This is a genomic window from Plantibacter elymi (nom. nud.), assembly GCF_900177795.1.
Lineage (GTDB): Bacteria > Actinomycetota > Actinomycetes > Actinomycetales > Microbacteriaceae > Plantibacter > Plantibacter elymi.
Window position 1 is genome coordinate 455006 of sequence record NZ_FXWJ01000004.1, and the last position, 113747, is coordinate 568752.

The window sequence follows — 113747 nt, forward strand, 5'->3', positions numbered from 1 at the left end:
CAACGTCACCGTCTTCGGCGAGTCAGCGGGCGGGGCATCGGTCGCTGCGCTCCTCGCGCACCCGGACGCCTCGTCCGTGATGCGACGGGCGATCATCCAGAGCGGACCGCTGGAAGCGCAGACGCGCGAGCGGGCGGGCCGCATCTCGAAACTCATGGCGAAGGATCTGGGGGTCCCCACCACCCGAGGAGGGTTCCGACGTGTTCCACCGGAGGGGCTCGTGGCCGCGCAGGAGCGGGCCATGGCAGGCGGCAACCCGCTGAACGGCGGCGCCGGCTTCGCGGTCGCGACGGCAGCACCGCTCGTGCCGGAAAGCCCGTTCGACGCCTTGCTCGCCGGGCAAGCCGCGGGCATCCCCGTCCTCATCGGTAGCACGACCGAGGAGTACCGGCTGTGGTTCGTTCCGACGGGACTCCTCCCGACGATCAAACGCGTCCATCTGCTCGCGGCACGCCTCAAGCTCGGGATCCCCGCGGCGACGGTCCGCACCTTCCGACGGAACCGTCCGAGGGCCTCGACCGGGGAGATCCTCGGCGCGATGGCGACGGACGTGCTGTTGCGCGTGCCACTCAACCGGGTCGCCGACGCCCGTGCAGCCGCGGGTGCGGACACGTGGGTGTACGAGTTCGCTTGGCGGAGCCCCGTCGGCGAGGACGGGCACGGTGCCCTCGGAGCCGCCCACGCGATGGAGATCGGCTTCGTGTTCGACCACCTCGACTCGCCGGAGGCCGTCCGGATGGCAGGCCCCTCGGCCCCGCAGTCGCTCGCGACCGCGATGCACGACGCCTGGGTCGCGTTCGCGACAACGGGCGACCCGGGTTGGCAGCGCTGGGACGACACCCGGCCCGTCCGGACCTTCGACGGGGTCGACGACGCCGTCGTCCTCGCGCCGCGCGACGACGAGCGGGCGGCCCTCACCCCCTGACCCGCTGCCAGCAGCCTCCGCGGGCACGCGCCCGCGCTCGCGGCAGGTCCTGCAGCGAGTGCCGCGAGGCCGTACAGGCGCCCGAGGCCTCCCGCGCACGCGAGAACGCCCGCCGAGCGTGAGCTCGGCGGGCGTTCCTGATGCGGTGGGGACTACGCGGTGGCGATGTCCTCGACGAGCTGGTCGCCGGGGGCGGCGTCGTCGAACGCGGCCTCGATCTCAGCGCGGTCGAGCAGTTCGGTCATCCGGCGGCGACGGGCCTTGGGGATGATCGTGACGACGCGACCGATCTTGCCGGCTCGACCGGTGCGGCCGGCACGGTGCAGGTACGTCTTGTACTCGTCCGGAGCGTCGGCCTGCACGACGAGCGTGATGTCGTCGACGTGGATGCCGCGGGCGGCGACATCGGTGGCGACGAGCACGTTGACCCGACCCGAGGTGAGCTTCTCCAGGTTGCGCGTGCGGCGCGCCTGGTTGAGGTCGCCGTGCAGCGAGACGGCGGGGATACCCGCCATGCCGAGCTGCTCCGCGAGACGCTCGGCGTAGGCCCGGGTGCGGGCGAACACGAGGGTCTTCTCGGTGCGGTTGACGAGCTCCTCGATGAGGCGGTCCTTGCCCTTGTGCTCCACCACCAGCACGCGGTGGTCGATCGTGGAGGACGCCTGGTCCTCACCGGCGACCTCGTGCACCGACGGGTTCGGGAGGAACTCGTTGACGAGGGCTGCGACACCCTTGTCGAGGGTGGCGGAGAAGAGGAGCTTCTGACCGTCGGGCGCGGTGCGACGCAGGATGCGCTGCACGGGCTCGAGGAAGCCGAGGTCGCACATGTGGTCGGCCTCGTCGAGGACGGTCACGGTGACCTGCGAGAGGTCGAGGCGACCCTGCTCGATGAGGTCCTCGATGCGACCGGGCGTGCCGACGATGATGTCGACGCCGCGCTGCAGTGCGCCGACCTGGCGACCCTGCGGGACACCGCCGTAGATCTGCGTGGTGAAGAGGCCGACGGCGCGCGCGATGGGCTGCACGGTGCGGTCGATCTGCAGGGCGAGCTCACGCGTCGGGGCGAGGATGAGGGCGCGGGGCTTGCGACCCGGCTTGCGGTTCTTGCCGCCGCCGTTCTCCATGAGCTTCTCGACGAGCGGGGCACCGAAGGCGATGGTCTTGCCGGAGCCGGTGCGGCCACGGCCGAGGACGTCGCGGCCCGCGATGACGTCCGGGATGGTCGCCGCCTGGATCGGGAACGGGCTGTCGGCGCCGAGCTCGGCGAGCGCACGGACGATGTTGCCGCCGAGGCCGAGGCTCTCGAAGGTCACACCCTCGACGTCGCCGGCCTGGATCGCGTCGGCCTCGAGGCGCTCGAGCACCACGTCGTCCTGGGGCGTGTAGGAGCCGGCGTCGCGCTTCGGGTAGTAGTCGCTGCCACGGCCGGCGTCGGACGCGCCGCGGTCGTCGAACGAGCGCTTCGGGCGGTCGTCGAAGGACCGCTTGGGGCGGTCGTCGTACGAACGCGCCGGGCGCTCCTCGAAGGAACGCTTCGGACGGTCGTCGTACGAACGCGCGGGGCGGTCGGTGCGGTTCGCCTGACGCGGGTCACCCTGACGAGCCGGGCGGTCGCCGTACGAGGGACGCTCGGAGCGCTCACCCCGGTTGTACGACGGACGCTCGTTGCGGTCGCCGTACGAGGGACGCTCGGAGCGCTCGCCACGGTTGTACGACGGACGCTCGTTGCGGTCGCCACCACGGTTGTGCGCGGGACGCTCGGTGCGGTCGCCGTACGAAGGACGCTCGTTGCGGTCGCCACCACGGTTGTACGCCGGGCGCTCGTTCCGGTCACCGTACGACGGACGCTCGGACCGCTCACCACGGTTGTACGCAGGACGCTCGTTCCGGTCACCGTACGACGGACGCTCGGACCGCTCACCACGGTTGTACGCAGGACGCTCATTGCGGTCGCCGTAGGACGGACGCTCGTTCCGCTCGCCACGGTTGTACGCGGGACGCTCGTTCCGGTCGCCACCACGGTTGTACGCAGGACGCTCGTTCCGGTCACCGTACGAAGGACGCTCAGTCCGCTCGCCACGGTTGTAGGCGGGACGCTCATTGCGGTCGCCACCACGGTTGTAGGCGGGACGCTCGGTGCGGTCGCCGCCACGGTTGTACGCCGGACGCTCGTTGCGGTCGCCACCACGGTTGTACGCGGGACGCTCGTTGCGGTCGCCGCGGGGTGCGCGGTCGCCACGCTCCTCCGACTCGAAGCGGGCGGCACGCTCGGCGCGCTCGTCGGCGTTCCAGCGGGACTTCTGCGGCGCTCCACCGGCGTCGGGACGGTAGCCGCGGTGGCCTTCGCTCTTGCTGCCGGACTTCGCGCCGGGGCGCGAGCCGAAGGGCCGCTTGTTCTCGCCGTACTTGGACTTGGGGTCGAAGTTCTTGGCCGGGCGTTTGCCGGCGGGGGTGTTGTTCTTGGGCATGGAGAAGTGCTTTCCGGGTTATAACTCGTTCGCATGAACAACCTGCATGACTCACACAGCGCCATCCGAAACCTCGGCTGCGCTGCGGCATGCTCATACCCGGGCGATCACTGGCCGGGGCCGTCCACATCATGTGTGTGTTCGCGGAGTTCTCTCCGACGAAACCGGCCCACCAGACTGACATAACCCTCCGCGGTACAAACGCGGTGTCTAGAGCCGACTCACCTACGTTACCCGATCCACCCTGAGAAGTCACGGAGCATCACTCCCAGGCAGGCGCGCGGCGGCGTGGCAGCATGGGTGCATGCCCAGCCCCATCGAGGATTACGCCCTCATCGGTGATTGCCACACCGCCGCGCTCGTGTCGTCGGAGGGCGGCATCGACTGGCTGTGCCTCCCCCGGTTCGACTCGCCGTCGATGTTCGGTGCGCTGCTCGGCACCGAGGACCACGGCTGTTGGACGGTCCGGCCCGCCGACGCGCGGGCGACGGCGAGCCGCGCCTACCTCGACGACACCTTCGTCCTCGAGACCGTCTGGACGACCCCCGACGGCCAGGTGCGCGTGACCGACCTCATGCCCCACGGCGACCGCCGGGCGGATGTGGTCCGCCGGGTCGAAGGGCTCAGCGGCACCGTCGCGGTCGACGTCGAGGTTCGCCTCCGCTTCGGGTACGCCGACGCGATCCCGTGGGTGCGGCAGCTCCCGGACGGATCCGGGATCGTCGCGGTCGCCGGCCCCGACGCCGTCGTGGTCCGCGGTGTGCACCTGACGGCTTCCGATCACGCCCACTCGGCGACCGTCGAGGTCTCCGCGGGCGACACCGTCGACCTCACCCTCACCTGGTACCCCTCGCACCGTGAGGTGCCGGACCCGGTCGACGTCGGCCCGCGCATCGACCACACGGTCGCCTGGTGGCGCGACTGGGCGTCCCGCTGCGATCCCGCGGCCGAGTACGAGGAGGCGGTCGTGCGTTCGCTGCTCGTCCTCCGCGCCCTCACGCACGAGGACACCGGGGGCATCGTCGCCGCCGCGACCACGAGCCTGCCGGAGTCGTTCGGGGGCGTCCGCAACTGGGACTACCGCTACGTCTGGCTGCGCGACGCGTCCCTGACCCTCGAGGCCCTCATGCAGCACGGCTTCACCGAGGAGGCGCACGACTGGCGCAGGTGGCTCCTCCGGGCGATCGCCGGTGATCCGAACGACCTGCAGATCATGTACGGCCTCGCGGGCGAACGCCACCTCGTGGAGGAGGAGCTCGACAGCCTCCCCGGCTACCTCGGCGCCGCCCCCGTGCGCGTCGGCAACGGTGCCTACACGCAGTACCAGGGCGACGTCTTCGGGTCCGTGATGATCGCCCTCGACGAGGCGCGCTCGGTCGGTCTCGCGGACGACGACTTCTCGTGGAGTCTCCAGCGCGCCCTGCTCGGCGTCCTCGAGGAGCACTGGAACCGTCCCGACCGCGGCATCTGGGAGGTCCGGGGCGACGAGCAGCACTTCACCCACTCGCGCGCCATGATCTGGGCAGCGCTCGACCGTGGTGTCCGAGCGGTCCGCGAGCACGGCCTGGACGGGCCCGTCGAACGCTGGGAGGCCCTGCGCGAGACCCTCCGCGAGACGATCGAGCGCGAGAACGTCGACCACGCACGCGGGTGCTACGTCCAGCACGCCGGGACGACCGAGGTCGATGCGTCGCTGCTCGTCCTCGCGCAGATCGGCTACGTGGCGCCCGACGACCCGCGCATGCTCGCGACGGTGGCCGCGATCGAGGAGGACCTCCTCCAGGACGGTCTGCTCCTGCGCTACCGCACCACGAGCGGGGTCGACGGTCTGCCGGGCGACGAGCACCCGTTCCTCGCGTGCTCGTTCTGGCTCGTGCAGCAGTACGCGGCCTCGGGCCGACTCGACGACGCCCGCGAGCTGATGGACCGGCTGCTGTCCTTCCGCAACGACCTCGGTCTGCTCTCCGAGGAGTACGACGTGCAGCAGGCGCGCCAGGTCGGCAACACCCCGCAGGCGCTCTCGCACCTCACCCTCGTCCGAGCCGCCGACGCCATCGCCGCAGCCACCGCCACCCCCGCCAGCCCGCGAACTGTCACCAAACGCTAGTCACAGGCCCCGGAACTAGCCTCACGTGACAGTTCGCGGGCAGGTGGAGGGACGTCAGCGGGTGAAGCGGGCCTCGCGCTCGTCGGAGGCGGCGAGGGCGATCCGGATGCGGAAGTTCTGCGAGACCTGCTCGGGCAGGGCGTCGAGCGGGAACCACCGCGCCTCGGAGTTCTCGCCGTCCGCCGGATACGGCTCACCCGACTCGTAGCGGCATCGGAACACGAGGTCGATGTACTGCGTGATGTCGCCGTTGTCGTAGACGTTCTGCGGGAGCACCTGCACCTGGGCGAGACGCTCGGCGACGGCGACCACGGCAGCCTCCTCGAGGACCTCCCGCTCCGCCGCGACCGCGGGTTCCTCGCCCGGGTCGATGATGCCGGTGACCGGCGTCCACGCCCCGTTGTCCTGTCGTCGGACGAGCAGCACCTCGGCCCCGGGCGTCCCGAGACCGCGCAGGACGACCGCGGTCACCCCTGTCAACCAGAGGGGCGCGTGCCCGATCCGCTCGCGGAGGGCCAGTACGAAGTCAGGAGTCGCCATGCCTCGACTCTACGGGGGCGGCTGCGGGACACGAGATCGAAACACGAGTGCGGTCTACTGGGCGCATGGAACACGATCCCATCACCGTCTCGATCGAGCGACGCGTCAACCCGGCGTCGATCTCCGAGGCCACCATCTGGGTCCAGGCGGGCATCAACCTGGCGAACCGATACCCCGGCTTCCTCGGCTCCGGCTGGGTGCGCGCGGGAGCCGAGAGCGACGTCTGGTACATGCTCTACCGCTTCGCGGACGAACAGACGCTGACCGACTGGGAGGAGTCGAAGGAACGCGCCTGGTGGCTGTCGAGCGGCCGCGAGTTCATGGAGCAGTCCCGCGTCGAACGGCGCAGCGGGATCGAAGGGTGGTTCGACGCACCGGACGGCATCCTCCGCGTCGAGGAGGCCGAGCTCTCCGGCGACCCGGATCCGATCCCGCCCGCACCGCCGCGCTGGAAGCAGGCGGTGAGCATCTGGTTGGGCTTCTTCCCACTCAACCTCGTCTTCACCCTCCTCGTCACGGCGCTCGTGCCCGGTTGGGAGCCGCTCGGTGTGTTCCTCCACGTGCTCATCTCGACGCTCATCCTGACGCCGATCATGACCTACTGGCTCCTGCCGCTCGTCACGAGGCTGCTGCGTCCGTGGTTGACGGCCCCGCGTCGCAGCGGGCGCACCGCAGGCTGATCCGGCGCACCCGGGACGGCGCTGCGGTGTCAGGCGTCCTCCGCCTTGGTCTGCTCCCGGAACTGGCTCGGGCTGAGACCGGTGTGCGCGACGACCGCTCGACGGAGGTGCGCCTGCGAGTGGTAGCCGCATCGGGTCGCGACCTCGGCGATCGACAGGCCCCGGTGATCGGGGTCCGAGAGGAGGGCGAGCGCGAGCTGCACCCGCCGCTCGGCGATCTCGCCCGCGGCGCTCGTGCCCGAGCCCTCGAACACCCGTTGCAGAGACCTCGTCGACATGTTGAAGCGACGCGCCAGCGTCTCCGGTCGCAACTCCCGCTCGGCGAAGGACGCGGCGATGTGCTCGATGATCCGGAGCCGGAGTGGAACGCGTCCGACCTCACCCTCGGCCCGGAACAGGTCGTTCTCCGCGTAGAGGGTCGCGAGCATCGTGTCGATCACCCGGCAGAGCCTGAGCTGCGCGGCGCCGCCGATCGGTTCGAACGCGGAGATGACCTCCACGAGGAATGCGGCACTCCCCCGCAGCAGCGGCGACGGCGCCAACGGGCCGAGGGCACTCGTCGGGGTGATGCCGAGGCGGCGGAGCGCACGCATCGGAACGAACACGTACAGATAGGTCGCGTGGTCGTGGATCGTCGTCCGGTACGTCTCGGCACCCTCCGTGAGCGTCCCGGTCCCGGGGAGCAGGTCGAGTTGCTGTCGTCCGTGGACCAGGCTGGCGGCGCCCTCGATGAGCATCACGATCGTCGCGACCGGCTCATCGAGCCCGTAGGCGTCGGCGACGAGGTCGAACGTCCCGGGGCCGACGGTGTTGCGATGGACGACGTACTCGCCGAGCATGACCGAGTCGACGGTCATCGAGAACCGATCGGGGTCCACGTCCACGAATCGGAGTGCGCCCGACACCTCGTGCATCCCGGTCGCACCCTCGAACCGTCGTGTGGTGACGCGGCCGCGCGCAGGGAAGCGACCGGAGAGGCCATCATCAGGTGCGGGCATCATCGGACCCTTCGAAGAGATCCTCCACCCTCGCACAGGGTTCCGCCCGAATCGAGGGGTTGCCAGCCGCATCGCACAGTGGTCGGCGATACTGGACTGATGATCTCCGCTGACCTCGCCCGAGCGCTCCGCACCGCCGGCCTGCGCTGGACCCCCGAACCCGGCGACCGCTTCACCATCGACGGCGGCGAGCTCGCCGGCGACGTGTTCACGGTGAGCGAGATGACCGTCGAGGTGCACGAGCACCCGGGTGGCCGCAGTTTCGGCTTCAACGGCACGACCGAGTGGGCGTTGGACTCCGTCGATCAGGAGGAGACGCTCTGGCTGCCGTCGGAACACCAGCTGCGTGCCCTGCTGCGCGGCTCGTTCCGGTCGCTCGAACGCGCGGTGTCCCCGGCTGCGCCGACCGACGGCGAGCCGACGCTCGACGACGAACTCGACGTCCTCCTGTCGTTGGGCGACGCCGAGGCGTACACCGTCGTGGTCGAGCTCGGCGGCGAACTGCGACGGTTCAGCGCCGCGACGGCGCCCGACGCCTACGCGACCGCGCTGCTCGAGCTCATCCTGCGCTCGGTCGCCTGACCGCACGTCCGGAGCCGCAGCACCGCCCGCACGCTCAGCCCGCCGGCTTTGCCGGGCGCTCAGCGACCCCGGATCCGCCGGGACAATTCGGCCGCCGCCGGATGGATCTCGCGCGCCAACCACGCCGGATCGAGCCCGGCATCGGCGTCGTAGGTGACCGCGATCGCCGCCGCCGGCCACCCCGTGTGGTCGCGGACGACCACCCCGACACTCGCGAGGCCGAGCGTCACCCCGCCTGCCTCGCGCGCATAGCCGTCCTGGGTCGTCTGTGCCAGGACCTGTCGGAGCTCCCGGTACCGCTTCGGCCCGTGGCCGGTGCGGTCGACAAACGCCGCCTGGTCGGGGAACAGGGCGCGCAGCTGGCCGGCCGGGAGCGCGGCGAGGATCGCGCAGCCGCTGGCGGTCAGGTGAGCCGGGAGGCGCACCCCGACATCGGTGACGAGGTGCGGCCGACGCGGGGCCCGCTCGTCCACGATGTACAGCACGTCACGACCGTGCAGCACGGCGAGATGCGCGCTCTCGCCCACCCGGTCGACCAGCTCGGCGAGCAGTGGGCGCCCGAGCATGCTGAGCGGCTCCTGGCGCGCGTACCCGCCGGACAGTTCGAAGGCGGCGACCCCGAGCCCGTAGCGACGGGCTTCGGGCAGGTGGACCACGAAGCCGTGCTCCTGCAGCACGCTGAGGAGGTGGTAGACCGTCGATCTCGGCACGTCGAGTGCCGAGGCGATCGCCGCGGCCGGAAGCGGGCCGCGGGCGCCGGCGAGATGGCTCAGCACACGAAGGGTGGCGTCGGCTGCCGGGACCTGACTCACCGCTGACCTCGTCTCCGCGGCTCGGATTCGGCCGCCTGGTCGTCCATGTCTGTCATCCCAGACACGGACGACTCTACGCGCACCGCCGCGATCGGCGTCCGGGTGTTCCATCGGAACATGGACATCCAGCCCGGCGCGACCCCGACCACCAGCGACCCGACGACCTCCGGTCGCTCGCATCCCGAACCCGCCGGCCCGACTTCGGTCGTCCTCGGCGCCGGGCCGCTGTCGATCGACGAGGTCGTCGCCGTCGCCCGACACGGTGCACGGATCGACCTCGACGGCACGGCCCTCGACGGTGTCGCGGCCTCCCGCCGGATCATCGAGGCGCTCGCCTCCGATCCCGAGCCCCACTACGGGATCTCGACCGGGTTCGGTGCGCTCGCGACCACGTTCATCGAGCCGACGCGCCGCGCGCAGTTGCAGGCGAGTCTCGTCCGCTCGCACGCCGCCGGCAGCGGCGAGGTCGTCGAGCGGGAGGTCGTGCGTTCCCTCATGACGCTGCGCCTCTCGACGCTCATGACGGGCCGCACCGGGGTGCGGGTGGAGACGGTCCGCGCCTACGCGGCGATGCTGAACGCCGGCATCACCCCGGTCGTGCGCGAGTACGGGTCGCTCGGCTGCTCCGGCGACCTCGCACCCCTCGCACACTGCGCGCTGGCGGTGATGGGCGAGGGCGAGGTGACCGACGCGTCCGGTCGCACGCGCTCCGCGGCGGAGGCCCTCGCGGACGCCGGCCTCCAGCCGGTGCAGCTCGCCGAGAAGGAGGGGCTCGCGCTCATCAACGGCACCGACGGCATGCTGGGGATGCTCGCGCTCGCCGTGGAAGACCTGCGCATGCTCCTGCGCACCGCCGACGTCGCCGCGGCGATGAGCGTCGAGGGCCTGCTCGGCACGGACGCCGTGTTCGCCGCAGACCTGCAGGCCCTGCGCCCGCAGTCGGGTCAGGCCGAGAGCGCCGCCAACCTGCGGTTGCTGCTCGACGGCTCCCCGATCGTCGCGAGCCACCGGGGTCCGGAGTGCACCCGGGTGCAGGACGCCTATTCACTGCGCTGCGCCCCGCAGGTGCACGGTGCCGCCAGGGACACCGTCGACCATGCCGCGATGGTCGCCGAGCGGGAGCTCGCGAGTGCCGTCGACAACCCGGTGCTCACGCCGGACGGGCGCGTCGAGTCGAACGGGAACTTCCACGGTGCCCCGGTCGCCTACGTCCTCGACTTCCTCGCGATCGCCGTCGCCGACGTCGCGTCCATGTCGGAGCGCCGCACCGACCGCTTCCTGGATCGGAGCCGGAGCAACGGCCTCCCGCCGTTCCTCGCGCACGAGGTCGGGGTCGACTCGGGCCTCATGATCGCCCAGTACACGGCGGCCGGCATCGTGAGTGAACTGAAACGCCTGGCACACCCGGCGTCCGTCGACTCGATCCCGTCGTCCGCGATGCAGGAGGACCACGTGTCGATGGGCTGGGCGGCGGCGCGGAAGCTCCGTCGGGCGATCGACGGTCTCAGCCGGGTGCTGGCGATCGAGGTCATGACGGCAGCCCGGGGCCTCGACCTGCGCGGCCCGCTCGAGCCGGCCGTCGGCACCGGAGCGGTACTCCGCCGGGTGCGTGAGCAGGTCACGGGTCCCGGCCCTGACCGGTTCCTCTCCCCCGAGATCGAGGCGGTCACCGCGCTGGTGCAGTCGGGCGAGGTCGTGCGGGCGGTCACCGGCGCGGTCGGCGATCTCCGCTGAGTCGGGTATGACACGACGAAGCCCTCGGACGCCGGTGACGGCGTTCCCGAGGGCTTTGTGTCGAACGGCTCGAGCCTCAGCTCAGCGACCGAGCGGCAGGTGGTCGATCACGGCCACTGCGCGCGGCGACGCTTCGGTCGTTCGGTGCCCGAAGACGGGTCGGTCCCGGGTGCCGTGTCGGCATCGGGCTTCGGCTCAGCGTCAGGCGTCGGCGCAGTGTCGCTCGTCGGGTTGGAGTCAGCGGGGAGCTCGGACTTCTCCGCCACCTCAGCCTCTCCGGCCGGCTCCGTCTCCAGGACCGGCTCAGGCTCGGCGACCGGCTCAGCCTTCGCTTCCGGCTCAGGCTGCACCGCCGGGGCGGCGTGCTCGCCGGAATGCACGACCTCGTCCGCAGGGGCTTCGGAGACCGCGTCGGGAAGGGTGATCGCCTCGGTGCGCGGCAGCTCGTCACCCGTCGCCACATGCGCCCCGTGCACCTCGTGGGCTTCGTGCACCTCGTGCGCGGCGGGCCGCGTCATCGGTCGATCCACCGCCGGCTCACTCGGCGCAGCGACCTGCGGCTCGGGTGCCGCATCCGAGTCCGTGGGAGCCGTATCGGCAGGATCGGCGTCGGCAGCAACCGAATCGATCGGGGCCTCCTCCGCCGGTTCCGCGTCAGTGGGAGCGGCGCCGTCTGGAGCCGCGTCCACCGGAGCCACGTCCGCCGAGGTCGACGGAACGGATGCGTCAGGCGCGCTCGGCGCGGATGCAGCGCTTTCGCCACCGGCGCCGACGAGGATCGGCTCCTCAGCGGGGACCGTCGCGGCCCGCGGCCCCTCGATCGCGGCGACCGTGCGCGCCGTCGGCTTCGGCTCGGCTGCAGCCCGCCGCTGCTCGCGACGCTCCCGGAACCCCTCGACGAGGTTGTAAAGGGACGGCAGGACGACGAGTGTCAAGACCGTAGAGGAGACGAGCCCGCCGATGACGATGATCGCAAGCGGCTGCGAGATGAACCCGCCGTGCCCGGTGACACCGAGCGCCATCGGGGTGAGCGCGAAGATCGTCGCGAGCGCCGTCATGAGGATCGGGCGGAGTCGGCGTGCGGCACCGTGCTCGACGGCCTCGATGACCGTCATGCCGCGTCGCCGGTACTGGTTCACGAGGTCGACCAGGACGATCGCGTTCGTCACGACGATACCGATGAGCATCAGCGCACCGATGATGGACGGGACGCCGAGTGGCACTCCGGTGATCACCTGGAGTCCGATCGCACCGGTGGCGGCGAACGGCACCGACACCAGCAGCAGGAGGGGCTGCCGGAGGGACCGGAAGGTCGCGACCATGATCACGTACACGATGAGGATCGCGGCGAGGAGCGCGAGGCCCAACTGGCCGAAGGCGTCGCTCTGCGAAGCCGTCACGCCACCGAGCGTGGCCGTGGTGCCGGCGGGCAGCTTGACGTCGTCGATCGCCGTCTGCACTTCGGCACTGGCGGTGCCGAGGTTGTCGCTGCCCGGCGTCGCGCTGATGGTCGCCGAACGCAGTCCCTTGACCGTCGAGATGGACGCGGGTCCGTCCACCTGGGAGACCGTCGCGAGGGTGTCGAGGCGTCTCGGGCCGGTGGCGGTGGGGATCTCCGTCGCCGCGAGGGCGTCGACGGTGGTCGGCGGTGTCTGGGCGTCGAGGTAGATGGTGAGCGTGGTGTCGTCGATGACGATGGAGCCAACCGTCGTCGGCTGCATGAGCTGCGACACGTAGGCACCGAGCGCGACCTCGCTGTACCCTGCGGCGGCGGCAGCGTCGCGGTCGACGGCCACCTGGACGAACGGCCGCGACGCGCTGAGGTTGCTCGTGACCTGGTCGATGCCGTCGAGGCCCGTGACGGCCTGCTGGATCGCGTCGGCGGCCTTCGCGAGATCGCTCTGCCGTGCGGAGGTGATGTCGATCTCGATGTCGCTCGACCCGCCGAAGCCAGCGGACGCGGCGACCTCAATCTCGCCGACGTCGTCGAGGCGCGCGAGGTCCTTGCGGACCGTCTTCTGGAGCGCCGTCTGATCGGCGTCCTCGCTCGTCGTGATCGAGTAGGTGATCGCCCCGCCGCCACCGCCCGAGAAGGCGTCGCGGACGGAGCTCCCGCTCGAGCCGATCGAGAGCTGCACCGTGTCGATGCCGTCGATGTCGCGCAGCTTCGTCTCGACCTGCTTCGCCGCAGCGTCCTGGGCGTCGAGGCTCGTCCCGACCGGGAGGGTCTGTGTGACGGTCAGCGTGTTCTGGCCCGAGTCGCCGAGGAAGTTCGTCTTCATCGAGGGGATCAGCGCGATCGTGCCGCCGAGCACGAGCAGCGACAAGAGCAGGGTGACGGCCGAGTGCTTCAGCGTCCAGTGGATGATCGGGAGGTACGCCCGCTGGAGCCTCGACGGCTTCGCGAGGTCGTCCTCGTCCTGCACGCTGACTCGGCGTTCCCGTCGGCTCCGCACTGGCTCGGCGTTCGCGTCGGCCGACGCCTCCTCTGCTGCGGCAGCGGCCGCGAGCCGCTGCGCCTTCGGAGCCCGCAGGAACCAGTAGGCGAGCACCGGCACGATGGTGAGCGCGACGAGGAGCGACGCGAGCAGCGCGATCGTGACGGTGAGGGCGAAGGGGCGGAACAGCTCGCCGGTGACGTCGCCGACGAAGGCGATGGGCAGGAAGACGGCCACGGTCGTGACGGTCGACGCGGTGATGGCTCCGGCGACCTCCTGGACGGCGCTCAGGATCGATCCGGCGCGCTGCGCGCCCGTGCGGTTGTCGCCGAACGAGAGGTGTCGCTTGATGTTCTCGATCACGACGATGGAGTCGTCGACCACGCGCCCGATGGCGATCGTCAGCGCGCCTAGCGTGAGGATGTTGAGCGAATACTCGGCGACCTGGAGGCCGATGAAGGTGATGAGCACGGACGTCGGGATGGAGATGGCGGTCACGATCGTCGCGCGGACGTCGAGCAGGAAGATGAGGATGATGAGGACCGCGAAGACGAGGCCGAGTAGCCCCTCCGTCGTCAGCGACTCGATCGACTGCTCGATGTAAGGCGCCTGATCGAACACGACGGTGAGCTTGGCGTCGGAGCCGATCGTGCGCTCGAGCTCGGGCAGGAGGTCGCGCACGCCCTGCGAGACCTCGACGGTGTTCGCCGCGGGCAGCTTCGTGACGGCGATGGTGAGCGCCGGCTCGCCGTCGACGCGCGAGATCGACGTGATCGGGTCGTCGCTCAGGGCGACTGTCGCGACGTCGCCGATGGTCAGGACGGAGCCGTCGGCGGCGAAGGCGCCCGTGATCGGCAGGGCGGCGATGTCGGCGACCGAGGTGAGCTTCGTGCCCGTCTGCACGGAGAACGTCTTGTCGCCTTCGGTGATGTCGCCCGCGGGCTGCAGGGAGCCGTTCTGCTGCAGTGTCGTACCGATGACCCGGCTGGTCTGCCCCGCGAGGGCCAGTTTGGCGTCGTCGGGGGTGATCGTGACCCGCTTGCCCACCTCGCCGACGATCGCCGCGTCGCGGACGCCGTCGACGTCCTTGATGTCGGGGACCACGGAGCTCGAGAGCACCTCGGCCAGGGAGTCCTGGTTGGCCGCGCCGGACACGGCGATCTGGATGACCGGGAGGTCGTCGATGCTGCCGCTGACCACCTGCGGGTCGACGGTGTCGGGCAGGGTCGACTTGATGCGGTTGATCGCCTGGGTGATCTTCTGCTCGGCGGTGGCGAGGTCCGTGCCGTAGGTGAAGGTCGCGCTGATGAGGCTCGAGTTCGTGCTCGACGTCGCCGAGGTGGACTCGATACCGGGCACGCCCTGGATCGCGGTCTCGATCGGGGTCGAGACGTCGTCGTTGACGACCTCGGGTGCCGCACCCGGGTAGCTCGTGATGATCGCGAGCTGCGGGAACTGGACCGACGGGATGAGCTCCTGCTTGAGGCCGCCCACCGCCAGGACACCGAACACGGCGGCCACGATGGTGACGAGCGCGATCAACGCGCGGTTCTTCATGCTGAGGACGGAGAGCAGGTGCACGGAGCCGCTTTCGGTTGTTGCGAGAGGTGCGGACGCTGTAATTATGTCACCGCACACCCCTCCGACGGCGGTCTCGCGCGGAGGCTGGACACGGCACGCACGAGCACTGCGTGTGGAGCGGTGTCACGCTCGTCGGCGGCGACCTCAGACGACGTCTTCGAGGTAGTCCAGCGCCGGGACATGTCCGAACATCGCCGAGTGCCACGTCTGCGTCAGCAGCTCGACCGCCTGCTCGGTCTGGGCCCACGGATAGCTGATCGGGATGCGCAGGTAGCGCTCGAACGCACCGTCGATCCCGAACCGCGGCCCGGCGACGATCACGAGCCCGTGACTCCGAGCCGCGAGCGAGAGCTGCGATGACGCGGCCTCGCCGAGGTTCACCCAGGTGGCGATCCCGCCGTCGACCCGCGGCACGGTCCACTCGGGGAGGCGGTCGGCCAGCAGGTCGACGAGCCGGTCGCGGGTCTCGCCGAGCGCGACACCGCGCCGGGCGACGATGCCGTCCATCGCCGGCATCAACTGCTGGACGGTCAGCTGGTCGAGGATCGGCGTGCCGAGATCGCCCAGTGAGCGCGCCGAGACGAGCTTCCTGATCGTGCCTCGCTCGGCGCGGATCCACCCGATGCGGAGGCCGCCCCAGATCGTCTTGCCCACCGAACCGATCGTGATGATCGACGCCGGCGCGCCCTGGAGTGCGGCGAACGGGGTGCCGTCGAGGCCCTGATCCGTCGGCCGGTCGATGTCGAGTTCGGCCGTGGTCTCGTCGATCACGAGCACCGTCCCGTGCCGCTCGGCGGCTGCAGCGACCCGTCGGCGGGTCTCGAGCGGCATCGACGCCCCGGTGGGGTTGTGGAAGTCCGGCATGAGGTACGCCATCGCGGGGCTCGTGCGTTCGAACCACTGTTCGAGCTCGCGGACGTCCCAGCCGGTCTCCGAGGAGACGGTCGCGGCGCCGAGCCTGGCTCCGGCCGCGCGGAGCGCCTCATAGGCGTGGGGATAGCTCGGCATCTCGACGAGGACGCGGTCGCCTCGACTGAGCAGGGTGCGCGCGATGAGGGCGATCGCGTGCTGAGCCCCGACGGTCACCATGATCTCGTCGGGGTCGGTGGGCAGCCCGCGCGCGGTGTAGCGGTCGGCGATGGCCTGCCGCAGCTCGGGCATGCCGACGAGGTCGTAGTCGAAGTCGTGCATGTACCGCGGCAGTTCTGCGGCGGCGGTGGCGACGGCGTCGATGATCTCGGGGCACGGCGGGACGGCCGCCTTGCTGAAGTCGAGGAACCCGCCCTGTGGCACGGGAGCCAGCGCAGTGGGTGCCGACGGCAGGAGGGTGACGCTGCCAGAACCGCGGATGCTGCGGAGGTAACCGGCCTCGCGCAGTTCGCGGTACGCCGCGGTGACCGTGGTGCGGCTCAGCGCGAGCCGATCGGCCAGTTCCCGCTCGGCCGGCAGACGGGTGCCGACCGGGATGCGTCCGTCGAGGACGAGGAGTCGGATGCGGTCGGCGAGACCGCGGTAGGCGGGCGCAGCGGTCTTCCACTGCCCGAGCAGGGCGGCGAGCGATCGGGCACTCAGGGTGATGGAAGCCATTGAACCACGATACCCGGATTGGCCTCTAGCGCCAAAGCCAATCGTGCAATTGGATTGTCCACCATGACCCGTCGTGTGCTCCAACTCCTCATCGGCCTCTTCCTCTACGGCATCGCCATCGCGATGATCGTGCGCGGTGCGGTCGGCGTCGCCCCTTGGGACGTCCTCACCCAGGGGCTCAACCTGCGGACCGGCCTGAGCTTCGGACTCATCACGATCATCGTCGGCGGGCTCGTGCTCCTCGCCTGGATCCCGCTCAAGCAGCGGCCGGGTGTCGGCACCGTCCTGAACGTCCTCCTCGTGGGGCCCTCGGCCGACATCGGGCTCGCGTTCATCCCCGCGGACCTCGACCTGTGGGCGCGCATCCTGCTGTTCGCCGGAGGACTGCTCCTCCTCGGCGTCGCCTCCGGCCTCTACATCGGCGGCAACTTCGGCCCCGGCCCGCGAGACGGCCTCATGACCGGCATCCACCGCGTCACCGGCTGGCCGATCTGGGTCGGGCGCACGGGCGTGGAGCTGGTCGTCCTCGGCATCGGGTGGCTGCTCGGCGGGAACGTCGGCATCGGAACGGTGGTCTTCGCCGTACTCATCGGCCCCATCTGCGGCTACACGATCCCGTTGTTCCGGATCGCTCCGCGGACGGAACACTCGACCACCGCCGTGGACGAGGCGGTGCTCGAGGGCGACACCCCGCCGTCGAAGCCGATCGTCGACTCCCCGGCCAACTAAAGCACCGGGCCTCCGGTCCCTGAGCCTGTCGAAGGGCCTGCCGATCAGGGCTTCGCCACCGCCACCGCGCCCGTGTGGTCGTCGACGCTCATCGTCGCCTCGTCGAACCGCGAGCGACCGGAGAGGACCTCGCCGACCTGCACCCGGTCGACCTCCTTCACCCACGTGCCGATGATGATCGTGGCGACCGCGTTGCCGGTGAAGTTCGTGAGCGCGCGCGCCTCCGACATGAAGCGGTCGATGCCGACGATGAGGCCGACCCCGTCGACGAGGTCGGGGCGGTTGGCCTGCAGGCCGCCGGCGAGGGTCGCGAGACCGGCGCCGGTGACGCCCGCGGCGCCCTTCGACGCGATGATCATGAACACGAGGAGCGAGATCTGCTCCCCGAGGTTCATCGGGACGCCCATGACGTCGGCGATGAAGATCGACGCCATGGTGAGGTAGATCGCGGTGCCGTCGAGGTTGAAGGAGTAGCCCGTCGGGACGGTGATGCCGACGACCGGCTTGGAGACACCGAGGTGCTCCATCTTCGCGATGAGTCGCGGCAGCGCCGCCTCGGAGGAGGAGGTGCCGACGATGAGGAGGTACTCACGGCCGAGGTACTTCATGAGCTTGAAGATGTTGAAGCCCGTCGCGAGGCGCAGCACGCCACCGAGCACGACGACGATGAACAACGCGCAGGTGATGTAGAACGCGATCATGAGGGTGGCGAGCCCGACGAGCGCGCTCGCACCGGCGGACCCGGTCACGGCGGCGATCGCGCCGAAGGCACCGATGGGCGCGATCCACATGATCATCGCGAGCACCCGGAACACGAGCGCCTGGATGAGCTTGATGCCGCGCAGGATCGGTTCACCCGTCGTCCCCATCTTCTGCAGGCCGAAGCCGACGAGCAGGGCGACGAAGAGGACCTGCAGGATGTTGCCGCCGGTCAGCGAGGACACGAGCGTCGTGGGGATGATGCCGAGGATGAACTCGGTCGTGCTCTTGGCCTCCCCCTCCACCTGGTAGCTCGTCTCGGCGAGGTTCAAGCCGGCGCCCGGCTGGATGAGGTTGCCGACGACGAGGCCGATCGCGAGAGCGAAGGTCGACATCACGATGAAGTACAGCAGCGCGAGCCCGCCGACCTTGCCGACGGTCGCGGCCTTCGCGATCGACCCGACGCCGATCACGATGGTGCAGAAGATGACCGGGGCGATCATCATCTTGATCAGCGCCACGAAGGCGTCGCCGATGGGCTTGAGTCCCTTCGCGAACTCCGGGGCGGCGAGGCCGACGACGATGCCGGCGAGCACCGCGACGATTACCGCTAGGTAGAGGTAGTGGGTCTTGTCCAGCCGTTTCAGGGAGGAGAGCGTCATTGCCATTCCGGATCCGTTTCGTCGGCCGCGTCAGTGCGGCAGCGGGTGGTCGATCGACCCATGCTGCGACCGCCCCGCCGGATCGAGCGGGTTGTGGTCGTAGTGACCGCTTGTGGTCGTACTGGTCGCGGTCGGCGACGCCTGAGGCCGTCGTCACCCCCGATACTTGAGGGGTCGACGCGACGGAGCAGACGGAGGTGACGCGATGGCCGGTCGGTCCAGGAGCATCGCCTCGCGGCTCTTCCTCGTGCAGCTCGTCGCGGTCGTCGCGATGACCCTCGTCGCCGGCGTCCTGCTCTGGTTCCAGGCCCGCACCGAGACCGAGGACCGCGCGGTCACGAAGTGCCTCGACGTCGCGAACGGCGTCGCAGACAACCCCTACGTCGTCGCGCAGCTCGGCTCGGATCATCCGTCGGACGCGCTCCAGCCCTACGCCGAGGCACTCATGCGCGACACCGGTGTCGACTTCGTGACGATCATGGCTCCGGATCGCACGCGGTACACGCACCGCGAGCGCGACCAGATCGGCAAGCCGTTCATCGGCACGATCGGACCGGCGCTCGAGGGACGGACCTTCACCGAGACGTACACGGGCACGCTCGGCCCCTCCGTCCGCGCCGTCGCACCCATCCGTGACGACGCCGGCGAGGTCGTCGCCCTCGTCGCCGCGGGCGTCACGGTCAGCAACGTGTCCGAGACCTTCGAGACCCGGGTGCCGTGGTTGCTCGGGACAGCCCTGCTCGTGCTCGTCATCGGCGCGATCGGCTCCTGGACGCTCCGCCGCTACCTCGCACGGGTCACCGGTTCGCGCGGACCGGAGGACCTCGCCAGGATGTTCGACTACTACGAGTCGGTGCTCCACTCGGTGCGGGAGGGGCTCGTCCTCGTGGACCGCCACCGCCGTCTCGTGCTCGTCAACGACCAGGCGTCCGAACTGCTCGGGCTGCCCCTCGGTGAGCGTTCCCCTGGTGCGGTGCCGGTCGACGAGCTGCCGATCGACGCCGCCCTGCGGGAGCTCCTCGCAAGCGGACGCCAGGCCGTGGACGAGATCCACCTCACTCGCGACCACGTGCTCGTCGTGAACCAGGAGTCGGCGGTCGGTCCGGGCGAGACGGCGGGACCGCACCCGCGTGGATGGGTGATGACGCTGCGCGACCACACCGAGATCGAACATCTGAGCGGCGAGCTGGCGTCGATGCGGACGATGAGCGACGCCCTGCGCTCGCAGACCCACGAGTTCGCGAACCGGCTGCACACGATCGTCTCGCTCATCGAGCTCGACCGGCGGGAGGAGGCGCTCGACCTCGCGGCGCAGGGACTCGGAGCGAGTCAGCGGTTGACCGACCGCGTGCTCGCGGCGGAGCAGGAGCCGGTGATCTCGGCATTGCTGCTCGGCAAGACGGCGCAGGCGGCCGAGCAGGGGGTCGAGCTGCACCTCGAGAGCGACCCCGCGCTCGGACGCGTGCGTGTCGACCCGGCCGTGATCGTCACCATCCTCGGCAACCTCATCGACAACGCGATCGACGCGGCGTCCGGCCAGCGCCCCTGGGTGGAGGTCTACCTCGGACAGGGACTACCGGACGAGCTCGGTGCCGAGCGGTCCGCCGACGCCGAGACGACGGAGCTCGTGATCCAGGTGACCGACAGCGGACCGGGCCTACCCCCGGAGACCCTCGACCTCGCGTTCACGCGCGGCTGGTCCACGAAGGAGCCCGGCCGCTACGGTCGGGGGTTCGGTCTCGCGCTGGTCCAGCAGGCCGTGACGCGGCTCGGCGGCACGATCGAGGTCGTCCGCGAGCCGTCCTCGGCGTTCGTCGTGACACTGCCGGCCGCAGTCGGCATCCGGGACGAGGCGGGCACATGAGCGAGCGCATCCGGGTCCTGGTCGTCGAGGACGAACCGATCGCCCAACAGGCCCACGCGTCCTACCTGCGTCGCGTCGAGGGCTTCGAGCTCGCCGCCGTGGCGGGGGACGCGGCCACCGCGATGCAGGCGCTGCGGGCCGCTGCGGCCCACCGCTCCCCCGACGACCGGATCGACCTCGTCCTGCTCGACCTCAACCTGCCGGACGCGCACGGCCTCGAGTTGTGCCGACGCATCCGGACGGCGGGAATCGACGTCGACGTCATCGCCATCACCGCAGCCCGTGATCTCCGGATCGTCCGGGCGGCGGTCTCGGCGGGCATCGTCCAGTACCTCATCAAACCGTTCGCGTTCCCCGCGTTCGCCGACAAGCTGGAGGCGTATCGCTCCTTCCGGCACACGATGTCGGCGGAGGGCTCGGTCGCGAGCCAGCACGAGGTGGACCTCACGCTCGCCACGCTGCGAGCGCCGTCCTCCCGCCCGCAGTTGGCGAAGGGCCTCTCGGAGGACACCCTGCGTCTGGTCTCGGACCTCCTCCGGCAGGCGACCGGACCACTCTCCGCGAGCGAGGCGGCGGCCGCCGGGTCCCTGTCGCGGGTGACGGCCAGGCGCTACCTCGAGTACCTCGCCGAGACGGGCGCCGTCGAGCGCTCACCGCGCTACGGGACTCCCGGACGACCGGAGCTCGAGTACCGCTGGCGGTGAGCGGCCGTCGCTCTCCACCTGCCCGATCCCCGAGCCGCCCCGGCCTCCGGTCCCCGAGCCGCCCCGGCCTCCGGTCCCCGAGCAACCCCACGCGGTCCCCGTGCCGCCCCCGGCCTCCAGCCCCCTGAGCAACCCCACCCGGTCCCTGAGCAACCCCACCCGGTCCCTGAGCAACCCCACCCGGTCCCTGAGCTTGTCGAAGGGTCAGCTCGGGTTCACGACGGCGTAGATCTGGTTCCAGTTCGCGAAGCCGGTGACCGGCTCGTCCGAGCCGTTCAGCATGATGTCCTCGTCCACGGAGTTCGTCTCGCCGGTCGACGGATCGTAGATCTCGTAGTCGCCGTCGTGGAAGCCGATGATGAGCACGTAGTGCTGCGGGATGGTGTTGTCGCTCGGGCCGACGAGGAGCGGGACCGGGGTCCCGGAGTTCGCGGCATCCGCCGCCTCCGTGAGCGCCGGCCCTCGTCCGGAATCGCCACCCAGGAGGTTGGTCCAGTCGATGTGATAGTCGGTACCGGTGCGGTCGGATTCGGCGACCGCGCCGCCGGGTGCCGTGCCCGCGACGTTCGGGTAGTCGACCGGGCCGGGGAACAGGTCGTTCGCGCGGTCCTGGACGGCCTGCTGCAGGAACGTCATCCGATCCTCGGTGTCCAGGCCGGCCGCGTCGGCGAGGTCGAGTCCCCGGAGGTAGTCGGGCACGTGACCGTCGAGGAGCTCGCCGGTCTGCAGCCAGTAGGCGAGGAACGGATCGGACTGGGCGGCGAGGGTGATGAGCGTCGTCGATCCGCAGGTCTTGTTGTTGTACTGGTCGAAGGTCTCGCCGTTCACCGTGGCGTCCCCGTTGTCGCCGACGCCGAGGTTCGTGAGCTCGTCGATCATGCGCTGGCGTTCGCCGGGCGGAGCGTTCTTGATGGCGTCGGCGAGGGCGAGCACGGAGGAACTGCCGGCGCCGGTGGCGATCGCGCTCATGAGGAGGGCGCTGACGGCGGGATCGCCGGACTCCTCCATCGCTGCGAGGATGCGTTCGCGTTCGTCGTCGCTCATCGCGTTCCAGTTCTGGACGTAGTTCGCCCATTCCGTCTCGGAGAGGACCGAACTGTCGGGGTCACCGTTCGGGAACTGGGTCCGCGAGACGAGGACGTCCAGCCTCGTCTGGCCCACAGGCACCTCGACGCCCGCGAGGACGGCGTAGCCCTCGGAGTCCGACAGTGCCCGCTGCAGCGCCTCACCGGCCGCCCATGCGTCGTCGTAGGCCTCGTGGCAGACGGATACGCCGTCGAGGATCTGTCCGGCTCCGCGGATGAGATCCGAGATCACCCCGGCGACCTCTCCTGCTCCGGTGATCGGGTTGGTCATCGCCCACGGGTTCACGGAGATGTTCCCGATGGTCCGCTGGCCGTCGCGGATGCTGTCGGCACCCGGATGGTGGGCGGTGCGGGCCGCGGTGATGGCGTCCGCGTAGTCGCGGAGACCGGTGGCCCCGGTCCGGAGCCCCTCGATCTCGCTACCGACGAGGGTGTTGACGGACGCCAGGACCTGCGTCGCGCTCGCGCCGGTCACCCCGACGAGTGCGTCGGGCAGGCTCGACGCGGTGACGGTGGAGAGCGTGGCCTGGATCGCCTCGGCGGCGAGCACCGCGTTCTCGTACTGCTCCGCGAGCCCGTCGATGGTCGCCGGGTCACCCGGTGGTGGGGTGTCCGCGAACGTGGAGGATCTGGGGATGAGCCCGACCGCGCGATCGACGAACGAACCGATCGAGGTGATGAAGCTCATCGGGTCGCCGCTCAGCGAGCCGATGAAGGTGGCGAGCACGTCGATCTCGGCTGAGCTCTTGGTGCGGAGGTCGGAGAGGTTCATGGTCGGTCCCCGGTCCCGGCGGCGCGCGTGGTCGTGGCGAGTCCGGAGAGGAGCTGCAGCACGACGGTCTGCAGCCTGGCGACCGCGCGCAGTTCGGCGGCGGTCTCCGCACTGTCGGATCCTCGGCGACGCGCGTCGATGAGGGCGTCGAGCAGCACGGCCCCCGCCTGCTCGTCCGTCAGCATGCCGGCGCCGAGGCCGATGACGGCGTCGAGACCGGCCATGCGGACCACACTCGCGACCTGCTCGGTGACGCCGGCGGGGACGCCGGCTGCTCGGAGTTCCGCGGCCAGGGACGCGACCCGCGCGCCGGTCGCCGCCCGCTCGGCCGCGTCACGACGATCGGACGGGACCGCCGTGGGTGGCGGAGCCTGCGGCGACGGCGCGGTCATGAGGCGTCCTCGGCGAGCGCCGCGTCCGTGCCGGCCATGGTGTCCGCGACGTTCTGCATCCACCGTGCGAAGTCGTCGAGCGTCTTGCCCGCCTCCGTCATCTCGGTCCGCCACGTGCGTTCGAAGGCGGCGGCGTTCGTGGCCACCTGCTCGTCGAGGAACGACGTGTCGAGGCAGGTCGAGAAGACCCCCGTCGCGCTCGTGGCCGCCCCACCCACCGCTTGGACGACGGCCGCCAGGCCCGCGTCGTCCACCTGCATCGTGCCACTCATGGGTCCCCGCTCTCCGGTGCTGTTCGCGCAGTCCGGTCGATCCCGGTGATGCGCCTGATCCGATGGTTCCACCTTGTCCCCGCATGCTCCGGAAGACGATGGGCAGCACTCCCCATGACCCCGTGGGCTTCGGACGTGGCGCACGCCCGGGCGTCGGTTACGGTGAGGGTGACGCGTCCGCCCGGGCGCCGCGGAAGGGGCCGTCATGCAGCAGATCCATCGTCGCCTCGCGACCGTGTCGCTGAGCATCCTCATCGCCGGGCTCTGTTGCACGGGGTGCGGTCTGTCGGCGACACCCGTCGTGGCGGACGAGACCGACGACGCCCGGCTCACCGCGTTGGCCGATGATCCGCTCTTCGCGGACGGCAGCGTCACCGGGCCACAGGTTCCGGACACCTCTGCCAACGTCAGCGTGCAACGCGGGGCGATCACGGTGGAGGACCTCTGGCCGTCGGACGTGACCGCGGAACCAGGAGTGAGCGGGCCGGCCTGGCCTGCCGCCACCACCATGTTGGTCCAGCTGCGCGAAGCAGGTTGGCGACCGGTGGCCGTCTCCTGCGAGCTGGATCCGTCGTCGGGGCTGGAGGGCGCGACGGTGTACGCCACGAAGGAGTTCGACGATTTCACCGCTGCACTCGAGGCCGAGGTCAGGCCTCCGTCCTCGAAGCTCGTCGGGTACGTGCCCTTCCATGCGGAGGCCGACGATCCGTGGTCGGCGCACTCGGAGGTCCCGGCCGGATCGAGTTGCCTCGACGGCAGTGGGCCGCCGAGCGACGAGGGGTCCGTCCCCGACGACCTGGCCATCGCTCCGTGGTACTGAGCGGCCGCCGCTGTCGCTGATCCCAGGGTCGACTCAGGGTGATCCCGGAGGTTTCAGGGGTTGCCACGCGCCGAGACGCGATATATCGTGAATTCCAGTTCAACGCGATATATCGCGATCACTCGGAAGGAACCGCACCATGGCACAGGAGAAGTGGATCATCGCTCCCGGCGAGAGCCGCATCATCGACCTCGAACTCGTGAGACGACTCAAGGTCGGCCTCATCGGCGGCCAGGTCGACATCATCGGTCACGACGAACCCGGCGCCCGCATCGAGGTGGGGGCCGTCACCGGCAAGGACCTCAAGATCACCATCGACGGCGATGTCGCCGAGATCGACCACCCGCAGCTGCGCTGGGACAACTTCCTCGAAGTGTTCTCGAACTTCGGCGCCAATCGCGCCACGGCCCAGGTCAGCGTCCTCGTCCCCCGCGACATCGCCCTGACGTTCGGCGTCGTCAGCGCCAGCGGACTGGTCGCAGGCCTCACCGCAGACGCCAAGCTCAACACGGTGTCCGGCGACCTCGTGGCCGACCGGATGACGGGGCGGCTCGACCTCAACTCCGTGAGCGGCGAGCTCACGGTCCAGAACCACACGGGTCGCATCCAGGCGCACACGGTCTCCGGCGACGTCACCGTCTCCGGCGACATCACGCGCGCCTCGATCGACGGCGTCTCCTCCGACCTGCTCCTCGACATCCACGGCGCGTGCGAACAGCTCGATCTGAACACCGTGAGCGGCGCGATCACCGTCCGCCTCGACGAGGAACTCGCCGCCCGCTACACGGCGAACTCGGTCGGCGGCCGCCTGGCGATCGACGGCGTCGTCCTCAAGGGACTGCGCGGTGGCGGGTACAACTCGCACACCGGCGCCCTGTCCGGACAGTTCGCCGAGGTGCGCATGAACACCGTCGGCGGCGCGGTGACCGTCCTCCGCCGCCCGACCACCGAGCCAGCGAGAGCGGCCACGACCGCAGGGAGCGAGGCAGGCGCATGAGCCCCGTCTTCGCCCACGGCAGCCTGCGGCTGTACCTCCTGAGCCTGCTCGACGAGTCGCCGAAGCACGGCTACGAACTCATCCAGGCGCTCACCGACCGGAGCGGTGGCACCTACAGCCCGAGCGCCGGCACCATCTACCCGCGCCTCGCGAAGCTCGAGGAGGAGGGACTCGTCACGAAGACGAGCGACGGCCGGAAGACGGTCTACGAGATCACCGAGGCGGGCCGGGCCGAGCTCGCGGCACGGGCGGGCGAGCTCGACGGCATCGAGGACCAGCTCACCGATTCCGTCCGCCGCATCGCCGACGAGGTCCGCAGCGGGGTCACCGCGGCCATGAAGAGCCTCCGGGCCGATCTCGCGTCAGCCGCTCGCGAGGCGAAGCAGTCCGCGAAGCCCGGTCCGAGCTGGACGTCGACCGCCGAGGAGAGCGCCGACCAGAAGGTGCAGGGACGCCTGGCGCTCCACGAGACGGACGTGTCGATCAACGAGTTCCGGCAGGCGGTCCGAGCCGAACTCCGCGAGCACGTCGCCCGTGGGGGCGCGCTCGACGACGACACCGTGTCGGCCCTGCGTGCCGACCTCGTCGCCGTCCGCGACCGCCTGCGGGAGCGACTCAGCGGCTCCTGACGGAACGCTCGACGACGACCGCCCGCCTCCGCACTTCCGAGGCGGGCGGTTCGTCGTCGTCACTTCAGCGGGCGGCGCCGGCGAGCGACCCGGCCGTCGGCGCGGTGTCGAAGATCAGACAGCTGACGAGCCGATCATCCAGCTGTTCCCAGCTCTCCTCGGTCGGCCAGTAGAAGCTGTAGTCGAGTGCCGACTCCTCGAACGGGATACCGACGAAGCGCTCGAACTGCGCCAGGCAGCCGGCGTCCGCCTCCGACGTGACGGTCTCGTCGCCCGGCCACTCATCGCCATCCAGCTCGAAGTCGGCGTAGACCTCGAGGTCGTGTTCCGCGGAGCACGGCACGGTCGGTACTTCGGTGAGTTCGTCGGCGGTCGACGAGTCGTCCAGGCAGTCGCCGACCGCGATGGCGAACACGTCGGTCGCACCACCGTCGACGATCTCCCCGGACTGCGGGTCGCGCGACTCCGCCGGCTTGGGGAGGATGCCCTCGACGACGCTGCAGCCGGAGAGGGTCAGTACTGCGGCGACCGCCATGGAGACGGTGATGACAGGCAGGAAGCGAGGTGAGGTCATGAAGGGGTCCTTGTCCGGATGGAACGTGATCTGCGCTCGGCGCACTCGGGCCGAAGCGATCCAGTATATGACATATGAGTTGTCCTGAATCGTGCGCAGCCTCCGATCACGACGGCCGAGACACGGAACCGCCCGACCCCTCTCCGGAGTCGGGCGGTTCCGTCGATGCAGCGCGTGCAGGCGCCTACCGCGCTGCGCCGGCCAGCGAGCCCGTGGTCGCCGCGGAGTCGTAGATCACGCAGGTGACGAGCCGGTCGTCCACCCCGTTCCAGCTGGCTTCGGTCGGCGTGTAGTAGTTGAACTCGAGGCTGGAGTCCTCGTAGACGATCCCGACGAACGCCTGGAACTGCGCATAGCAACCGTCGTCGGCCTGCTGCGTGACGGCCTCCTCGCCGGGCCACTCGTCGCCGGTCAGCGTGACCTCGCCGTACACCTCGTACTGGTGCGGCTCGGAACAGGGCACGGTCGGCACCTCCGTGACCTCGTCGGACGACGACTCGTCGTTCAGGCAGTCGCCGACCGAGAGGGTGAAGACGTCCGTGGTGCCTCCACCGACGATCTCGCCGGACTGCGCGTCCCGGGTCTCGGCGGGCTTCGGGAGGATGCCCTCCACGACACTGCAACCGGAGAGCGTCAGGGCCGCGGCGAGGGCGGCGAGGGCGAGCGGGAGGAGACGACGGCGAGCGGTCACGATGAGGGTCCTTGCGGTGGGTGGTCGATCACGAGCGACTGTCCGGGCTCACAGCCAGGTGACAGCCGTTGATCAGGATATTGGTCGACCATCCTGGTCCGCCACTCCCCCGCTCGATGAACACTGCGTCACGGTCGGGTGACGATGCCTGTCCATCCAGCTCATCCCCGCTTGACTCCGGTTCCCGAAGGAGTAATATCGCCGCTCGTGACAACTGAGGGTCGAGAGCCCGGGACAGAACCACGATCGGCAAAACGCTGGTTGATCGGGGACCCGCTGCCGACCGAGAACCTGGAGGGCCAGCTCCTCCCCAAACGCCTCGCACTGCCGATCTTCGCGAGCGACGCACTGTCGAGTGTGGCGTACGCGCCGCAGGAACTCCTCATGATCCTGACGCTCGGCGGGCTCGCCTTCCTGAGCTTCGCGCCGTGGGTCGCCGCGTGCGTCGTGATCCTCCTCGTCGTGGTCGTCGCCAGTTACCGACAGCTCATCAAGGCGTACCCGTCGGGTGGTGGCGACTACGAGGTCGCCCACCGGAACCTCGGCGAGAAGGCCGGCCTCGTGGTCGCCTCCGCTCTCCTGGTGGACTACGTCCTCACGGTCGCCGTGTCGGTGGCCTCCGGCGTCGACAACATCATCTCCGCGATCCCCGGGCTGAACCCCTGGCGCGTCGAGCTGGCCGTCGGGTTCGTCCTCGTCCTCATGGCCGTGAACCTCCGCGGCGTGCGGGAGTCGAGCAAGGCCTTCGCCATCCCCACCTACTTCTTCATCGCGAGCGTGCTCGTCATGATCGTCGCAGGGCTCGCCCGCACGTTCATGGGCGACGCCCCGGTCGCCTCGAGCGCCGAGTTCACCGTGCAGGGCGAGAGCCTCACGCAGGCGGCGTTCATCCTGCTCCTCCTGCGCGCCTTCTCCTCCGGTTGTTCAGCGCTCACCGGTGTCGAAGCGGTCTCGAACGGCGTCCCCGCGTTCCGTCGCCCGCAGATCAAGAACGCCCAGAAGACGCTGGTCCTCATGGGCGGCACTGCGATCGTGCTGTTCGTCGGCCTCACCGCGCTCGCCCTCATCTCCCGCGTGCACTACGCCGAGAACGCCTGTCACCTCGAAGGGTTCGCGGACTGCGCGACGACGCCGCAGCCGAGCCTCATGGCCCAGGTCGCGACCGCGGTGTTCGGCGCGAACAGCATCCCGTTCTTCCTCATCCAGGCGGCGACCGCGTGCGTCCTGCTCCTCGCGGCCAACACGGCGTTCAACGGCTTCCCGCTGCTCGGCGCCGTCCTCGCGCGCGACTCCTACGCCCCCAAGTCGCTCAACACCCGCGGCGACCGCCTCGTGTTCTCGAACGGCATGATCATCCTCGGTCTCGCCGCATGCGCGATCCTCGTGGTGTACCAGGCGAACCTCACCCAGCTCATCCAGCTGTACATCATCGGGGTGTTCGTGTCGTTCACGCTCGGCCAGACGGGCATGGTGAAGCACTGGCTGCGGATGTTGCGGGAGGGCTGCGACAACCGCGGCTCCGTCTACCGCGGACTCGCGATCAACGCGTTCGGCGCCCTGCTCACCGCGAGCGTCCTCATCGTCGTGACGATCACGAAGTTCACCCATGGCGCCTGGCTCGTGTTCGTGCTCATGCCGATCCTCTTCGTCCTCATGCTCGGCGTGAACCGCTACTACCGCGACGTCGAGAAGGAGGTCGAGGTCGACCCGACCACGACCTTCGGCGCGACCGGCGACCACGCGATCGTCCTCGTCGGCAAGATGCAGAAGCCGATCCTCAAGGCGCTGGACTACGCGATCGCCGCCAAGCACGACAGCCTCGAAGCGGTCCACATGTCGATCGATCCGGAGGCCACGAAGCTGCTCGAGCAGCAGTGGATCGAACAGAACATCCACGTTCCGCTCGTCATTCTCGAGTCGCCGTACCGCGAGTTCGCGATGCCGCTCGCGAAGTACATCAAGGCGCACCGTGCAGAGCATGGCGCCGAGGTCGTGACGGTCTACATGCCGCAGTACATCGTCGGGCACTGGTGGGAGAGCCTCCTCCACAACCGGCGGGCGTCGCGGATCCGCAACCAGATCATGCTCGTCCACGGCGTGACCGTCGCCCTCGTGCCGTGGCTGCTCGACTCCTCGGAGCTCATCTACGGACGTCGGTCACGGCCGCTGCCCGGCCAGGAACGACGGGGCGAGATCGTCCGCGTCAAGAAGCCGATCGAGCGGAAGCCGCACATCGACCGCAACACGGGGCAGCCCCGCTCCTGATCGGCCACCCGCTCCGGCGACGGCGTGAGGGAGTTGCCGCAGACTGACAGACTGGGGACATGTTCACCTGGGGTCTCTCGCTGCTGTTCCTCGCGGCCGTCTTCGGGACGCTCTCGATGGCCCGCCTCATCGCCGCGAACCCCGACTCACCACTGCCGATGTGGCAGGGCCGCCCGCAGCGACTCCCGCAGTTCACGATCATCCTGCGCGGACTCTCGGGCGGGCTCGGGGTCTTCGGGGTCTTCCTGCTGTGGTCCGAGATCGGCCTCTGGAGCATCCTGCTGCTCGTCGTCGCCCTCGGGATCCCGATCGTGCTGAACCTCCGCCACAACCGCCGCTTCGAGGCGTAGCCGCCGTGTCCGTTCGCCCATCTTCGGGCGAACAAACGCTCATTCGCCCATAGTTGGGCGAACGAGCGGTCAGGCGAGGAGCGAACCGAGCCCGTAGCCGGCCAGGGCCGCGATGACCGAGGCGACGAGCATGCCGAACGCGTTCACCAGTCCGGCCCGGGAACGTCCGTCGTGGAGCAGCCGGACGGTCTCGATGCTCGCGGTGCTGAACGTCGTGTACCCACCGAGCAGCCCGCCGCCGAGGACGAGCCGCCACGCCTCGTCGACGACCCCGCCGAGGGCCAGCGCCGTGACGAGACCGAGGAGGAGCGACCCGCTGACGTTGATCACGGTCGTGCCCCAAGGGTAGGCACCACCGATGCGGGAGCGGACGAGTCCGTCGACGACGAAGCGGGCGGCGGCACCGACACCGCCGGCCGCTGCGATCGCGAGGAAGAGCCAGGGCGTCACGAGCGGCCACCGCCGACCCGTCGGGCGAGGACGATGCCGCCCCAGCTCGCGAGGACGCCCAGCAGGACGCTCCCCGCCGCGTACAGCACTCCCACGAGCGCACTCCCCTCGATGAGGAGGACACTGCTGTCGGCGGCCAGCGCGCTGTACGTCGTGAAACCGCCGAGGACGCCGGTGCCGAGGAAGAGGCGGAGATCGCGGCGACGGCCGGCGTCGGGCCCCCGTCGGAGGAGCGACTCGAGGAGGAGACCGAGCAGGAAGGCGCCGACGACGTTGATGCCGAGGATGGCCACGGGGACCCCACCGATGGGCGGGATCGCGAACGAGATCGCCTCGCGGGCGCCCGTCCCGATCGCGCCACCGAGCGCGACCATCGCGATCGTGGCGGGTTGGAGGTGCGGAGCCCGTGTCCCCGTCGGAGCGGCCGTCACCGCAGGTCGCCGGCGGGGGCGTCCCAGAGGGGTTCGTCGGTGACGCTGGGCGCGAGTGGGACCACGATCACCGGACGCGCCTGCCGGTGGGCGAGCGTCGCGGCGACGGAACCGTTGAAGAACTCGAGGATGCCCTTGCGGAGGCCGCGCTCCCTGGTCCCGACGATGATCGCCCGCGCGGACACCGAATCGGCGAGTCGGCCGAGGGCACGCGCCGGGTCGCCGGCGAGCTGGGTCAGCTCCCACACGACATCGGAGTCGTCGAGAAGGCGGTGCGCCGTCGCCTCCAGGGCGGGATCGGCCGGCTCCGGGTCGAAGTCGTGCAGATCGGCGTCGAACGGGAGCGAGGTGACGGTGCCGTCGACGTTCTCGACCACGACGAACCGACTCGCATCGACGTGGGCGAGGACGAGTCGGCAAGCGAAGGCCTGCGCGAACGACGCCGCCTCGACGAGCACGGTGTCGGGCTGCCCCGGCGTGACGCCGACCACGATCGCGGTGGCCCGCTGCTCGTCGCTCATGACGTCACTCCCCCTTCGCGCGCTTCGCTGCGGCCTTGGCAGCCTGCTTCGCCGCCCGCACCTGCGCGAGCGACTCGGGGTCGACGATGTCGGCGACGGACCGGAGACTGCCGTCCTCGCCGTAGGGCGCCGAGGCCTTCCGCCAGTCGGCCGCGTCGAGCCCGTACTGCTTGCCGAGGAGCGCGAGGAAGATCTTCGCCTTCTGCTCGCCGAACCCCGGCAGGGCGAGCAGGCGCTTCAGGATCTCCGGGCCGTCGGGCGCGTCGCGCGTCCAGATCGCCTCCGCGTCACCGTCCCAGTCGTCGACGATCGCGGCGCAGAGCCCCTGCACCCGGCCGGCCATGGAACCCGGGAACCGGTGCACGGCCGGACTCGTCTTGAACAGGGAGGCGAACGCCTCGGGTTCTTCCCGCGCGATGGTGGCCGCGTCGAAGGAACCGAGTCGGTCACTGATCTTCAGCGGGCCGGCGAACGCGGTCTCCATCGGCACCTGCTGATCGAGCAGCATGCCGACGAGGAGGGCGAGCGGGTCGGTCGACAACAGGCGGTCGGCGTCCGCGTCTCCGGTGATGTGCAGGGTTCCGGTCATGGGTCCATCGTCCCACCACTCCGCGTCCTGGCCCAGTCCCGTTCCGTCGCGGCGTCGGCATCGGCGCCCGGCAGACCGTCCCCGTACGAGCGCCCCGTCCACGGGCGGCATGGTAAGCTCAACGCTAGTCTTTATCGTTCCCTGGTAGGCGAAAGCCCCGGACGCCCCGCAAGCGCGGCCGGTCAGAAAATCATGAGGGGGTCTCGCATGGGTCGTGGCCGTCAAAAGGCAAAGCACACGAAGATCGCTCGTGAGCTCAAGTCGTTCAGCCCGGACGTGAACTACAACGCGCTCGAGCGCGAGCTCACGGGGCACTCCGTCGACCACCCGGGCACGGGCGTCGACGAGAGCTACGACGACGAGATCGCCAAGTGGGCTGAATACGCCGAGAAGTACGCCGACGGTGAGGCGAAGGGCGCGTAGGCGCGCCCTTCCCACCGCTCCGGCGTGCGCCCGCATCGGCGGTTCGCCGTCGCTCCAGCACGTCACGGCTGGGTGATCTCTCAGACGAGGGTCGGCAAATGGAGTTCTCGCTGGGCGGAGACTAGCCTGGACGGATGAACACCGACGAACTCCGCGTTGCCGCCAAAAAGCGCCTGAAGGCGCAGCACGATTTCAAGCAGTTTCTCGCCGTCTGGGGTGCGGTCTCCGTCCTCCTGATCGTCATCTGGCTCCTCACCGGCGCCTGGGGATACTTCTGGCCGATCTGGCCGATCTTCGTGATGGGCATCGCCCTGGTCTTCGTCGGTCTCGATGCCTATGGTCCGCCCAAGCACATCACCGAGGACGCCATCGACGCCGAGGTCGCGCGCCTCGTGAACCGGCAGCAGCAGCGCGCCGCCGCTCGCGAGGCCGCCTCGCAGCCGAACCCCGCGCAGGCACCGTACGCCGGTCAGAGCGGGTACGAGCAGCACCCCTATCAGGCGGGCCAGACCGGCCAGGCGCCGGTCTACGACCCCGCACAGTACGGACAGACCACCGCCTACGACACCTCGCAGTATGCGGGCGGCCAGACCGGCGGATACGGCACGCCGCAGACCCAGCAGGGCGCCCAGGCGACGCAGCAGTACGGCGCCTACCAGGCTCCGTCGACCGAGGCCCCGACCCCTGAGGCGCCGGCAGCGGAGCCCACCTCGGACTGGGTGCGCGCCGCCGAGCCCACCCCGACCGAGCAGTTCGCCGCGGTCTTCTCCGGCACCGACAGCGCACCCGACGCCGCAACCGCTCCGGACACCTCCGCTGAACCGGCCGAGTCGATCGTCCTCGAGTCGACCGCCACCGGCGACGCCGAGACCGTCGCAGCGGCTGCCGACGAGACCGAGGCACGCCTCGCGAACGACGAGACCGGAGCCGCCGACACGACCGGACGCGACGAGACCGTGTCAGCCACTGCTCCGGCTGCCGCCGTGAGCGCGCCACGCACCTCGACCGGCCGGTCGACGACGACGCGTTCGACGACGGCCCGGAAGCCCGCCGCGAAGACGACCACGACGGCGACGGCCGCGGGCACCACCGTCCGCAAGACGAGTTCGACGCGCGCCACCACCGGTTCGACGACGCCCAAGGCCGCAGCGGCCAAGACCACGACGCCGAAGGCAGCAGCCACGAAGGCGACCACGACGAAGACGACGGGCGCCGCGGCGAAGCCGGCCACCGCGAAGGCACCGGCGAAGCCGCGCACGACGAAGCCGAAGGCGACCCCCGCGGCCGCGTCGGTGCCGCTCGAGCAGCCCGGTTCGCCGGAGTAGCAGTCGGTTCTTGAACGACGAAGCGCGCGAGCCCCTCGGGGCTCGCGCGCTTCGTCGTTCAAGCGGGACTCAGGAGAGCTGCGAGCGCTCCACCCACTCGAGGTACTCCTCGGAGACCGTACCGGTGACGTACTCGCCGGTGAAGCAGCTCATCTCGAGGTCGCTGATGCCGGACCCCTCGAGGATGGCGGCCTTCATGTCGGCGACCTCCTGGTAGATGAGGTTGTCGGCACCCAGCTCGCGGGCGATGTCGGGGATCTTCTTGCCGTGTGCGACGAGCTCCTGGCGGGACGGCATGTTGATGCCGTACACGTGGGGGTAGCGGACCGGCGGTGCGGCGGAGGTGAAGGTCACCTTGTTGGCTCCGGCGAGGCGCGCCATGTCGACGATCTCCTTCGACGTCGTCCCGCGGACGATCGAGTCGTCGACGATGAGGATGTTCTTGCCCTTGAACTCGGAGCCCATCGCGTTGAGCTTCTGACGGACGCTCTTCTTGCGCTGTGCCTGGCCCGGCATGATGAAGGTGCGTCCCACGTACCGGTTCTTGTAGAAGCCCTCGCGGTACTCGATGCCGAGCTTCTGGGCGACCTGCATGGCCGCCGGGCGGGAGGAGTCCGGGATCGGCATGACGACGTCGATGTCGCCCATCGGCGTGTACTCGGCGATGGTGTCGGCGAGCCGGTTGCCGAGACGCAGTCGGGCCTCGTAGACCGAGATGCCGTTCATGACGGAGTCGGGGCGAGCGAGGTACACGTACTCGAAGGAGCACGGCACGAGCCGCGGGTTCTTCGCGCACTGACGCGAGTACAGCTCACCCGACGCGGTGATGAAGACGGCCTCTCCCGGGGCGATCTCGCGGACGATCTCGTAGCCGCCGGCTTCGAGGACGAGCGACTCCGAGGCGACCACCCAGTCGTTGCCGACCAGGCCCGTCTGGCGCTTGCCGAGGATGAGCGGACGGATGCCGAACGGGTCGCGGAAGGCGAGCAGGCCGTGGCCCGCGATGAGGGCGATCGTCGCGTAGGAGCCCTCGACCCGCTCGTGCACGTTCTCGACGGCGTTGAACACCTGGTCGGGATCGAGGTCGAGGCCGCTGATCTGCCCCTGCAGCTCCGTCGCGAGGACGTTGAGCAGCAGCTCGGTGTCGCTCGTGGAGTTCACGTGGCGGCGGTCGACGTGGAACAGGTCCTTGCTGAGCTCGCGGGTGTTCGTGAGGTTGCCGTTGTGGATGAGTGTGATGCCGTAGGGCGCGTTCACGTAGAACGGCTGCGCCTCGCTCTCGTTGGCGGCGTCACCCTTCGTCGCGTAGCGCACGTGGCCGAGGCCCATGTTGCCGAGGAGCGAGCGCATGTCGCGGGTGCGGAAGGCTTCACGCACCTGGCCCTTGGCCTTGACCATGTGGAAGGTGCTGCCGTCGGCGGTGGCGATGCCGGTGGAGTCCTGACCGCGGTGCTGGAGGAGCAGGAGGCTGTCGTAGACCTGCTGGTTGGCAGGCTCGGTTGAGACGATGCCGACGATGCCGCACATGCGTGGGGACTCCTTGGGGTTCGTGCTGGGCGAGTGGCGGAACGGAGGAACAGTGGGCCGGATCGGTGCGACTAGTCGCGGTAGGCGCCGACGAGGCGGACGGCACCGCCGTCGACCCCCTTGGCACCCTGTTCGAACGCGCTGAGGTCTGCGGCGGCGTCGCCGAGGTGCACGGTGCCGACCTGCCAGGTCGCGATCCCGTCGGCCTCGAGGGCGGCCGTGACGCCGTCGGCGACCGCCGGCGAGACGACGGCGAAGAATCCGACGCCCAGGTTCCAGGTGCCCTCGCTCGACTCGAGCGAGGATCCGGCCAGCTCGCTCAGCGTCCGGAACACCGGCGACGGGCTCCAGGTGGAGCGGTCGACCTCGGCCCAGGACCCCTTGGGCAGGACGCGGGCGAGGTTGGCGGCGATCCCGCCTCCGGTGACGTGGCTGAGCGAGTGGACGCCGCCCGCGAAGGCCGGGGCGTCGAGCAGCCGCAGGAGGGGCAGGGTGTAGAGCCGCGTCGGCTCGAGGAGGGCCTCGCCGAACGTCGTGCCGAGCTCGTCGCTGTGGTCGGCGTAGCCGACACCCGCCTGGGCGAGGATGTGCCGCACGAGGGAGAAGCCGTTCGAGTGCAGGCCCGAGGACGCGAGTGCGAGGACGACGTCGCCGTCCTCGACGCGGTGCTCACCGAGGATGGCGTCCGCCTCCACCGCACCGGTGCAGGCGCCGGCGACGTCGTAGTCGTCGACCCCGAGGAGTCCGGGGTGCTCCGCGGTCTCGCCACCGATGAGCGCCGTCCCGGTGTCGGAGCAGGCCTGGGCGATGCCCGAGACGATCGAGGCGATGCGCTCCGGGTGGACCTTGCCGCAGGCGATGTAGTCGGTCATGAAGAGCGGCTTCGCCCCGACCACGACGATGTCGTCGACGACCATGCCGACGAGGTCCTGGCCGATGGTGTCGTGCTTGTCGATGGCCTGGGCGATCGCGACCTTCGTGCCGACACCGTCGGTCGACGTCGCGAGCAGGGGCCGACGGAAGGCGGTGAGTGCTGAGGCGTCGAACAGGCCGGCGAACCCGCCGAAGCCGCCGAAGACCTCCGGGCCGTGCGTCTTCGCGACGGCGGCCTTCATGAGCTCGACGGCGCGGTCACCGGCTGCCGTGTCGACACCGGCCTCCCGGTAGCTGGTGGATGAGGTCATGACCGTCCTGAACCTTCTGCGATGGGTGGATTCGGGGGGCCGGACTCACCTGGCTCGGCACTGACGGAACCGGCAGGTTCCGCGTCGGCCGCGGGGGTCCCGGCTGGATGCACGTCAACTCTATCCGCTGCGACGATCCGCGTCCGTCGCGCCATGGAGCGGTCGATGAGGAGACCGATGACGAGGGCGATCGCGCCGAAGACGACGACGCACACGAGCAGGAGGAAGCCGAACACCTGGGTGAGCGAGTAGTCGGCGCTCCCCGGGAACGCGAAGGTGAGGATGAGCGCGGCGATGATCCCCACGAAGGCACCGATGACGAGGAACCGCCAGTAGCGGGGCGACCGCCGCACGGAGACCGAACCGGAGGAGTACACGGTCGCGACCTCGGTGTCGGGCTCGGTCGGCGTCGCGGGGCCGGTCGGTTCGGATGGGTGCTGAGCTTCCGGCGCTGGCTGCCCGGTGGCGTCTGTCATGCCTCCATTCTCCCCCACGATCCTGGGCATCGTGAACCGATGGTGAACGGCCGCGGTCGACGTGCCGACGGGTACGATCGAGCGGTGGACACGACGGGGACCGAGACGACCGATCCCGTTCCGATCCCTCCCGACGACACCCTGCTCTCGGCGGTCGAGTCCGCCGCCGCCGTCGCCGGGTTCACGCTCGAGCCGGAGCAGCTGGAGGTGGCGAGGCGCCTGGCATCACTCCGGATCGCCGAGGATCGTCCGGCGCACCTGTACCTGTGGGGTGCGGCCGGGCGGGGCAAGACCTGGCTCCTCGACGCGTTCTTCGCAGCGCTCCCGACGCATCGGAGGCGTCGCGTCCACTTCCACTCCTTCTTCCGTGGGCTGCACGCCGCGATCCACCGGGTCCGCACGGAGGCCGCCGACGCCGCTCGAGCGACGGGCGAGCCGGGCGCCGGGTCCCGCGCGGCGACCGGAGCGGTGACGAACGCGGTCGAGCAAGCCGTCGACGAACTGCTCGACGAGGTGGACGTCGTCCTGTTCGATGAGTTCCAGGTGCACGATCCCGGCGACGGCGCGCTCATGATCCGGCTGCTCGACGCGCTCTTCGCCCGACAGGTGACCCTGTTGACGAGCTCGAACTCCGCGCCGCAGGATCTGCTGCCGGACCCGGGGTACCACCACATCTTCGAGCCCGGAGTCGCCCTGATCGAGGCGAACATGCAGGTGCTCGAACTCGCCGGCTCGACCGACCACCGTCGCAGCTCCCCGGTCAGGCACCGCGACGGCTTCGCCCGTGGCAGCTGGTCCATCGCCGGCGAGTCCGCGGACGCCCACCTCGCGGCACTCGGCCTCCACCGTCCGGGGCCGGGCGAGGAGACGACTCTGACGATCAGTGGCCACACGTTCCATGCAGCCGCCGCGCGCGACGGCCTCGTCTGGTTCGCCAGCGCCGAACTCATCGAGCGTCCGACCTCGGTCGGCGACTACCTCGCCTGGGCGGGGGACTACGACCGGTGGGTCCTCGACGCCGTACCCGAATCCCCTGCCCTCACCCGGGAGGCCCGCACCCGGTTCGTCCATCTCGTCGACGCCCTGTGCGATCTCGGCATCGAACTCCACGTCGTGGCCACCACCGACCGGGAGACCTTCATGACCGATCCCGCCCTCGGACCGGACGGGTTCGCCCGCGACGCGGTCAGGACGCGCAGTCGGCTCGCCCTCCTCCGCGAGATCCACTGACAGCAGTCAGTTCCCGGCGAGCACGGCCCGCTCGACGGCGCGGTCCAGTCCGACGACTGGCCGGTCCGGACGCTGCGGCGCCACACCACCGAGAGCCTGCAGCCAACCCCACGTGTCGGCGACGGTCTCGGCGAGCGGACGACGACGGAGACCCGCCGCGACCGCACGCGAGACGTCACCGTGATGCATCGCGTCGGCGTCCGGTCCGGTGGGGAGCCAGACGGGCAGTTGGGTCCAGGGCTGGATCCCGGCCGCGAGCACCCGCTCCTGATCCACCCAGCGGAGGGTCGCACCCGACCCGGTCGCGTCGATGCAGGCGTCGAGCAGCTCCCCCAGCGTCGTCGCCCGTGGCTCGCTCACGACGTTGAACGCACCACTCGCGCCCGTCGAACCGGCCGAGAGGAGGAAGGCCGCGAGATCCCGCGCATCGATGTACTGGATGGGGTCGGAAGCGGCGCCGGGGGCGAGCACCTCACCGCCCTCGGCGATCCGGGCCAGCCACCACGGCAGTCGCCCGATGTTCTCGTGCGGGCCGAGGATGAGGCCGGCTCGCGCCAGGACCGCTCGGTCGCCGAACGCCTGCACGGCGGCCAGCTCGCCGCCGCGCTTGGCACGGGCGTAGTCAGCGAAGCCGTCATCATGCACCGACCCGTCGACGACCGGTGCATCCTCCGAAGCACCGGCGGGGAGCGGGTCGGCGTAAACGGAGCGGCTCGACACGTACACGTAGCTCCCGACCCGGTCGGACAGCAGCGCGGCCGCGTCGCGGACGGCGACCGGAGCCCACGACCACGTGTCGACCGCGACATCCCACGACCCGAGCCTGAGTGCATCGAGTCCGCCGGGCAGCGTCCGGTCGCCGTGCAGCACGGTGACCGCGTCCGACGGCGAGGCGCGGTTCGTACCGCGATGGAAGACGGTGACCTCCCAGCCGGCGGCGACGGCCTCGTCGACGACCGCTCGCCCGACGAACTCCGTCCCACCCAGGACCAACAGCCGATTCGTACTCATGCCACCATCACAGCGCACGAGGCGACGGCGCACCACCCCGGTTCGCTGGGAGCAGCGAGCCGCGCGCCCGAGGAGAGCGCCGTCCGCGGGCTACTTGCGGCTGTGCTCCAGCGAGCCGGCTCGCATGGCGGCCTCGTCGTTCAGGTCGACGCGGGAGGCCGTGTAGTAACTGCTCCACTTCGCCGCGTGGTAGACGGGGTTCATGACGAACCAGTACGCCCGGCGCTTCCAGCCGTATTGCTTGTCGTGGACGATCCGCTTGGCATCGCGGATCGCGCCGACGACGGTGTAGCCGATCTGCCGGTACCGGGAGAGCCGCGCGATCGGCTTCCCGATCCGGCGCAGCGCCGTCGTCTCGTCGAAGATGCGCTTGCGGTACTCGTCGAGCGTGAGGTCGTTCGAGTGGATGACCCAGCCCCGCGGCGCGTACGCCTTCCGCAGGCCGGCCGCGATGATGTCGGCACCGAAGGCCATGTCCTCGGAGTACGGGAGGTCGCGGTACGGGATGTCGCCGAGCAGGAGCTCGCGGCGCGTCGCCGAGTTCACGTCCGAGTAGAACGCGAGGGCGTCGAGCAGCCCGCCGTTGCCGTCGGCGAAGCCGTCGTTCGCGAACACCGTCGTGCCGAAGTCGGGCCCGAAGCCGTGGAAGACGTCATGGATCTCGTACTTCAGCAGCGGGAAGCAGTTCGGGCGCGCGATCTGCTTGCCCATGACCGCGACGACGTCCATACCGTCGGGGTCCAAGGGGGTGGTCAGCTCGTGCAGCCACCGGGAATCGCCCGGGATCGCGTCGTGTGTGAGGTACGCGACGTACTTGCCGCGGGCGAGCCGAGCGGCGAGCTGGCGGGTCCGGCCGTGGCCGAACTCGCTGTTCGGAATGACGTGCAGCCGGACGTCCGGGTGGGCGGCGACGATGTCGAGCGTGCGGTCCGTGGAACCGGAATCGATGACGAGCGTCTCGAAGGTACCGTCGTACTCCTGGGCCTCGATGGCGGAGAGGATCTGTTCGAGGTACATCTCACCGTTGTAGGTGGGGATGACGATCGTCGCGTCGAGCGTCGTCTCGGCAGGGGCTTCGATGTCGGAGGTCACCGCACCAATGTACCCGGAACGTCAGCGCGGCAGGAGCAGTGGCACGAGGCCCGTGAGGTCCGCCCGCTGGCCGGAGGCGTGCACCGTGCCGCCGGCCATCGCCGTGGTCCAGTCGATGCGGCCGGAGGCGAGCGCGAGCCAGGTCGGTGCGTCCATCTCGATGACGTTCGGCGGCGTGCCTCGGGTGTGGCGGGGGCCCTCGATGCACTGCACCGCACCGAACGGCGGCACCCGCACCTCGACGGTGTTGCCTGGTGCCCGCTCGACGAGGAGCTCCAACAGGTAGCGGACCGCGGTCGCCGTGTCCGTGCGCGACGCCGGTGCATCCCCGAGCGCCTGCTCCAGGGCAGCGCGACCGACGGCGTCCGTGATCCTGGGTCTGGCCATGCATTCGAGGCTAGGCCATTGCGCCTTAAGCTAGACGGGTGAAGATCCTCGTCCTCGGTTCCGGTGCTCGCGAGCACGCCATCATCAAGGCTCTCCTCTCCGAAGAGGCCGGGCACCACATCATCGCCGCCCCCGGCAACGCGGGCATCGCGGGGGATGTGACCGTGGTCGGCATCGACCAGGAGAACCCTTCGATCGTGCGTGACTTCGCCCGTGACGAAGCGGTCGACCTCGTCGTCATCGGGCCCGAGGCCCCGCTCGTCGCCGGCGTGGCCGACAAGCTGCGCGCCGCCGGCATCCCCGTCTTCGGCCCCAACCGCTCGGCGGCCGCGCTCGAGGGCTCGAAGTCCTTCGCGAAGCGGATCATGGACGAAGCCGGCGTGCCCACCGGTCGCGCGGTCCGCGCCGAGGACCTCGACGCAACGATCGCCGCGCTCGACGACTTCGGTGCCCCCTACGTCGTCAAGGCCGACGGCCTCGCGGCGGGCAAGGGCGTCCTCGTCACCCACGACCGCGACGCGGCCATCCAGCACGCCACCAACTGGCTCGGCTACGGCGGCGTCCTCGTCGAGGAGTTCCTCGACGGCCAGGAGGTCTCCCTCTTCTTCATCACCGACGGCGAGACGGTGCTCCCGCTTTCCCCCGCGCAGGACTACAAGCGACTGCTCGACGGCGACGCCGGCCCGAACACCGGCGGAATGGGCGCCTACTCCCCGCTGCCGTGGCTCGACAACCGCTTCGGGAGCGAGACGGCCTTCGTCGACGAGGTCCTCGAGACCGTCGCCGTCCCCGTCGTGCGCCAGCTGGCGTCGGAGGGCAACCCGTTCCAGGGGCTCCTCTACGCCGGACTCATCCTCACCGAACGCGGGATCCGCGTGATCGAGTTCAACGCGCGCTTCGGCGACCCGGAGACGCAGGTCGTCCTCCCCCGACTCGTGACGCCGCTGTCGGCGCTCCTGCTCGGCTCGGCCACCGGCACGCTCGGCGAGCAGCCGCGACCCGCGTTCGCCGAGGCGAGCGCGGTGACCGTGGTGCTCGCGAGTCAGAACTACCCCGAGACGCCCGTCACCGGCCGGAGCATCACCGGTCTCGACGCGGCCGTCGCCGTCGAGGGCGTCCACCTCGTCCACGCCGCCACGGCCGACGTCGACGGTGGCCTGGTCGCCACCGGCGGTCGCGTCCTCAATGTCGTGGCCCTCGGATCCACCTTCCCGGAGGCACGCGGCCGTGCGTACGAGGCGCTGTCGCGCATCGAACTCGAGGGCGGTCAGTACCGCACCGACATCGCCGCACGCGTCTCCTGATCGCGGCCCGGATGAGCGCAGCAGCGGGAACCGGGTCGTCGGCCGTCGTCGAGAGTCACGACGGCACCAGACTGCACGTGGACGTGATCGGCGACGACGCCCTGCCACCCCTCGTCGTCCTCGCCGGCGGTCCGGCGCGTCACCCGGTCTACCTCGGTGATCTCGGGGGCCTGAGCACCAGGCGTCGCCTCATCGTGCTGCACCAACGCGGGGTCGGACGGTCCGAGAGCGGGTCGTCGACCGCTGCAGCCAGCTGGCCGGAACTCGCCGAGGACGTCGAGGCCGTGCGTCGCTGGCTCGACGTCGACCGCCTCGAACTCCTCGGGCACTCCGCCGGGACCCGCGTCGCCGTGAGCTACGCCGCGCGCTACCCGCACCGGCTTGACCGCCTGTGCCTCATCACGCCGCCCGCCACCTGGCTCGTCGACACGGACGACGACAGCGCGGAGATCATCGCGCGGCACGCGGCGGAGGACTGGTACCCCGGCTTCCTCGACGCGCTGCCCGCGCTGCTCGCGGCGCCGGACTCCGCGTCGGGGAACCGCTTGTTCCCGGCGGTGGCGCCCATCGCCTGGGGCGACTGGGACGACACCGCCCGCGAACACGAGCGTCTGGGCGCCTGGCACCCGGCCGCGCAGGACGCGTTCGTGCACACCCCCACGATCGACGAGGTCGAGGACATCCGCGACGCCCTCCGCACCGTCACCGCGCCCGTCCTCGTGGTCGCGGGCTCCGAAGACGGCCTGACGGGACTCGCGCCCGTCGTCGACCTCGCGAAGCGGTTCCCGCTCGGCCAGGCCATCGTGCTCGACGGGTGCGGACACTACCCCTGGGTGGAGCAGCCGCGATCCTTCGCCGCCGCCGTCCACGGCTTCTTCCCGATCGGCTGACCGGTGCGCAGCGTCGATCTGACGTTCGATGAGGCCCTCGAGGCCGCCGTCCGCGACCGCTGGCAAGCGCTCCTCGACCTCGGCATCAGCAGTCTCGCCACGCATCGCGGTGCGAGCAACCGTCCGCACGTCACGCTGTCGGCCGGGGAGGACCTCGAGCTCACCAGCCGGCCGACCTTCGCGCCGTTCGCCGTCCGGCTCGGGGCTCCGCTCCTGTTCCCACGTCGCTCGGGCGCCGTCCTCGCGCTCACGGTGATCCCCACGCACGAGCTGCTGGAGCTGCACGGACGAGTGACCGGAGACGTCACCGGTGCGTTCGAGCACACGCTGCCTGGCGCCTGGACACCCCACGTCACACTCGCCCGGCGCGTCGCCGGCGAGCAGACCGCCGCGGCACTCGCCGGGCTCCGGTCGCTCGGCGACCTCCCGTCCGGGCTCGTCACCGGGGTCCGGTTCTGGAACGGCGACACCAGCACGGTCACGGACCTCCTCGGCCCGTGACCGTCCCGTGCCGCTGTGTCGGTTGAGCCGCTACTCTGCTTCAGACCGAGCGGTGGCGGCAGCCGCGGCGACCGCGGCGGCCTGTCCGTGCTGGGTCTCCGGGGTCGACCAGGCGGCAGCCTTCGGCTTCTGGAAGAACAGGACCACGACCGCGCCCACGAGCGCGAGGGCTGCCGGCAGGAGCAACGACTGGGCCATGGCGGTGGTGAACCCGGCGTGCAGGAACTCCGGCAGCTCGCCGCCCGTCACCTCGCTCACGCCGCCGGCCGCCCCACCGGGTGCAGCGGGCAGCTCGGCCGCGAGGCGGCCCTGGATAAGCGCGGCGATGGCCGCACTGCCGAGGACGGCTCCGATCTGACGCGTCGTGTTGAACACACCTGAGCCGGCGCCGGCCTGGTGCTGCGGGAGCCCCCGGGTGGTGAGGTTGGAGACCGGCCCCCACATGAAGCCGTTGGCGAGGCCGAGGACGGCACTCGGGAGGAGCAGCATGAGGATCGGCTGCTCGGGAGTGAGGAGGATCGAGTACCAGCCGAGCGCGATGGCCAGCAGGAGGAGCCCCGCGAGGGCGAACCACTTCGGGTTCACGCGGTCGATCGCCCGCCCGACCACGGGCGCGAGCCCGGCGGAGAGCACGGCCATCGGCACGAGCATGAGCGCCGACTGCGTCGGGGTCAGGCCGCGGACGGTCTGGTAGAAGAAGACGAGCGGCAGCGACATGCTCGTGATCGTGAACCCGATCGTCGAGATAGCGAGGTTGCCGACCGAGAAGTTACGGTCGCGGAACAACGCCAGCGGGAGCAGCGGCTCGCCCTTCATGACGGCCTGCCACAGGACGAACAGGCCGAGGACGACGACACCGGCGATGATGAGGCTCCACACGGTGATCGGACCGGTGATCGTGCCCCAGTCGTAGCTCTGGCCCTCCTGGATGCCGAACACGAGGAGGAACATCCCGAGCCCGCTCAGGACGACCCCGAGCACGTCGAACTTGTGCGGGTGCGTGGCGAGCGCGGGGACGTTCCGCCAGACCATGATGAAGCCGATGACACCGACGGGCACGTTGATGAAGAAGATCCACTCCCACCCGAGGCCGTCGACGAGCACGCCGCCCAGGATCGGGCCGACGAGCGTCGCGACACCAGCGGTCGCTCCCCAGAGACCCATGGCCGCACCGCGGCGGTCCGGCGGGAAGATGCGCGTGATGACGGCCATCGTCTGCGGGGTCATGAGCGCGGCGCCGAGACCCTGCACGACGCGGGCGACGATGAGCATCTCGATGGAGCCCGACAGGCCGCACCAGAGTGAGGCGAGCGTGAAGACGACGAGGCCGATGAGGTAGAGGTTCTTCGGGCCGAAGCGGTCGCCGAGGCGGCCGGTGATGAGCAGCGGTACCGCATAGGCGAGCAGGTAGGCGCTCGTCACCCAGATGACGTTGTTGATGTCCGTGTCGAGGCCGCGCATGATCGCGGGGTTCGCCACGGACACGATGGTCGTGTCGATAAGGATCATGAAGAAGCCGATGACCAGGGACCAGAGCGCCGGCCAGGGGCGCACGGCCCCGGGTGCCGGACCGGAGACGCCCTGGGGAGGCGTGGTGGGGGTGGTGGACATGATGTCCCTTTCTGCACGGAGGACGGGTTCGCGTTCGGGACGCGAGGATGAGCGGGACCGCCGGCCGGACTGGTCGGTCGTCCCGGAGGTTCAGGTGGAGGGTGTCGGCTGGGCGGACACGGGCGGGGTCGCCGCCTGCTCGTGGAGTGGCGCACGGGTCCCCGGCACGTGCCAGGCGAGTGCACCGTCGGCGATCTCGCCGAGGAGCGATTCGAGGTGGGCGATCTCGGCGCGCAGCATGGCTGCCGAGTAGGGGACGTTGATCCAGTACACGCGCGGGATCCCGCGCTCGAGCGCCCACGTCATGCGGCGATCGAGGTCGGCGAGCTCGGCCTGTTGCCGGAGGATACGGGTCTCGAGCAGTATCCGCACCTCGTCGGCGCCCAGTTCGTGCGCCTCGGACAGCGCGAGCCCGAGCTCCGGGTACTCGTTCGTGGGGGTGCTGAGCAGCTCGCGCAGCCGCTCCCCCAGCAGGTGTCGGCCGAGGTCGGTGATCTCGAAGGTGGTGCGCTCGGGTCGGGCTCCCTCGCGGTCGGTCCCGGAGGCGAGCACGAGGCCGTCGGCCTCGAGTCCGTAGACGGCGCGGTAGAGCGAGCCGGGGCTCACCTTGACGACGCGGTCCTCCTGGCGGTGGAGCGCGAGTTGGTACATCTCGTAGGGGTGCATGGGGCGCTCGGCCAGGTAGCCGAGCGCGGCGACGGCGAGCAGGCCGAGCGGCTTGACCTTGCCCATGCCCCTCCCCTCACTCCACGCGAACTATTCCACGTGGAATATACGCGTACCGTCCCAAGGTCGCAAGCCCTGGCGACCGGCCCGGCCACCGCCGATGCACGATAATGAACGAGTGAGCGCACCCTCGGAGACCAACGCCTGGAACCACGTCTACTCGGGCAAGGTCCGCGACCTGTACGAGCCGGCCGCCGGGCCCGACGACCTCTTGCTCGTCGTCGCGAGCGACCGGGTGAGCGCCTTCGACCACGTCCTCGAGCCGGGCATCCCCGGCAAGGGCGATCTGCTCACCAGTCTGAGCCTCTGGTGGTTCGACCAGCTCCGCGAGGTGCCGAACCATCTCGTCCCCGACCACGAGCTCGACGCCGCGGGTGTCGCGGTGTCCAGCATCCCTGCCGAGTTCGCCGGCCGCGCGATGCTCGTCCGCAAGCTCGACATGTTCCCCGTCGAGTGCGTCGTCCGCGGCTACCTCACCGGCTCCGGCTGGAAGGAGTACGTCGCGCACCGCACCGTCTGCGGCATCCCACTGCCCGACGGCCTCCGCGACGGCGATCGCCTGCCCGAGCCGCTGTTCACCCCCGCGTACAAGGCGCCGCTCGGCGAGCACGACGAGAACATCTCGTTCTCCCGGATGGTCGAACTCATCGGCGAGGACGACGCGGTCGCGCTGAAGGACCTGTCACTCGGCATCTACGGGACGGCATCACTGACGGCGGAACGCCACGGCGTCATCCTCGCCGACACGAAGTTCGAATTCGGCCGCAACCCGGCGACCGGCGTCATCACGCTCGGCGACGAGGTGCTCACCTCGGACTCCAGCCGGTACTGGGACCGCGACGTCTACCTGACGAGCGACGACCCCACCGCACGGATGGCGAGCTTCGACAAGCAGATCGTCCGCAACTGGCTGGCCCACAACTGGGACCAGGACGACGCCTCGACGCCCGCGCCGCCGACCCTGCCTGCCGAGATCGTCACGCAGACGGCCGACCGTTACCGCGAACTCCTGGAGCGCCTCACCGGCAGCGCTCGCTGACCACCGAAACCAACCACATCGCGGAGGTGCCAGTCAGCCTGTCTTCCGACGTGCGCGGAGCCGGGCGTTGTCGGCCAGGATGGCCTGCGCATCGGGCAGCGGCCCCTCCGGCACGATGACGCCCATGAGCGTGGCCGTCTTCTCGAGTGCGTCGCGTGCGTCGTCGGCCGCGAGCCGCGCCTCGACGAGATCGCAGGAATCGTCACTGCCCACCTCGCTGCGGGTGCCGCTGCGCTCCACGAGCTCGCGCTGCAGTCGCTCCGCGGTGGCGTACATGCGCGTCAGCGTCCAGAGCGAGGTCCACGGGAGGTCGTCGCTCAGCCCGATGAGGTGATCGTTGAGCGGGTCGATCCACCGAGACGGCTGGTGCCCGCCGTCCAGTCGACGGCGACGGTTGCGTCGCTCGGCCGACACGAGCAGGAAGACGGCGACGAGGATCGCACCGAGCAAGGCGCCGACGACGTCGAGTCCGGGCGCCCAATCCGGGTCGAAACCGGGGAGCGACACGGACGAGCGTTCGTCGTGGACGAGCGACCACTCGACGAGCACGCCCACCGTCGCACCGATGACGAAGCCCGTGAGCAGGAGGAAGGCACCGAGCAGGAGCGTGATCCTCCGCCGCAGCTGGTGGCCGCGCTGCTGATCCTCGGTGAGCTCACCTCGTTCCGCGAACGGATCCACGACCATGAGGCGACCACCCACACGGACCACACCAGGGTGGCGAGTCGTGACCGTCATGGCCCGAGGATACCCCACAAGGTGGGTCATGCGGCAGGATTCACGAGCCGAGATCGGCGGAAATCCGCGGTGGATCGGCTGTCGTGACCCCCGGAATGGGGGCGCTCGAAGGGGTCACGCCGCTCCGAAGAGCCGTCGCCGAGCCGTCGACGGAACCCAGCCAGTCTCACCGGACGATCCGCGCCAGGTCGAAGCGCACCCCGTGGTCCGTTCAGGGTCGGACACCGACGCGCGGGAACGCCCCCGATGCAGCTGCGACGAGCGCGTCGTCGACCTCGTGCAACGGGAACACCGGACCGACGAGTTCGGCGAACGGATACCGACGCCACGCACCGGTCAGGAAGTCGACCGCGCGCGCCAGATCCCGAGGTCGGTAGTTGTGCGCGCCGCGCACCGTGAGGAGGCGTCGGACGATGCGTTCGGCGTCGATGCCGAGCGGCGCACCGGGCGACACGCTGCCGACGAGGACCGCCGTCCCGCCGATCGACAGCGACGCGATGGCGGCGTCGACGGCGCGGGCGTCGCCGGACATCTCGATGGCCACGGGGAAGCCCTCCACGCCCGCCGCCAGGTGCGCGGCGTCGAGGTGCTCGGCGGCACCGATCGTGGGGTCGACGGTCGCGATGGCGCCGAAGCGACCGGCGAGCAGCCGGCGGGCGGGGTCCGGATCGCTCACGACGACGCGGGCGCCCGCATCGGTCGCGATGGCCGCGACGGTCAGCCCGAGCATCCCGGCGCCGGTCACGAGGACCGCCGTGCCGGGCAGGTCGCGCCCGGCCGCGTCCAGGGCGGCGATCGCGGTGGCCGTCGCGCAGGACGCCGGAGCGAAGACGGCGGCGGGCGGCGTCTCCCCCACGATCACGATGGCCGTGCCTTCGAGGAGTTCGACGTGGGTCGCGAACCCGCCGCTCAACTCCCATCCGCGGTGCACCCGGTCGTGCCCGTACTTCGCGAGTCGACGGCACTTCTGCTCCAGGCCGGCGGAGCAGCGGTCGCAGACGCCGCAGCTCACGACGACCGACCACACGACCCGCATCCCCGCGACGAGGACGGTCCCGTCCACCGCGGTGACGGGTCCCCCGACCGCCACGACGCGTCCCACCTGTTCGTGCCCGAGGACGAGCGGGGTGGCGGCGTCACGGTGTCCGAGGACGGTGTGCACGTCGGAGCCGCACACGGTCGCCAGTTCCACCTCGACGAGGACGTCCCCCGGCCCCAGCGTCACCCCGGGCACCGCCATCGCCTGGTGCGGGTGCCCTGGCCCCTGCCAGACCATCGCGATCGGCGACGGCCTGATGAAGACGTCGTTGCCCTCGTGCGCGGTGAGCGTCGTGTGCATGGTTCCCCCGGTCGGTCGTTCAGTCGAGACCGAGGAGCGCGGGCAACTCGGCGATGCTCGTGATGATCTCGTCGGCGCCCGCCGCGAGCAGCGTCTCCTCGTCGTGCGCTCCGGTGAGCACCCCGACGACGAGCCCCGCGCCGGCGTTCACCCCGGACAGCATGTCGCTGGCCGTGTCGCCGACGACGACAACGGTGTCGACCGCGCTCGCACCGAACCGGAGGAGCGCGGTCAGCGGGAGGTCCGGTGCTGGACGCCCTCGGCCGGCGTCGGCGGGCGACAGGGCGCCGTCGGCGAGCTCGGACCACCCGAGGTTCGCGAGGAGTGCGTCGCGCGTGGCGGGGGCGAACCCGGTGGTGAACACGACGCCCACGCCGAGCTCGCGGAACCGTCGCACCGTGTCCTCGGCTCCGGGGATCGCCTCGACGCGCCCCTCGCCGACGAGGCGCTCGTAGGCCGCTTCGAAGGTGGCGTTGCCGGAGGCGGCTCGAGCCTCGTCGCCGTCGGTCAGCATGAGGAACACGTCGAGCTTCGACTGACCCATCGTGTCGCGGACGAGTTCGATGGCCGCGTCGAGTGCGTCCTCGGTGTCGATGCCGATCGTCTCGGCCGCGACGCGGAAGGCGTCCTCGACGACGCCGTCGTCCGAGACCGTCGTCCCGGCGAGGTCGAGGACCACGAGTTCGAGCAGGAGGTCGTCCTCGTGCGCGTCGTCGGACCCGTCCTCCAGCTCGTCGAGGTCGGCGAGGTCGGTCTCCACGTCGTCGACGGGTTCGGGAGCGGTGCTGTCCTGCTGGGATCGATCGGTGCTGGTCACGAGAAGCCTTTCTGAAGGTGGGCTGATGCGTCGCGGATACTGGTCGGCTGCGCCGGCGAGAAGGTCGGGCCGAGGTGTTCGGCGACGGCCAGCTCGCCGAGCGCGGGTCCGGTGGTCATCCCGATGCCCGTCGTCGCGGCGACCACCCGGACGCCCGGGGTCGGTTCGTCGATGAGCAACTCCTCCGGGGCGGTGGCGTAGACGCCCTGCCAGCGTTCGAGGACGTCGAGCCTCGTCCCGAACAGCGCGCTTCCGGCCCGCAGGAGTTCGTCGAAGGCGTGCTCGGACTGGAACGGGGACACCGCCTCGCCGCGGCTGTGGGTGTCGCCGAGGATGATCGAGCCGTCCGGCAGCTGGGTCGCCATGAGGTTGACGTCGAGCGACGCGAGCCCAGGGTGGTCCTGCTGCAGTCGCTCCCGGAGTGCCGGGATGGCGGGCGAGTCGGCGAATCCGGCGTAGCGCAGGAGCGACCACCCGGTCAGGAGCGGCGCGGGCATCGGCCTCGGAAGCTCGGCGCGCACCCGGAGCATGTCGAGCGCGCATCGACGGACAGCCGCCCGCTCGGCCAGCTCGGGGAGGAGCGTGTCGATGTCGTGGTTCACCGCGACCACGGTGAGGCCTGCGGCGATGACGCCGCGACTGGTGTCGACGAAGCCGGAGCGCAGTCCGGTCACGGTCGTCCGGCGCCGGAACTCGACACCGCGACGTTCCAGGTACGCCGTCACGGCGCCCAGTGCCTGACGCGGGTTCACCTGGAGGTCGCGTGGCAGCCAGGCACCGCCCACCACGTCGTCGGCGCTGACCGGCACCTGCTGCAGGAACTCGGCCGCGTCGTACAGGCGGACGTCGGCCGCGGCACCCACCTGGGCACGGAACGCCGCGAAGTCCTCGAGGACGCGCAGCTCGTCGAGGTGCCGGGCGACCACGTGCGTGCCCGAGCGCCGGACCCACAGTCCCGCGTCCTGCTCGAGTCGCTGCCAGATCTCGGCCGAACGCGCGGCGAGGCGAGCGGCGAGCCCGGCCTGCGGCGTCGCGGCCAGATGGCCGAAGTTGCGGACCGACGCACCCTGGGCTTCGGCCGAGCGTTCGACGACCACGACCTCGGCACCGGCGTCCACGGCGGCGAGCGCCGCGGACAGCCCGACGATGCCGGCTCCGACGATCACGACGTCCGCGCGATCGGCCGAGGCACCGAGCGAGCCGACACCGAGGCCGACCCGCCCTGCCGACATCCCGCCGCTCATCCGTCGTCCGTTCACGAGAACACCCTCCGCATCCACATGGCGATGCCCTCGACGACGAGGACGACCGCGAGGATCATCAGCACGATGGCCGTGACCTGGTCGTAGTTCCCGCCCTGGTCCGCCTGGATCAGGTAGTAGCCGATGCCGCCTCCGCCGACGATGCCGAGCATGGTCGCGGCGCGGATGTTCGTGTCGAGCGTGTAGAAGGTGTGCCCGACCAATGCACGGGCACCCTGCGGGAGCGTCGCGGCGGCGTAGACCTGCGGTCGCGTCGCGCCGACGGCGGTCAGCGCGCGTTCCGGTCCGGGCGCGACCTCCTCGAAGGAGTCGGCGATGAGCTTGCCGAGGAGGCCGATCCCGCAGATGCCGAGCGCGAGCGTCCCCGCCTGGGCGCCGAGCCCGGTGACCACGATGAGGAGGATCGCGAGGATGAGCTCCGGGATCCCGCGGATGCCGACGAGCGCGAACCGGGCGCCGGTGCGGACACCGCGGTTCGGGGCGACGTTCCGTGCGGCGAGGGACCCGATGACGATCGAGCAGACGAGGGCGATAAGGGTCGCCGCGAAGGCGATCGCGACGGTCTCGAACATCGCCTCGACCATCTGCTCCGTCGTGCGCATGCCGAACGACGGCGGCCAGAGTCGGACGAGGACGTCGGGGGCCTTGGCCCAGAACGTCACGAGGTCGCCCCACTGGATGTCGGACACGACGACGCCCCAGACCACGACCGCCACGGCGAGCCAGGCACCGACGGTGTCGCGGACGCGGGCCGGCGTCCACGGACGCTTCGCTGCAGCGGCGATCCGGGACTCGGTACTCGGAGTGGCCACAGTCAGGCTGCTCCCACCCGCCGCGCGACGTGCCTGCCGGCCCGCGGCCACCCGACGCACGACGCGGTCACCGAGTCCGCGTCCGGTCGGCTGCACCCCGAGCATCACGGTCCGCACGGTGCTCGACACGATCTCCATGACGACGCACAGCGCGAAGATCACGATCGCGAGTCCGATGCCGAGCGAGTAGTCGAGCGATTTGAACGCGAGCGACAGTTCACGGCCGAGGCCGAGGACGCCGACGTAACCGAGGAGGACCGAACCGCGCAGGTTGATGTCGCCACGGTGGAGGACCGTGGCCACCCAGGACGGGAGGACCTGCGGCAGGACGCCCGAGGTGAACTCCTGCAGCTTCGAGCCGCCGGCCGCCCGGATCGCGAGTCGCGGCCCTTCGTCGACCTGCTCGATCGCGTCCGCGAAGAGCTTCGAGATCATGCCGACGGAGTGCAGCCCGATCGCGATGATGCCGGGCAGCGAGCCGAGCGAGAACATGAGCACGAGGATCATCGCGATGACGACATCAGGCACGGCACGGCTGAGCACGCCGACGAACCGACCGACCGCGCGCCACGCCGGTCCTGGGGTCGTGTTCGCGGCTGCGAGGTACGCGACCGGGACCGAGAGCACCGCAGCGAGGACGGTGCCGGAGATGACGATCCCGAGGGTCAGGGCGGTGAGCGACAGCAGTTCCCCGGGCGGCGGGAACGTGATCGTGCCCACCCGGTTGAAGAAGTTGACCGCGTTGCCCCAGCTCGCCACCATGTTCGGGATCGAGATCCCGACCTCGAGAAGCGAGTAGACCGAGAACGCGAGCAGCGCGACGAGCGTGAGCACGGCGGCGATCGTCTGCGGGCGGAGCCGACCGACCGGGACGGGTCCGGAGAGTCCTGGCGGGCGGCCGGCGGGCGGTGCCGTCTTCGCGGGCGCGGTGACGACCATCAGCGGGTCCTGCCGGGTCGACGGAGCTCGTCGGGCTCGCGGCCGTCGACATCGGCGTCGAACTCCCACTCCGGGTCGTCGGGCAGTTCGTCCTCGCCCACGCGCTCCTCGACGCCGAGCAGGCCGCGGAGGTCGTCGTCGGGGTCGCCGAGCAGCTCGTCGGTCTCCAACTCCACCGCGATCGCCTGCAGCTCACGGGTGCTCGTCGCGACCCGGCCGTAGATCTCCATCACCTCGGTCTTCGACAGGCCGTCGGTCGTGGTGTCGAGGACCACCTCGCCGTGACGGAGACCGACGATGCGGTCGCCCCAGGAGAGCGCGAGGTCGACCTGGTGCAGGCTGCACACGACGGTGAGTCCGCGGTCGATCGCGATCTCGCGGATGAGGGCCATCACCTGCTCACTCGACTCCGGGTCGAGGGAGGCGACGGGCTCGTCGGCGAGGAGGATCTCGGGGTCCTGCATGAGCGCTCTGGCGATGGCGACGCGCTGCTGCTGTCCGCCGGAGAGGGTGTCGGCGCGCTGGTACGCACGCTCGAGGAGCCCGACGCGGTCGAGGTGACCGAGCGCCTTCAACTTCAGGGTGCGGCCGTAGCCGAGGATGCCGAGACGCGGCCCGCGGACGCCCGCCAGCGAACCGGTCAGGACGTTCTCGAGGACGGTGAGCGACGGGACCAGCTCGAACTGCTGGAAGACGAACCCGACGCGGGCGCGGAGCCGGCGTAGGGCGCGCTGTCCGAGGGCCGGCACCTCGTCGCCGAGGACCGAGACCGACCCGGCGGTGGGCCGCTCGAGACCGTCCAGGTGACGGAGGAGCGTCGATTTGCCGGAGCCCGACAGACCGAGCAGGACGACGATCTCACCGCGACGGATGTCGAGGTCGACGCGCTGCAGGGCGACCGTCCGGTCGAAGCGCTTCGTGACCCCGCGGAGACGCACGAGCGGTTCCGCTTGGTCGGATGCGGTGTGACGCGCCTGCTGCTCGGTGACGCTCATGGCTGCTGCCTCTCGTGAGGTTGGTGGTGGTGCGGATGTCGCACCTCGACAGGCTCGGTGAGCGGGTACCGGAGCACCGGTCACTGAGCCTGTCGAAGTGCAGAGGTCCAGCTCAGATCAGGCCTGGCACTGCTTGGCGTTGGTCTTCTTGCAGATGTCGCGGATGGTGTCGTAGTACGCGTCGTCGACCGGCGAGGTGCCGTAGAAGGTCGCGCGGAAGGCGTCGCTGTCGGCGCTCTTCACGCCAGAGTCGATGATCTGGTCGATCGTGACCTCGGACAGGGCCTTCTCGAGCTTCTCCTTCACGTCGGCGGGCAGCGAGTCGGACTCGACGATCGGCGCACCGGGGACCATCGTGCGGTCGATGACCTTCACGCCGTCGTTCTTCTCGACCTCGGAGTCCTCGGCGAAGCCCGCCTCGCACTCGACGCCCTCGGCGGTCTTCGTCACCGAGACGTCGTGCTTGCCGGCGAAGACCGGGGTGATGTCCTTCTCGGGGTCGATGCCGGCCTCGAGCAGGTTGTAGCTCGGGAAGAGGTAGCCGGAGGTGGAGGACGGGTCGACGAAGCAGACCTTCTTGCCCTTGAACTCCTCGATCTTCGTGATCGACGAGTCCTTCGGGACGATCGCCTCGGAGTAGTAGCCCGGCTCCTGCCCCTTGTCGGTGATGATCGACGAGATCGGCGTGATCTTGGCCCCGTTGTTGAGCGCGGTCACGTAGGTGAAGCCGGAGAAGGAGGCGACGTCGATCTTGCCGGCCACGGCCGCCTCGATGAGGGCCGCGTAGTCGGTCGACTCGTGGTATTCGACCTTCTTGCCGGTCTCCTGGGCGATGTAGTCCATGAGCGGCTGGTAGTTGGTCTGCGTGTCGACCGAGTCGGGGACGACGCCGAAGACGAGGGTCTGGTCGTCGACCGCGAAGGTCCCGGCCGCGGCGGAACCGGTGTCGCTGGCGGTGGCGCTCGAGCAGGCGGCCAGGCCGATCGAGAGGAGGGCTGCGGCGCCGAGCGCAGCGACGCGGGTGAGGGAGAGCTTCATGTGCTGGGACGTACCTTTCAGAAGGACCGATGCACCCGCCCGCTCCGCGCGTGGCTCCGGTGGATCGGAACCGCGAGTGACCGACGCGGGCACTGCTGTGTGCCGTACGTGTGATCACGCTACGAGCGGCGCCCGAACAGGGCCGGGCCTCCCGGTGAACAGGAGGTGAAGCCCCGCGGAAGGATCGATCAGGCAAGCCACGGCCGTCGTCCGCCGAGCCGCCTAGACTGCTGGAATCCGCCCATCCGAGCAGCAGAGCAGGTGAGTCGTTTGCCCCTCGACCCGATCTTCGTCGAACGAGCGCGGACGCACCGCGCCTACCTCATCTCGACCGCACTCGAGCAGGCGAAGGCCTTCTTCCTGCGGCCGAAGACGACCACCGTAGCGCGCCCGAAGCCAGCTCCCGCGGCGGACCCGAAGGCGACCTCCCCGAAGGCCGCCGGGCCGAAGGCGAAGCCCTCGAGCCCGACGGCGAAGGCGACCACCGCCGCACCCCGCCGCAAGAAGACGCGCGCGCAGCACCGCAAGGCCGCGCGGAACTGGGACAAGAAGGAGCTCGCGACCGTCGGCGTCCCGGGCCCGGAGCTGCGCATCGAGGAGCACACGATCCCGGTCGCCGGCTTCCCCGACGTCCGGATCCGGCTCTACCACCCGCCGACGGCCGAGGGCGACCAGGCGGTGCCCGCGGTCCTGTCCTTCTTCGGTGGGGCGTTCCGCATCGGCGGGATCGACTACCCGACGACCGACGCGGGGTTCCGTCGTCGGGCGGCCGACGCCGGCGTGGTCATCGCCGCCGTCGACTACGCGCTCGCTCCCGAGCACCGGTACCCGACGCAGCTGGAGCAGGCCCATGCGGCGCTCGAGTGGCTGTTCGCCGAGGCCGCGACGCTCGGGATCGACTCGGGGCGGATCGCCGTCGCCGGGGTGTCCGCCGGCGGCAGCATCGCGGCGGCGCTCACGCTCGTGAACCGCGAACGCGGCCGGCTGCCCATCCGACTCCAGCTGCTGGAGGTGCCGGTCACGGACCTCACCGGCGGCCACATCGACCTCCGTCCCGTGCGGGAGATGGGCATCCCGAGGATCTTCGCGATCAAGGAGCTGCGCTCCGTCGCGAAGACCTACCTCCTCGATCGACGTCAGGCGAAGGAACCGCACGCGTCGCCCCTCCTCGCTCGGTCGCACGCGGACCTCCCCCGCGCCGTGATCCTCACGGCCGAGTACGACCCCCTCCGCGGCGACGGCGCGGCCTACCTCGCCGCGCTCCGGGCCGACGGCGTCGACGCGAGCGGGACGATGTACCTGGGCGCGACGCACGACACCCCGATCTTCGGCGGCGTACTCCCTGCGGCCCGCCGCTGGCACGACGACGTGGTGACCGCCCTGCGGTCACTCCACGACGCGGACTGAGTCGGGCCGCCGCGCCCACCGGCTTCCCCTCGGGCCGGAAAGCTGGAATCGTGTCGGCATGGACGCCCACGAGATCCGGAACGCCTACCTCGACTTCCTCGAGCGGAACGGCCACGCGCTGATCACGCGGGCGCCGCTCGTCCCACGCGGCGACACGAGCACCCTGTTCAACGGCAGCGGGATGCAGGCACTCCTGCCGTACCTCCTCGGTGAGGATCACCCCGACGGACGGCGGCTGACCGACAGCCAGCCGTGCGTCCGGGCCCAGGACATCGAGGACGTCGGCGACAACCGGCACACCACCTTCTTCGAGATGCTCGGCAACTGGTCGCTCGGCGACTACTTCAAGGAGACGCAGATCCGGCAGTTCTTCACCTTCCTGCTCGACATCGTCGGGCTGGACCCGGAGCGGATCTCCGTCACCTGCTTCATCGGCGATCCCGCGAACGGCATCCCGCGCGACGACGAGGCCGCGTCGATCTGGGCATCCGTGTTCGCCGAACGCGGGGTCTCCAACGGGATCGCGGAGATCGGCTCCCAGGCCGACGGCGACGCCCGCGGGGTGCGGCCCGGAGAGCGGATCTTCTTCTACGACGGTGGCGAGAACTGGTGGTCCCGCGGCGGGTCACTCGAGGGCACACCGATCGGTGACCCGTGCGGCCCCGACAGTGAGGTGTTCTACGACTTCGGCCCCGAGTACCAGGATCCGTCCTTCGGCCTCGCGCATCCCGCGAGCGACGGCGGACGGTTCATGGAGATCGGCAACCAGGTGTTCATGCAGTACCGCCGACGCGAGGACGGCTCGTTCGAGGAACTCGCCAGACGCAACGTGGACTTCGGCGGCGGCCTCGAACGCATCGCCGCCGCGTCGATCGACTCCGACGACGTCTTCCGCATCTCGCTCCTGTGGCCCATCGTCGAGCGACTCCAGGAGCTCACCGGGAAACGCTACGAGGACGAGACCGCCGCGATGCGCATCATCGCCGACCACCTCCGGGGTGCGACCTTCCTCGCGGTGGACGGTGTGCGTCCGTCGAACAAGGAGCAGGGCTACGTCATGCGGCGGCTGCTCCGACGGGCGATCCGGCTCGCGCTCTCGCTCGACCTCCACGAGAACTTCTTCGGCGAGATCGTGCCCGTCATCGCCGGGCTGTACGCCGACGACTACCCGGAGGTGGCCGCCGCCCGCGACGAGGTCGTCGCCGTCCTCGTCAAGGAGGAGCAGTCGTTCCGACGCACGCTGGGCGCTGGCCTCCAGATGGTCCAGGGGTACGCCGGGCGGGTCATGACGGGACACGACGTGTTCCGGCTGTCGGACACGAACGGCTTCCCGAAGGAGCTGACCATCGAGGAGGCCGGGCGCCTCGGCATCGAGGTCGCTTCCGACTGGGAGGCGGAGTTCGCGGCAGCCCTCGCCGAGCAGCGCGCGCGGTCCCGCGGGGCGACGCACCTCGGCGCCGCCGGCCTCCCGGGCGGCGACACCGCCTGAGGGTCGGCCTCCGCTCAGTCGCGCTTGAGCATGTCGATGCCGGCACCGGCGAACTGCCGGAGCGTCGCGTCCGGCAGGAATGCACGGGTGAGCGCCGCGGCGATCCGGGTGAGGTCGCCCTCGTCGCGGTACAGGAGGTAGATCGGCTCCGATCGCGGGTTGAACTTCTGCTTGAACCGGTGGAGGGACGAGAAGCCGTACACGGGCTCAAGGATGCCGCTGAGCTGCCCCAGCAGGTGCGCGATGCGCCCTTCGTCGTCCTCGACCCGATGCGCGAGCGGTGCACCCGAGAGCGAGAGGATCTGCGCGCCCTCCTCGGCGAAGACCTTGGCCGAGGAGGCGATGAGGAACTCCATGACCGAACCGAAGCCCTCCTCACGTCGCCGCATGAGGTCGAGCGTCCACCCGCGGTGCTCGCCATCGGGGCCGAAGACCGGGAGCCAGCTGAGGAAGCCGTCGACGTCGCCGTCGGGTGAGATCGCGAGTGCCAGACGGACCTCGGGGTCGTCGGCTTCCTGCAGGGTCCCGAGGGTGAACCGCATCTCCGGCAGACCCTTGTCGCCGACCCAGCCCTCGGAGATGGCGCGGATCTGCTGTCGGACGCCCCAGGTCTCGGCGGCGTAGGTGCTCATCCGGAAGACCATCCCCTCGCGCTCGGCCTTGTTGAGCGCCGTGCGGATGTTCGACCAGGCCTTGCCGGTGAACGCGAGACCCGGGAGGTCGACGATCGTGTCGTCGGCGATGATGAGGTCGCGCCATCCCTCGGGCATCGCGTCCTTCGTCGCCTGGCTGGAACTGAAGAAGCACGGGATGAGGGAGTCGCGCTCGGCCGCCTGGACGAACTCCTCGACGCTCGCCTGGAGGTGCTCCGGCGGGCCGAGTGGGTCGGCGAGCACGATCGCGACGCCGGCGTGCTTCTGGTAGGGCACGAGGCCCACCGAGGTGCGGAAGTACTCCATGCCGTCCCACGTGGCCATCCAGGAGAGCGAGCCGCCGCCGTCGGTCCGGATGAGCGCGCGGGCGTCGTCGGCCGACGGCAGGTCCTGCTGCTGCTTGCGCCCGACGCCGAGCTGCCGGCGTCGGTGGGACGAGAACGCACTGCGGGTCGCGACGAGGTAGACGAGGAAGGCGAGCCAGAGCACCGACGTCGCCAGGAATACATCGGTGTCGCCCCAGTCGATCGGGAGCTCGGCGGGATCGAGCGGCGACAGTGCCAGGTACAGGACCGCGACCAGGACGTTGAGGATCGCCCACACGACGCTCAGGACCCACGCCCAGCGGCGACCGAGCCGCAGGCCGTTGGCGACGAGGATGATCACGACCGTGTCGATCGCGACGTCGAGCCACGGGCCCTCCGCCGGAGCAGTCGGACCGAACGGGCCGTTGGTCGGCACGAGCAGGGCGACGATCTGGACGACACCGAGGGCCACGCTCGTCGTGAACGCGAGCAGTCGACGCTCGCGGACGCTGGCCCGCTGGATACGGAAGGAACGGTTCACCGCGAGGACGAAGAGCACCGCGAAGGCGTGCTCGAGGTCCGCGAGCGACCCGATGAAGAGGACCCCGATCGCGGCATACGACGCGACGATGATCCAGCCCCGCTGCCGCCAGGGCGAGGCGAAGAGCGACACACACGCGGCGAAGCAGGCCATCGTCCCGCCGGACGGACCGACGTCGAGCATCCCGGCGAGGCTCGTCGCCCACGGCCAGGGCAGCTGGCTCGCGGCCCAGAGGAACCCGGCGGTGGCGAGGACAGCGACGAGCTGACCGGCGGCGAAGGTGATGAGCGCCACCTTCGATCCCCGCCACCACTCCAGCAGTCCGACCCAGGCGAACCCGATCACCGCGAACACGTAGGCCCACGGCTCCACGACGAGGAACGTGCCGGTGACGGGAGTCCACCAGCGCCCGGCCTCGAAGGCGGGCAAGCCGTAGGCGACCGCGTCCCACCACGGTTGCGCCGTCGTCGACTCCCAGAGGCCACGCCCGACGACGCCCACGACGAGGACGATCAGCACCAGGGCGATCGTGACCGGCACCCGGGCGACCACTGTTCGGATCCTCATGCGCGCTGCCCCCTTCGTGGTTCCACGGAGCACACGCGCGCCGTGCGGTCGAGGCTACAGAACGGCCGCGCGCGACCGCAACGCATCGCCGTCCGGCAGGCTGACCAGCGCGAGCCAGAGTTCGGCCCGAGCGGCGAAGGTGTCGAGGGGGCGCCCGAGCACCTGTTCCACCCGGGTGATGCGGTTGCGGAGCGTGTGTCGATGGATCCCGAGTCGCCGCGCGGCGGGCTCCCACTGCCCGTTCGCCTCGAGCCAGCCGCGGAGGCTCGGCACAAGGTCGGAGCCCTCCTCGCGGTCGACGCGGAGCACGGGCTCGAGCAGTTCCTCGGCCACGGCGGCGGCGCGGACGGGATCGAGCAACCCTGCCATCCCCGCTGCGGCGAGCGCCCCGAAACGCACGACGGCCTCGCCGGCGGAGACGGCGTGCTCGTGTGCGGAGACCGCCTGCTCGATCCCCGTCGTCAGATCAGCGAGCGCGAGGGATCGGGAGAGGCCGAGCCGCCGTGCGGGTGCCGCCGCGATCACCGCCTCGACCGCCCGATCGACGCCCGTCTCCGTGTCCCCCTCGGCCGCCGCGAGGAGGAGGACGGGCCGTCCGTCCTGCTCGGCGACGAAGAGCGAGCCCGGGCTGAGCGTCTCGGCCCGTTCCAGCTCGGTGAGGAGCGCCTCGCGCCCTTCGGTCGGCCCGGAGCAGACGCCGACACGAACCGCTCCGGTCGGCAACGGCGTACCGAGCTGTTCGGCGACCTCGCGCGCCGCAGTGGTCTGTCCGGCGCGGAGCAGCTGCCAGACACCGGTGCGCAGCGAGCGCCCCACCCGTCCGAGCGCGCCGCCCTGCTCGAGGGTGAGCCCGGCGATGGCGACGACGGAGGTCACGACGCTCTGGGCCGCGGCGTCCAACGGGCCGTCGGTCCCGGCGATGGCGAGGACACCCCGCAGGTCCCCGCGCCGACCGAGGGTCTGCAGCGACACCGTCCGGGTTCGGTTCGCGAGCGTCGCCCCCGACCGCTGTCCGCGGCTCAGGAGCATGGTGGCCTCACCGGCCACCCGCTCCAGGAGGCGCTCGGTCTCGGGACCGGCGGAGGGCCCGTCGCCCGCGATCGCCACCGGCGTCGCATGCGCGTCGAAGAGCACGACCCAGGCACCGAGCGACCGCGCGAGTTCGGTGACGACGGCGGCCGTCACGTCGGGTCGGAGTGCGGCGAACGCGATGGCGCGCTGGGCTCCCAGTGCCCAGGCGTCCCTCGCCCGCGCCGCCTCGGTGAGGAGGTCGGCCGCGTACCGGATGACGGCGATGAACGGCGTACGGTACGGGACCTCGATGAGCGGCATCCCGTGCGCCGCGCAGGCCTCGGCGAGTTCCGGCGGTGTCCCTGCCGTGATCACCTCGGTGCCGAACCCCAGTCCGGCGACACCGGCGTCGGCGAGGCGGGCGACGTACGCCTCGACCTGCGTCGTCGAGACCGCGGTCCCGAACTGCGTACCCGTGGTGAGCAGCACCTGGTCGGCGAGGAGGAAGGGCGTGGGGTCCGGCAGGTCGGACCCGGACACCCAGGCGACCTGCCGGTCGAGCGCGCCCTCGGTCCCGGCCACCACGAGCTTCAGGCCGAGCGCACGGTGGTCGAGGAGGTCCTGCAGCGTCGGTGCCATGGCGTGAGTCTACGCATGGATGCCGAATCGTCCAACCGATGCCAGTTGCATGTACAGACTGTCGACTGCCTCGACGCGGACCGCTGCCTAGCCTGGGTGCACTGCTCGCGGACGACCTCGGCGCCCCCGCCGGACGCGGCAGCCGAAGGAGTACCGATGACGAGCAGCACCGCAGCCCCCGCGCCCTCCATCCTCGGCGGACCCTCGCTCCCCCAGGAACGTCGCCTCGTCACCGCCATCCCCGGACCGATCTCCGAGGAACTCATGGCCCGGAAGCACGCCGCGGTCGCGTCCGGCGTCGGCACCACGATGCCGGTGTTCGCGGCCGGCGCGGGCGGTGGCGTCCTCGTCGACGTCGACGGCAACTCCCTGATCGACCTCGGGTCCGGCATCGCCGTGACCGGCGTGGGCAACAGCAACCCGCGCGTCGTCGAGGCCGTCACCCGACAGCTGCAGGAGTTCACCCACACCTGCTTCACCATCACCCCCTACGACTCCTACGTCGAGGTCGCCGAGGCGCTCAACCGCCTGACCCCCGGCGACCACGCGAAGCGCACGGCACTGTTCAACTCGGGCGCCGAAGCGGTCGAGAACGCGGTGAAGATCGCCCGCAGCCACACGAAGAAGCAAGCGGTCGTCGCCTTCGACCACGCGTACCACGGCCGCACGAACCTGACCATGGCCCTCACCGCCAAGTCCATGCCCTACAAGAGCGGCTTCGGCCCCTTCGCCTCCGAGGTGTACCGCGCACCGCTGTCCTACCCCTTCCGCGACGGTGGACTGACCGGCCCCGAGGCGGCGCAGCGCGCGATCACCCAGATCGAGAAGCAGATCGGCGCAGACAACCTCGCGGCGATCATCATCGAACCCATCCAGGGCGAGGGCGGCTTCATCGTCCCGGCGGACGGCTTCCTGCCGGCCCTGCTCGACTGGGCCCGCGCGAACGACGTCGTCTTCATCGCCGACGAGGTGCAGACCGGCTTCGCCCGCACGGGTGCGATGTTCGCATCCGAGCACTTCGACATCGTGCCCGACCTCATCATCACCGCCAAGGGCATCGCCGGCGGTCTGCCGCTCTCCGCCGTCACCGGACGCGCGGAGATCATGGACGCCCCGCACGCCGGCGGCCTCGGCGGCACCTACGGCGGCAACCCGCTCGCCTGTGTCGCCGCCCTGGCGGCCATCGAAGCGTACGAGGAGGAGGACCTCGCAGCCTCGGCCCGGGCGATCGAAACCCGCATCGCCGACCGCTTCACCGCGGCGCAGGCCTCTGACCCCCGCATCGGCGACATCCGCGGGCGCGGCGCCATGATGGCGGTCGAGTTCGTCGACCCAGCCACCGGCGAGCCCGACGCCGCCCTCACAGCACGCGTCGCCAAGGCCGCCCACCAGGCCGGGGTCATCGTCCTCACCTGCGGCACCTACGGCAACGTGGTCCGCTTCCTCCCGCCACTGACCATCCCCCTCGGGCTGCTCGACGAAGGACTCGACGTCCTCCTCGAGGCGCTCGCCGCGAACTGACGCCCCGCCCGCCGCTTCCTGAGCTTGTCGAAGGGCCGCCCTTCGACAAGCTCAGGGACCGAGGCGGCCCCCGCCCTCCGACAAGCTCAGGGACCGATGTGATCGTCCCCGAGCTTGTCGAGGGGCATGCACGCTGAAACACTGTGACCGACGGCACCGACACCACCAAGGAGCTCCACCCATGACCGATGCACGTGAAACCGATCTGCTCGCCAAGGTCCCGAACGGCCTGTTCATCGGAGGCGTCTGGCGCGACGCGACGGAGGGCGCGACGCTCGACGTGAGCGACCCGTCCACCGGCGACGTCATCAAGACGATCGCGGACGCCTCGGTCGCCGACGGCACCGCGGCCCTCGACGCAGCCGTCGCCGCTCAGGACGAGTGGGCGGCGACCGCTCCCCGCACCCGCTCCAACATCCTCCGGAAGGCCTTCGACCTCCTCCAGGAGCGTCGCGAGGAGTTCGCCCTCCTCATGACGCTGGAGATGGGCAAGCCGCTCGCCGAGGCGAACGGCGAGGTCACCTACGGTGGTGAGTTCCTCCGCTGGTTCTCCGAGGAGGCCGTCCGCATCTCCGGACGCTACGGGTCGAACCCCGAGGGCACCGGCATGATGACCGTCTCGCAGCACCCCGTCGGGCCGTGCTTCCTCATCACCCCGTGGAACTTCCCCCTCGCGATGGCGACCCGCAAGATCGCCCCGGCGCTCGCCGCCGGCTGCACGGTCGTCGTCAAGCCCGCCGAGCTCACGCCGCTCACGACCCTGTACTTCGTGAAGCTGCTCGAGGACGCCGGGCTCCCCGCCGGCGTCGTGAACGTCATCACCACCTCCAGCTCCTCCGCAGTGTCCGGCCCGATCATCGCCGACCCGCGGCTCCGCAAACTGAGCTTCACGGGCTCGACGGCCGTCGGTCAGAAGCTCATCGAGCAGTCCGCGAAAAACGTCCTCCGCACCTCGATGGAGCTCGGCGGCAACGCCCCGTTCGTCGTGTTCGAGGACGCCGACCTCGACAAGGCCGTCGAGGGCGCGATGGCCGCCAAGTTCCGCAACATCGGACAGGCGTGCACCGCAGCGAACCGCTTCATCGTCCACCGCGACGTCGCGGACGAGTTCGCGAAGCGCGTCACTGACAAGGTCAACGCGTTCCGCATCGGTCGTGGCACCGAGGACGGCGTGACGATCGGCCCGCTCATCGACGACCGCGCGGTCGCGAAGGCGAAGACCCTCGTGGGCGACGCCGTCGAGCGCGGCGCCGAGGTCCTCATCGGCGGCGAGGCCGTCGACGGACCGGGCACCTTCTTCCAGCCGACGGTTGTCACCGGCGTCGTGCCGGGGTCCGACATCCTCCGCGAGGAGATCTTCGGCCCGGTCCTCGCGATCGTGCCGTTCGACGACGAGGACGAGGCCGTGCGGCTCGCGAACGACACCGAGTACGGGCTCGTCTCCTACGTGTTCACCACCGACCTCGCCCGCGGACAGCGCATGATCGGCCGCCTGCAGACCGGCATGATGGGCCTCAACGTCGGCGTCATCTCGAACGCCGCAGCTCCGTTCGGTGGTGTCAAGCAGTCGGGCATCGGACGCGAAGGCGGACTCGAGGGCATCCACGAGTACCTGTACACGAAGTACACCATGACGCCCATCGGCTGACCCGCCTCGGTCGGCACGACGGAAACCGTCGCCGATCACCGATCCGACCGGCGACCTCGCCATCCGCGGTTCCATCCGACCACCGGATCCGCCATACTCGACTATCGGCGCCGGTCCCGAGCACCACACGGGCCCGACAGCACCACCCCGGCCCGCGAGCACCACCCGACAGCACCACCACCCGGTCCCCGAGCACCACCCGGTACCGACAGCACCACCCAGGCCCCCGAGCATCACCCCGGTCCCTGAGCTTGTCGAAGGGCCACGAACAGGAAGACACCTCATGAGCGCTATCGAACGCGACGTCGTCATCATCGGCGCCGGGGCCTCCGGGCTCACGGCCGCCACCAAGCTCCGCGCGGCGGGCCTGTCCGTCGCCGTCCTCGAGGCGCGCGACCGCGTCGGTGGTCGCCTCTGGACGAACCACATCGACGGAGCCATGCTCGAGCTGGGCGGCCAGTGGGTCTCCCCCGACCAGACCGCGCTGCTCGCCACGCTCGAGGAGCTCGGACTCGACACCTACTCCCGCTACCGCGAGGGCGACAGCGTCTACGTCAACGCCGAAGGCGTGCGCACCCGCTTCACGGGCGACATCTTCCCCGTCGCCGAGTCGACCGCGGCCGAGATGGAGCGACTCATCACCCTGCTCGACGAGCTCGTGGAGCAGGTCGGCGTCACCGAGCCGTGGGCGCACGCTCGGGCGAAGGAGTACGACCGCATCTCGTGGAGCGCCTGGCTCGCCGAGCAGACGGACGACGTCGAGGCGCGCGACAACATCGCCCTGTTCATCGCCGCCGCGATGCTCACGAAGCCCTCCCACTCCTTCTCGCTCCTGCAGGCGCTCCTCATGGCGGCGTCCGCCGGCAGCTTCACCCACCTCGTCGAGGCCGACTTCATCCTCGACAAGCGCGTCGTCGGCGGTCTGCAGCAGGTCCCGATCAAGCTCGCCGAGGCCCTCGGCGACGACGTCCACCTGTCCTCGCCCGTGCGTCGTCTCGAGTGGTCCGAGGGCGGTGTCTCGGCCGAGGCGGACAGCGTGACGGTCAACGCGCGGTACGCGATCGTCGCCGTCCCGCCGAACCTCTACTCCCGCATCGACTTCCAGCCGCCGCTGCCGCGCCTCAGCCACCAGATGCACCAGCACATGTCGCTCGGGCTCGTCATCAAGGTCCACGCCGTGTACGAGACGCCGTTCTGGCGCGAGGACGGCCTCTCGGCGACCGCGTTCAGCCCGTACGAGCTCGTCCACGAGGCCTACGACAACACGAACCACGAGGACCCGCGCGGCACGCTCGTCGGGTTCGTCTCGGACGAGCGCGCCGACGAGGTCTTCAAGCTGAGCGCCGAGGAGCGCCGCGAGCGGATCCTCACCTCGCTGTCGCACTACTACGGCGAGCAGGCCCTCTCCCCCGTCGTCTACTACGAGAGCGACTGGGGCAGCGAGGAGTGGACGCGAGGCGCGTACGCGGCGAGCTTCGACCTCGGTGGCCTCTCGCGCTACGGCGCCATGCAGTCGACGCCGGTCGGTCCGATCTTCTGGTCGACGAGCGACCTCGCCGCCGAGGGCTACCAGCACGTGGACGGCGCGATCCGCAAGGGCGCCGACACCGCGGAGGCGATCATCGCCCGCCACCAGGCGTAAGCGTCTCCCGGTCCCTGAGCCTGTCGAAGGGCCTCGGTCCCTGCCCTTCGACAAGCTCAGGAACCGCGTGTCGAAGGGCGCTCCGCTCCCCGCCCACCGCCTCCGGTCCCTGAGCACCACTTCCGGTCCCTGAGCTTGTCGAAGGGCCACCCCCGTCGATACCCTGCACCAACGAAACACCCGCACACCGCCGTGCATCCTGGTCCCGGTCCCTGAGCTTGTCGAAGGGCGCACCCGATCGAAAGCGAACACCAGATGAGATACATCGTTGGCTACACCGATACGCCGGCGGGACGCGACGCCCTCGCGCTCGGCATCCGGATCGCTCGGACCACCGGCGCCCGGCTCGACATCGTCCTCGTGCTCGCGAACGAGGAGCGCCCGACGATCACCCCGGCCGATCCCGGGTACGAACGGTTCCTCCGGGAGACGGCCGAACGCTGGCTCGCCGAGGCGCTCGACGCGGTCCCCGCCGACATCACGGCCAAGACGCACCTCGTGTACGACGAGTCGTTCGCGGAGGGCCTCTTGGAGGCCTCCCGCATCCTCGAGGGCGGGCTCATCATCATCGGTGCGGCGCGCGGCGGACTCCTCGGGCGATTCACGCTCGGCAGCGTCGCGAACACGCTCCTGCATTCGGCGGTCGTCCCGGTCGCCCTCGCTCCGGTCGGCAGCCGCGACCTCCTCGACGCGCAGCCCACCGGCGGCACGGTCAGCCGGATCACCTGCGCGATCGGCACCCGTGCCGGCGCGCACCAGCTGCTCGACGCGGCCATCGTCGTCGCCAAGAACGCGGTCATCCCGCTCCGTCTGGTGTCGCTCGTCGCACTCGACCAGCCCGAGGGCGCCGAGCACCCCGAGGCGACCGCCCGGGCCGAGTCGCACGCGGCGGAGGTCCTCGCCTACGCGACCGAGCACCTGCCGAAGGACATCGACGTGACCACCGAGATCGCCTCGGGCACCCGCATCGAGGACGCCGTCTCGCACCTCGAGTGGAAGCCCGCGGAGATCGTGCTCGTCGGTTCCAGCCGACTCGCCACCCCCAAGCACCTCTTCCTCGGCTCCACGGCAGCGAAGATGCTGCGGGAGCTCCCCGTACCCATGGTGGTCGTTCCCCGCGACTCCGTGCTGACCCTCGGAGACCCGACATGACTCCTCCCGAAACCACCCCTCCGCGCGACGTCGCCCACCCCGAGACGACCGCGACCGGCGCCCTCTCCAAGAAGGGCCTCGGCGCCGGCACCGTCGGCCTCGTCGGCGCGATCGTCATCGGCATCTCGTGCATCGCCCCGGCGTACACCCTGACCGGTGCCCTCGGTCCGACCGTCGCGGAGGTCGGCACCCACGTGCCGGCCATCTTCCTCGTCGGTTTCATCCCGATGCTGCTCGTCGCCTTCGGCTACCGGGAGCTCAACAGCCGCATGCCGGACTCCGGCACCTCGTTCACCTGGGCGACGCGCGCGTTCGGCCCGTGGGTCGGTTGGATGGCCGGTTGGGGTCTCATCGCCGCGACCATCGTCGTGCTCTCGAACCTCGCGGGCATCGCGGTCGACTTCTTCTACCTGATGCTGTCGCAGATCTTCCAGAACCCCGACATCGCCGGCCTCACGTCGAACCCGTTCATCAACGTCATCACCTGTCTGGCGTTCATGCTCGGGGCGACGCTCATCTCCTATCGCGACATGCAGACGACGCAGAAGCTGCAGTACGTGCTCGTGGGCTTCCAGTTGCTCGTGATGGTGCTGTTCGGCATCGTCGCCTTCGCGCACGTCGCGGGCGGTGACGCGTTCGACGCCCTCCCGATCTCGCTCGACTGGTTCAACCCGTTCGCCGTCGGGTCGTTCAGCGCCTTCGCCGCCGGTCTCTCGCTCTCCATCTTCATCTTCTGGGGTTGGGACGTCACGCTGACGATGAGCGAGGAGACGAAGGGGTCGAGCTCGACGCCCGGCAAGGCCGCGACGGCCACGGTCGTCATCATCGTCGTCCTCTACCTGTTCCTGTCGGTCGCGCTCATCAACTACGCAGGCGTCGGCGACGGCGAGTTCGGGCTCGGCAACGAGGACATCCAGGGCAACGTGTTCTTCTCGCTCGCGGGGCCCATCCTCGGTCCGCTCGCGATCCTCGTGTCGATCGCGGTGCTGTCCTCCTCGGCCGCCTCGCTGCAGTCGACGTTCGTCTCCCCCGCGCGGACCCTGCTCGCGATGGGGCACTACGGCGCGCTGTCGCCGAAGTTCTCGAAGGTGCACCCGAAGTTCTTCACGCCCGGCTACGCGACGATCGTCTCCAGTGTCGTCGCGTCGGTGTTCTACGCGGTCATGCGCTTCATCTCCGAGGACGTGCTCTGGGACACGATCACGACCCTCGGCATGATGATCTGCTTCTACTACGGCCTGACGGCGTTCGCGTGCGTCTGGTACTTCCGGAAGCAGTGGTTCTCGAGCGCACGGAACTTCTTCTTCCAGTTCTTCTCCCCGCTCGTCGGCGGTCTCATCCTGGGCGTGCTGTTCTTCACCACGATCATCGAGAGCGCGAACCCCGACTACGGCAGCGGGTCGAACATCGGCGGTGTCGGGCTCGTGTTCATCCTCGGCATGATCATCATCGTGGCGGGCGTCGTCATCATGCTCATCCAGGCGAAGCTCCGACCGGACTTCTTCCGCAACAAGACGCTCGCCCGCGGCATCGCCGGTGACGCGAACGAAGCGGACGCCGCCCTCCCCGAATGACCCGCTGACCACGACGCCCGTCCGATGCACCGCCGTCGGACGGGCGTCGTGCGCTCGGCGCTAGACTGTTCGCATCCCCGCCGCGTCGCAACGAAAGAGACCTCCGTGCCGACCATCGTCGTAGAAGTCATGCCGAAAGCCGAACTGCTGGACCCCCAGGGCAAGGCCGTCGCCGGCGCCCTCGCGCGTCTCGGCAAGAGCGAGTTCACCGATGTCCGCATCGGCAAGCGCTTCGAGCTCACGGTCGACGGCCCCATCACCGACGCCACGCGCGCCACGGTGCAGCAGATCGCCGACGACATCCTCTCGAACGCCGTGATCGAGGACGTCGTGGCCATCCACTACCCCGAGGGCTCCGAGGCATGACGACCCGTATCGGTGTCATCACCTTCCCTGGTTCGCTCGATGACCGCGACGCCCAGCGCGCGGTCCGCATGGCGGGTGCCGAGCCCGTCGCGCTCTGGCACGGCGACCACGACCTCCAGGGCGTCGACGCCGTCATCCTTCCGGGTGGCTTCAGCTACGGCGACTACCTCCGCGCCGGCGCGATCGCCGCAGTCTCGCCGATCATGACCGAGTTGAAGGACGCCGCGGGCAAGGGCATGCCGATCCTCGGGATCTGCAACGGCTTCCAGATGCTCGTCGAGGCGCATCTGCTGCCCGGTGGCCTCATCCGGAACGCCCACCAGCAGTTCATCCGTCGCGACCAGCTGCTCACGGTGGAGAACGCCGACACCGCCTGGACCCACCAGTTCTCGAAGGGGCAGGAGATCACCATCCCGCTCAAGAACGCCGACGGTGGCTACATCGCCGACGCCGAGACCCTGGCGCGCGTCGAGGGCGAGGGCCTGGTCGCCTTCCGCTACGCGGGCGTGAACCCGAACGGTTCCCTCGACGACATCGCCGGGCTCACGAACCCGGCCGGCAACGTCGTCGGGCTCATGCCGCACCCCGAGCACGCGATCGAGCCGGGCTTCGGTCCCGACACCCCGCTCGCCATGCGCTCCGGTGTCGACGGTCTCGCCTTCTTCACGAGCGCCGTGCAGGCCCTCCAGGCGGTCTAGCCCGTTCGTTCGCCCATTTTTGGGCGAGGGAACGTTCGGTAGCCCAAACTTGGGCGAACGAACGCACCGGCTACGATCGAAGCTGGTCGGACCAATCGAGGGGGCGGATGTGGCTGAACCGCTCGAAGCGCTCGTGAGTCGCCTCATCGAGCTCTCCACCCCGGAGCCGGACACGACGGCGAGACGGCTCCCCCCGGAGCGCGAACTCGGCGAGGCACTGGAGATGAGCCGCGGCGCGCTCCGCGAACAGCTCGCCGTGCTGGAGCGACTGGGGTTCCTGTATCGGACGCAGGGACGCGGCACCTACCTGGACGCCCCCGGCGACGACTTCGTCCGGAGCTGGTTCACGATCTCCCGCCAGCTCGGCCATCTGACGGACCAGCAGTTCGCCCGCTCGCGGATGCTCCTCGAGGAGACCGTCGCGGAGGCCGCGGCCAGCCTGGTGACCGATGAACAGATCGCCCTCCTCCGCTCCGACGTCGACCGGATGATCGAGGCAACGCGAGCTGGTGACCACGAGGCCGCCCTCGAAGCGGACGTGACGTTCCACAGCCGCTTGAACGCGATCGTCGACGATCCGATCTTCCGGCTCATGCACGAGGGCTTCAGCCACGTCCTCCGCGAGGCGATCCGCACCAGGCGGCTGCAGGCCATCGCCGTCGAGGAGCCCGACGAACACGGCGTCCGCAACACCGACAGCGTCCACTACGCCGTCGTCGACGCCCTTGTCTCCCGCGATCCTGAAGCCGCGCGCCGAGCCATGCACCAGCACTTCGTCGATTGGCTGCGGCTCGGCGTCGACGCGCACTGACCGTTGCGGCCCGCACGCCTGGACCCCCGCACGGCCTCCACATTGGTCCAACCAATACTTGACAAGCGCGAGAGGGTCGCCATACGATCGTCCGCAGCAGATTGGTTCAACCAATCATCCGCTCACCCCGCGCACCGATGGAGGACGCCATGGCGACGACGCCACAGCCCGCAACCACGCTCACCTTCGTCGGCATCGGCGCGATCGGGCTCCCGATGGCCGCCCAGCTCGTGGCCGCCGGCCACTGCGTCACGGGCGTCGACCCGTTCCCCACAGCGCACGAGCGCGCCTCCGCCGTCGGCCTCGACGCCGTGTCCTCGATCGCTGAAGCACCCCGGGCCGAGGTCGTCATCGTGATGGTGGCGACGCCGGACCAGCTCTCGACCCTCGTCGACCAAGCGCTCGAGGCCACGGACGTCGCCGGACAGACCTGGGTGGTCATGAGCACGGTCGGCCCCGCGTCCGTCGCCGAGCAGGGCGCCCGCCTCACCGGAGCCGGGGCATCCGTCGTCGACGCGCCGGTCACCGGCGGCGTCGCCCGGGCCCGCACCGGCGAACTGTCCCTCTTCGTGTCCGGCCCCACCGCGGCGACCGACGCCGTGTCGGGCGTGCTCGGGGCACTCGGCGCCGTCCGGATCGTCGGCGAGGCCGTCGGCGACGGTCAGGGCATCAAGGTGGTCAACCAGCACCTCTGCGCCGTGCACATCGTCGCGGCCGCCGAAGCGCTCGCCCTCGCCGAATCCCTCGGCCTCGACCCGGCGACCGTGCTCCCCCTGGTCGAGTCCGGCGCCGCGGCGTCTTGGATGCTCTCCGACCGCGGGCCGCGGATGCTGCAGGGCACCGACGTCGAGGTCACGAGCCAGATCAACATCTTCGTCAAGGACGCCGGACTCGTGGCCGATGCGGCGAGCGCTGCGGGGGCGTCGACGCCCGTCCTCGACGCCGCCCGCGAGCGGTACCTGGCCGCGGCCGAAGCCGGCCTGGGCACCCGCGACGACTCCCGCGTGATCGAGACCTATCGCCCGAGCATCTGAGCGTCGCACGACCGCACGACCCCGCACCATTCGTTCAAGGAGGAACCCATGGCACACCCCACCCCAGCACCGGCTCCGGTGAAGGACAACCCGATCAAGGTCTCGACGGCCTCCATGATCGGGACGGCCGTCGAGAGCTACGACTTCTTCATCTACGGCACCGCGGCGGCCGCCTACTTCGGCACGGCCTTCTTCCACGCGGAGAACGCCTTCGTCGGTGTCCTCGCGAGCTTCGCGACCCTGGCGATCGGCTTCCTCTTCCGTCCACTCGGCGGCTACCTCGCGGGCCACTTCGGTGACCGGATCGGCCGCAAGACCATCCTCATCTGGGCGCTGTCGATCATGGGCGTCGCGACGTTCCTCATCGGTGTCCTCCCGACCTACGCGTCCGTCGGTGTCCTCGCGCCGATCCTCCTGATCGTGCTGCGCGCGGTGCAGGGCATCGGGTACGGCGCCGAGTGGGGCGGCGCCGTCCTGATGGCGGTCGAGCACGCTCCCCTCCGCCGTCGCGGGTTCTTCGGCGCGGTCCCGCAGATCGGCATCCCCGCCGGCCTGCTGCTCGCGAACGGTTCCTTCCTCCTGAGCGCCGCATTGTTCGAGGGCGACTGGGTGTGGAGGGTGCCGTTCCTGTTCTCCATCGTGATGGTCGCCATCGGCCTCTGGATCCGCCTCGGCATCCACGAGTCACCCGACTTCGAGCAGATGAAGGCCGCCGGCGAGATCCACAAGCGCCCCGCGGTACAGGTCATCAAGCAGGACTGGCGGGTCATCCTTCGGATCATCGGCCTGCGTCTCGCCGAGACCGGCGGCTACTACATCACGACGAGCTTCGCCCTGTCGTACGTCGTCCTCGCCGGTGTCTCCGACAAGCAGTACGTCCTGTACGGCACGCTCGTCGGCTCGGCGCTCGGCCTCGGGACACACCTCGCCTACGGCGCACTCAGCGACCGTATCGGCCGTCGGAACGTGTTCCTCATCGGCTCGATCTTCACGATCCTGTTCGGCATCCCGATGTTCCTGCTCATCAACACGGGCGCCGTCATCATGATCATCGTCGCCGTCACCTTGAGCCTGATCCTGAGCCACGACCCGATCTTCGCCGTCGAAGGGTCCTGGTTCTCCGAGCAGTTCGACCGGAACGTTCGTTCGTCGGGCATCTCGCTCGGCTACAACGGTGCGAGCGTCATCGCGGGCCTCCTGCCCTTCATCGCGACTGCTCTCTACGGCTGGATCGGTTGGATCGGCCCCGCTGTGCTCCTCAGCGCACTCGGGATCGTCTCCACCCTCTGCGCGCTCACCGCCCGCGAGACCGCGCCCATCAAGACGGGGCAGCTGTCCCGTCCGGACGGCCGTCAGGCCGAGCTCCTCCGCCGCTGATCCCGCTCCACGATCCACCGCGGGTGGTGGCGGGCGACCGACGCCGTCACCACCCGATCCGGAAGGAACCCCGCATGACCTCCACCATCACCAGCACGGTCGACCAGACCGCGACCCGCTCGTCGCGAAGCGCCGCCGTCGCGGCGGCCGCTCACCGCATCCGTCACCACATCCTCGACATGGGCGAGGTGCAGGGCCAGGGTTACGTCGGCCAGGGACTCGGCGCCGCCGACATCCTCGCCACCGCCTACGCCGACCTCCTGCGGCTCCGCCCGTCCGACCCACACTGGGAGGGTCGCGACCGCTTCCTGCTGTCGACCGGTCACTACGCGATCGGTCTGTACGCGGCGCTCGCCGAAGCGGGAGTCGTCCCGGTCGAGGAACTGGAGACCTACGGTTCCGACGACTCCCGCCTGCCGATGTCCGGCATGGCCAGCTACACCCCCGGCATGGAGATCTCCGGCGGTTCCCTCGGCCACGGGCTGGGCGTCGCCGTGGGCATGGCCCTCGGCCTCCGCCTGCAGGGGAACGACGCCCGCGTCGTGAACTTCCTGTCCGACGGTGAACTCGACGAAGGGTCCACCTGGGAGGCCGCGATGGGCGCGCACCACCACCGCCTCGGCAACCTCCTGGCCTTCGTCGACATGAACGCCCTGCAGGCGGACGGCCCCACGGCCGGCGTCCTCAGCATCGAACCGGCCCACGAGAAGTGGGCGTCGTTCGGCTGGTTCACCCAGCGCGTCGACGGCAACGACGTCGACGCCCTGCTGACGGCCGTCGACCGGGCGACCGCGGTCTCAGCCGCCGACGGCACCCCGGCCGTGATCCTCTGCGACACCCTCGTCGGACGCGGCGTACCACTGCTCGAGCAGCGGGAGAAGGCGCACTTCATGAAGATCGACGAACACGAGTGGCAGCTGTGCCGCGACCAACTGACCGCAGGACTCGATGGGACGGACCAGGCATGAACACCGCGATCACGACCCCGAGGCTCAAGACGTCCGCGATGATCGCGTCGTTCGCCGACCCCGGTCAGCGCACCTCGCCTGCGCCCTTCGGACACGCGCTCGCGAAGCTCGCCGAGACGGACCCCCGCGTCGTCGGCCTGTCCGCCGACCTCAGCAAGTACACCGACATGCACGTCTTCGCGAAGGCCCACCCGGAGCGCTTCTTCCAGATGGGGATGGCCGAGCAGTTGCTGTACGGCACCGCCGCCGGCATGGCGGAGACGGGTCTCGTCCCTTTCGCGTCGACCTACTCCGTCTTCGCCGCCCGTCGGGCGTACGACTTCATCTGCCTCGACATCGCCGAGCCGAACCTCAACGTCAACATCGTGGGCGGGCTCCCTGGGCTCACGACGGGGTACGGACCCAGCCACCAGGCGACCGAGGACGTCGCGATCTTCCGCGGCATGCCGAACCTCACGATCGTCGACCCGTGCGACGCCCTCGACATCGAGCAGGCCGTCCCGCAGCTCGCCGCCCATGAAGGCCCGACCTACCTGCGACTGCTCCGCGGGAACGTCCCGATGGTCCTCGACGAGTACGACTACACCTTCGAGCTCGGTAGGGCGAAAGTCCTCCGACCCGGTGCCGACGTCGTGCTCATCTCCAGCGGGCTCATGACGATGCGGGCCCTACAGGCGGCGGAGGCGCTCGCGGCACATCATCTCGACGTCTCGGTCGTCCACACGCCGACGATCAAGCCGTTCGACGAGGCGACGGTCCTCGCCGAGATCGACACTCCGCGCCTCGCGGTGACCCTCGAGAACCACACCGTCGTCGGTGGGCTGTTCGAGACGGTCGCGAGCGCGGTCGTGCGCCGCGGGCTCGGGAAGCGGGTCGTCCCGATCGGCCTCCCCGACGCGTTCCTCGACGCTGGGGCGCTCCCGACCCTCCACGAACGCTACGGACTCGCGACGACCAGTATCGTCGATCGCGTACTCACCGAACTCCGTCGCGACGACACCGCTTAGGACGCTATGAAAACCCTCATCCTCGACGACGACCCCACCGGCACGCAGTCGGCCTCCGGCGTCGACGTCCTGCTCGAGTGGGACGCCGACCTCATCGAGCAGGCCCTCGACGAAGCCGACGCGGTCTACCTGCTCACCAACACCCGCGCCGTCCCTGAGGAGGAGGCAGTCGCGCTCCTCGAACGCACTCGAACCGAGGCGGAGGAGGCGGGACGCCGTCTCGGCGAGCGGGTGCACATCGTCCTCCGAGGAGACTCGACCCTGCGCGGGCACGTGTTCCCCGAGACCGCGGTCTTCACCGGGGACCGCAGCGTCATCGTGTTCGTTCCGGCCTTCCCAGAGGGCGGGCGCACGACGATCGACGGCACCCACTACGTCCGGATCGGTGACGAGACGCTGCCGGCCCACGAGACGGAGTACGCCCAGGACCCCGTGTTCCCGTTCCGCTCGGGACACCTGCCGGACTACGTGCGCGAACAGTCCGGGCGGGAGGCCGCCCACTTCGGTCTGGCGGATCTCCGCGACGGCGCCGCCGAGTTCCGTGCAGCTCTCCGCGATGCCGTTCCCGGAACGGTGCTCCTTCCGGACGCGGAGACCGGAGACGACGTCCGGGTCATCGCGCAGGCCATCACGACGGCATGGGCCGACGGAGCCGACGTGGTCGTCCGGTCCGCGTCCCCCCTCGCTGCGGCCATCGCGGGCGTCGAGAGCGACGGCCTCCTCCCCTCGCCGCTCGTCGCGAAGCCGGTCGCCGCGCTCCTCGTCTGCGGCTCCCACACCATCGGTGCGACGCGACAGCTCGCGCCCGTCGAGGCGGCGTTCGGCCCCGCTGAGATCGTCCCGACGAGCGACGCCCTCCAGGATGCCGTCGCCACCGGACGGGCCGTGGCGGAGGTCGCTCGAGCGAGACTCGCCGCGACGGGGTTCGCCGCGATCTCGTCCGAGCGGGAACGGGACGCCTCGCACAACACGCTCGACCACGGCGAGCGGGTGATGACCGCACTGACGTCGGCGACCGCTGCGCTCCGAGGATCGGTGGAGGTCGTCGTGTCGAAGGGCGGCATCACCTCCGCCGAGGTCGCCCGGGTCGGCCTCGGCGCCAGGCGCGCGCGCGTCCTCGGACAAGTGCTGCCCGGGGTCTCGGTGTGGAGCGTGGTGACACCCGAGGACGAGGAGAAGCTCTACGTGGTCGTCCCGGGCAACGTCGGCGACCCGTCGACGATCGTCGACGTCCTTGCAGCGCTCGGCCGGACCGCCTAGCGCCCGAGGATCTCCGACGCGTTGTGGTCGATCCACGCCATCAACGGCATCAGGTGCTCATTGAGGTCGCGACCCCGGTCGCTCAGGCTGTACTCGACACGGGGCGGGATCTCGGGGTGCGCGACGCGGACGACGAGGCCGTCCTCCTCGAGCGTGCGGAGCGTCTGGGCCAGCATCTTCTCGCTGATGCCCTGGACCACCCGTCGCAGCTCACCCCAGCGATGGGTGCCGTCGGACAGCGCCAGGAGGACGAGGACGCCCCATTTGCTGGTCACGTGGTCGAGCACCGTGCGCGAGGGGCAGGCGGCCGGCAGGATGCCGTCGGTGAATCCGGGGCGTCTTCCCAGCTGCGTGTCTACGCTCGTCATGGCTCATTCCTTACTCGTCGGACAGTAGCTTACCTCAAAGTGGGTACTGCAGATCGGGAAGTAATGTGATCGGAAGCGGGTTCCTCCTCAGCGAACCCCATCGAAAGGACCCTCACATGTCTCTCGTCGTCACCGGAGCCACCGGCCAGCTCGGCCACCTCGTCGTCGAGCACCTGCTCGCCCGCGGCACCGACCCCGCCACCATCGTCGCCACCGGCCGCCGGACCGAGGCGCTCGCCGATCTCGCCGCGCAGGGCGTCCGCACCGCGAAGGTCGACTTCGCCGACCCCGCCACCCTCGACGCCGCCCTCGAGGCCGGCGACACGGTCCTGCTCGTCTCCAGCAGCGAGGTCGGCCAGCGCGTCGCCCAGCACGCCGCGGCCATCGACGCCGCCAAGCGCGCCGGCGTCGCCCGCCTCGTCTACACGAGCGCGCTCCGGGCCGACACCTCCCCGCTGATCCTCGCCCCCGAGCACAAGGCGACCGAGGAGCTCATCCACGCGTCCGGCCTCCCCTTCACCATCCTCCGCAACGGCTGGTACACCGAGAACTACGGCCAGTCCGTCGACCAGGCCAAGGCGACCGGATCGTTCGTCGGGAGCGTCGGCGACGGTCTCGTGTCGAGCGCGTCGCGCACCGACTACGCGGAGGCGGCCGCCGTCGTCCTCACAACCGACGGCCACGAGGGCAAGGCCTACGAGCTCGCCGGCGACGTCGCGTGGTCGCACCCCGAGCTGGCGCAGGCGATCGGCGAGGTCGTCGGCCGCGAGGTCGTCTACCAGGACCTCTCCCCCGAGGACCACCTGAAGGCGCTGCTGGCCGCCGGTCTCGACGAGGGCACCGCGGGCTTCGTCGTCGCCCTCGACGGCAACACCCGCGACGGGCTCCTCGCCGACACGAGCGGCGACCTCGGTCGACTGATCGGGCGTCCGACGACGCCCCTGGTCGAAGGACTGCGCACGCTCGTCGCCTGAGCCGCGTCGATATCTCCTGCAGTCAGCCGGGCCCGGAGCGCATGCTCCGGGCCCGTTCGCGTGCGCTGACGCCACGGCTGGAGGAATCCGTTGCAGAAACGCGATCCGACGCACGAATCCGTCACCTCGATCCGGGTTATGCTCTCGATACCGCTAGCGCGCCGAGGATGACGCGCCGGCCAGACGGCACCACCGACGCTTCGAGCAGGTGATATGACGAGCAACGCGGACACGGTCTTCACCGGAGGCACCGTCTTCCGGAACGCCCTGCTCACGCCGCAGTCCGGAGCCGTCGCCGTCTCCGACGGCCGGATCGTCGCCCTCGACGCCGACGCACACGCGGCGATCGGTCCCGACACCGAGATCGTGGACCTCCGAGGCGGTCTGCTGCTGCCCGGCTTCGTCGACGCGCACGTCCATCCGATCGAGGCCGGACTCGAACAGCTCGCGTGCGACCTGTCGGCCGAGCGCACCCCCGAGGAGTACCTCGCCACGATCGCCGCCTACGCCGAGGCCCACCCCGAGCGCCCGTGGATCGTCGGCGGCGGCTGGCAACAGGCCGCCTTCCCCGGCGGCACCCCGCTCGCCGCGGACCTCGACCGAGTGGTGCCGCACCGCCCCGTCTTCCTCCAGAACCGCGACCACCACGGCGCCTGGGTGAACACCGCGGCACTCCGTCTCGCCGGCATCGACCACACCACACCGGACCCCGCCGACGGCCGGATCGAGCGGGACGCGGACGGCACCCCGAACGGCATGCTCCACGAGGGTGCCCGCTCGCTCGTGTCGCGGTTCGTCCCCGTCGACACCGACGAGGACGTCGCGGCCGCCCTCGTCGCAGCCCAGCAGACCCTCCACGGCTTCGGTGTCACCGGCTGGCAGGACGCGATCGTCGGCGACTACGGCAGCCACACCGACACGAGCGACGCCTACCTGCAGGCGATGGCGGACGGGTCGCTCGTCAGCGACGTCGTGGGGGCGCTCTGGTGGGACCGGGATCGTGGGCTCGAGCAGATCGACGACCTCATCGCACGCCGCGACGCGATCGCACGCCGCGCCGCAGCCCTCGGGACGACGACCGGGCGCTTCACCGCGGGCACCGTCAAGATCATGCAGGACGGCATCCCCGAGAACCGGACCGCCGCGATGATCGACCCCTACCTCCGCACCTGCCACTGCGGTGACACCGCTCCCGAGCACGGCATCTCCTTCCTGGAGCCCGCGATCCTCGTCGAGGCGGTCACGAGGCTCGACGCCGCGGGGTTCCAGGTCCACTTCCACGCGATCGGCGACCGGGCGGTCCGCGAGTGCCTCGACGCCCTCGAGGCAGCGCGGGACAGCAACGGCGAGAGCGACAACCGGCACCACATCGCGCACGTGCAGATCGTCCACCCCGACGACCTGCCGCGGTTCGCCCGACTCGGCGTCACGATGAACATGCAGGCACTCTGGGCCACGTGGGAGCCTCAGATGCTCGAGCTGAACCTGCCCCTGCTCGGCGATGAACGCGCCTCCTGGCAGTATCCGTTCGGCGATGCTGCACGACTCGGCACTCTGCTCTGCGCCGGATCGGACTGGCCCGTCACGACCCCCGATCCGTGGCAGGCCCTGCACGTGGCCGTCAACCGGACGCTCCCGGCCGACGACCCCGATCACCACGCCGAACCGCTGAACCCCGGACAGTCGCTGACGCTCGGAGCCGCGATCGCCGCGTACACGCGCGGGTCCAACCGGATCGACCACCGCGACGACACCGGCGTGATCGAGGTCGGCGCCGTCGCAGACCTCGTCCTCGTCGATCGTGACCCGTTCGCCGGTCCCACCACCGAGATCGCGCACACCAGGACCGTCGGGACCTGGATCGCCGGACGCCGCGTCTTCACCTCCACCACCACATCAACCGAGCAAGGAACCTGACATGAAGAACCGATACCTGCTCCCGGCCGCACTCACGGCCGCCGCCGCGCTGCTGCTCACCGGCTGCGTCAACAACGAGGTCGCCACGCCCGACGCCACCGGCTCCACGGCCGCGGTGACCGTCGACAAGGCCGCCGAGGCCCTGCTCCCCGACGACATCCGTCAGGCCGGCAAGCTCATCCTCGGCACCGACGCGACCTACGCGCCCAACGAGTTCAAGGACGCGAACGGCGACCCGATCGGTTGGGAGATCGAGCTCGCCGACGCGATGGCCGGCAAGCTCGGCCTCACCACCGACTACCAGGTGGCGAAGTTCGACAACATCATCCCGAGCATCACCGGTGGCAAGTACGACGTCGGGTTGTCGTCCTTCTTCGACACCAAGGAGCGTCAGCAGCAGGTCGACATGGTCGACTACTTCACGGCCGGGATCCAGTGGGCGACCCTGGCGGGCAAGTCCGTCGACCCCGACAACGCCTGCGGGCTGAAGGTCGCCGTCCAGAACGGTACGACGGAGGCCCTCGACGACGTCCCCGCCAAGTCGCAGGCCTGCACGGACGCCGGCAAGCCCGCGATCGAGGCCCTCGGCTACGACACGCAGGACGAGGCGACGGCCGCGGTCACGCTCGGCCGCGCCGACGCGATGACCGCCGACTCCCCGGTCGTCCAGTACGCCGTCCAGCAGAGCGACGGGAAACTCGAACTCTCCGGTGACGTCTACTCGACCTTCCTCTACGGCATGCCGATCGCGAAGGACCGCGGCGACCTCGGCAAGGCCCTCCAAGCCGCCCTGCAGTCCCTCATGGACGACGGCACCTACGGCTCGATCCTGAGCAAGTGGGGCGTCGAGTCCGGCGCCATCGACAAGATCGACATCAACGGCGCGACGAGCTGACCATGAGCGACTCCAGAACGACCGGCACGGCGTCCGCGCCCCCGGTGCCGTTGAAGGTCGTCAAGCTCCGCCATCCGTGGCGGAACGTGTTCGCGGTCATCATCGTGCTGTTGCTCGTCGCCTTCGTGGTCGACGCGGCGACGCGGCCGGCGTACGACTGGCCGGCCGTGGGCAAGTACGTCTTCGACCGGCGGATCACCATGGCAGCGCTCATCACGCTGCAGCTGACGGTGTACTCGATGATCGGCGCCATCGTCCTCGGCGTCGTGCTCGCGATCATGCGACTGTCGCCGAACCCGGTGCTCAAGGCCATCGCATGGGGCTTCGTCTGGCTGTTCCGCGGGACGCCGGTCTACGTGCAGCTGGTCTTCTGGGGCCTGCTCGCGACGATCTATCCGACGCTCAACATCGGCTTGCCGTTCCTCCCGCCGATCGCGCAGCTGCCGACGGACGCCGCGCTGAACACGTTCTGGATCGCCGTCATCGGGCTGGCGCTCAACGAGGCCGCCTACATGTCGGAGATCGTTCGCGCCGGTCTGCTGTCGGTGGACCGCGGACAGGAGGAGGCGTCGACGGCGCTCGGGATGAGCTGGGCGCAGACGATGCGGCGGGTCATCCTGCCGCAGTCGATGCGGATCATCATCCCGCCGACCGGCAACGAGGTGATCTCGATGCTCAAGACCACCTCGCTCGTGACGGCCGTCCCGTTCACGCAGGAGCTCTACACGAGGTCTCGGGACATCTCGTCCGAGACGTTCAACCCGATCCCGTTGCTCATCGTCGCGTCACTCTGGTACCTGCTGTTCACCTCGATCCTGATGGTGGGCCAGTACTTCCTGGAGAAGCGGTTCGCTCGCGGGCTCACCCGGATCGACGCAGGGGCACCGGTCACGACCGAGGCCATCCAGGTCCAGGAGGCCGAGGCGCGCGCCAAGCAGAGTCCCGCCGACGGCGAGAGCGGAGAACGACGATGACGATCACGGACACGACCGACATGGTCCGCGCCGAGGGCGTGGTGAAGTCCTTCGGCTCGAACACGGTCCTCAAGGACATCTCGCTCACGGTACGACGCGGCGAGGTGATGTGCCTGGTCGGGCCGTCGGGCTCCGGCAAGTCGACCTTCCTGCGCTGCATCAACCACCTGGAGCGGGTCGACGGCGGACGGTTGCTCGTCGAGGGTGACCTCATCGGCTACCGCGAGCGGGGCGACAAGCTCTACGAGTTGAAGCCCAAGGAAGCGGCGAAGCAGCGGCGCGACATCGGCATGGTCTTCCAACGGTTCAACCTGTTCCCCCACATGACGGCGCTCGAGAACATCATCGAGGCGCCCATGCAGGTGAAGGGCCAACGGCGGGCGGTCGCCGAACAGCGCGGCCGGGAACTCCTGGACCGGGTCGGTCTGAGCGACAAGGCGGCTGCGTACCCCGGCCACCTGTCGGGCGGTCAGCAGCAGCGGGTCGCGATCGCGCGGGCCCTCGCGATGGATCCGAAGCTCATGCTGTTCGACGAGCCGACCTCGGCACTCGATCCGGAGCTGGTCGGCGAGGTCCTCGACGTCATGAAGGGGCTCGCGAAGGACGGCATGACCATGATCGTCGTGACGCACGAGATGGGGTTCGCCCGAGAGGTGGCCGACTCGCTCGTGTTCATGGACGGCGGCGTCGTCGTGGAGACGGGAGCGCCCCGCGAGGTGCTCGCCAACCCACAGCACGCCAGGACGCGGGCGTTCCTCTCGAAGGTGCTGTGAGCAAGAACGCCGCCCGCTCCCCCAGATCGGGGCGAGCGGGCGGCGTTCCACCCGAGGACGGGCGGGCGAAGGGGCTCAGTGGAGCTTCTTCTGGACTTCCTTCTGGGCCTTCGCCGTGGCCTTCTTCGCGTTCTTCACGGCCTTCTTGCGCGCCTTCTCGACGCGAGGGTCGTTCCAGAACTCTTCTGCGGCGTGCTTGATCTCGCGGTACCGGGTGCGTCCGGCCTTCGCGCCGAGCGTGTAGGCACCGAAGGCGATGAGGCCGACGATGATGAGGAGGATCTTCTTACCCATGGTGTTGCTCCCTCTCCCACGGATCGCCGTGGGGCGTTGATGTGTCCCGATGGTTCATCCCGCGACACTGGCATTCTGCGACGCGCGGCTGCGGATCAGCCGATTCGGACGGGGGCTTGCAATTGCACCGGCACGTCCGGATCAGTGACGGTCACTGGAGGACGCGCTTCGGCTTGGCGGCGCGGAAGCCGCCTCCGACCTCAACGAGGACGGGGAGCTCGACACCGAGCAGGCGGTCGAGCGATTCCACCGCCGTGCTGACGGTCTCCACCGCCGTGCGGGGCGAGACGCCGCGCCGGCAGGTGACGGCGACCTTGAGCGCCTGCGCCCGGTTCACGTCCCAGGCGGAGACGCGGACGGACGAGAACGCCTCGGTGTCGTCGAGCGCATCGCCGAGCGCGTTGGCCGCGACGTCCGTCTCGAGCACGATGTCGCCGTGCTCGACGGTCGCGCGATGCACGACGCCGGAACGGCCACGACCCTGGCGCAGGACGAACGAGATGAGCAGGGCGGCGACGAGCACGAGGAGCACGATCCCGGCGATCGGGACGAGGACCGGGGGCGTCTGTCCGGCGTCCGCGCCGGGCACAGCGGCGAACGGGTTCCAGGCGAACCAGCCGTCGATCGTGTCGAGCACGGCGGCACGGTTGTCGCGCCACCAGTCGGCGACGACGGGCACGGTGACGACGGCGAGCGCCGCCGCCCCGAGCACGACGAACACGAGTCCGATGAGGAGGATGAGCAGACGGTTCAGTCCGCGGTTGGTGGAGTTCACTGTCCGACCTTCCCGTTCGACGAGATGGAGGTGGTCGCCCGGAGCGACGGCTGCAGGCCGAACGCGTCGAGGTCTGCGGCGACGGCGCGGTCGACCTCGGACCGGTCGACGGGCATGCCGCTGGCCGGGGTGATCCGGATCGCCGCGGTCCGGCGGCCGACGGCCACGGAGGTGCCGTCAGGATGCGTGGCAGCCGTCGTCGAAGCGCGCTGCGCGAGGGCCGACGCGATGACCTCGTCGTCGACGACCGCGAGCACGCGTCCGGTCGACAACAGGTGGCGGTGCCGACGTCCCGGTCCGAGCGCGATCCCGATGAGGATCACCCCGAGCAGGAGCAGGAGTGCCCCCGCGACACCGAGGATGACGGGCTGCGTCGTCGGCAGGCTGGCCGCGGCTCCCGGGATCTCCCCCGGGGCGACGAGGAGCGGGCGGACGCCGATGAGGGCGAGCACCGTCTCCACGGCGATCCAGAGCGCGACGAGCACGAGCAGGACCGCGAGGAGGATCGCGGCGGTCGAGCGCGGCGAGTGCAGTTCGCGACGAGCCAGGCGCCGGAGCACCCTCGTCGGGCCGGCGACCGGGGTCGTGGCTGCGGTGGCGGTCATGAGACCCGTCCTTCCTGGTCGATCTCGAGTCCGCTCACGCGGATGGAGACGCGCGAGACGCTCGAACCGGACAACTGCTCGACGCGAGCGGCGATGGCACCGGTGGCGGCCGAGACGCGCTCGACGATGGAGCCCCCTGAGCGCTGGAGCGCGTCGGGGGTGGCCGAGACGCGCGCCAGTGGAATCGCACGCATCGGCGAGGTGACGATGAGCGCGAGTGCGCCCCGGTCGTCGGCGAGCTCGACCTTCACGCGTCCCGCCGGGACCCCGAGCGACTCGGCCGCGATGTTCACGGCGACGTGCTCGAGGGCCTTCGCGGTGATCCGCGTCCGGCCCGGCCCGCCGTGCGGGGGCACGACGGGCGCTTCGGCGACCGAGGGGACACCCCGGTCGAGGACGGCGGTGGTCATGACGAGACGCGCTTCCCGCGGACGGCGTCGACGATCGCGTTCAGGTCGGTCTGGCCGGTGACGATGCGGGCCACGAGGGCGCCGATCCCCATCGCGACCGCGACGAACACGAACGCCCAGAACCCGAAGGCCACCCAGCTGAGTGCGAGGACGGCGCCGATCAGGATGCCGGTGTTGGTGGCGGTCACTGGACTCGCGCCTCGGCGTTCTGGTCCTCGTCGTCGGACGGGATGAAGACGTCGCTGACGGTCACGTTGACCTCGGTGACCTCCATGCCGACGAACTGCTCGATCGCGCGGATGATGGAGGCGCGGACCTCGCTCGCGACGGCCTGCAGGTCCACCGGGTAGTCGGCGACGATCACGACGTCGACGGCGACCTGGGTCTCGCCGACCTCGACGCGGATGCCCTGCGACAGGTCGGAGGAGCCGATGGCGTCGCGGATGGCACCGAAGGCACGGGCTGCGCCACCACCGAGGGCGTGCACGCCGCGGACCTCGCGGGCTGCGATGCCGGCGATCTTCGCGACCACGCCGTTGTCGATGACCGTCTTGCCGTGGGTGTTCGTCTGCGTGGCGGCGTTGTTCTCGCCGACGACACCCTTCGTGACGGTGGGCTTCGGGGAGTTGGTGGTGTTCGACATGGTGTTGCCCTTCCTGGTTCGTCTCGAGCGAGCGGTTGATCGCTTCGTTGGTGATAGGACGCAACCATCGCACCGATCGTCACGGTCGATCTCGAAGCTCGTGAAGAGACCTCGAATCCGGCACCGCACCGTGACGAATCGGCGTCGACCTCCGACGCCCATCCGAGGATCTGTTCGTCGCCGCGCGCCGCTAAGATTGGTGGGTCCGGCATCCCACCACTTCCTTTGGAGTCCTGCCCTCGTGACGACCACCACCCCCACCAGCTCCGCCGTCGCCGACACCGTCGAGAACGCCGTCGCGACACCGGACCGCGAGCAGCCCTACGGCGCCCTCGGCCTGAAGGCCGACGAGTACGCGAAGATCCGCGAGATCCTCGGCCGTCGTCCCACGAGCGGCGAGCTCGCCATGTACTCGGTCATGTGGAGCGAGCACTGCTCCTACAAGTCCAGCAAGATCTACCTGCGCCAGTTCGGCCAGAAGGTCACCGACGACATGAAGAAGAACCTCATGGTCGGCATGGGCGAGAACGCCGGCGTCATCGACGTCGGCGAGGGCTGGGCCGTGACCTTCAAGGTCGAGAGCCACAACCACCCCTCCTACATCGAGCCCTTCCAGGGTGCGGCCACGGGCGTCGGCGGCATCGTCCGCGACATCATCTCGATGGGTGCCCGGCCGGTCGCCATCATGGACCAGCTCCGCTTCGGCGACATCGACCACCCCGACACCGCGCGCGTCGTGCACGGCGTCACCGCCGGCATCTCCTCCTACGGCAACTGCCTGGGCCTGCCGAACATCGGCGGCGAGACATACTTCGACAAGGTGTACCAGGGCAACCCGCTCGTCAACGCCCTGTCGGTCGGCGTCCTGCGTCACGAGGACCTCCGCCTCGCCAACGCCTCGGGCGTCGGCAACAAGATCGTCCTCTTCGGTGCCCGCACCGGTGGCGACGGCATCGGCGGCGCCTCCATCCTCGCGTCCGACTCCTTCGACGCGAACGGCCCGACGAAGCGCCCGGCCGTCCAGGTCGGCGACCCGTTCGCCGAGAAGGTGCTCATCGAGTGCTGCCTCGAGCTCTACCGCGACAGCCTCGTCGAGGGCATCCAGGACCTCGGTGCCGCCGGCATCTCCTGCGCCACCAGCGAGCTCGCGGCCAACGGCGACGGCGGCATGTTCGTCGAGCTGTCGCACGTGCTGCTGCGCGACCCCTCGCTGACGCCCGAGGAGATCCTCATGTCGGAGTCGCAGGAGCGCATGATGGCCGTCGTCGAGCCGGGCAAGCTCGACGCCTTCCTCGCCGTCACCGACAAGTGGGACGTCGAGACCTCGGTGCTCGGTGAGGTCACCGACACCGGCCGCCTCGTCATCAACTGGCACGGCGAGGAGATCGTCAACGTCGACCCCTCGACCGTCGCGGTCGACGGCCCGGTCTACGAGCGCCCGGTCGCCTACCCCACCTGGATCGACGCCCTGCAGGCCGACTCCGCGTCGGCCCTCCCCCGCACCGACGCCCCCGCCGAGCTGGAGCAGCAGTTCCGCTCGCTCCTCGGCTCGGCGAACCTCGCCGACAAGAGCTGGATCACCAACCAGTACGACTACTACGTCATGGGCAACACGGCGCTGTCCTTCCCCGACGACGGCGGCATGATCCGTGTCGACGAGGAGTCCGGCCTCGGCTTCGCCATCGCGACCGACGCGAACGGCCGCTACTGCCAGCTCGACCCGCGCCAGGGCGCGCAGCTCGCGCTGGCCGAGGCCTACCGCAATGTCGCCGTCACCGGTGCCGTCCCGGCCGCCGTCACCGACTGCCTGAACTTCGGCTCGCCGGAGAACCCCGAGGTCATGTGGCAGTTCTCCGAGGCCGTCGCCGGCCTGTCAGACGCCTGCCTCGAGCTCGGCGTCCCCGTCACCGGCGGCAACGTGTCGTTCTACAACCAGACGGGCGACGTCCCGATCTTCCCGACGCCCGTCGTCGGCGTCCTCGGCGTGATCGACGACGTCGCACGCCGCATCCCGAGCGGCTGGCAGGACGAGGGCGACAACCTCTACCTCCTCGGCACCACGTCACTCGAGCTCGACGGCTCCGCCTGGGCCGGGACGATCCACGACCACCTCGGTGGCCTGCCGCCCAAGGTCGACCTCGCCGGCGAGAAGACGCTGGCCGAACTGCTGCACGCCGCGGCCAAGGAGGGCCTCGTGTCCTCCGCCCACGACCTCTCCGACGGTGGTCTCGCCCAGGCGCTTGCGGAGAGCGTCATGCGCTTCGGTGTCGGTGCCCGGGTGTTCCTCGGCGAGCTGCTCACGCGCGACGGCGTCGACCTCACGACGGCGCTCTTCTCCGAGTCCACCGGACGCGTCATCGTCTCGGTGCCGCGCGAGGACGACGTCAAGTTCCAGGGTCTGTGCGAGGGCCGCGGCTACCCGGTGCTCCGCATCGGCGTGACCGACGCCTCGGCTGTCGGCGACGCAACCGAGCCCGCCCTCGAGATCCAGGACGTCCTGACCATCCCGGTCTCCGAACTGCGTCGGGTGTCGAAGAGCGTGCTCCCCGAGCGGTTCGGCCCGGTCATCGGCTGAGCGACCCGCCTGCACACAGCCCCTGCGCCCGACGGCGTGGGGGCTGTGTCGTTATTGGATGGGGCTCGAGACGCCGGGTGGGCGGATACCCGAAACCCACCCACCCGACTCACCACCGGGCGCTCGAGCCAGGAACCCGAATGTCCTGACCGGCGTCTCCGGCAGTGGTGTCGCAAGCGACAACCTCAGCATATCAGCATTTGGAATGCTTCACGGAAGCGTGGCGGCCATCCCCCATAGTCGTTCCACGGCCAGTTCCGCGGCGATCGCGTCCCCCTCCGCGACCGCGTCCCGGAGGATCGGGAAGTCCACCGCGAGTGACGGCCAATCGAGCCAGTCGGTGTCGGCGGTGACCTCGAGTTGCGGCGAGAGCAGCGCGAGTGCGTCACGAGCGGTCGTGACCAGGATGCGATTCGGGCAGAGGGCGACGAGATGGTCCATGAGTGGCCACGAGCGTTCGGCGTAGGCGACCGGGTCCTGCAAGCCGATCACTCGCGACACCTCGTCCAGCTCGGCGACGAGCGCCGCTCGGTCGGCGTCCTCGAGGACGGGCACGGTCACCCGCGTGACACCACCCAGCAGTGCCCCGAGCGTCTGGAACAGATGGATCCGCCGATGGCGGGGCCAGCCGGCCGTCGAGTCCGTCGCCATGCGTCCCACCTTCCTGTCGCTCCGGGTGCGCCTGTGCGCGCCAGGATAGCAAGGCTCGGCGCACCCACCCACACCTGTGCATCCGGCATGTTCACCAACACATGAGGCACAAAACTATCCAACACACCTTGGATATCGGTATTCTGAACTGGTCATATCCCAGCTCGACGATCGGAGTCCCATGCCTGTTCCCAAAACCGTCGAGACGAGCCCTCGGAAGCTCCTGCGCGACATCGTCTTCGAACAGCTCCTGACCGCCATCGAGGACGGCACCCTCGAGCCCGGCGAGCGCCTCAACGACGAAGAACTGGAGAAGTGGCTCGGCGTCTCGAGGACACCGATCCGCGAGGCGATCAGCAAGCTCGCCGACATCGGGCTGGTCGAGACCGCGCCGCAGCGGTACACCCGCGTCGCGAAGCCCACCGCCGAGCAGTACGCCGAAGCGCTCCGTCTCCTGAACGGCTTCCACGAGCTCAGCGCGCGATGGAGCATCCCGCAGTTCACCGACGAGGACGTCGCCGCGTTCCGCGAACTCGGCGACGCCGTGCTCGCGGACATCGAGGCGCGTGACAAGCACGTCCTCCGGTCGTCCTCCGCCTTCGCCGACTTCATGGTCGAGCGTTCGGGCAACTCGCTGCTGCAGCAGGTCGCCCGTCAGATGAACACCCGGGTGACCTACACCTCGCTCCCGACGATCGACTTCTTCCAGTGGGACATCTTCGCCGCGTACGTCACCGGGCTGGTCGCGGCCGCCGAGGCACGCAGCGCCGAGGACGCCGAGCGCGTCATGCGCAAGCAGGCCGAGGCGACCGACGCCTTCCTCGAGCAGGTCATCGCCGCCGGCGGAGGACTGCCCGCCGCGAGCTAGCCGGCGAACGCTGCCATCGAACAGCGGAACGTCACAGAGCCGCCTCCCGATCGGGAGGCGGCTCTGCACGTTGTACGGTGGACCGTCGGTCGCGTGACCGCGCATCATCTGGCGACGGACCCGATCGGAGGGCTGCAGTGGGGATCCTCCTCTGGCTCTTCGACGCGACGTTCAGGGTCGGCGACCAGGTGGTCCTCTGGCGGGAGGTCGTCGGCAACCTGTTCGGCCTGGCGAGCGCCCTCGGCGGCATGCGTCGCCGCGCCTGGGCCTGGCCCGTCGGCATCATCGGCAACGCGCTCCTCCTGACCGTCTTCCTCGGCGCGGTCTTCCACACGCCGAACCCGACCAACCTCCTGGGGCAGGCGGGCCGCCAGCTCATGTTCATCGTCGTGTCGATCTACGGCTGGGTGCAGTGGCGTCGGGTCGAGCGGGTCGAAGCGACGACCGGCCCGGTCGCCGTGATCCGGCCCCGCTGGGCCGGCTGGCGGGTGCGGCTCGTCCTCGTGGGCCTCCTGCTCAGCGGCACGCTACTCCTGATCCCCGTGTTCCGGGCACTCGGCTCCTACGAGCCGGTCTGGGCCGACGCCTGGATCTTCATGGGCTCCCTGCTCGCGACCTGGGGGATGGCGAAGCGCTGGGTGGAGTTCTGGCTCATCTGGGTCGCGGTCGACCTGGTCGGCGTGCCGCTCCTGTTCGGCGCCGGGTACTGGGTCTCGGCGTCGATGTACCTGTTCTACGGTGCCTTCACCCTCGCCGGCTTCTTCGTGTGGGCCCGCGGCGAGCGCGTCGCCACGGCGCGCTGAGCTGACGCCTCGGTGCCGGCGTCCGGGCCGCTCGGCGGGAACGTGACCGTCACCACCAGCCCTCCCTCCGACCGCGCGGCGAGCTCGAGCGCAGCCCCGTGCACCTCGGCGATGCTCTCCACGATGGCGAGTCCGAGCCCGCGTGACCGCTCCGGACCCCGCGCGACCCGGCCGCCGGCGCGGTAGAACGGTTCGGTGAGCCTCGCGACCACGTCCGCCGGCATCGACTCCCCGGAGTTCTCGACCCGGAGGACCACCGCGCCGCCCGCCGGACCGCCCGACCGGCGCACCGAGACCCGCACGAAACCACCGTCGACATTGTGTCGGACGGCGTTCTGCAGGAGGTTGCCGCACAGCTGGTGCAGCATGGCCTCGTCGCCCCGGACCGCGAGGTCCTGCACCTCGGCCGTGCAGTCGATCCCGCGCGCTCGAGCCACGGACGCCGCGGCGATGCAGGCGTCGGAGGCCAGCTCTCCCAGCGCCACGGTCTCGCCTTGCAGCTCCGAGTGCTCGAGGTCGGCGAGGTCGAGGACGGCCTCGACGGTCTGGATGCTGCGCGTGTTCGTCTCACGGAGGCGGGCGATGAGCCCCCTGACGGTCTCGTCGTCGAGGTCGACGCTGGTCGCGGCGACGTCGAGCATCGCCTGAGTCGTCGCGAGCGGGGTCCGCAGCTCGTGCGAGGCGTTCGCCGCGAACCGTTGGTGGGCTCGGAACGACCGGTCGAGCCGCTCGAGCATGTGGTCGAAGGTGTCGGAGAGGTCGGTGATCTCGTCCCGCGGGCCGACGAGGGCGACCCGATGGTCGAAGGATCCGGTCGCCGCCCGCTGCGCGGCCACGTTGATCTCGTGCAGCGGACGCAGCAGCCGACCCGACAGGATCCAGCCGCCCCACGCGCTCGCCGCAGCGAGGACGACGAGCACGATGAGCGACCAGACGAGGAGCGTGTTCAGGATGTCGCTCTGGTCCGAGACGACGAGAGCGGCAGTACCGTTCGCCGAGGTCAGCCCCTCGGCCGGCTGGTAGGTGGCCGCCCCGGCGACCTCGGTCGGCGCGGTCGCCCGCCAACGGGTCGCGCCGTCCATGGCCTTGTCGGCCCGCACCGCGGTGATCGCGTACGTCGGGACGTACCGCATGAAGGCGTAGATGAGCGCGAGCATGACCGAGCCGGCGACCGTGAACAGCAGCGCGTACGTCAGCGTCAAGCGCATACGCACGGTCAAGCGGTTCGGGCGGCTGAGCAACCCAGCGGCGTCGGAGCGCGGCATCAGTCGCCCGCGATCCGGTAGCCCGCGCCCGGGATGGTCGTGATCACCCACGGCGGGCCGAGGCGTCGGCGGAGGTTCGAGATGGTCACGCGGATGGTGTTCGTGAACGGGTCGACGTTCTCGTCCCACGCCTTCTCGAGGAGCGTCTCGGCGCTGACGACGCCACCGTCGGCGAGCAGGAGTTGCTCGAGGACCGCGAACTCCTTCCGCGACAGCTTCACGTACACGTCGTCGCGGAAGACCTCTCGGCGGAACGGGTCGAGTCGCACCCCTGCGCGCTCGAGGACCGGTGGGCGCGACTCCGGCGTCCGCCGGGCGAGCGCGCGGAGCCTGGCCACGAGCTCCGGGAACTCGAACGGCTTCGCGAGGTAGTCGTCTGCTCCGAGCCCCAGTCCCGACACTGTGTCGTCGAGACGGCGAGCTGCGGTGAGCATCATGATCCGGACACCCGGGTGCTCGACGACGACCTGCCGACAGACGTCGTCACCGTGCGTGCCCGGCAGGTCGCGGTCGAGCAGCAGGACGTCGTAGTCGTTGATCGTGAGCGCCTCGAGGGCTGCGTCGCCATCGTGGACGAGATCGGCGGCGATGGCCTCCTGTCGGAGACCGGCTCGGATCGCCTCGGCCAGATAGACCTCGTCCTCGGCAACCAGGACGCGCATGATGTTCCTCTCGATGGGGTGTGGTGACACCGGGATCGTACGGACACCGATCGAGCAACCCCCGAGTGTCGGTTATCTATCGTGCCCGTCGGGATGTTCAGAGAACGTCAACGTTTTCCTTGACGCCCCGGCAACGCGCCGCCGAGTGGACTGGTCGTCACCAGTCAGCCCCACCCACTGAGGAGTGCAGATGTCCGACATCACCATCACCCGTTCCACCCGGCGCCCGTTCGGCACGCTCGCCGCGCTGATCGCCGTCCCGATCCTCGTCGGATCGTTGGCCGCGTGCGCATCGGGCTCACCCGGCTCCGAGTCCGGCTCGAAGACGCCGTCCACGGTTCAGAGCTTCGAGGACTGGCAGGTCGCCTTCGCCTCCTGCATGCGCGACGAGGGTGTGGACATGCCCGACCCCGGCAAGGACGGCTCAAGTGCCGCGATCAGTCTGGGCGACGCGGACCCGGAAGCCTTCACGGCTGCGTCCAAGACGTGCACCGACAAGCTCGGGGTCCCGCCCGCACCGTCGGGCGGCGACATGTCCGTCTCGGACCGGTTCGACGAGCAGCTGCAGATGGCCGAGTGCTTCCGTGAGAACGGCATCGACGTCGCCGACCCGGTCAAGGGCGAAGCGATGAGCATTCCGAGCGACGTCCCGGAGGACGTGCTCGACGCCTGCGGCCTGACGATGAGCACCAGCGGTTCGACGGACCGATGACCGACCGTCGTCGCATCATCGCAGCGCTCTGCGTCGGCGCCGTCCTGATCTCGGGCGGCGCCGTTGCGAGCGTCGTGGCGTTCTCCTCGGCCGAGGCGACCAGTCAGGAGGAGCCGTCGAACACCGTCCGGACGGGCACCGCGCCGATCACGACTGGCGACCTGGCCGGTACGACCCAGGCCACGGGCACGCTCGACTACGCCGACCAGCGGACCATCGGTGGCGGAGCCGGCATCGTCACGGCGGTACCGGCCCCCGGCAGCACGGTGTCGCTCGGCGGCACCCTCTACGCCGTCGACAACGTTCCGGTGACACTCCTCCACGGACCGCTCCCCGCTTGGCGGGCGTTCGAGTCGGGCATGGGCGACGGGCCGGACGTCCAGCAGCTGGAACAGAGCCTCGCCGCGCTCGGGTACTTCGACCGCGAACCGGACGGTGAGTTCGCCGCGTCGACGGCGCGCGCCATCGAGCGCTGGCAGAAAGCCCTCGGCGTGGAGGAGACCGGACGCCTGGAGCTCGGATCGGTCGTCTTCATGCCGGGCGACGTGCGGATCGCGTCGGTCGACGCCGCCGTCGGCACCGCCGCATCCGACAAGATCGTCACCGTGTCGTCCCTCGTGAAGCGCATCGACGTCCCGCTGAAGCTCGCGGATCAGCGGCTCGGTGTCGTCGGGACCAAGGTCGACGTCAACCTTCCCGGCGGACAGCGCACGACCGGCACGGTGACCGATGTCGGCGTCCCCACCGAGTCGGATGCGGACGGACAGAAGAAGGTCACGATCCCGGTCGGCATCACGCTCGACGATCCGGCGGCCGCAGCCGATCTGCAGCGCGCGACCGTGACGGTCGGCTTCCCGACGGAACGACGCGAGAACGTCCTGTCCGTCCCGGTGGAGGCGCTCATCGCGATCGATGACAAGACGTTCGGCGTCGAGGTCGTCGAGGGGAAGGGGAAGCGCCGTCAGGTCCCGGTCACGACCGGTCTGTTCGCTGATGGTCGGGTCGAGGTCTCGGGCGACGGCATCCGCGAGGGTCTCGACGTCGTGGTGCCGGTGTCATGACCGACACCGTGACGACATCGTCCGCCGCAGCCGAGCGGCCGGCCTGCCCACCGATCATCCACCTCGAGGGCGTCACCCGCGAGTACGGTGAGCCGCCCACGCTCGCGCTCGCGGGTGTCGACCTGACGGTCGAGGAGGGTGAGTTCGTCGCCATCGTCGGACCGAGCGGCTCCGGGAAGTCGACGATGCTGAACGTCATCGGGACCCTCGATCGACCGACCGGTGGGACCGCCCGCATCGCGGGTTCGGACGTCGGACGCCTCTCCGATGCGAAGCTCTCGGCCCTCCGCGCGTACCGCATCGGCTTCGTCTTCCAGCAGTTCCACCTCGCCGACGGCTCGACCACGGTCGACAACGTCGCCGACGGCCTCATCTACGCCGGGGTCCCCCGGGCCGAGCGCCGTCGTCGCGCGGTCGTCGCCCTCGAGCGCGTCGGCCTCGCCCACCGTCTCGGCCACCGCCCGACCCAGCTCTCCGGCGGTGAGCGCCAGCGGGTCGCGATCGCACGCGCCGTGGTCGGTGACCCGCCGTTGCTCCTCGCCGACGAACCCACCGGCAACCTGGACTCCGTGTCCGGCGCGAGCATCGTCGAACTGCTGCACGAACTCCACGAGGCCGGCACGACCATCGTCGTGATCACGCACGACGCCGAACTCGCGGCGCGACTCCCCCGCCAGGTGGCGATCCGCGACGGCCGGATCGTGAGCGATTCGGGGGTGGCCGCATGAACGAGGACCACATGAACCCCGACCACGACCGACGGTCGCGGCTCCTCGGTCGCGACATCCTCCGGCTCGGGACGACGGGTCTGCGGGCACGGCCGACGCGCGCGGTCCTGTCCGCCCTCGGGATCGCGATCGGCATCGCGGCGATGATCGCGGTCGTCGGCATCTCCTCATCCAGTCAGGCCAAACTGCAGGCGCAGCTCTCCGCTCTCGGGACGAACCTGCTGACCGTCCAACCGGGTCAGAACCTCTTCGGTGAAGCAGCGACCCTGCCCACGAACACCGTCGGCAAGGTGGGACTGGTCGACGGTGTGGAACAGGCCGGCTCCGCCGCGGTGCTGAACGGCGTCCTCGTCTACCGCAGCAGCCTCATCGACCGGGCGTCGAGTGGGGGCCTCGGCGCAGCGGCGGTGACGGAGAGCCTGTTGGACGTCGTGGGCGGTACTCTCGCCACCGGTGAGTGGCTGAACCGGGCGACGGCGAGCTACCCCGCGGTCGTCCTGGGGTCGAAGGCCGCGGAACGGCTGGGTATCGCGACGGTCGGCTCGATGATCCAGCTCGGCGACCAGTACTTCACGGTGGTGGGCATCCTGGATCCGCTCGACCTCGCCCCGGAACTCGACACCACGGTGATGATCGGTGAGACCGTCGCCGCCGAACGCTTCGGGTACGACGGCAAACCGACCACGGTCTACGAACGGTCCTCCGACGAACGCGTCGAGGCCGTCCGCGAGCTCCTCCCCCGCACCGTGAACCCTGCTGCACCCGAGGAGGTCGAAGTCTCCAGACCGTCGGACGCCCTCGCCGCCAAGCAGGCTGCCGACCAGGCCTTCACCGGTCTCCTCCTCGGACTCGGTTCCGTCGCCCTGCTCGTCGGCGGCATCGGGGTGGCGAACACGATGGTCATCTCGGTCCTGGAACGCCGACGCGAGATCGGCCTCCGTCGCGCCCTCGGGGCCACGCGGGGCCACATCCGGTCCCAGTTCCTCACCGAGGCACTCCTCCTCTCCGCGCTCGGCGGGGTCGCGGGTGCCGCGCTCGGGACCGGCGTCACGAGCGTCGTCGCCGCGGTGAACGACTGGCCGACGGCGGTACCGCCGGAGGTGCTGCTCGCGGGCGTCGGTGCGACCCTGGTGATCGGGGCGATCGCCGGCCTCTACCCGGCGATCCGAGCAGCCAGGACACCACCGACCTCGGCCCTCAGCGGCTGAGTCGAGGCCACCACCGGACTGCTCCGACGCGGGCCCGTTCCAGGAGACCCTGGAACGGGCCCGCGCGGCCGGGTAGCGTGCAGCACATGGACATCAGACTCGAGAACGTCGGGATCGCGGTCCGCGACCTCGAGGCGACGATCGCCTTCTTCACCGACCTCGGCCTCACCGTGCTCGGCCGCGACACGGTGAGCGGCGAGTGGGCCGACACGGCCGTGGGCCTCGACGGCAACCACGCCAGGATCGCGATGTTGCAGACGCCGGACGGTCACGGACGCCTCGAACTCTTCGAGTACCTGCACCCGGCCGCGATCGAGACCGAGCCGACACTGCCGAACGAGATCGGCATGCACCGCGTCGCCTTCGCCGTCGACGACATCGACGAGGCGCTCGCGATCGCCGCTCGACACGGCTGCCACCCGCTCCGCGGCGTGGCGGACTATCAGGGCGTCTACAAGCTCAGCTACGTGCGCGGACCGAGCGGCATCATCGTCATGCTGGCCCAGGCGCTGCAGCCGGATCGAGCCGGCGAGCCGGCCTGACGTCAGTCGGTGATCGACTCGGTGAGGGCGCGGACGATGGCCGGGAGCGTGCGCATCGCGAGTTCGCGCGGCGAGCCCTCATCGCCGTCCGGGTCCATGAGCACGGCCGTCTGGATGGCCGACTCGTAGAGGGCGACGACGATGTTCGCGATGTCGGGCGTCGGGATCGTGAACCGGACGTGTGCGAGTCCGGCCGCCTGGTCGAGCCACGCGGCGAGCTGTCGGCCTGCACTCTCCTGGTGCTTGAGGTAGCGCGCTGCGACGTCGGCGTCGCGCATCGCCAGCATCCGGAACTCCGACTGCACGAGGCACCAACGGCGGTCGTCAGGCTGGAGCTCGAGAAAGGCGCGGATCAGGGCCTCGAGCGAGCCCTCGGTGTAGCGGCCCGCCGCATCGAGGAGTGACGGGCTGACGGCTTGCAGCCCAGCCTCCAGGCGATCGAGTCGGAGCTGGTTCTCTCGTGACTCGAGGGCGAAGAACAACTCCTCCTTCGAGTCGAAGTTGGAGTAGAAGGCGCCGCGGGTGAAGCCTGCGCGCTCGCTGATCTGCTCGACCGACGCCGCGTGGACGCCGAACTCGGCGAAGACCTCGTAGGCGGCGTCGACCAGCCGCTCGCGCGTCCGCTGCCGACGCGCGGACTCGACCGGTGCCTCGTCGCTCGGGGACTCGACCGCTTCGTGCACGCGCATCCTGACACCTTACTGACAGCTCGACCGACTTCTTGCCGATACACCACTGTATCCAATACAGTCGTGTATCGGATACACCGCTGTATCGATCCTGTCCGAACATCTCCGTCGGCTCGCTTGCAAGCGGCGCCGACCTCCCTAGGAGCGACGCGTGTCCTCTCTGCTCTACACCCTCGGCCGCTGGGCGTTCGGCGCCCGCAAGCTCGTGCTGATCCTCTGGATCGCCGTGCTCGCCCTCGCGGGTGGCGGCGCGCTGCTCTTCAACCAGGGAACCGACAACGCCTTCTCCATCCCCGGCACGGAGTCGCAGGAAGCGCTCGACTCGCTCGACCACACCTTCCCGCAGGTGGCCGGAGCCTCGGCGCAGATCATCGTCGTCGCGCCGAAGGGCGACACCGTCGAGGACGCCGGGGTCCGGTCGGCGATCGACGACGCCGTCACCGCCCTGGGCGACACCGGGCAGGTCGAGCAGGCGGTCTCCCCCTTCGACGAGAACGTGACGGGGGCGGTCTCGGAGGATCAGCGGGCGGCGCTCATCTCGATCCAGTTCGACGGCGCGCAGACCGACATCACCGCCGCCACGATCAGCGACGTCGAGGACGCGGAGGCGAGCCTGGCGAAGGCGCTCCCGGCCGGAGCTGAGTCGTCCCTCGGCGGGCAGCTCTTCAGCAACAGCCTCCCGACGCTGAGTGTCATCGAGCTCGTCGGCGTGGTCGTTGCGCTCGTCGTCCTCATCCTCACCTTCGGCTCCTTCCTCGCCGCGGGCATGCCGCTCATCACCGCACTGCTCGGGGTCGGCATCTCGATGGCGCTCATCTTCGTGGCGACGGTCTTCGGGCCGATCTCCTCCACGACGCCGATGCTCGCACTCATGCTCGGCCTGGCCGTCGGCATCGACTACGCGCTGTTCATCATCTCGAGACACCAGGACGGCCTGCGCAGCGGGCTCGATCCGGCCGAATCAGCCGCCCGCGCGACCGCGACGGCCGGTTCCGCCGTCATCTTCGCGGGCCTCACGGTCATCATCGCCCTCCTCGGGCTCGCGGTCGCGAACATCCCGTTCCTCACGACGATGGGTGTCGCCGCGGCGGTCGGCGTCGCGATCGCGGTCGTCATCTCGCTCACCCTCATCCCGGCCATGCTCGGCTTCGCCGGCGAACGCCTCCGCCCCAAGGCGAGGCGGGCCAGCAAGCGCGTGGCGGCCCGGGGCGCTGCCGAGCCGGTCGACGGCCCACAGGACGCGGTCCCTGAGCCCCACAACGCGGTCCCTGAGCACCCCACCGCGGTCCCTGAGCCCCACAACGCGGTCCCTGAGCACCCCACCGCGGTCCCTGAGCCCCACAACGCGGTCCCTGAGCCCGTCGAAGGGCACCCCAACCGCTTCTTCCTCGGCTGGGTGCGCGGCGTCACGCGGCTCCCAATCGTCACGATCGTCGCCGTCGTCGCCGTCCTGGGAGCGCTCGCCATCCCCGCCCTGTCGCTCCGACTCGCGCTCCCCGATGCCGGTTCCCTGCCGGAGGGCGACGGAGCCCGCACGACGTACGACCTCGTCTCCGAGCACTTCGGCGAGGGCTTCAACGGGCCGCTCATCGTCACCGGCGGCATCGTCGGCAGTACCGACCCGCTCGGACTCATGGCCGACCTCAAGCAGGAGATCGAGGGACTCGACGGCGTCGCCGCCGTCCCGCTCGCCACCCCCAACGCGACGGCCGACACCGGGATCATCCAGGTCATCCCGAGCGGCAGTCCCGACTCCCAGGCGACGAAGGACCTCGTCGCCGAGATCCGGGGACTGCACCAGTACTTCCAGGACGAGTACGACGTCGACCTGCAGGTCACCGGGTTCACGGCCATCGGCATCGACATCTCCGACCGCCTCGGCGGCGCCCTCCTCCCCTTCGGTCTGATCGTCGTCGGCCTGTCGCTCGTACTCCTGACGATGGTCTTCCGATCCATCTGGGTGCCGATCAAGGCGACCCTCGGCTACCTGCTGTCGGTCGCCGCGTCGTTCGGCGTCGTGGCGCTCGTCTTCGAGCACGGCGTGTTCGCCGAGGCCCTCCACGTCGCGAGGACCGGTCCGGTGATCAGCTTCATGCCGATCATCCTCATGGGTGTCCTGTTCGGGCTCGCGATGGACTACGAGGTCTTCCTCGTCTCCCGGATGCGCGAGGACTTCGTCCACTCGGGACTCGCGAAGCGATCCGTCGAGACCGGCTTCCTCGGCTCGGCGAAGGTCGTCACCGCCGCGGCCGTCATCATGTTCGCGGTGTTCGCCGCCTTCGTGCCGGAGGGCGACACGAACATCAAACCGATCGCCCTCGGGCTCGCGGTCGGCGTCTTCGTCGACGCGTTCATCGTGCGCATGACCCTCGTGCCGGCGGTGCTCGCGCTCCTCGGCGACCACGCCTGGTACCTGCCGAAGTGGCTCGACCGCATCCTGCCGTCGTTCGACGTCGAGGGCGAGGGCCTGCAGCGCGAACTCGAGCTGCGCGAGTGGCGCAACGGTGACGAGGTCGCGATCGCTGCCGCTGGGGTCACCCTGGCCGGCGCGGACGGCCCGCTGTACGCGGACGTCGACACGACCGTCCCCGTCGGCGGCGTGCTCGCGGTCCAGGGCGCGCGCCCGGTCTCGGTCACCGCCCTCCTGCTGACGCTGGCCGGTCGCCTCGAACCCGACCACGGTCGACTCAAGGTCGCCGGTCTGGTCCTGCCGGTCCGCGCCGGGGCCGTCCGGTCCCGCGTCGCGTACGTCCGTCTCGACCACGGCGAACCCGTCGGGACGCTCGCCTCGGCGCTGGCCGAACGCCCGGCCGTCATCGTCCTCGACGGGGTCGACACCGTGCCGGACGACGACACGAGACGCGGACTGTACGAGCGCCTTCTGACGGCGACCCGGGCCGCGGAGCGCACACGCCGGCCGCTCACGATCGTCGTCGGCACCGCGGACGCGTCGTCGCTCGCCGACGTCCTGCCGACCACGGTGCCGGAGGTACTCGACCTCGACCGCGCCGCCCCCTCCTCCACTCCCACCGCCATCGCTGAATCGAAGGTCGACGCATGAGCACCATCCTGAACCGCCTCGAACGGGCCCGCTCCGGCAAGGGCATCACGGTCGTCTCGATCATCGGCCTCATCCTCGTACCGCTCGTCATCGCGGGCGGACTCGTCTGGGCGCTGTGGAACCCGGCGGAACGACTCGGTCAGGTGACCGCCGCCATCGTGAACGACGACAAGCCGGTCACCGTCAACGGCCAGACCGTGCCGCTCGGACGACAGCTCTCCGCGGGCCTCGTCGACGGCGACCAGGAGACGAACTACACCTGGGTGATCACCGACGCCTCCGACGCGAAGGCGGGCCTCGCCGACGGTTCGTACACGGCGGTCGTGACGATCCCGGAGAACTTCTCGAAGGCGGCGACCTCGTTCTCGGGCGACGCCGCCGACGCCGAGCGCGCCCGCCTCGACGTGACGACGAGCGACCGCAGCAAGCTCGTCGACGACGCCATCTCCCAGACGATCACGCAGACCGCGGCCTCGCTCCTCGGTCGGCAGCTCACCACCACCTACCTCGAGAACGTCTACGTCGGGTTCAACACCCTCCACGATCAGCTCGGCGAGGCCGCCGACGGTGCGAAGCAGCTCTCGACGGGCGGACTCTCGCTCGCGCAGGGTGCGCAGCAACTCGCGAACGGCACCACGCAGTTGGCCACGGGCACGACGCAGTTGTCGTCGGGTGCGACGCAGCTGAGTGACGGGGCCGGACAGTTGTCGAACGGTCTTTCCGCGCTGTACGCCGGCACACAACCCGACGCATCGACCGGCAGCCCCGGGCTCGTCCCCGGTGCGGCAAAGCTCGCCAGCGGCGCGAAGGAGCTGGCAGACGGCGTCTCGCAGCTCGCGACCGCCGCTGACGGTACGGCCGCCGCGACCACGCAAGTGGCACAGCAGCTCGCACTGCTCAGCGCAGGATGCGCCGCCTCCGGTGCGTCCGAGGAGTACTGCGAAGGAATCGCGCAACTCGCCACGACCAGCGACGTGATCGTGAACGGCGGTTCCCTCGACCCCTCGAACCCATCGGTCAAGTACCCAGGGACCACGGCGCTCGCGGCTGGCACCACGGCGAGCGCCTCCGGAGCGCAGGACCTGTCGACCGGTGCGGCGACCTTCTCCGCAAGCCTTCCCACGCTGGTGGACGGCATCGCCACCATCAACGCCGCTGCGGCACAGGTCGCGTCGGGCGCGTCCGCACTCGCCGACGGCGCGGCGCAATCGGCGACGGGTACGACCCAGCTCGCCGACGCGTCGAACCAGCTCGCGTCGGGCGCGGGAACGTTGTCCGGCGGGATCACCTCGCTCGCGTCCGGTCTGCAGAGCGCGGTCGACAGTCTCCCGACCTACACGAGCTCCGACCGACAGACGCTCGCGGACGTCGTCGCCGACCCGGTCTCGGCCGGGGATTCGGCGACCGTGTCCTTCGGCACGAACAGCGCTCCCTTCTACGCCGTCCTCGCCCTCTGGCTGGGTGCGCTCGCGAGCTTCCTCGTCCTGCGACCGGTGCCCACGCGGGCGTTCGGGTCCACCCGCTCATCGCTGCGGCTCGCACTCGGGGCGTTCGTCCCGGCCGGAGCGATCGGGATGCTGCAGGGCCTGCTCGTCGCCGTCATCACCGCACCGCTGCTCGAGCTCGACGCGGGCGGCTGGCTCGCTTTCGCCGGGATCGCCGTCCTCGCAGGACTCGTGTTCGCCGCCGCCAACCAGGCGTTGAACGCCCTGTTCGGTGGTGCGGGTCGGTTCATCTCGATGATCGTCGCGCTCGTCGGTCTGGCGACCGGGATCATCGCGACCGCTCCGCAGGTGCTCGACCAGGTGCTCGGGTTCCTGCCGATCGCACCGGCGCTCGGCGGCCTGCAGGCGATCGCGATCGGCGACACGGGAGCAGCGGCCGGCGTCGTCGGCCTCGTCCTCTGGCTTCTCGGGTCCCTCGCCGCGACGACGTTCGCGATCGCCCGGGCGAGGACCACGTCGGTGAAGGCCCTCGTTCCGGCCGTCGCCTGACGCCGGGCGAGAACCCCGCCGGTAGGCTGGGGTGATGAGCAGCAGCGAAGACCGGGAACTGGCCGAGTGGGGCGAACAGCGCAAGCGTCGTCAGCGGCTCATCGCCTGGGTCCTCGTCGTCGCGCTCGTCCTCGGTGGAGGCGGCGCGACCGTCCTCGGCTTCATCTTCAACTAGCCGACCGCCCACCCTGCCCGGTTGCCAGCGCGGTGCGCTGACGCGAGCGCGCCCCACACGCGCGAGCGCGGGTCTCCGGAGGGTCGCGCTCACGCCCTGGACCCGCGCCCACGCCGGAACCGAGCATCTCGGTTCAGCGCACCGCGCTGGCACCGGAAGCCGACGTCTCGGGCCAGCGCACCGCGCTGACCGCCGTCAGGGTCTGGCGTCGTGCAGGTCTCGCTGCTTGACGATGCGCTCCGGGTTCGCCGGGCGCATACCGACGATGATCTTGCCACGCGCATGCAGCCGTTCGAGATCCTCGAACGCGTCGATGATCAGGTCGAACGGGTAGAACGCCGAGACGACGACCTTCAACGCGTGGTCGGCGGCGTACTCCGCGAGGCGTTGCAGCTGCTTCGTGGCGTGCGCCGAGAACTCCTCGTCCGGCTCCAGCGCGGCGAGCTCGATGGCCTTCCGATCCTCGCTCGACCGGTACTTCTCCGGCGGGACGCCGAGTTCGAAGGCGAGCTCCTGGCCGTCCTGACCGAAGTTGTCGATGAACGCCGTCACGCCCTCTGGCGCGAGCTTCCGGATCCGATCGGCCATGCCCTCGCCGTAGACGACCGGCTTGACGCCCTGTTCACGGAGGAAGTCGTGATTGCGCTCACCGCATGTGCCGATGACCCGGACGCCCGCGAACTTCGCCAGTTGCGCCTCGATGTTCCCGACGCCACCGGCCGCCGCCGAGATGACGAGGGTGTCACCCTGCTTGAGGTGCAGCCCGTCGAGCGTGTCGAGCGCCGTCAGTCCAGCGAGGTAGAGCCCACCGGCCTCCTCCCAGCTCACGCGCTTCGGCTTGCGGACGAGGGATGACGCCGGGACCACGACCTGGGTGGCGTGCGCGCCACGGACGGCGTGACCGATCACCTCGTCGCCCCGCTTCCAGCCCTCGACCCCGGTTCCGACCTCGCGGACCAATCCGGCGAAGTCGCTCCCCTGCCCCGTCGGCAGTTCGATCGGCACCGTCTCGGCGAGGTGCCCCTCGCGGACGAACGCCTCGATGTGGTTGATGCCACTCGCGAGGACGTCGACCACGACCTCGCCCCATCTGGGATGCGGCATCTCGGACTCGATGAACTCGAGTACGTCGGGCCCGCCGTAGCGGGCGTAGCGGAGTGACCTCGTCGTCTGCTTCGAACCGAACATGGTTCATCTTCCACCTGTCGGTCGCTAGCCGATCGAACTATCAGCTGGCTTACAGGTTCACCGGACGGCTTCGCATGACGACGCCCGCTCGCCCAGGAACGGGCGAACGGGCGTCGGCTCGCCCATGTTCGGGCGAATGAGAGGGCTCAGCCCTTCACCGCTCCAGCGGTCAGGCCCTGCACGATGTACCGGCTCGCGAACGCGAACAGCACCATCGTCGGGATGATCGTCAGCACGGCGGCCGCCGACATGGAGCCCCAGTCGATGTTGTAGCTCGTGATGAAGCCGTTGAGCGCCGTCGGGATCGTCTTGTTCGCATCGCTGTTGATGAGCGTCACCGAGAGGAACAGCTCGTTCCAACAGTTCACGAAGTTGAAGATGAACGCCGCGACGATCCCGGGCTTCAGCACCGGGACGAGCACCCGGAAGAGCGCGCCGAACCGCGAGCAGCCGTCGATCATGGCCGCCTCCTCGAGGGCGTCGGGGATGTTCTCGAAGAACCCTCGGAGCATGACGGTGCAGAACGGGATGCACACCGCGATGTAGATGAGGATGAGCCCGAACCGGTTGTCGACGAGCTTGAGCTGTGTCATCAACAGGTAGAGCGGGCCGAGCGCGATGAAGGACGGGATCATCTGCGTGGCGAGGAACGCCAGCAGGATCGCGCCCTTGCTCCGGAACTCGAACCGCGCCAACACGTATGCCGACAGCATCGAGATGAAGGTCGCCACGACGGCTGCGATCGTCGCCACGATGAGGCTGTTCAGGACGTAGGTGCCGAACTGCGCCTTGCTGAACAGGCCGAGGTAGTTCTCGACCGAGAACACCTCCGGCCAGTACGTCAGCGGGTAGGAGAAGATCGCGCCCGGCTTCTTGAACGACGTGACGACGATCCAGTACAGCGGGAACACCGTGATGACGAGCCAGAGCCCGAGGAAGAGGAACTTGACGACCTTCGCCGTCCGGGTCTCCTGGTCGATCATGCCTTCACCTTCTTCTCACGCATGGACAGCAGGTAGAACGCGGTGAACACCAGCAGGATCGCGACGACGATGAGGCCGATCGCGGACGCCCGGCCGTAGTCGCCGCGCTGGGTGGTCGCGATCATCCAGGTCGTGAGGATGTGGGTCTGGTTCGCCGGACCACCGCCCGTCATGCCGTAGATGATGTCGGGGAAGTTGAAGATCCAGATGACCCGGAGCAGCACCGTGAGGGCGAGCGTCGTGCGGATGTACGGGATGGTGATCTGGAAGAGCATGCGCGCCTTGCCCGCGCCGTCGAGCGCCGCGGCCTCGAAGAGGTCCTCCGGCACCGACTGCAGGGCGGCGAGGATCATGATCGCGAAGAACGTGACGCCGTACCAGACGTTCGCGACGATGACGGCGAACATCGCGGTGTTCGGGTCAGCCAGCCACGGGATCGGGGTGTCGATCAGCCCGACCTTCTGGAGCAGGTCGTTGATCACGCCGAACTCGCTGTTGAACATCCAGCGGAACAGGATGCCGATGAGGAAGCCCGAGATGGCCCACGGGAAGAAGATCATCGCCTGGTAGAGACCGCGGAAACGGAACTTCCGGCGCAACCACAGAGCGATGCCGAAGCCGATGACGAACTGCGGGACGATCGAGGCCACCACCCAGAGCACGGTGTTCGCGACGACCTTGCCGAAGGCCGGGTCGGCGAAGACGGCCAGGAAGTTGGCGAATCCCACCCAGGAGGTGTCGGTGAGGTTGGCGAGGTTCCAGTTGCGGAACGCCATCTGGGAGCCGGCGATCATCGGGTAGTAGATGAAGATCGCCACGAAGATGAACGCGGGGGCGAGGAAGGCGAGGAGGCCGAAGCCGCGGCGCACCGTGAAGGTGCGCCGCCGACGCCCGCCGGCGGTCCGCGAGGGACCGGCCGGGGGTGTCGGGGTCGCACGCTGCTGCGTGCGACCCGCTTCGTCAGTGGTGGTCGTCATGGACGGTTACTCGCTCTTCCACTTCTCGGTCCAGTACTCGTCCCAGCCCGCGAGGAGCTTCTCCGGCGTCAGCTGGCCGATGAGGACCTGCTGGATCTCCGAGTCGGACTTCTGGATCCACTCGGTCCACCAGGAGGAGCCGCGCGGCTGCGTGACGCTCAGGTAGGTGTCCGGGTTCTCGTTCATCGTGACGTAGCTGGCCCACGGGCCGGTCTTGTAGAAGTCGCTGTCCGCCGCGCTCTTGACGATCGGGACGAGGCTGTTCTCCTGGGCGAAGGTGGTGGCCTGCTTGTCCTCGGAGAGGAACTCGATGAGCTTCGCGGCCTCGGCCTTGTGCTCGCTCGACGCCGCCGTACCCCAGCCCGCGGTCGCCATGGGCTGCGCGGCCTTGCCGGTCGGGCCGGTCAACAGCGGAGCGGTGCTCCACTGCTCGGCCGTGATCGCTTCGGACTGCTCGACGGTCGCAATGACCTCCGGGTCCTGCAGGAGGAACGCGGTCGAACCGTTCGAGAAGCCTTCGACCATCTCGGGGTAGCCCCACGCGACGGACGACGGCGGCGAAGCCTCCTTGAAGAGGTCGAAGTAGGTGTTGACGGCGTCGAGGGCCTCCGGTGCGGAGAAGATCGTGTCGCCGTTGGTCAGCTTGAACGCGTTCTCGGTGTCGAGGTCGTCGGCGACGTAGGCCTCGATGGCCGCGACGACGTTGCTGTTCGCGTTGGTGCCGCCACGGAAGGCGTAGCCGAACTGGTTCTTCGAGGGGTCCTGGATCGCCGAGGCCTGCTCGAGGAGGTCGTCCCAGCTCTTCGGGGGCCCGTCGAAACCGGCTTCCTTGATGAGGTCGGTGCGGTAGAACAGGCTCAGCCCGTAGAAGCCGTAGGGCACGTAGTAGACCTTGCCGTCCTCGCCCTTCGCGTACTTCGTCGCGTTGTCGGTGAGGTCGTCCCAGCCCTTCCAGTCCTCGAGCTCGCCGCTCATGTCGTCGAGCCAGCCGTTGGTGGAGAAGGGGCCGACGGTGATGTCGCGGACCTCGAGTACGTCGACGCCGGAGCCGGACTGCAGCATCTGGGTGATCTTCTGGTCGGCTTGGTCGGTCGGCGGCGAGATGAGCTCGACCTTGATCTTCGGGTTGTCGGCCTCGAAGTCCGCGATGAGCGACTTCAGGACCTCGGTCCGGGCGGGGTTGGTCAGGCTCTCGACCATCTGCAGGGTGACGGTGCCGTCGCTCGCGCCGCCGGCACAGGCCGACAGGGCGAGGCCGGTGACGACGGACAGGCCGATGGCTGCCGTTGCGCGTGACTTCCTCATGCTCGCTTCTCCTTTGAGTGGTGCTGGTGGGGGTGCTGCGGGGGTGGGTGCTGTGGTGCCGGTGCGGTGCGGTGGTGCGGGTGTGGTGGTGTCGGGTCGGGCGGTTCCGCGCTCAGCTCGTGGCCGCGCGCTCCTCCTCGGCCCATCGCGCGAGGACCGGGACGGCGTGCTCGGCGAAGTGTTCGAAGTCCTCGGGGGTGTTGTAGACGTGGGTGGAGAGTCGGACGTAGCCGATCCCGTCGAGGCTCGTGAACGCGCCCTCGACACCGAGCTCGGCGGAGACGCGGTCGCGGAGGCCGTCGGCGGTCGCGTGGGTCGTCGCGAGGCCGGTCGGGAGCTTGACGAGCCGGAGGGCGTTGACGGGCATGCCCACGTCGACGTGGCTGTCCTCGCCGGTGATGGCGGTCACGGCGTCGGCGACCACCTCGACGGCGTAGTCGGCGAGCTCGGTCATGTAGTCCCTGGCGGCCGACCAGCCCCACCTGTCCTCGATGAACCCGAGCGAGGTCGCCGCGGCGAGGTAGCTCGTGACGTCGACCGTGCCCTGGGTGTCGAAGCGCTGCGGGAACGGGTACGGCGAACCCCAGGAGTCGATGAGCGGGTAGAGCTCCTGCGCGAGCGGGCTGCGGGCGACGAGGACGGCGGCACCGCGCGGGGCGCACCCGAACTTGTGCAGGTTGCCGACCCAGAAGTCGCAGTCGAGGTCGCGCATGGGGTCGGCGTAGAGGCCGGGGACGTGCGCGGCGTCGACGAGCGTGGGGATGCCGGCGGCACGGGCGGTTGCGGCGATCTGCTGGACCGGCAGGAGTCGGGCGGTCGGCGAGGTGATCTGGTCCATCACGATGAGGGCCGTGCGGTCGCTGAACTCGGCGACGACGGCGTCGTGGGCGGTCTGCGCGTCGGCGTCGAGCGGGATGCGGGCGGTCCGGACGGTGCCGCCCCAGCGACGCGCGAGTCGCTCGGCGCCCATCGTGACGGCGCCGTAGCCGTGGTCGGTGACGATGATCTCGAGGCCGCGCTGCACAGGGAGGCTGGAGAAGACGACGCTCGCCCCGGCGCTCGCGTTCGGAACCATGGCGAGCTGGTCGACCGACGCCCCGAGGAAGTCGGCGATCCCGACACGGGCCGCGCCGACCTTGGCAGGGAGGGCCGGGAACCAGGTGAGGGGTGCCGCCTCCATCTCGCGGCGGAGGGCCTGCTGGTGCTCCTGCGCGACGATCGGGACCGCCCCGAAGGATCCGTGGTTGATGTGACGCTTGGTCGGATCCAGCGTCCACCCGGCCGTTGCCGGTCGGCCGTCGCCGAGCGTGAGCGGCGCTGGCCGTGCGATGGTGCGAGTGTCCACAGTGACGTTCCTCCGAGTCGATTATGCAGTGGATTGTCCGATAACCATAGAGGCAACGTTTGATGACTTGGGTTTCTGTCGTGTTACAAGTGATCGCTCAGGTCATTTCGGGATCAATTCATCGGATGACTTGTCGTTCCAGCGTGGAGTCATCGGACGTCTGACGCTCCGCGGCGGCTCGCGGGCCACCGGTGAGGGGCCGCTACGATGGCGGGACGACCCCTGAGGAGGAGCCGCATGTCCGCAGTCGACACCGCGTTCCACGGCCTGCGACACATGATCGCGTCGGGACGGCTCGTGGCGGGGCAGCGGTTCCCGGCCGAGAACGAGCTCTGCGACGAACTCGGCGTGTCCCGCGGGTCCCTGCGGGAGGCCGTACGCATGCTGGCCGCCCTCGGGATCATCGAGTCCCGGCACGGCTCGGGCACCTACGTGTCGATGCTCCGGCCCGAGGAGATCATCGGCAGCCTGTCGCTCACGGTCGACCTCCTCCCCCTCGACGGCCTCCTGCAGATGTACGAGCTGCGGCGGGTGCTCGAGACTCATGCCACCTCGCAGGCGGCGGCTCGCGCGAGCGACGAGGTGCGCGCCGAACTCGCCGAACTCGTGGAGGCGATGGAACGCACGACGGACCCCGCCGAGTCGAGCGAGCTGGACCACCGGTTCCACGAACTCATCGCGCGGACGGCCGGGAACGCCACGCTGACGGCCCTGTTGCAGGTCTTCCGGTCGCGCTCGCGTGCCTACGACGTCTTCAGCCTGCCCGCCGGCGACGAGCTGCGTCGGGTCAGCAACCGCGGCCACCGGGCGATGACCGAGGCGATCCTCTCGCGCGACCCCGTCGGGGCGGCCGGGGCGGCGTCAGCGCACGTTGCACAGACCGAGGAGTGGTTGCGCGTCCTCCAACCGCCGGCCACCCCCGCGGACTGAGGTCTGGTTGCGCCAGCGCGGTGCGCTGACGTCAGCGCGGGTCTGTGGCGTGAGCGCGGGTCTCCGGAGGGGTGCGCTCAGCGCCATGCCCTGCGGTCACGCCGGTTGAGGCGCAGTCACGCGAGCGCACCGCGCTGGGGCCGCTCCCCGCACTCGTGCCGGCGCGGTGCGCTGACGGCTGTGGTCAGGAGGTCGGGAGGATGGGCGAGCCGATGAGCCGCTCGAGGTCGGTCCACAGCGCCGCCGCGACGTCCCGATCGGTCGTGATCGCGGCAGGGGTCTGCCGGACGGCGTCGCCCTTCGTCAACCACCGGGGACCGAAGAACCAACCACCGTCGGCCGCCTCGTCGGTGACCGCTCGGAGCGTCGGCTCGGCACCACGCTGCTTGCTCTGCGCATAGACGGACTGCAGGGTGTCGGAGAAGCGACGCCTGCGGGTCGGCTCGTTGACGCCGGGGACGCGACGGTCGAGTCCGTTGACCGAGTAGCCGGGGTGCGCGACGAGGGCCCGGACGGTGCTGTGCGACGCCGCGAGCCGACGGTCGAGCTCGAAGCCGAGCGACGAGAGCGCGATCTTCGACTGGGCGTACGCCTGCCAGCCGCTGTACCCGTCGCGGAGTTGCAGGTCGTCGCCGTGGAACCGGACGAGCAGGGTGGAGAGGCTTCCGAGGAGCACGACGCGCGGCGCGGAATCGTGCGTATCCGCCGTGCGCTGCAACACCGGCAGGGCCTCGGCGAGCAAGGCGGCGTGGCCGACGACGTTCGTCGCGAAGACCAGCTCGATGCCGTCGGTCGTCTCCTGCCGCTCCTTCGGCATGTGCACCATGCCGGCGTTCGCGACGAGGGCGTCGAGACGGTCGAGGTCCGCGAGTCGCTCGCCCGCCGCACGCGCCGAGTCGAGCGAGGACGTGTCGAAGGGAAGGTGGCTGAGTCGGGCATCGGGCACCTTCACCCGGATCGCCCGCATCGCCGCCTGCGTCTTCGTGGCGCTCCGTGACGCGAGGATGACCTCCGCGCCCGCTCGCGCGAGTCCGAGACTCGTCCAGAAGCCGAGGCCGGCGTTCGCTCCGGTGACGAGGACGACGCGTCCGGTCTGATCGGGCAGGGAGTCGGCGTTCCAGGTCATGGACTCATGATGGCGCAGGACGCTGGACACCGCCCGAAGAAGCACCACCCCTTGCCCTGGCTCACCCGAGGTGCCAGCGCGGTGCGCCGACGTGACCGCACGCGAATCGGGCCGACCGTGGACGAACGGGCCTGACCACACACGAACGGGCGTGACCGCGGGTCACACGCGTGGGCGCGGGCCTCCGGAGACCCGCGCTCACGCCACAGACCCGCGCTCGCGTCAGCGCACCGCGCTGGCGGAACGGAGCACGAGGATCAGTGCTGGTTGGCGAGACGCTCGTGGTGGTGGATGACCTCGGCGACGACGAAGTTGAACCACTTCTCGGCGAAGGCCGGATCGAGGTGCGACTCCTCGGCGAGCGCCCGGAGACGGGTGATCTGCCGCTGTTCGCGCGCCGGGTCGCTCGCGGGCATGTCGTGCTCGGCCTTCAGACGACCGACCTCCTGCGTGCACTTGAACCGCTCGGCCAGCAGGTGGACGAGTGCCGCGTCGATGTTGTCGATGCTGCTCCGCAGGCGGCCCAATCGCTCGGTGGCCGCCTGGGCGTCCGCCGCAGCGGCGCCGGTCGTGGGTTCGGGTTGCTGCTCGGCCTGGCTCATGCGAAAACTCTAGCAACGCGCCAGGGGCCGGAGCCGGGTCGCCGGGCGATCCCCCAGCCGGTTCACCGCGGATCCTCGACGAGACATCCCGCCTCGAGGTGCACCCGCGCGTCGGCCTCCGCGACCGCGACCGGATCATGCGTCACCTCCACCACCGTCGCGCCACGGTCGGCCTCCGCCCGGAGCACCTCGCGGATCGCCAGCCCGGCAGCACGGTCGAGGCCGACGGTCGGCTCGTCGAGCAGCAGCAGGTCGGCCTCACGCGCGAGCGCCTGCGCGACGAGGACCCGCTGGCGCTGCCCGCCCGACAGCTCACCGAAGGAGCGCCCGGCGAGGTGCAGGACGTCGAGGCGGGCGAGGCTCTCGTCGACGATGCGTCGGTCCCCAGCGCCGAGTCGACCCCACCAGCGTCGCAGCGTCGGCCAGCGTCCCATCGAGGCGACGTCGCGCACCGTGACCGGGAACCGGTCGGGCACAGCACTGCGTTGCGGGACGTAGGCGGCCGACCGACCGTCGAGGCCGTCGACGCCGCCCGAGGTCGGTCGGTGGAGGCCCGCGATCACCGCGAGCAGTGTCGACTTCCCCGCGCCGTTCGCCCCGGTGACGACGGTGATGGCGGCCGTCCCGACCTCGACCGAGATCCCGTGCAGGACGCGCGCGCCGTCGTACTCGGCCGACACGTCGTGGAGTCGGATGCCGGACACGACGGGCCGTCCCGCCATCGGAGGGCGAGGGGTGCTCGTCGCGGATCGCATATCGTCACCCTATCAATACTGAGAATCATTTTCATGTAGAGTGCTCGACCATGACCTGGATCATCGAGCCGTTCACTGCGGCCTTCCTCCTGCGCGCCCTCATCGGCGGTCTGCTGGTGGCGGCCGTCTGCGGTGTCGTGGGCACCTGGGTCGTCCTCCGCGGCCTTGCGTTCCTCGGCGAGGCGATGGCCCACGGCATGCTGCCCGGCGTCGCCACCGCGGCACTCCTCGGCCTGCCGCCGGTCGCCGGCGCGGCCGTCAGCGCGGTCGTCATGACCGCCGGCGTCAGCCTCGTCTCGCGGCGCGGCAGGCTGTCCCACGACACGTCGATCGGTCTCCTCTTCGTCGGCATGCTGGCCCTCGGGGTCATCATCGTGTCGTCGAGCAGATCGTTCGCCACGGACCTCACGGCGATCCTCTTCGGCGACATCCTCGCCATCCGGCCCGCGGACCTGGTGGGCCTCGCCATCGCCCTCCTCGTCACCGTGGGCGTCGCGGTCGCCTTCCACCGCCCGTTCGTCGCCCTCGCCTTCGACCGCCGGGTCGCCCAGACCATGGGTCTCCGGCCGCGACTCGCCCACGCGATGCTCGTCGGCCTCGTGACCCTCGCGGTCGTCGCCTCGTACAGCGCCGTCGGCACCCTGCTCGTCGTGGCGCTCCTCCTCGGGCCGGCCGTCGCCGCGGCCCACTGGGCGCGTCGCATCCCGCTCATCATGCTGCTCGCCACGGGTTTCGGCGGCCTGGCCGTACTGCTCGGCCTGCTCCTCTCCTGGTACGGCGACACCGCGGCCGGAGCGTCCATCGCCGCGTGCTCGATCCTGCTCGCCACGGTGTCGTGGGGCGCGCGGGCGCTCGTCGGACGGCTCCGGCGGCCCATCGACCGACACCTCGACCACCCCGACGACCACCTCACCGAACCGACCCACCTGGAAAGCGCACCGTGCACCGACTCCTCCGACCGACCATCCGACCAGGCGGCATCCGCTCGACCGACGACCGGCTCCCCCGCGCCACACGCACCGCCCTCGCTCTCGGCGCCCTCGCACTGACGCTCAGCGCCTGCGCACCGCAGGGGTCGGCATCACCCACCGCGACGGCCTCGGACGAACCGCGCGGACACGGCTACGTCGAGGGCGCGAGCGAGCTCCCCGAACCGCAACTGCACCTCGCGACCGCCGACGTCGACGGCACCGTCGAGCTGACCGACCTGCTCAGCGAGGAGCGCACGACGCTCGCCGAGCTCGGCCCGATCTCGGCGCTCACGGGCGACGGCCGGTTCGTCGCCGCGCAGTCCGAGCCCGCCGGCACCGTGACGATCATCGACACCGGTGTGTGGACGGTCGACCACGAAGACCACCAGCACTACTACCGCGCCGAGGCGCGGGTCGTCGGCGAGATCGAGGGCGACGGACCAGCGACGATCACCGCCGGTTCGACGACCACCGCCGTGCGGTTCGCCGATTCGGGCGAGACACTCCTCCTCGACACCGCCGCACTCGGCACGGGCGAGATCACGCAATCCGGTCGGATCCGGACCTCGCCGGGTGCTCCCGGACTCACCGTGCCGATCGGCGAGACGGTCCTCGCGACCGACGGGAGCGGGAGGCTGCATCTCCATGGCGTCGACGGAGACCTCCTCGACCCCTCGTCGGCGTCCGCGACCGCTGCCGACGCCGTGCTCGCCGGGTGCACCGATCCGGCCGGCAGCATCACGACCAACGTCGGCGTCGTCATCGGCTGCGCGGAGGGCGCGCTCCTCGCGGTCGTCGACCGCAGCTCGAGCGACGCCGACCCGGTCCCCACGTTCGAGGCGATCCCCTATCCGCAGGCTGTCGCCGCCGCCGACCGCGCGACGTCCTTCCACGCGCGTCCCGGCCGTCCGACGGTCGCCGCCGTCGCCGGCACCTCCGGCGCCTGGCTGCTCGACACCCGCGAGCGCAGCTGGGCGCTGCTGCCGACCCCCGTACCCCTGCAGCTGGTCACCGCCGTCGACGACCGCGACCAGCACGTCGTCGGCCTCACGACGACCGGCGACCTCCTCGTCCTCGACGGTGCCACCGGCGCCGTGACGGGGACCGCGGCCGCACTCGTCGGTGCAGCCGACCTCGCAACGGGCGTCCAGCTGGAGGTCGACCAGAACCGCGCCTACCTGAACACCCCGGGCACGCGCACCGTCTCCGAGATCGACTACGGCGACGCCGCGCGGATCGCCCGCACCTTCACCTTCGACACGGCACCGGCGTTCCTCGCCGAGACGGGACGCTGACCATGCGAGCGACCATCCCCCGCACGACCGCCCTCCTGCGCACGACCGCCGTCCTCACGGCCGGCCTCGTGCTGGGCACCGGCCTGACGAGCTGTGCGGCGAGCGCCGGCGACCGCCCGCTCGTCGTCGTCACCACGAACATCCTCGGCGACGTCGTCGGTGAGCTCGTCGGCGACCAGGCCGAGGTCATGACCCTCATGCCGCCCGACGCCGATCCGCACTCCTTCGAGATCTCCGCGCGGCAGGCGGCGCGCATCACCGGTGCGCAGCTGCTCGTGTCGAACGGCCTGGGACTCGAGGAGGGACTCACCCAGCACCTGGAGACCGCGGCCGACGAGGGGGTGCCGATCGTCGAGGCCGGCTC

The 113747-nt window shown here is 70.1% G+C and carries 107 protein-coding genes (2 of these 107 running past the window's edge); 55 read left to right on the plus strand and 52 right to left on the minus strand.

Going from position 1 to position 113747, the window contains the following annotated elements; genetic code table 11:
• Window positions 1–925, plus strand: the 3' portion of a protein-coding gene (locus tag CCK91_RS14625) for a carboxylesterase/lipase family protein (RefSeq protein ID WP_086474601.1). The gene continues 593 nt to the left of window position 1, outside the view; only the last 925 of its 1518 coding nucleotides appear in the window; its start codon lies beyond the left edge, outside the window; its stop codon occupies window positions 923–925.
• 152 nt (window positions 926–1077) lie between these two features.
• On the opposite strand, the gene CCK91_RS14630 is transcribed toward CCK91_RS14625, so the two are convergent.
• Entirely contained in the window at window positions 1078–3393 is a 2316-nt protein-coding gene (locus CCK91_RS14630) for a DEAD/DEAH box helicase (RefSeq protein ID WP_086474602.1), read from the minus strand.
• Window positions 3394–3637: 244 nt separating this feature from the next.
• Here CCK91_RS14630 and CCK91_RS14635 point away from each other — a divergent pair, with 244 nt between their 5' ends.
• Window positions 3638–5500, plus strand: a complete 1863-nt coding sequence (locus tag CCK91_RS14635) for a glycoside hydrolase family 15 protein (RefSeq protein WP_255378056.1) — start codon at window positions 3638–3640, stop codon at window positions 5498–5500.
• A 54-nt stretch (window positions 5501–5554) separates the two neighbouring features.
• Here the strand turns inward: CCK91_RS14635 and CCK91_RS14640 are convergent, their stop codons facing one another.
• Entirely contained in the window at window positions 5555–6040 is a 486-nt protein-coding gene (locus tag CCK91_RS14640; protein ID WP_086474604.1) for an NUDIX hydrolase, read from the minus strand.
• A gap of 65 nt (window positions 6041–6105) precedes the next feature.
• Here CCK91_RS14640 and CCK91_RS14645 point away from each other — a divergent pair, with 65 nt between their 5' ends.
• Window positions 6106–6720: an antibiotic biosynthesis monooxygenase gene (locus CCK91_RS14645; protein WP_086474605.1), complete on the plus strand. Its 615-nt coding sequence runs from the start codon at window positions 6106–6108 to the stop codon at window positions 6718–6720.
• Window positions 6721–6749: 29 nt separating this feature from the next.
• Here CCK91_RS14645 and CCK91_RS14650 read toward each other — a convergent pair whose 3' ends face one another.
• On the minus strand, window positions 6750–7718 hold the full coding sequence (locus CCK91_RS14650) for an AraC family transcriptional regulator (protein WP_165767060.1): 969 nt from the start codon (window positions 7716–7718) through the stop codon (window positions 6750–6752).
• Between the two features lie 99 nt (window positions 7719–7817).
• On the opposite strand from CCK91_RS14650, the gene CCK91_RS14655 reads away from it, so the two are divergent.
• Complete coding sequence (locus CCK91_RS14655; RefSeq protein WP_064294230.1) at window positions 7818–8300, plus strand: hypothetical protein; 483 nt, start codon at window positions 7818–7820, stop codon at window positions 8298–8300.
• 59 nt (window positions 8301–8359) lie between these two features.
• Here CCK91_RS14655 and CCK91_RS14660 read toward each other — a convergent pair whose 3' ends face one another.
• Window positions 8360–9112 (minus strand): IclR family transcriptional regulator, encoded by a 753-nt coding sequence (locus CCK91_RS14660; protein ID WP_086474607.1) that lies wholly within the window; start codon window positions 9110–9112, stop codon window positions 8360–8362.
• Between the two features lie 45 nt (window positions 9113–9157).
• Here CCK91_RS14660 and hutH point away from each other — a divergent pair, with 45 nt between their 5' ends.
• Window positions 9158–10846: a histidine ammonia-lyase gene (gene hutH / locus CCK91_RS14665; protein ID WP_242664551.1), complete on the plus strand. Its 1689-nt coding sequence runs from the start codon at window positions 9158–9160 to the stop codon at window positions 10844–10846.
• A 107-nt stretch (window positions 10847–10953) separates the two neighbouring features.
• On the opposite strand, the gene CCK91_RS14670 is transcribed toward hutH, so the two are convergent.
• Both CCK91_RS14670 and yczR read right to left on the minus strand, forming a co-directional pair.
• Window positions 10954–14865, minus strand: coding sequence for an efflux RND transporter permease subunit (locus CCK91_RS14670; RefSeq protein WP_086474608.1), 3912 nt, complete (start codon window positions 14863–14865; stop codon window positions 10954–10956).
• 144 nt (window positions 14866–15009) lie between these two features.
• Window positions 15010–16452: a MocR-like transcription factor YczR gene (yczR, locus tag CCK91_RS14675; protein WP_079705091.1), complete on the minus strand. Its 1443-nt coding sequence runs from the start codon at window positions 16450–16452 to the stop codon at window positions 15010–15012.
• A 63-nt stretch (window positions 16453–16515) separates the two neighbouring features.
• Between yczR and yczE the strand changes: the two genes are divergently transcribed.
• Window positions 16516–17181: a membrane protein YczE gene (gene yczE, locus CCK91_RS14680; protein WP_064294226.1), complete on the plus strand. Its 666-nt coding sequence runs from the start codon at window positions 16516–16518 to the stop codon at window positions 17179–17181.
• A 44-nt stretch (window positions 17182–17225) separates the two neighbouring features.
• On the opposite strand, the gene CCK91_RS14685 is transcribed toward yczE, so the two are convergent.
• Window positions 17226–18548, minus strand: a complete 1323-nt coding sequence (locus CCK91_RS14685; RefSeq protein WP_086474609.1) for a cation:dicarboxylate symporter family transporter — start codon at window positions 18546–18548, stop codon at window positions 17226–17228.
• 199 nt (window positions 18549–18747) lie between these two features.
• Between CCK91_RS14685 and CCK91_RS14690 the strand changes: the two genes are divergently transcribed.
• Together CCK91_RS14690 and CCK91_RS14695 are read left to right on the plus strand one after the other, a co-directional pair.
• Window positions 18748–20406: an ATP-binding protein gene (locus CCK91_RS14690; protein ID WP_086474610.1), complete on the plus strand. Its 1659-nt coding sequence runs from the start codon at window positions 18748–18750 to the stop codon at window positions 20404–20406.
• Window positions 20403–21110, plus strand: coding sequence for a response regulator (locus tag CCK91_RS14695; RefSeq protein WP_086474611.1), 708 nt, complete (start codon window positions 20403–20405; stop codon window positions 21108–21110). The genes CCK91_RS14690 and CCK91_RS14695 overlap by 4 nt, the downstream gene beginning before the upstream one ends.
• A gap of 204 nt (window positions 21111–21314) precedes the next feature.
• Here the strand turns inward: CCK91_RS14695 and CCK91_RS14700 are convergent, their stop codons facing one another.
• Genes CCK91_RS14700 through CCK91_RS14710 form a run of 3 tightly spaced genes read right to left on the minus strand, consistent with a single transcriptional unit; the run spans window position 21315 to window position 23631 of the window.
• Window positions 21315–22967 carry a hypothetical protein gene (locus CCK91_RS14700; protein ID WP_086474612.1) on the minus strand — a complete coding sequence of 551 codons (1653 nt, stop codon included), beginning with the start codon at window positions 22965–22967 and terminating at the stop codon, window positions 21315–21317.
• Window positions 22964–23359: a hypothetical protein gene (locus tag CCK91_RS14705; protein WP_086474613.1), complete on the minus strand. Its 396-nt coding sequence runs from the start codon at window positions 23357–23359 to the stop codon at window positions 22964–22966. Before CCK91_RS14705 ends, CCK91_RS14700 begins: the two co-directional genes overlap by 4 nt.
• Window positions 23356–23631: a hypothetical protein gene (locus CCK91_RS14710; protein ID WP_086474614.1), complete on the minus strand. Its 276-nt coding sequence runs from the start codon at window positions 23629–23631 to the stop codon at window positions 23356–23358. Before CCK91_RS14710 ends, CCK91_RS14705 begins: the two co-directional genes overlap by 4 nt.
• Window positions 23632–23836: 205 nt before the next feature.
• Between CCK91_RS14710 and CCK91_RS14715 the strand changes: the two genes are divergently transcribed.
• The 3 genes from CCK91_RS14715 (at window position 23837) to CCK91_RS14725 (ending at window position 26077) form a co-directional block, all read left to right on the plus strand.
• Window positions 23837–24451: a hypothetical protein gene (locus CCK91_RS14715; protein ID WP_086474615.1), complete on the plus strand. Its 615-nt coding sequence runs from the start codon at window positions 23837–23839 to the stop codon at window positions 24449–24451.
• A 139-nt stretch (window positions 24452–24590) separates the two neighbouring features.
• Window positions 24591–25448 carry a DUF4097 family beta strand repeat-containing protein gene (locus CCK91_RS14720; protein WP_086474616.1) on the plus strand — a complete coding sequence of 286 codons (858 nt, stop codon included), beginning with the start codon at window positions 24591–24593 and terminating at the stop codon, window positions 25446–25448.
• Window positions 25445–26077: a PadR family transcriptional regulator gene (locus CCK91_RS14725; RefSeq protein ID WP_086474617.1), complete on the plus strand. Its 633-nt coding sequence runs from the start codon at window positions 25445–25447 to the stop codon at window positions 26075–26077. The genes CCK91_RS14720 and CCK91_RS14725 overlap by 4 nt, the downstream gene beginning before the upstream one ends.
• 64 nt (window positions 26078–26141) lie before the next feature.
• Here CCK91_RS14725 and CCK91_RS14730 read toward each other — a convergent pair whose 3' ends face one another.
• Window positions 26142–26651, minus strand: coding sequence for a septum formation family protein (locus CCK91_RS14730; RefSeq protein WP_133060007.1), 510 nt, complete (start codon window positions 26649–26651; stop codon window positions 26142–26144).
• 184 nt (window positions 26652–26835) lie between these two features.
• A complete protein-coding gene (locus tag CCK91_RS14735; protein WP_229940073.1) occupies window positions 26836–27342 on the minus strand; it encodes a septum formation family protein in 507 nt (168 codons plus the stop codon).
• A 261-nt stretch (window positions 27343–27603) separates the two neighbouring features.
• Between CCK91_RS14735 and CCK91_RS14740 the strand changes: the two genes are divergently transcribed.
• Complete coding sequence (locus CCK91_RS14740) at window positions 27604–29607, plus strand: APC family permease (RefSeq protein ID WP_085511822.1); 2004 nt, start codon at window positions 27604–27606, stop codon at window positions 29605–29607.
• Between the two features lie 59 nt (window positions 29608–29666).
• Window positions 29667–29957 carry a hypothetical protein gene (locus tag CCK91_RS14745; RefSeq protein WP_086474619.1) on the plus strand — a complete coding sequence of 97 codons (291 nt, stop codon included), beginning with the start codon at window positions 29667–29669 and terminating at the stop codon, window positions 29955–29957.
• Between the two features lie 69 nt (window positions 29958–30026).
• Here CCK91_RS14745 and crcB read toward each other — a convergent pair whose 3' ends face one another.
• The 4 genes from crcB to CCK91_RS14765 are packed head-to-tail and all read right to left on the minus strand — an operon-like array spanning window position 30027 to window position 31948.
• Window positions 30027–30407, minus strand: a complete 381-nt coding sequence (gene crcB, locus CCK91_RS14750; RefSeq protein ID WP_086474620.1) for a fluoride efflux transporter CrcB — start codon at window positions 30405–30407, stop codon at window positions 30027–30029.
• Window positions 30404–30838, minus strand: coding sequence for a fluoride efflux transporter FluC (locus CCK91_RS14755; protein WP_369821906.1), 435 nt, complete (start codon window positions 30836–30838; stop codon window positions 30404–30406). Before CCK91_RS14755 ends, crcB begins: the two co-directional genes overlap by 4 nt.
• Window positions 30835–31359, minus strand: a complete 525-nt coding sequence (locus CCK91_RS14760) for a universal stress protein (RefSeq protein ID WP_086474622.1) — start codon at window positions 31357–31359, stop codon at window positions 30835–30837. Before CCK91_RS14760 ends, CCK91_RS14755 begins: the two co-directional genes overlap by 4 nt.
• 4 nt (window positions 31360–31363) lie before the next feature.
• Window positions 31364–31948: an HhH-GPD-type base excision DNA repair protein gene (locus tag CCK91_RS14765; RefSeq protein WP_071262410.1), complete on the minus strand. Its 585-nt coding sequence runs from the start codon at window positions 31946–31948 to the stop codon at window positions 31364–31366.
• Between the two features lie 207 nt (window positions 31949–32155).
• Here CCK91_RS14765 and CCK91_RS14770 point away from each other — a divergent pair, with 207 nt between their 5' ends.
• Complete coding sequence (locus CCK91_RS14770) at window positions 32156–32371, plus strand: DUF3073 domain-containing protein (protein ID WP_064294210.1); 216 nt, start codon at window positions 32156–32158, stop codon at window positions 32369–32371.
• A 134-nt stretch (window positions 32372–32505) separates the two neighbouring features.
• A complete protein-coding gene (locus CCK91_RS14775) occupies window positions 32506–33696 on the plus strand; it encodes a 2TM domain-containing protein (protein WP_086474623.1) in 1191 nt (396 codons plus the stop codon).
• Window positions 33697–33765: 69 nt separating this feature from the next.
• On the opposite strand, the gene purF is transcribed toward CCK91_RS14775, so the two are convergent.
• The 3 genes from purF to CCK91_RS19820 all read right to left on the minus strand — a co-directional run bounded on the left by purF (window position 33766) and on the right by CCK91_RS19820 (window position 36883).
• A complete protein-coding gene (gene purF / locus CCK91_RS14780) occupies window positions 33766–35223 on the minus strand; it encodes an amidophosphoribosyltransferase (RefSeq protein ID WP_085511828.1) in 1458 nt (485 codons plus the stop codon).
• A 71-nt stretch (window positions 35224–35294) separates the two neighbouring features.
• Window positions 35295–36407: a phosphoribosylformylglycinamidine cyclo-ligase gene (purM, locus tag CCK91_RS14785; protein ID WP_086474624.1), complete on the minus strand. Its 1113-nt coding sequence runs from the start codon at window positions 36405–36407 to the stop codon at window positions 35295–35297.
• The gene (locus tag CCK91_RS19820) at window positions 36404–36883 is read right to left on the minus strand and encodes a DUF2273 domain-containing protein (protein WP_192018765.1); all 480 of its coding nucleotides are present in this window, start codon (window positions 36881–36883) and stop codon (window positions 36404–36406) included. The genes purM and CCK91_RS19820 overlap by 4 nt, the downstream gene beginning before the upstream one ends.
• Window positions 36884–36967: 84 nt before the next feature.
• Here CCK91_RS19820 and zapE point away from each other — a divergent pair, with 84 nt between their 5' ends.
• Window positions 36968–38113 (plus strand): AFG1/ZapE family ATPase, encoded by a 1146-nt coding sequence (gene zapE / locus CCK91_RS14795; RefSeq protein WP_165767061.1) that lies wholly within the window; start codon window positions 36968–36970, stop codon window positions 38111–38113.
• Between the two features lie 6 nt (window positions 38114–38119).
• On the opposite strand, the gene CCK91_RS14800 is transcribed toward zapE, so the two are convergent.
• The 3 genes from CCK91_RS14800 to CCK91_RS14810 all read right to left on the minus strand — a co-directional run bounded on the left by CCK91_RS14800 (window position 38120) and on the right by CCK91_RS14810 (window position 40603).
• Complete coding sequence (locus tag CCK91_RS14800) at window positions 38120–39124, minus strand: NAD-dependent epimerase/dehydratase family protein (RefSeq protein WP_086474626.1); 1005 nt, start codon at window positions 39122–39124, stop codon at window positions 38120–38122.
• Between the two features lie 90 nt (window positions 39125–39214).
• Window positions 39215–40216, minus strand: a complete 1002-nt coding sequence (locus tag CCK91_RS14805) for a glycosyltransferase family A protein (protein ID WP_242664552.1) — start codon at window positions 40214–40216, stop codon at window positions 39215–39217.
• A 21-nt stretch (window positions 40217–40237) separates the two neighbouring features.
• Entirely contained in the window at window positions 40238–40603 is a 366-nt protein-coding gene (locus CCK91_RS14810) for a sterol carrier family protein (RefSeq protein ID WP_064294203.1), read from the minus strand.
• Window positions 40604–40641: 38 nt separating this feature from the next.
• Between CCK91_RS14810 and purD the strand changes: the two genes are divergently transcribed.
• From purD to CCK91_RS14825, 3 genes are read left to right on the plus strand one after another with little or no spacing between them, the layout of a single operon-like run.
• On the plus strand, window positions 40642–41907 hold the full coding sequence (purD, locus tag CCK91_RS14815) for a phosphoribosylamine--glycine ligase (RefSeq protein ID WP_086474627.1): 1266 nt from the start codon (window positions 40642–40644) through the stop codon (window positions 41905–41907).
• Between the two features lie 11 nt (window positions 41908–41918).
• The gene (locus CCK91_RS14820; RefSeq protein WP_086474628.1) at window positions 41919–42797 is read left to right on the plus strand and encodes an alpha/beta fold hydrolase; all 879 of its coding nucleotides are present in this window, start codon (window positions 41919–41921) and stop codon (window positions 42795–42797) included.
• A gap of 3 nt (window positions 42798–42800) precedes the next feature.
• A complete protein-coding gene (locus CCK91_RS14825) occupies window positions 42801–43298 on the plus strand; it encodes a 2'-5' RNA ligase family protein (RefSeq protein WP_086474629.1) in 498 nt (165 codons plus the stop codon).
• Window positions 43299–43328: 30 nt separating this feature from the next.
• Here CCK91_RS14825 and CCK91_RS14830 read toward each other — a convergent pair whose 3' ends face one another.
• Together CCK91_RS14830 and CCK91_RS14835 are read right to left on the minus strand one after the other, a co-directional pair.
• Entirely contained in the window at window positions 43329–44909 is a 1581-nt protein-coding gene (locus CCK91_RS14830) for a DHA2 family efflux MFS transporter permease subunit (RefSeq protein ID WP_086474630.1), read from the minus strand.
• Window positions 44910–44999: 90 nt separating this feature from the next.
• The gene (locus CCK91_RS14835) at window positions 45000–45641 is read right to left on the minus strand and encodes a PadR family transcriptional regulator (RefSeq protein WP_086474631.1); all 642 of its coding nucleotides are present in this window, start codon (window positions 45639–45641) and stop codon (window positions 45000–45002) included.
• Between the two features lie 94 nt (window positions 45642–45735).
• Here CCK91_RS14835 and CCK91_RS14840 point away from each other — a divergent pair, with 94 nt between their 5' ends.
• Window positions 45736–46674, plus strand: a complete 939-nt coding sequence (locus tag CCK91_RS14840; RefSeq protein WP_086474632.1) for a phosphoribosylaminoimidazolesuccinocarboxamide synthase — start codon at window positions 45736–45738, stop codon at window positions 46672–46674.
• A gap of 33 nt (window positions 46675–46707) precedes the next feature.
• Here the strand turns inward: CCK91_RS14840 and CCK91_RS14845 are convergent, their stop codons facing one another.
• The 7 genes from CCK91_RS14845 to CCK91_RS14875 form a co-directional block, all read right to left on the minus strand.
• Window positions 46708–47412 carry a hypothetical protein gene (locus CCK91_RS14845; protein WP_133060008.1) on the minus strand — a complete coding sequence of 235 codons (705 nt, stop codon included), beginning with the start codon at window positions 47410–47412 and terminating at the stop codon, window positions 46708–46710.
• Window positions 47413–47623: 211 nt separating this feature from the next.
• The gene (locus tag CCK91_RS14850) at window positions 47624–48751 is read right to left on the minus strand and encodes a zinc-binding dehydrogenase (protein ID WP_085511839.1); all 1128 of its coding nucleotides are present in this window, start codon (window positions 48749–48751) and stop codon (window positions 47624–47626) included.
• A gap of 19 nt (window positions 48752–48770) precedes the next feature.
• Window positions 48771–49568 (minus strand): HAD family hydrolase, encoded by a 798-nt coding sequence (locus CCK91_RS14855; RefSeq protein WP_242664553.1) that lies wholly within the window; start codon window positions 49566–49568, stop codon window positions 48771–48773.
• Window positions 49565–50827 (minus strand): TIGR03364 family FAD-dependent oxidoreductase, encoded by a 1263-nt coding sequence (locus tag CCK91_RS14860; RefSeq protein WP_242664554.1) that lies wholly within the window; start codon window positions 50825–50827, stop codon window positions 49565–49567. Before CCK91_RS14860 ends, CCK91_RS14855 begins: the two co-directional genes overlap by 4 nt.
• Complete coding sequence (gene phnE / locus CCK91_RS14865) at window positions 50824–52581, minus strand: phosphonate ABC transporter, permease protein PhnE (protein ID WP_086474634.1); 1758 nt, start codon at window positions 52579–52581, stop codon at window positions 50824–50826. The genes CCK91_RS14860 and phnE overlap by 4 nt, the downstream gene beginning before the upstream one ends.
• Complete coding sequence (gene phnC, locus CCK91_RS14870; protein WP_086474635.1) at window positions 52581–53576, minus strand: phosphonate ABC transporter ATP-binding protein; 996 nt, start codon at window positions 53574–53576, stop codon at window positions 52581–52583. The genes phnE and phnC overlap by 1 nt, the downstream gene beginning before the upstream one ends.
• Before the next feature lie 117 nt (window positions 53577–53693).
• Window positions 53694–54614: a phosphate/phosphite/phosphonate ABC transporter substrate-binding protein gene (locus tag CCK91_RS14875; protein WP_086474636.1), complete on the minus strand. Its 921-nt coding sequence runs from the start codon at window positions 54612–54614 to the stop codon at window positions 53694–53696.
• A 261-nt stretch (window positions 54615–54875) separates the two neighbouring features.
• On the opposite strand from CCK91_RS14875, the gene CCK91_RS14880 reads away from it, so the two are divergent.
• Both CCK91_RS14880 and CCK91_RS14885 read left to right on the plus strand, forming a co-directional pair.
• The gene (locus CCK91_RS14880) at window positions 54876–56021 is read left to right on the plus strand and encodes an alpha/beta hydrolase (RefSeq protein ID WP_242664555.1); all 1146 of its coding nucleotides are present in this window, start codon (window positions 54876–54878) and stop codon (window positions 56019–56021) included.
• A 58-nt stretch (window positions 56022–56079) separates the two neighbouring features.
• Window positions 56080–57510, plus strand: a complete 1431-nt coding sequence (locus CCK91_RS14885; protein WP_086474638.1) for an alanine--tRNA ligase-related protein — start codon at window positions 56080–56082, stop codon at window positions 57508–57510.
• Window positions 57511–57524: 14 nt separating this feature from the next.
• On the opposite strand, the gene CCK91_RS14890 is transcribed toward CCK91_RS14885, so the two are convergent.
• On the minus strand, window positions 57525–59576 hold the full coding sequence (locus CCK91_RS14890) for a bifunctional lysylphosphatidylglycerol flippase/synthetase MprF (protein ID WP_086474639.1): 2052 nt from the start codon (window positions 59574–59576) through the stop codon (window positions 57525–57527).
• 54 nt (window positions 59577–59630) lie between these two features.
• Complete coding sequence (locus CCK91_RS14895; RefSeq protein WP_086474640.1) at window positions 59631–61226, minus strand: PucR family transcriptional regulator; 1596 nt, start codon at window positions 61224–61226, stop codon at window positions 59631–59633.
• A 156-nt stretch (window positions 61227–61382) separates the two neighbouring features.
• Between CCK91_RS14895 and gabT the strand changes: the two genes are divergently transcribed.
• The 13 genes from gabT to CCK91_RS14960 all read left to right on the plus strand — a co-directional run bounded on the left by gabT (window position 61383) and on the right by CCK91_RS14960 (window position 76284).
• Window positions 61383–62747: a 4-aminobutyrate--2-oxoglutarate transaminase gene (gene gabT, locus CCK91_RS14900; protein WP_086474641.1), complete on the plus strand. Its 1365-nt coding sequence runs from the start codon at window positions 61383–61385 to the stop codon at window positions 62745–62747.
• Between the two features lie 181 nt (window positions 62748–62928).
• Window positions 62929–64395: an NAD-dependent succinate-semialdehyde dehydrogenase gene (locus CCK91_RS14905; protein ID WP_086474642.1), complete on the plus strand. Its 1467-nt coding sequence runs from the start codon at window positions 62929–62931 to the stop codon at window positions 64393–64395.
• 283 nt (window positions 64396–64678) lie between these two features.
• Window positions 64679–66037 (plus strand): flavin monoamine oxidase family protein, encoded by a 1359-nt coding sequence (locus CCK91_RS14910; protein ID WP_086474643.1) that lies wholly within the window; start codon window positions 64679–64681, stop codon window positions 66035–66037.
• A 255-nt stretch (window positions 66038–66292) separates the two neighbouring features.
• The gene (locus CCK91_RS14915; RefSeq protein WP_086474644.1) at window positions 66293–67189 is read left to right on the plus strand and encodes a universal stress protein; all 897 of its coding nucleotides are present in this window, start codon (window positions 66293–66295) and stop codon (window positions 67187–67189) included.
• Window positions 67186–68763, plus strand: coding sequence for an APC family permease (locus CCK91_RS14920; RefSeq protein WP_086474645.1), 1578 nt, complete (start codon window positions 67186–67188; stop codon window positions 68761–68763). Before CCK91_RS14915 ends, CCK91_RS14920 begins: the two co-directional genes overlap by 4 nt.
• Window positions 68764–68868: 105 nt before the next feature.
• A complete protein-coding gene (gene purS, locus CCK91_RS14925; protein ID WP_064294182.1) occupies window positions 68869–69129 on the plus strand; it encodes a phosphoribosylformylglycinamidine synthase subunit PurS in 261 nt (86 codons plus the stop codon).
• Complete coding sequence (purQ, locus tag CCK91_RS14930; RefSeq protein ID WP_064294181.1) at window positions 69126–69827, plus strand: phosphoribosylformylglycinamidine synthase subunit PurQ; 702 nt, start codon at window positions 69126–69128, stop codon at window positions 69825–69827. The genes purS and purQ overlap by 4 nt, the downstream gene beginning before the upstream one ends.
• A gap of 109 nt (window positions 69828–69936) precedes the next feature.
• Entirely contained in the window at window positions 69937–70638 is a 702-nt protein-coding gene (locus CCK91_RS14935) for a FadR/GntR family transcriptional regulator (RefSeq protein WP_086474646.1), read from the plus strand.
• A gap of 149 nt (window positions 70639–70787) precedes the next feature.
• Window positions 70788–71672, plus strand: coding sequence for an NAD(P)-dependent oxidoreductase (locus tag CCK91_RS14940; protein ID WP_086474647.1), 885 nt, complete (start codon window positions 70788–70790; stop codon window positions 71670–71672).
• Between the two features lie 48 nt (window positions 71673–71720).
• A complete protein-coding gene (locus CCK91_RS14945) occupies window positions 71721–73049 on the plus strand; it encodes an MFS transporter (RefSeq protein ID WP_086474648.1) in 1329 nt (442 codons plus the stop codon).
• Between the two features lie 74 nt (window positions 73050–73123).
• The gene (locus tag CCK91_RS14950) at window positions 73124–74017 is read left to right on the plus strand and encodes a transketolase (RefSeq protein ID WP_086474649.1); all 894 of its coding nucleotides are present in this window, start codon (window positions 73124–73126) and stop codon (window positions 74015–74017) included.
• Complete coding sequence (locus tag CCK91_RS14955; RefSeq protein WP_086474650.1) at window positions 74014–75024, plus strand: transketolase family protein; 1011 nt, start codon at window positions 74014–74016, stop codon at window positions 75022–75024. Before CCK91_RS14950 ends, CCK91_RS14955 begins: the two co-directional genes overlap by 4 nt.
• Before the next feature lie 6 nt (window positions 75025–75030).
• A complete protein-coding gene (locus tag CCK91_RS14960) occupies window positions 75031–76284 on the plus strand; it encodes a four-carbon acid sugar kinase family protein (protein ID WP_086474651.1) in 1254 nt (417 codons plus the stop codon).
• On the opposite strand, the gene CCK91_RS14965 is transcribed toward CCK91_RS14960, so the two are convergent.
• Entirely contained in the window at window positions 76281–76652 is a 372-nt protein-coding gene (locus tag CCK91_RS14965; RefSeq protein WP_064294176.1) for a winged helix-turn-helix transcriptional regulator, read from the minus strand. The two genes, CCK91_RS14960 and CCK91_RS14965, sit on opposite strands and share 4 nt — an antisense overlap.
• Window positions 76653–76768: 116 nt before the next feature.
• On the opposite strand from CCK91_RS14965, the gene CCK91_RS14970 reads away from it, so the two are divergent.
• The 5 genes from CCK91_RS14970 to CCK91_RS14990 all read left to right on the plus strand — a co-directional run bounded on the left by CCK91_RS14970 (window position 76769) and on the right by CCK91_RS14990 (window position 82185).
• A complete protein-coding gene (locus tag CCK91_RS14970) occupies window positions 76769–77626 on the plus strand; it encodes an SDR family oxidoreductase (RefSeq protein ID WP_086474652.1) in 858 nt (285 codons plus the stop codon).
• A gap of 213 nt (window positions 77627–77839) precedes the next feature.
• The gene (locus CCK91_RS14975) at window positions 77840–79543 is read left to right on the plus strand and encodes an amidohydrolase (RefSeq protein WP_086474653.1); all 1704 of its coding nucleotides are present in this window, start codon (window positions 77840–77842) and stop codon (window positions 79541–79543) included.
• Between the two features lies 1 nt (window position 79544).
• Window positions 79545–80438, plus strand: coding sequence for an ABC transporter substrate-binding protein (locus CCK91_RS14980; RefSeq protein WP_194599353.1), 894 nt, complete (start codon window positions 79545–79547; stop codon window positions 80436–80438).
• A gap of 2 nt (window positions 80439–80440) precedes the next feature.
• Window positions 80441–81412, plus strand: a complete 972-nt coding sequence (locus CCK91_RS14985; protein WP_079705041.1) for an amino acid ABC transporter permease — start codon at window positions 80441–80443, stop codon at window positions 81410–81412.
• A complete protein-coding gene (locus CCK91_RS14990; protein WP_274598595.1) occupies window positions 81409–82185 on the plus strand; it encodes an amino acid ABC transporter ATP-binding protein in 777 nt (258 codons plus the stop codon). Before CCK91_RS14985 ends, CCK91_RS14990 begins: the two co-directional genes overlap by 4 nt.
• Before the next feature lie 75 nt (window positions 82186–82260).
• Here CCK91_RS14990 and CCK91_RS14995 read toward each other — a convergent pair whose 3' ends face one another.
• From CCK91_RS14995 to CCK91_RS15020, 6 genes are all read right to left on the minus strand, one after another.
• Complete coding sequence (locus CCK91_RS14995) at window positions 82261–82479, minus strand: hypothetical protein (RefSeq protein ID WP_064294172.1); 219 nt, start codon at window positions 82477–82479, stop codon at window positions 82261–82263.
• A gap of 151 nt (window positions 82480–82630) precedes the next feature.
• Window positions 82631–83254: a hypothetical protein gene (locus CCK91_RS19700; protein WP_086474654.1), complete on the minus strand. Its 624-nt coding sequence runs from the start codon at window positions 83252–83254 to the stop codon at window positions 82631–82633.
• Entirely contained in the window at window positions 83251–83859 is a 609-nt protein-coding gene (locus CCK91_RS15005) for a DUF6286 domain-containing protein (RefSeq protein ID WP_086474655.1), read from the minus strand. Before CCK91_RS15005 ends, CCK91_RS19700 begins: the two co-directional genes overlap by 4 nt.
• Window positions 83856–84269, minus strand: a complete 414-nt coding sequence (locus tag CCK91_RS19705; protein ID WP_086474656.1) for a hypothetical protein — start codon at window positions 84267–84269, stop codon at window positions 83856–83858. Before CCK91_RS19705 ends, CCK91_RS15005 begins: the two co-directional genes overlap by 4 nt.
• A complete protein-coding gene (locus CCK91_RS15015; protein ID WP_056008790.1) occupies window positions 84266–84457 on the minus strand; it encodes a DUF2273 domain-containing protein in 192 nt (63 codons plus the stop codon). Before CCK91_RS15015 ends, CCK91_RS19705 begins: the two co-directional genes overlap by 4 nt.
• Window positions 84454–84912, minus strand: coding sequence for an Asp23/Gls24 family envelope stress response protein (locus tag CCK91_RS15020; protein WP_079001390.1), 459 nt, complete (start codon window positions 84910–84912; stop codon window positions 84454–84456). Before CCK91_RS15020 ends, CCK91_RS15015 begins: the two co-directional genes overlap by 4 nt.
• Before the next feature lie 241 nt (window positions 84913–85153).
• Here CCK91_RS15020 and purL point away from each other — a divergent pair, with 241 nt between their 5' ends.
• Window positions 85154–87487, plus strand: a complete 2334-nt coding sequence (purL, locus tag CCK91_RS15025; protein ID WP_085511863.1) for a phosphoribosylformylglycinamidine synthase subunit PurL — start codon at window positions 85154–85156, stop codon at window positions 87485–87487.
• Window positions 87488–87697: 210 nt separating this feature from the next.
• On the opposite strand, the gene CCK91_RS15030 is transcribed toward purL, so the two are convergent.
• Window positions 87698–88138 (minus strand): FCD domain-containing protein, encoded by a 441-nt coding sequence (locus tag CCK91_RS15030; protein ID WP_086474657.1) that lies wholly within the window; start codon window positions 88136–88138, stop codon window positions 87698–87700.
• A gap of 181 nt (window positions 88139–88319) precedes the next feature.
• On the opposite strand from CCK91_RS15030, the gene CCK91_RS19710 reads away from it, so the two are divergent.
• On the plus strand, window positions 88320–89006 hold the full coding sequence (locus CCK91_RS19710) for a GntR family transcriptional regulator (RefSeq protein ID WP_064294165.1): 687 nt from the start codon (window positions 88320–88322) through the stop codon (window positions 89004–89006).
• Between the two features lie 137 nt (window positions 89007–89143).
• Complete coding sequence (gene pnuC / locus CCK91_RS15040) at window positions 89144–89809, plus strand: nicotinamide riboside transporter PnuC (RefSeq protein WP_086474658.1); 666 nt, start codon at window positions 89144–89146, stop codon at window positions 89807–89809.
• On the opposite strand, the gene CCK91_RS15045 is transcribed toward pnuC, so the two are convergent.
• Window positions 89740–91011, minus strand: coding sequence for a sensor histidine kinase (locus CCK91_RS15045; RefSeq protein ID WP_165767062.1), 1272 nt, complete (start codon window positions 91009–91011; stop codon window positions 89740–89742). The two genes, pnuC and CCK91_RS15045, sit on opposite strands and share 70 nt — an antisense overlap.
• Before the next feature lie 62 nt (window positions 91012–91073).
• Entirely contained in the window at window positions 91074–91736 is a 663-nt protein-coding gene (locus CCK91_RS15050) for a response regulator transcription factor (protein WP_086474660.1), read from the minus strand.
• A gap of 190 nt (window positions 91737–91926) precedes the next feature.
• On the opposite strand from CCK91_RS15050, the gene CCK91_RS15055 reads away from it, so the two are divergent.
• From CCK91_RS15055 to CCK91_RS15075, 5 genes are all read left to right on the plus strand, one after another.
• Window positions 91927–92448, plus strand: a complete 522-nt coding sequence (locus CCK91_RS15055; protein WP_086474661.1) for a hypothetical protein — start codon at window positions 91927–91929, stop codon at window positions 92446–92448.
• Window positions 92445–93509, plus strand: a complete 1065-nt coding sequence (locus CCK91_RS15060; RefSeq protein ID WP_086474662.1) for a peptidoglycan-binding protein — start codon at window positions 92445–92447, stop codon at window positions 93507–93509. The genes CCK91_RS15055 and CCK91_RS15060 overlap by 4 nt, the downstream gene beginning before the upstream one ends.
• Window positions 93506–94237, plus strand: a complete 732-nt coding sequence (locus tag CCK91_RS15065; protein ID WP_086474663.1) for an ABC transporter ATP-binding protein — start codon at window positions 93506–93508, stop codon at window positions 94235–94237. The genes CCK91_RS15060 and CCK91_RS15065 overlap by 4 nt, the downstream gene beginning before the upstream one ends.
• Window positions 94234–95445, plus strand: a complete 1212-nt coding sequence (locus tag CCK91_RS15070; protein WP_242664560.1) for an ABC transporter permease — start codon at window positions 94234–94236, stop codon at window positions 95443–95445. The genes CCK91_RS15065 and CCK91_RS15070 overlap by 4 nt, the downstream gene beginning before the upstream one ends.
• Before the next feature lie 86 nt (window positions 95446–95531).
• Window positions 95532–95987, plus strand: coding sequence for a VOC family protein (locus CCK91_RS15075; protein WP_086474664.1), 456 nt, complete (start codon window positions 95532–95534; stop codon window positions 95985–95987).
• Between the two features lie 2 nt (window positions 95988–95989).
• Here CCK91_RS15075 and CCK91_RS15080 read toward each other — a convergent pair whose 3' ends face one another.
• A complete protein-coding gene (locus CCK91_RS15080; RefSeq protein WP_086474665.1) occupies window positions 95990–96676 on the minus strand; it encodes a TetR/AcrR family transcriptional regulator in 687 nt (228 codons plus the stop codon).
• A gap of 151 nt (window positions 96677–96827) precedes the next feature.
• Between CCK91_RS15080 and CCK91_RS15085 the strand changes: the two genes are divergently transcribed.
• Genes CCK91_RS15085 through CCK91_RS19715 form a run of 3 tightly spaced genes read left to right on the plus strand, consistent with a single transcriptional unit; the run spans window position 96828 to window position 101906 of the window.
• The gene (locus tag CCK91_RS15085; protein WP_086474666.1) at window positions 96828–99737 is read left to right on the plus strand and encodes an MMPL family transporter; all 2910 of its coding nucleotides are present in this window, start codon (window positions 96828–96830) and stop codon (window positions 99735–99737) included.
• On the plus strand, window positions 99734–101731 hold the full coding sequence (locus CCK91_RS15090; RefSeq protein ID WP_086474667.1) for a YhgE/Pip domain-containing protein: 1998 nt from the start codon (window positions 99734–99736) through the stop codon (window positions 101729–101731). Before CCK91_RS15085 ends, CCK91_RS15090 begins: the two co-directional genes overlap by 4 nt.
• 34 nt (window positions 101732–101765) lie before the next feature.
• On the plus strand, window positions 101766–101906 hold the full coding sequence (locus CCK91_RS19715; protein ID WP_162852291.1) for a hypothetical protein: 141 nt from the start codon (window positions 101766–101768) through the stop codon (window positions 101904–101906).
• Window positions 101907–102101: 195 nt separating this feature from the next.
• Here the strand turns inward: CCK91_RS19715 and CCK91_RS15095 are convergent, their stop codons facing one another.
• From CCK91_RS15095 to CCK91_RS15115, 5 genes are all read right to left on the minus strand, one after another.
• Window positions 102102–103094, minus strand: coding sequence for an NADP-dependent oxidoreductase (locus CCK91_RS15095; RefSeq protein ID WP_086474668.1), 993 nt, complete (start codon window positions 103092–103094; stop codon window positions 102102–102104).
• Window positions 103095–103240: 146 nt separating this feature from the next.
• Entirely contained in the window at window positions 103241–104077 is an 837-nt protein-coding gene (locus CCK91_RS15100) for a carbohydrate ABC transporter permease (RefSeq protein ID WP_086474669.1), read from the minus strand.
• Window positions 104074–105054, minus strand: a complete 981-nt coding sequence (locus CCK91_RS15105) for a carbohydrate ABC transporter permease (RefSeq protein ID WP_079705023.1) — start codon at window positions 105052–105054, stop codon at window positions 104074–104076. The genes CCK91_RS15100 and CCK91_RS15105 overlap by 4 nt, the downstream gene beginning before the upstream one ends.
• 6 nt (window positions 105055–105060) lie before the next feature.
• Window positions 105061–106359, minus strand: a complete 1299-nt coding sequence (locus CCK91_RS15110; protein WP_086474670.1) for an ABC transporter substrate-binding protein — start codon at window positions 106357–106359, stop codon at window positions 105061–105063.
• Window positions 106360–106471: 112 nt separating this feature from the next.
• Entirely contained in the window at window positions 106472–107704 is a 1233-nt protein-coding gene (locus CCK91_RS15115; RefSeq protein WP_086474671.1) for an aminotransferase class V-fold PLP-dependent enzyme, read from the minus strand.
• Window positions 107705–107941: 237 nt separating this feature from the next.
• On the opposite strand from CCK91_RS15115, the gene CCK91_RS15120 reads away from it, so the two are divergent.
• Window positions 107942–108634, plus strand: a complete 693-nt coding sequence (locus CCK91_RS15120; RefSeq protein WP_079705021.1) for a FadR/GntR family transcriptional regulator — start codon at window positions 107942–107944, stop codon at window positions 108632–108634.
• 184 nt (window positions 108635–108818) lie between these two features.
• Here CCK91_RS15120 and CCK91_RS15125 read toward each other — a convergent pair whose 3' ends face one another.
• The 3 genes from CCK91_RS15125 to aztA all read right to left on the minus strand — a co-directional run bounded on the left by CCK91_RS15125 (window position 108819) and on the right by aztA (window position 111117).
• Complete coding sequence (locus CCK91_RS15125; RefSeq protein WP_086474672.1) at window positions 108819–109760, minus strand: SDR family NAD(P)-dependent oxidoreductase; 942 nt, start codon at window positions 109758–109760, stop codon at window positions 108819–108821.
• Window positions 109761–110017: 257 nt separating this feature from the next.
• Window positions 110018–110362, minus strand: a complete 345-nt coding sequence (locus CCK91_RS15130) for a chorismate mutase (RefSeq protein ID WP_064296108.1) — start codon at window positions 110360–110362, stop codon at window positions 110018–110020.
• 62 nt (window positions 110363–110424) lie between these two features.
• A complete protein-coding gene (gene aztA, locus CCK91_RS15135; RefSeq protein WP_207568240.1) occupies window positions 110425–111117 on the minus strand; it encodes a zinc ABC transporter ATP-binding protein AztA in 693 nt (230 codons plus the stop codon).
• Window positions 111118–111167: 50 nt separating this feature from the next.
• On the opposite strand from aztA, the gene aztB reads away from it, so the two are divergent.
• The 3 genes in view from aztB to aztC are tightly spaced (at most 2 nt apart) and all read left to right on the plus strand, a layout consistent with a single transcriptional unit that may run on beyond the window.
• Entirely contained in the window at window positions 111168–112166 is a 999-nt protein-coding gene (aztB, locus tag CCK91_RS15140) for a zinc ABC transporter permease AztB (RefSeq protein ID WP_086474674.1), read from the plus strand.
• Window positions 112058–113383 carry a hypothetical protein gene (locus CCK91_RS15145; protein WP_242664561.1) on the plus strand — a complete coding sequence of 442 codons (1326 nt, stop codon included), beginning with the start codon at window positions 112058–112060 and terminating at the stop codon, window positions 113381–113383. Before aztB ends, CCK91_RS15145 begins: the two co-directional genes overlap by 109 nt.
• 2 nt (window positions 113384–113385) lie before the next feature.
• Window positions 113386–113747, plus strand: partial view of a zinc ABC transporter substrate-binding protein AztC gene (aztC, locus tag CCK91_RS15150; RefSeq protein WP_086474675.1) — the start only. The gene runs 571 nt beyond the window's last position; only the first 362 of its 933 coding nucleotides appear in the window; its start codon is at window positions 113386–113388; its stop codon lies beyond the right edge, outside the window.

Bases quoted from the DNA above. Each gene is read 5' to 3' on its own strand.
- CCK91_RS14940 (WP_086474647.1), top strand. From the start codon at position 70,788: ATGGCGACGACGCCACAGCCCGCAACCACGCTCACCTTCGTCGGCATC.
- CCK91_RS15125 (WP_086474672.1), bottom strand. From the start codon at position 109,760: ATGACCTGGAACGCCGACTCCCTGCCCGATCAGACCGGACGCGTCGTC.
- CCK91_RS14760 (WP_086474622.1), bottom strand. From the start codon at position 31,359: ATGAGCGACGAGCAGCGGGCCACCGCGATCGTGGTCGGCGTCACGCCG.
- CCK91_RS14830 (WP_086474630.1), bottom strand. From the start codon at position 44,909: ATGTCCACCACCCCCACCACGCCTCCCCAGGGCGTCTCCGGTCCGGCA.
- CCK91_RS15030 (WP_086474657.1), bottom strand. From the start codon at position 88,138: ATGGCGACGGACTCGACGGCCGGCTGGCCCCGCCATCGGCGGATCCAT.
- CCK91_RS14645 (WP_086474605.1), top strand. From the start codon at position 6,106: ATGGAACACGATCCCATCACCGTCTCGATCGAGCGACGCGTCAACCCG.
- CCK91_RS14955 (WP_086474650.1), top strand. From the start codon at position 74,014: ATGAACACCGCGATCACGACCCCGAGGCTCAAGACGTCCGCGATGATC.
- CCK91_RS15005 (WP_086474655.1), bottom strand. From the start codon at position 83,859: ATGACCGCCACCGCAGCCACGACCCCGGTCGCCGGCCCGACGAGGGTG.
- CCK91_RS14960 (WP_086474651.1), top strand. From the start codon at position 75,031: ATGAAAACCCTCATCCTCGACGACGACCCCACCGGCACGCAGTCGGCC.
- CCK91_RS14875 (WP_086474636.1), bottom strand. From the start codon at position 54,614: ATGAAGCTCTCCCTCACCCGCGTCGCTGCGCTCGGCGCCGCAGCCCTC.
- CCK91_RS14800 (WP_086474626.1), bottom strand. From the start codon at position 39,124: ATGAGTACGAATCGGCTGTTGGTCCTGGGTGGGACGGAGTTCGTCGGG.
- CCK91_RS14775 (WP_086474623.1), top strand. From the start codon at position 32,506: ATGAACACCGACGAACTCCGCGTTGCCGCCAAAAAGCGCCTGAAGGCG.
- CCK91_RS14705 (WP_086474613.1), bottom strand. From the start codon at position 23,359: ATGACCGCGCCGTCGCCGCAGGCTCCGCCACCCACGGCGGTCCCGTCC.
- CCK91_RS14640 (WP_086474604.1), bottom strand. From the start codon at position 6,040: ATGGCGACTCCTGACTTCGTACTGGCCCTCCGCGAGCGGATCGGGCAC.
- aztB (WP_086474674.1), top strand. From the start codon at position 111,168: ATGACCTGGATCATCGAGCCGTTCACTGCGGCCTTCCTCCTGCGCGCC.
- CCK91_RS14650 (WP_165767060.1), bottom strand. From the start codon at position 7,718: ATGCCCGCACCTGATGATGGCCTCTCCGGTCGCTTCCCTGCGCGCGGC.
- CCK91_RS14990 (WP_274598595.1), top strand. From the start codon at position 81,409: ATGACGATCACGGACACGACCGACATGGTCCGCGCCGAGGGCGTGGTG.
- CCK91_RS14820 (WP_086474628.1), top strand. From the start codon at position 41,919: ATGAGCGCAGCAGCGGGAACCGGGTCGTCGGCCGTCGTCGAGAGTCAC.
- CCK91_RS14895 (WP_086474640.1), bottom strand. From the start codon at position 61,226: ATGGCACCGACGCTGCAGGACCTCCTCGACCACCGTGCGCTCGGCCTG.
- hutH (WP_242664551.1), top strand. From the start codon at position 9,158: ATGTCTGTCATCCCAGACACGGACGACTCTACGCGCACCGCCGCGATC.
- CCK91_RS15080 (WP_086474665.1), bottom strand. From the start codon at position 96,676: ATGCGCGTGCACGAAGCGGTCGAGTCCCCGAGCGACGAGGCACCGGTC.
- CCK91_RS14850 (WP_085511839.1), bottom strand. From the start codon at position 48,751: ATGCACACGACGCTCACCGCGCACGAGGGCAACGACGTCTTCATCAGG.
- CCK91_RS15120 (WP_079705021.1), top strand. From the start codon at position 107,942: ATGTCCGCAGTCGACACCGCGTTCCACGGCCTGCGACACATGATCGCG.
- CCK91_RS15130 (WP_064296108.1), bottom strand. From the start codon at position 110,362: ATGAGCCAGGCCGAGCAGCAACCCGAACCCACGACCGGCGCCGCTGCG.
- CCK91_RS15055 (WP_086474661.1), top strand. From the start codon at position 91,927: ATGTCCGACATCACCATCACCCGTTCCACCCGGCGCCCGTTCGGCACG.
- CCK91_RS14700 (WP_086474612.1), bottom strand. From the start codon at position 22,967: ATGAACCTCTCCGACCTCCGCACCAAGAGCTCAGCCGAGATCGACGTG.
- aztA (WP_207568240.1), bottom strand. From the start codon at position 111,117: ATGCGATCCGCGACGAGCACCCCTCGCCCTCCGATGGCGGGACGGCCC.
- CCK91_RS14995 (WP_064294172.1), bottom strand. From the start codon at position 82,479: ATGGGTAAGAAGATCCTCCTCATCATCGTCGGCCTCATCGCCTTCGGT.
- CCK91_RS14710 (WP_086474614.1), bottom strand. From the start codon at position 23,631: ATGAGTGGCACGATGCAGGTGGACGACGCGGGCCTGGCGGCCGTCGTC.
- CCK91_RS14695 (WP_086474611.1), top strand. From the start codon at position 20,403: ATGAGCGAGCGCATCCGGGTCCTGGTCGTCGAGGACGAACCGATCGCC.
- CCK91_RS14730 (WP_133060007.1), bottom strand. From the start codon at position 26,651: ATGACCTCACCTCGCTTCCTGCCTGTCATCACCGTCTCCATGGCGGTC.
- yczR (WP_079705091.1), bottom strand. From the start codon at position 16,452: ATGGCTTCCATCACCCTGAGTGCCCGATCGCTCGCCGCCCTGCTCGGG.
- CCK91_RS15110 (WP_086474670.1), bottom strand. From the start codon at position 106,359: ATGAGGAAGTCACGCGCAACGGCAGCCATCGGCCTGTCCGTCGTCACC.
- CCK91_RS14980 (WP_194599353.1), top strand. From the start codon at position 79,545: ATGAAGAACCGATACCTGCTCCCGGCCGCACTCACGGCCGCCGCCGCG.
- CCK91_RS14765 (WP_071262410.1), bottom strand. From the start codon at position 31,948: ATGACCGGAACCCTGCACATCACCGGAGACGCGGACGCCGACCGCCTG.
- CCK91_RS14975 (WP_086474653.1), top strand. From the start codon at position 77,840: ATGACGAGCAACGCGGACACGGTCTTCACCGGAGGCACCGTCTTCCGG.
- CCK91_RS14715 (WP_086474615.1), top strand. From the start codon at position 23,837: ATGCAGCAGATCCATCGTCGCCTCGCGACCGTGTCGCTGAGCATCCTC.
- CCK91_RS19710 (WP_064294165.1), top strand. From the start codon at position 88,320: ATGCCTGTTCCCAAAACCGTCGAGACGAGCCCTCGGAAGCTCCTGCGC.
- CCK91_RS14905 (WP_086474642.1), top strand. From the start codon at position 62,929: ATGACCGATGCACGTGAAACCGATCTGCTCGCCAAGGTCCCGAACGGC.
- CCK91_RS19715 (WP_162852291.1), top strand. From the start codon at position 101,766: ATGAGCAGCAGCGAAGACCGGGAACTGGCCGAGTGGGGCGAACAGCGC.
- phnC (WP_086474635.1), bottom strand. From the start codon at position 53,576: ATGAGCGTCACCGAGCAGCAGGCGCGTCACACCGCATCCGACCAAGCG.
- yczE (WP_064294226.1), top strand. From the start codon at position 16,516: ATGACCCGTCGTGTGCTCCAACTCCTCATCGGCCTCTTCCTCTACGGC.
- CCK91_RS14745 (WP_086474619.1), top strand. From the start codon at position 29,667: ATGTTCACCTGGGGTCTCTCGCTGCTGTTCCTCGCGGCCGTCTTCGGG.
- purM (WP_086474624.1), bottom strand. From the start codon at position 36,407: ATGACCTCATCCACCAGCTACCGGGAGGCCGGTGTCGACACGGCAGCC.
- CCK91_RS14965 (WP_064294176.1), bottom strand. From the start codon at position 76,652: ATGACGAGCGTAGACACGCAGCTGGGAAGACGCCCCGGATTCACCGAC.
- CCK91_RS14630 (WP_086474602.1), bottom strand. From the start codon at position 3,393: ATGCCCAAGAACAACACCCCCGCCGGCAAACGCCCGGCCAAGAACTTC.
- purQ (WP_064294181.1), top strand. From the start codon at position 69,126: ATGACGACCCGTATCGGTGTCATCACCTTCCCTGGTTCGCTCGATGAC.
- CCK91_RS14840 (WP_086474632.1), top strand. From the start codon at position 45,736: ATGCACGATAATGAACGAGTGAGCGCACCCTCGGAGACCAACGCCTGG.
- CCK91_RS14685 (WP_086474609.1), bottom strand. From the start codon at position 18,548: ATGGCAATGACGCTCTCCTCCCTGAAACGGCTGGACAAGACCCACTAC.
- CCK91_RS19705 (WP_086474656.1), bottom strand. From the start codon at position 84,269: ATGACCACCGCCGTCCTCGACCGGGGTGTCCCCTCGGTCGCCGAAGCG.
- CCK91_RS14770 (WP_064294210.1), top strand. From the start codon at position 32,156: ATGGGTCGTGGCCGTCAAAAGGCAAAGCACACGAAGATCGCTCGTGAG.
- CCK91_RS15100 (WP_086474669.1), bottom strand. From the start codon at position 104,077: ATGATCGACCAGGAGACCCGGACGGCGAAGGTCGTCAAGTTCCTCTTC.
- CCK91_RS14890 (WP_086474639.1), bottom strand. From the start codon at position 59,576: ATGAGGATCCGAACAGTGGTCGCCCGGGTGCCGGTCACGATCGCCCTG.
- CCK91_RS15070 (WP_242664560.1), top strand. From the start codon at position 94,234: ATGAACGAGGACCACATGAACCCCGACCACGACCGACGGTCGCGGCTC.
- CCK91_RS15020 (WP_079001390.1), bottom strand. From the start codon at position 84,912: ATGTCGAACACCACCAACTCCCCGAAGCCCACCGTCACGAAGGGTGTC.
- CCK91_RS15065 (WP_086474663.1), top strand. From the start codon at position 93,506: ATGACCGACACCGTGACGACATCGTCCGCCGCAGCCGAGCGGCCGGCC.
- CCK91_RS14915 (WP_086474644.1), top strand. From the start codon at position 66,293: ATGAGATACATCGTTGGCTACACCGATACGCCGGCGGGACGCGACGCC.
- phnE (WP_086474634.1), bottom strand. From the start codon at position 52,581: ATGGTCGTCACCGCGCCCGCGAAGACGGCACCGCCCGCCGGCCGCCCG.
- CCK91_RS14950 (WP_086474649.1), top strand. From the start codon at position 73,124: ATGACCTCCACCATCACCAGCACGGTCGACCAGACCGCGACCCGCTCG.
- CCK91_RS14885 (WP_086474638.1), top strand. From the start codon at position 56,080: ATGGACGCCCACGAGATCCGGAACGCCTACCTCGACTTCCTCGAGCGG.
- CCK91_RS14835 (WP_086474631.1), bottom strand. From the start codon at position 45,641: ATGGGCAAGGTCAAGCCGCTCGGCCTGCTCGCCGTCGCCGCGCTCGGC.
- CCK91_RS15050 (WP_086474660.1), bottom strand. From the start codon at position 91,736: ATGCGCGTCCTGGTTGCCGAGGACGAGGTCTATCTGGCCGAGGCGATC.
- CCK91_RS14655 (WP_064294230.1), top strand. From the start codon at position 7,818: ATGATCTCCGCTGACCTCGCCCGAGCGCTCCGCACCGCCGGCCTGCGC.
- CCK91_RS14920 (WP_086474645.1), top strand. From the start codon at position 67,186: ATGACTCCTCCCGAAACCACCCCTCCGCGCGACGTCGCCCACCCCGAG.
- CCK91_RS15105 (WP_079705023.1), bottom strand. From the start codon at position 105,054: ATGACGACCACCACTGACGAAGCGGGTCGCACGCAGCAGCGTGCGACC.
- CCK91_RS14945 (WP_086474648.1), top strand. From the start codon at position 71,721: ATGGCACACCCCACCCCAGCACCGGCTCCGGTGAAGGACAACCCGATC.
- CCK91_RS14985 (WP_079705041.1), top strand. From the start codon at position 80,441: ATGAGCGACTCCAGAACGACCGGCACGGCGTCCGCGCCCCCGGTGCCG.
- CCK91_RS15095 (WP_086474668.1), bottom strand. From the start codon at position 103,094: ATGTTCGGTTCGAAGCAGACGACGAGGTCACTCCGCTACGCCCGCTAC.
- purF (WP_085511828.1), bottom strand. From the start codon at position 35,223: ATGTGCGGCATCGTCGGCATCGTCTCAACCGAGCCTGCCAACCAGCAG.
- CCK91_RS14845 (WP_133060008.1), bottom strand. From the start codon at position 47,412: ATGACGGTCACGACTCGCCACCCTGGTGTGGTCCGTGTGGGTGGTCGC.
- gabT (WP_086474641.1), top strand. From the start codon at position 61,383: ATGACGAGCAGCACCGCAGCCCCCGCGCCCTCCATCCTCGGCGGACCC.
- CCK91_RS19820 (WP_192018765.1), bottom strand. From the start codon at position 36,883: ATGACAGACGCCACCGGGCAGCCAGCGCCGGAAGCTCAGCACCCATCC.
- CCK91_RS15060 (WP_086474662.1), top strand. From the start codon at position 92,445: ATGACCGACCGTCGTCGCATCATCGCAGCGCTCTGCGTCGGCGCCGTC.
- CCK91_RS15090 (WP_086474667.1), top strand. From the start codon at position 99,734: ATGAGCACCATCCTGAACCGCCTCGAACGGGCCCGCTCCGGCAAGGGC.
- CCK91_RS14910 (WP_086474643.1), top strand. From the start codon at position 64,679: ATGAGCGCTATCGAACGCGACGTCGTCATCATCGGCGCCGGGGCCTCC.
- CCK91_RS14725 (WP_086474617.1), top strand. From the start codon at position 25,445: ATGAGCCCCGTCTTCGCCCACGGCAGCCTGCGGCTGTACCTCCTGAGC.
- CCK91_RS14690 (WP_086474610.1), top strand. From the start codon at position 18,748: ATGGCCGGTCGGTCCAGGAGCATCGCCTCGCGGCTCTTCCTCGTGCAG.
- CCK91_RS14970 (WP_086474652.1), top strand. From the start codon at position 76,769: ATGTCTCTCGTCGTCACCGGAGCCACCGGCCAGCTCGGCCACCTCGTC.
- CCK91_RS15075 (WP_086474664.1), top strand. From the start codon at position 95,532: ATGGACATCAGACTCGAGAACGTCGGGATCGCGGTCCGCGACCTCGAG.
- CCK91_RS14720 (WP_086474616.1), top strand. From the start codon at position 24,591: ATGGCACAGGAGAAGTGGATCATCGCTCCCGGCGAGAGCCGCATCATC.
- CCK91_RS14810 (WP_064294203.1), bottom strand. From the start codon at position 40,603: ATGGCCAGACCCAGGATCACGGACGCCGTCGGTCGCGCTGCCCTGGAG.